The following is a 115,343-nucleotide window of genomic DNA, read 5'->3' as shown; positions in this document are numbered from 1 at the left end:
GCGCCAGCCATAGATAGACCTGCGCCAACTAATACAACTGCTATAATTCGAATAAATCGAAGTTTTAAAATCAACTTAGATGAACTGCTGGCTTGTCCAATAAAATATTTTGAGACTTCTGACAGTGATAAGTCATATCGTCCCATCATCATTGACAGAAATATCAATGCCAACAGCGTCAATAAAGCCATACTCATCACAAGTGTATTTTGTTGCTTTTTAATAATAATTACCACCTACTACGTTGCTATACTCTTGGTCTCTTACGATAGACGATCGGACGTCTAAAAATGTATTGCCAAGGTAACGTAAGTGCATGAACTAATCTTGTGTATGGGAAGAAAGCAAAGATCAAAAATCCACAAATGACATGGATCTTGAAAATAATTGGAACTTGTAACATCAAATGGTAATCAGGATGGAAAACAAAGATTTGTCTTGCCCAAACTGATAAGTTCAAACGGTAATTGAATTCTGGATGTAGAATTGCTCCATCAATAAATGAGGCACTTAATCCTAATACAATAATTATCAAGAACGAAACATTAACCATCAAGTCACTGAATGAACTAGTTTTGAAAACACGCTTATTCGTAAAACGACGATATGATAAAATCATCATTCCTGCCAAGGCCATAAATCCTGCGATTCCACCCATTACGAGTGCACCGATATGGTATATTTCGTTGGGAATACCAAGCCAATCAGTAAATGCCTTAGGAATCAAAACCCCAACAACGTGTCCTGCAAATACAAAGATAATACCAATGTGAAAGAGAATACTCCCTATCATTAGTTGTTTCTTTTCCAATAATTCACTAGACTCAGCCGTTACTCCAGCATGAAAAATAGCAAATCTGCCGATTGTTCCAAAAATGAACGAACCGAGAGCAAGATAAGGAAAAATAACCCATAAGAATATATCAAGTGCATCTTTCATTACTGCATCTCCCCCTCTTTTTCAGTTTGTTCAAGACAAGACTTAAACTCAGCCCGAACAATTCTGATCAATTTGAAATACATATCATCCTCTTGAACTTCGGCATTCTTAAGTAAACTAAATGTTCCATCTTCAACTACTGAGAACATCAACTGTAAATCTTGTTGCCGCTTATCATCTTTCCAATCACTGTAAGCTAAAAATTCTAGCATAAGCGGTAGATAATCAGATAATTCTGAACCATCGATACGTACGCCAAACATCTCATACAACATTTTTAATTTTGCCAACAACTGTCCTCTTTCGCGAGAATCAGTCATCTTATAATACGTCATATACAAAGTATAACGGTTATTCAATTCGAATAGTGAAACATAATGTGTTTTTAATTCTTCTAATGAGTATGTCCTCATTTCATCGATAACATCTTTAATATCAGATTTAGAAGCTGTTTCACTGTAATTACTCTGAAAATCTTCCAAAAATTCATCACTCAAAATATCCTGATCCGGATAATCCAACAAACGTGAAAGAAAAGTAAAACCTTGCTTTAGAGTATTTAACTTCTCAATATTAATCACGCCAAATTCCTCCATAGAAGCTTTCAGCGTATGCATCTTTACCAGATTCGCCGGCCTTTGCTTTACGCAATACACTTCCGTGAACAGGTGCTAGAGAGCAGCCATTACATGCTTCATAACCCAATCCACCTTGTTCTTCTTCAACATGTTCAACTTTTTCTTTCTTTGCCTTTGGAATAACAAATCTATCATCATATTTAGCAATGGCTAATAGACGATATAGTGATGTTGCTGATTTTTCAGTCAAACCAACACGGTCAAGTTTTTCAGGATCAAAATCTTTTCCACTTGTTCTAGCACGCATATACAATCTCATCATAGCTAGCTTGTAAAGAGCATTCTTAATCACTTCAGTATTACCACCCGTTAAAAGGTTAGCTAAATATTCAACTGGGATGCGCATTTCATTAATTGCAGGGAAAATCATTTCAGGGTATTTGATTGAATTCTTACCTTCAAAGTAATTCATAATTGGTGACAATGGAGGCACATACCAAACCATTGGCATTGTACGATATTCTGGATGCAATGGGAATGCAATTTTTTGTTCAACGGCCATCTTATAGATAGGTGACTTTTGAGCACATCTAATTGTTTCCATATCGACACCATCAGCTTGTGCTTGAGCAATAACTTCTGGGTCATTTGGATCTAAGAACAAATCCAGTTGTCTTTCGTACAACTTAGTATCATCTGGTTCTTCACATGCTTCAGCAACTCTATCAGCATCATATAAAATAACACCGATGTAACGAATACGACCAACACAAGTTTCAGAACATACTGTTGGTAATCCTTCTTCAATTCTTGGATAACAAAAAGTACATTTTTCAGCTTTGTTAGTCTTCCAGTTGAAGTAAACCTTCTTATAAGGACATCCTGTCATACAGAATCTCCAACCACGACAACGTTCTTGATCAACCAAGACGATACCATCTTCGTCTCTCTTGTACATTGCTCCACTAGGACATGATGCTACACAAGCAGCATTTAGACAATGCTCACATAATCTAGGAAGATACATCATGAATGTTTTTTCGAAGTTACCTTTAATATCAGCTTCAATGTTTTGCATATTAGGGTCTTCACCAAAACTTCTGTCTGATCCAGCCAAATCATCATCCCAATTAGGACCATTGTTCAGCTTCATGTATTCACCAGTGATTTGTGATTTAGCACGTGCAACTGGTTGATGTTTTCTTTCCTTACCAAACAATGTTTGGTAATCGTATGTCCATGGTTCGTAATAGTCGTCTAAATTAGGCATGTCTGGGTTGTAAAAAATCTTAGCTAGTGCAACTTTGTTTAATTTATTACCTGCACGTAACTCCAATTTACCTTTACGATTTAACTTCCAGCCACCCTTATAGTGACTCTCATCTTCCCATTTTTTAGGGTATCCGACACCAGGTCTAGTTTCCACGTTGTTAAACCACATGTACTCGGCACCTGGGCGATTTGTCCACGTTTGTTTGCATGTTACTGAACAAGTATGACAACCAATACATTTGTCTAGATTCAGTACCATGGAAATTTGTGCTTTAACCTTCATTCCACTTGACCTCCTTTAATTTTCTAACATTTACGTATAGATCTCTTTGATTACCGATTGGTCCATAATAATTAAATCCGTAACTCAATTGAGCATATCCACCAACCATTTGAGTTGGTTTCACATGAATTTGTGTTGGAGCATTGTGACTTCCACCACGGTTACCTGTAATAGTAGACAAAGGCTCCTCAATTTCCATATCTTGAGCATGATACATATACATTGTTCCATCAGGCATACGTTGACTAACAACGGCTCTAGCTGTAACTACACCATTCTTGTTATACAATTCTACCCAATCATTATCCTTAACATCTATCTTCTTAGCATCGTCCAAACTTAACCAAACCGTTGGACCACCTCTGAATAGAGTCAGCATGTATAAGTTATCTTGGTATGTTGTATGAATATTCCACTTACCATGCGGTGTTAGATAACGAAGCGTAACTTCTTTATCGGCAGGTTCAACCTTCGTATCAGCTGGTCCTAACACATGTGGTGGAAGTGTTGGTTTATAAGTTGCCAATTCTTCACCGTATTCTTGGAAAATCTCGTGGTCGAGATAGAATTGTTGTCTACCTGTCAAAGTTCTAAATGGCACGTTGCGTTCAATATTAACTGAGAATGGTGAATATCTGTCACCATTATGTTTAGCACTTGAGAAAATAGGTGTTGGAATTGATTCACTAGGCTGAGCTGTAATCTTAGCGAATGTCATCTGCTTTTCAGTAAGTCCAGCAGATATATCTGATAATTTCTTACCAGTAACTTCTTCTGCACTCTCCCAAGCCTTCTTAGCAACATGTCCGTTAGAAGCACTTGATAGATGAAGAATTGCCTCGGCAACATTTCTATCTTCATCCAATCTAGGTAATCCTTCATCAGGACCATCATCATAAGTTCCAATCAAGTCCTTCAGTTCATCATATTCATCTGACACACTGTAACTATATCCATTGGCGCCGACTTTTCCACTACGTGTATTTGGTCCTAAGGCTACATATTTGTCATAGACCTTAGTGTAATCACGTTTAACAAGTGAAAGACTTGGCATTGTCTTACCAGGAATTGGTTCAATCTCACCATTCTTCCAGTCTTTGATCTTACCTAGTGGTTGAGAAATTTCTCCCATAGAATCATGACCAAGTGGTTGAGTCTTTAAATCATATTGTGGTTCCGTTAAGTACTTTTTAGCCATACCTTGGAATTCTTTGGCAATATGCTTAAATGCTTGCCAGTCACTCTGTGATTCCCAAAGTGGATCAACAGCTTTGTTGAAAGGATGGATGAATGGGTGCATATCGGTACTAGATAAGTCTTCTTTTTCATACCATGTAGCAGCAGGAAGAACAATATCTGAATACAATGGTGTTGTTACCATTCTGAAATCAAAGTCTACGGCAAGATCTAACTTACCAGTAACACTCTTCTCATCCCACTCCATATCCTTTGGCTTGAAATTCTCACTTTGCTTTGCAAGAAGTCCATTCTCAGCACCAAGTATATGCTTCATGAAATACTCTTGACCTTTACCTGACGATGCAAACAAGTTTGAACGCCAGATAAACATACCTTTTGGCTGGTTAATGTCTTCATCAGGAGCTTCCGCAGCAAAGTGTAATGATCCATCTTTTAACTCTTTAACAACTTTATTTGAAATTTCTTTGATATCAGTAGTTCCATATTGTTTCGTAAAGTCCAAACTATTACGGTTAAACTGTGGATATGAAGGCATCCATCCCAATCTAATGGCCATCTGTTGATAATCAGCGGGATGTTTGAATGTATCCTTGATAGTTTTAACTGGTGACTTCATACCTTCATTATCGATTTCATCGTACTTCCATTGATCACTGGCAAAATAGAAGAATGAAGTACCTTGTTGCTGACGGGCGCCACCTGGTTGCCAGTCATTTGCAAATGAAATATTAGCCCAACCTTCTGCCGGACGAAGTTTTTCTTGTCCAACATAGTGAGCCCAACCGCCACCTTGTACACCGATACATCCTGTTAGCATCAGCATATTGATAACGGCACGATACGTCATATCTGAGTTAAACCAGTGATTAACTCCGGCACCAATAATTACCATTGATTTACCATGAGTCTCAGCAGCGTTTTGTGCAAATTCTTGTGCAATTTGTACAACTAGTTCTGGCTTCACACCGGTGATCTTTTCTTGCCATGCTGGAGTAAATAGGCTATCAGCATCATCGTATCCTTTGGCAGCCAACTCATCCATCTTCTTACGACGAATACCATATTGTGCCATCAATAAGTCAAATACGGTTGTGACAAGTTTCTTGCTCCCATCTTTCAATGTGATTTCACGACATGGAAGAGTTCTTTGGAAAATACCATTTCCTTCAGAATTAAAGCTTGGCATATCAACGACACGTTCATCTTCGCCTAAGAATGATAATTTAGGACTTATTCCATCCAAATCAAGATTCCACTTCTTACCCTTTTCCCATCTTTGACCAATAGTTCCATTTGGAACAACCAACTTATCAGATGGTTCATCAACAAGAACTGGTTTCCATTCTGAATTTGGTGTATCAGTATCTTGAATATCAGAAATTCTCAAGAAACGTCCAGATACAACGTGTTCATTATTTGTTTCACTTTGATCAAGCATAATAACAAATGGAAGATCAGTAAATTGCTTAACGTAGTCCGTAAAATAAGGTACTTGTTTATTATTGTAAAATTCATTCAAAATTACATGTGTCATACCTTGTGCTAAAGCAGCATCTGAACCGGGATGTGGTGCTAACCAGTTATCAGCAAACTTAACATTTTCTGCATAATCAGGGCTGACAGAAACGACCTTTGTCCCCTTATAACGTGCTTCAACCATGAAATGAGCATCAGGTGTTCTCGTTAACGGAACATTTGAGCCCCACATAATCAAGTATTGACTGTTATACCAGTCAGCTGATTCGGGAACATCTGTCTGTTCACCCCATACTTGAGGAGATGCTGGTGGCAAATCAGCGTACCAATCATAGAAACTCAACATTTCTCCACCAAGTAATGAAATAAATCTGGCACCTGATGAGTAACTCAGCATGGACATCGCTGGAATTGGAGAGAATCCCGCTATACGATCAGGACCATATTTCTTAATCGTGTAGATCAACATTGCAGCAATCATTTCAGTAGCATCGCCCCATTTGACACGAATTAAACCACCATGTCCACGAGCTGATTTATATGACTTAGTCTTTTCTGGATCTGTAACAATACTTTCCCAAGCATCAATAGGATTATCGTACTTTTGACTAGCCTCTTCCCAGAACTTCCAAAGGCGTTCACGGATGTATGGGTACTTAATTCGTAGTGGACTATACTCATACCAACTGAAACTAGCACCACGAGGACAGCCACGAGGTTCATATTCAGGCATGTTAGGTCCACATGAAGGATAGTCAGTTGATTGATGCTCCCAAGTAACTACTCCTTGCTTAACGTAGACATTCCAACTACAAGATCCTGTACAGTTAACACCATGTGTCGTACGAACGACCTTGTCGTGTGCCCAACGTTCTTTATATAACTTCTCCCAACGACGAGAATGCTCTTCTAATTGGGTGAAATTACCGTTAAACTTATCAACTTTTTTAAAAAATCTAGATTTTAGCATATGCAACTCCCACCTAGTTCACTTTAATATTCCTTATAACAAATCTAGCACTTATCCTAATTGACTTCGATTAGGATTTTCCCTAACCTTTTGCATGTGAGGTGAAGAAAATGACAAGCAGATACGATAGGCAAATAAAAATCAAGCAAATAGGAATTAAGGGACAACAAAAATTAGAAAGTTCAAAAGTACTAGTAATCGGCGTTGGGGGACTTGGAAGTTTTGTATCATCTGAATTAGTTAAAGCTGGAATTGGTGAAATTACTTTAGTTGATTATGATGCTGTAGAACTAACTAACCTACATCGCCAAAATCTCTACACTGAAGATGACGTTGGTACTAAAAAGCTAAATGCAATGAAACATCATCTGCAAATGGCTAACAAAGAAGTTAAAATCAATACTATCGATCAAAAATATTCAGAGAACTTGTTAAATGACAACTACGATTTAGTGATCGACTGTACTGACAACTTTCCAGTTAAATACCAAATCAACCAAGATTGTCAAAAACTTGGTATAAAACACATTTTTGGTACGTGTGCTGCTAACCAGGGTCAAGTAATGTTCATTGATTCCGAATCAGCTTGCCTCGAATGTCTTTACCCAAAAGATAAAGTAGCCCAACTAGGATTAAGTGCTAACATTGGTACTAATCCTATGATTGTCGCTATTACTGGTAGTTTACAAGCATCCCTAGCTATGAAATTTTTAACTAGTGGAAAATACAATGCTGGACAACTATTAGTAATCGACAATTGGACGTTTGACTTCAGAAAAATTAAAGTTAGTAAGAAAAGCAATTGTCCAATTAAATAATTGTTCTATTGAGGAGGAAACTATTAAATGATTGATTTTGGAATTATCACTGTTAGTGATACTCGAACAAAAGAAACCGACAAATCTGGTCAATACATCCAAAATGCCATGACAGAAGCGGGAAATACCTTTATCCAAAAATATATTGTCAAGGACGATTCACAACAAATTGTTGATGCATATAACAAGCTTTTGGTTAGTTCCTGCAAAATTATTTTAGTAAATGGTGGTACAGGAATTGCTAGAAGAGATGTAACCATTGATACGCTGGAACCCAAATTCATCAAAATTATCCCAGGATTTGGTGAATACTTCCGTCAAATCAGTATTGAGGAAATTGGATTGAAAGCCCTAGTTTCAGGCGCAACTGCTGGTATTACTGACAGTGATCAAATTTGTTACTTACTACCCGGTTCAACAAATGCCTGTAAAACAGCGCTTGAGCGTATTATTCTGCCAGATATTGATCATTTAATTAAGGAGATAACTAAATAATGTATAGACCAGTTGATAAAAGAAACGCAATTACCATCGATGAAGCACGCCAAGTAATTGTCGATAATATTAAAAGTGTAAAACTTACCACAGAAAAAATACCTACAACAAAAGCTAACCATAGAATTATTGCTGAAAATGTAGTTGCTCCGCATGATTTTCCAACATTTAGACGTTCGGGGTATGATGGTTTTGCTATGTTGCAATCTGACTTAAAGAACTTACCAGCTAATTTAAAAGTAGTTGGAGACATCCCAGCCGGTGCGGACTTTGATCGCCCATTAGTATCTGGCGAAGCTGTAAGAATAATGACAGGTGGATATGTTCCTGATGGCGCCGATATTGTGGTTATGCTGGAAACGACAAGAATGGTCGATGAAAATACAGTTCAAATAACTGAAATTCAAAAAAAAGACAATATAACTCAAATTGGTGATTACTTTAAAAAGAACGATACATTACTAGCCAAAAATACCGAAATCAATCCCGGTGGAATCAGCTTACTAAGCGCCTTTGACGTTCAGAATATATTAGTTTATAAAAAACCAACAATTGGACTAATTACAACTGGATCAGAATTACTTAATCCCGGAGACAAAATTGTTAACGGAAAGATTTTTAACAGTAATGGACCAATGATTCGCGAACTGTGTACAGAGAATGGTGCCGACGTAATCAGTTACACACAAATCAAAGATGATCCTGAGGCATTAAAATCTTCAGTAAATGAATTGCTAGGAAAATGTGACGTTATTATAACTGATGGTGGAGTTTCAGTTGGAGATTTTGATATTATCGCTGATTTGGCTAAATCTTCCGAAAAATTATTGTTCAATAAACTGGAAATGCGTCCCGGCAGTGTTACGACATCATTTATTTATGATGGAACACTTTTCTTTGGATTATCAGGTAATCCTGGTGCCTGTTTCACTGGATTTTATTTATACGTCGAGTACGCCCTTAGATTGATGCAACATCAAGAAAGCCGTTGTATCGAATGCACAGGTACATTAAATGCCGAATATACTAAAACAAATATGTACGATCGTATTCTGCGTGGACAATATAAGTTTGTTGGTGACCACATAGAAATTGGACGTGTTGGTGGTGACGCATCCGGTAATCTGAACAACTTACAAAAGGCAACTTGCATGTTCGAAATCCCTCGTGGTACATCAATAACTAAAAAGGATAGTAAATTACGTACATGGCTATTACCTTTCAAATAATTGGACACAAAAAAAGTGGCAAAACCACCTTGCTGAAGGACTTCTTAGTCAATTCTCCCACATACAAATTTAGTGTCGTAAAACATACTCACTTGCCAATAAATATACCTGCCACCACTGACACTGGAAAGTTCTTTCAGTATTCAGATGATGTCCTTTTACTAAATAACGAACAAACAATTCATTATCAGAGAAATCTACCAACTACTGAATTGGAGAAAATCCAACAATTACAAAAAGGCTCAGCTGATTTTATACTTATCGAGGGAATTAAGGAATTGGACTTTCCAAAAATTGTTCTTCTCAAATCAGATGAATCACCACAGGATTTCTCAAATGTGACTAACATCAAATACTTTGTGACAATTCAGGAAAATAATTCTGACAATGTTGTCGATATTGAAGATTCAAGTATGCGAAAAATATTCATAAACAAATTCTTAAAGGAAATAAAAAATGACCGATAGTTTAATTTTGGCTGGTGGTAAATCAACTCGTTTTCGGAGTGATAAGGCTTTAGAAAATTTCAATGATAGCGCCATTCCAAATGTAGAATACACCGCTAATTTAACCTTACCTTTTGTGAACAATTGCTATGTTTCAGCTAATTATAAAAACTTCAAAACAATTAATAACCTATTCAATGATTCAAAGGTTACCGTCATAAATGACCAAGAACCATTGATTGATTGTGGTCCTTTGTCTGCATTATGGGCATATTTCCAGCAAACCAATCAAACTAAGGCCGATTTAATGATTATCGCTACTGACTACATAATTGATCAAAGAGCTGTGCAATTTTTAGCTGAAGAATCAGGATATATCAAAATTAAGAGTCTTCCCTACTACACCTGCTGCCGATTAAAGATTAATATTAGTTTAGTGAAGCAACACATTACTGAACATAATTATCGTTGGCGTAATTTATTACAAGACGCTGGTTGTCTTGGGCGTGATTATGATGGAAAACTAAAAAACATCAATTATCCGGAGGATTTAAAATGAAAGCACAAACTGAAATGAGTCGTGGCGACTTTCAAAAAATGATCAAAATTTGCTTAAACGACTTGAGTATTCAAAGAACTCTTTTAGAGAATGAAGAGCAAAATCAAAGAAACGACATGAGAACTCTAGAACAAGATCAAGCAATTGAGAAATTAGAACGTCGTATTATGCTAATTAAAAAAGATTATGATTTTTATAAGCAATTCGCGGACCCTAATTTTGAAACTGATGAAGTTGAATACTAGTGGTATGAAAAAAATAACTATTTATTTAATAGTATTTTTTATTACGTTTTTAAGTTCCTTTATTTGGTACAGCTTTAAGGAAAGTTCTATTAACATTCAAATAACAGACTGCGTGGGGATTGCTACACTGACAACTGTTATCTTTGGACTTATAGATTTTTATATCGTTAAAACAAAAAATAAGTGATAAAAATATGGACAAAAACCTGTTTTGGTTTTTGTCCATATTTTATTTTTAAATAACATTTATATCACACATTATTTTTTTGATTTTTAAATTATCTGAAAACAAATAAAATAAAAGATTGAATTTAGTCTGTTATCAGACTATAATCATAAAATAGTCTGATAGCAGACTAAAAAGGAGAACGTACAATGAACTCAGACAAGCAAATCGCCAGTATCAATCAATTATCAAATGATATGGACGAAATCTATCATGAAATAGCACAGCATTTCGAATTAACTGACAATATTTACTGGATTTTTTATATCCTACATGATAATGAAAAACCAGTGACTCAATCCGACCTCAGTCGAAAATGGGCATTTTCCAAAAAAACAGTTAATTCATCGATTGCGACAATGATCAAAAGTGATTGGATCACTCTGGAACTGTTACCGAACTCACGTAAACTCAAAGCAATTAACCTGACCACAAGTGGAGATCAACTTTGCCAACGCGTTGGCAATCTCACCCATCAAATTGAACATCTCGCTTACAGCGAATTGAACGATGATGAATTTGTGAAATTCCTCAAACTATTCGAGCGCTTGAACATTAACTTCCGTAAAGCCGCCGATGAATTATTGACAAAAGACGACTCAGATTAAAAGGAGAAACAAAATGTTCAAGTTAGTATCTTTTCTAAAACCTTATCGTACTCACGTAACTATGATGCTAGTGCTGCTTTTCTTACAAACGCTAGGTACTCTGTACTTGCCAACACTAACGGCTGATATTGTAAACAACGGTATCGTCAAAGAAAATTTAAGTGCAGTGTGGATTGGCGGAGCATGGATGTTCGTTATTGCAATATTGACTGCCGCAACCGCAATCTACGGAACATGGCTCGCAACAAAAGTCTCTGCAAATACTGGTAGAGACATTCGTGGTGCGATGTTCAGACGTGTCCAAGAATTTTCAAATAATGACTTCAATCGTTTTGGTACTGCATCACTAATTACACGAAGCACTAACGATGTGACACAAGTACAACAAGCATTTATGATTATAATTTCAATGCTACTTCCAGCACCATTTATGACCGTTTCCGGCTTGATTCTCGCCTTTTCTAAGGATCGACTATTGGCACTAATGTTACTTGCATTCATGGTGGGAATAATTTTGATGATGGTGTTAGTTGCAAAGAAAATCGTTCCGATCTTTGAACGTCTACAAGTACAACTGGATAAAATTAACCGAGTAGTACGTGAACGTTTGATTGGGGTACGAGTTATTCGAGCATTTAATCGAACAGATACCGAAGAAAAGCGTAGCAATGCCACATTTGAGCAATATGCCAGTACTGCAATTACTGCCAATAAGATATTTGCCGTACTAATGCCTTTGGTAATGTTGGCAATGAACCTATGCACATTATTATTTGTCTGGTTTGGTGGTCAACAAGTTGCCGTTGGCGCTATGGAAATTGGTGACATTATGGCAATAATCGAATACGCTTTTTTGACACTAATGTATCTAGTAATGGGAATTGCTGTTTTCATGTTCATCCCACGTGCTCAAACATGTGCCAAGCGAATCCACGCCGTGTTATCAGTTGATCCAGAACTACAAGTAAACACAAAAGTTTCAAAAACAGCTACAGAAGAGCCCACAGTCGTATTTGATCACGTGAACTTTCATTATGAAGGAGCTCAAGAATCAGTATTAGATGATGTAAGTTTTCAATTACATCGTGGTCAAACAACTGCAATCGTTGGTAGTACCGGTTCTGGTAAATCAACAATTGCTAACTTATTAATGCGCTTTTATGATGCTCAATCTGGACAAATCAAAGTCGCCGGACAAGATGTGCGTACCTACTCTCTGATGAAATTACGTAACAAGATTGGTTATGTTCCACAAAAAGCATTCTTATTCAGTGGCACAATTGCATCGAACTTTCGACATGGAAATGAAAATGCATTAGAGCGTGATATGCATGATGCAGCGTCAATAGCTCAAGTAGATGACTTTATTAGAAATCTTCCAGGAGGACTAGATGCCCCTGTAGATAAAGGCGGAGTTAAATATTCAGGTGGTCAAAGACAACGACTGGCAATCACTCGAGCCATAGTCAAGCATCCACCAATTTATGTATTTGACGATAGTTTCTCTGCTTTGGACTTTAAGACCGACGCTAAGCTCCGTCTTGCATTAAAGAAAAATATTACTGACGCAACAGTACTAATCATTGCTCAAAGACTCAGTTCAATTATTGATGCTGATCAAATAATTGTGCTAGATGAAGGTAAAATCGTGGGGATCGGTACACACGCTGAGTTGTTACGTTCTTGCGATGTTTACCAGCAAATAGCCAAATCCCAATTTAGTGAAGAGGAGCTGACCCAATGACAAAATCTACAATAGTGGCAACATCACGTCGTTTCTTTAAAGACTTGATGTTCCAAAAATGGCAGCTTTTAGCAGTAATTGCTTTTTTGACAATTGCCACGGGTTGCTCACTAGCAGCGCCAATGTTGATTGGTTCTGCTATCGATCACATATCGACAGGTGTCGCCAACGCGGTTGCAGCAAAGACAACATTTGTAATTAGCATTCATACTATGGGTACGGTTGCCTTAGTTCTATTAGCAGTTTACCTATTGAGTGCATTGTTCAATTACTTCTCTCAAAGCATACTTGCCAGTGTGGCACAAAAAATGACTCTAATGCTCCGCAAGCGAATCAGTTCTAAATTAAATCGTCTACCCTTAGAATTTTATGATCAGCATCAAACTGGTGATATTCTCAGTCGAGTCACTAGTGATCTCGAAAAAATTGCGGATACCTTGCAAGAAGGGCTAGTACAATTATTCACAGCGACAATTACAATTATTGGAGCATTTGCTTTGATGTTTATGATAAGTCCAATGTTGACACTGATTGCCTTATTCAGTATCTTTACCAGCATCATAATTGCAACCATCGTCTCTGAAAAGACAAACCGATATTATGCTGCTAACCAAAAAGCTCTCGGTCAACTAAACGCCAATATTGAGGAAGCCTTTACCGGTAACCAAGTAGTAATGGCATTCAATTTACAGAACAAGATGGTTTCAACCAATGATAGGTTAAACGAAAAATTGGCTCAAACTTCCGCCAAAGCCGAATTTGCAACCTATGCAATTAATCCTTTAATTCGTTTTGTGGGAACGCTTGGATATATTGTTATTGCTATACGTGGTGCCTTTTCGGTTATAAGTGGCACAATTACAATTGGTGATATTCAGGCACTCTTCCAATACGTCAATCAGGTTTCCGAGCCTGTTACCGAACTTGCATACACGCTGAATGCTTTGCAAGGTGCCGTAGCCTCGGCTGAACGAGTGTACGAAATTGAAGATTCACTGGAAGAATTGCCTGACGATCAAACAGTACCAAAACTGACCCAAATACGTGGACACGTTAACTTTGAACACGTCCATTTTGGCTACGATCCAGATTTGCCCCTGATGCAAGACATTAATATAAATGTTAAGGCAGGTAGTAAAGTAGCCGTAGTTGGACCCACTGGAGCTGGAAAAACAACATTAATCAACCTTATGATGCGCTTTTATGAATTACAAGGTGGGAAAATCACAATTGATGATGTTGATATCAAAACCATGAAACGTTCTGACCTACGTAGTCTGTTTGGAATGGTCCTACAAGATACTTGGTTGTTCAACGGTACTGTGGCTGACAACATATCCTACGGACGCCCAGATGCAACGATAGAACAAATTCAGGACGCAGCTAAAGCTGCGCGTATAGCCCATATGATTGACACGCTACCCGAAGGATATAACACGGTTCTATCTGGTGAACAAGAAGTTATGTCAATTGGGCAAAAGCAACTACTCACGATTGCCCGTACAATATTAAGTGATCCATCAATCTTGATTTTGGACGAAGCCACTTCGAGTGTCGATACACGTACAGAGGAAGCCATCCAACAGGCCATGGACTCGTTAATGCAAGGACGGACCAGTTTCGTAATAGCGCATCGATTATCAACTATCAAAGATGCTGACCAAATCTTAGTTATGAACCACGGAACAATCATCGAACAAGGGACACACGAATCGCTACTATCGGCCAACGGATTTTATGCAGATCTATACCGTAGCCAATTTGCTACTAAAATTAATTAAATACGTTGTTACAAAAAAATATGGTGTAGAGATGTCCAAAGACTTTCTCTACACCATATTTTTATTTTTCTAAATCAATTCTATCAATAATTTTTCTAGCATCATCAGTTGTTTTAGTTTGCATCAAGTCATTTCTAATAGCTGATGCACCCTTCATACCACGGACATAAATCTTAAAGAATCTTTGCAGTGGTGCAAAATGCCCTGGAATTCCCTTTGCAACAAATTGATCATAAAGATCCAATTGATATCGCAATAAGCCAAGTAATTCGTGTGTTGAATGTTCTTTAGGAACTGGTTCAAAAGCATACGGATTAGTAAAAATACCTCGACCAATCATAATACCATCAATACCAGGATGCTCATTATATAGTTTCATACCAGCTTGATAATCAGCAATATCTCCATTTATTTGTAACAATGTATCAGGTGCTATTTCATCACGCATTTTTACAATATCATCGATCAATTCATAATGTGCTGGGACATTGCTCATTTCTTCTCGAGTACGCATATGTACAGTTAACACAGGAACCTGTTGTTTAAGTAGGAATGGAATCCAAGTTTTGTACTCATCTACTTCACTGTAACCAATTCTTGTTTTGATAGTAACCGGTAAGTCAGTCTTACGAGCACCATCAAATACTTCTTGTGCACGGTCAAAATGACGAATTAAATCACTACCACTATGATTCTTAATTACCGCAATATCCGGACAACCAGTATTAATATCAATAGCTTCATATCCTTGCTTTTCAACTTCTTTAACGGCTTTAGCAAAATCATCACCGTTATTACCCCATAATTGAACAATGGGTTTGGGATCCTCTGCCGGATCGATATATAGTCTTCCTTTAGTCGTTTCTTTAGCTTTTGGATGAGTAATACTCAACGCATTAGTAAATTCAGTATAAAAGACATCTGGCGCAGCAGCTTTCATGACAACACGACGGAAGACTGTACCTGTAACAGCCTCCATCGGTGCCAAGCTAAAGAACGGGCGATTTTCCTTCTTAGCTTTTTTTGCGATGCGATTCCAGTAAGGTGACTGGGTCACAATCTCATCTCCAATCAAATAGTTAATTCTAACTTATCAACTATACAGATATCATCTGTATTAACGCAAGTTTTTAGTTTAAAGATTATGAAATATCTCCTGCATATTATTTTCTATTTTATTGATCTCATCCGCATAATCCTGCAATGATTCTGAATATTTAGCTACTTTTTCTTCTGGCTTATCAGTTTTATATCGTAACTTGTGTTCCAAACTGGCCCACATGTCCATCCCCACTGTCCTAATTTGAATCTCAATCGGTGTGACTTGAACACCATCTGACTGAAATACCGGAACCGTTGCAACCAAATGTAAACTACGATAACCACTCTCTTTAGGATTTCTTACGTAATCTTTTTGTTTCAACAATGTAACATCATCTTGAGCCAATAGATTATCCTGAACTGTATAAATATCATCAATGTAGTTTGTTATAACACGTATACCACCAACATCGTAGATATTATCTTTAATACTTTCAAATCTAATTGGTAATCCCTTACGATTGACCTTTTCCACCAAACTACCGACGTCCTTCATTCGAACTTCAATATGATGAATAGGATTATGATCATGTCTAACTTGATAGTCGGCATCCAGGTTCTCTAGTTTAGTTCCAAACTCACTAACCGCTGAATGACACAATTGATAATAGCTGACTAATTTACTAATATCATGAATTTCATCATCATCGGAATACTCTCCAAGTTCCTTTTCAATTTGATTAATATTTAGCATATTCTGACGTTCTAATATCATTTTTTCTCCTCGTAAAAATCAAATTTGGATACTTATTTCATTATACTAGTATTTCAAACCATTCAAAATAATTGTTGAATCATCCTCACTATTCAATTGGTGCTTAAAATTACTCGAACTATTCTTTCCATGCTTGATAGAATTTGCTGAGATTTTTTCTAATTGATCATTTGCAGTGTGAGAATTAAGCGTTAAATTAGTCATTGATCCAGAACCAAATAAATTATTACTTAGATTTGCCCAAGTATTGCCTTCATTTAACAAATTAACATTCCAATTGACCAACGCATCCCTACCCACATATGCTTTAGACTTCAAATAAACATATTTTGAACTAGATTTACTGTTCAAGTTGTATGTAACTTTAGAATTTGCACGGGATAACACCTCGACAAATAAACCGGTTCGGTTATCTCGTTCTCCTACATCCGATAATTGTTGATGTATGGTAACTTCTGAATCATTTTCAGCTACGATCAAAACGTGAGTATTCAAATTCTCAGATTTAGTATTATCCTGTATTAAATCAATATTAATTGGTTCCATTACCTTCACTTCTTTAGGAATGTACAAAAAGACGCCCGAATTCATAAACGATAAATGATAAGCACTCATTTTATCTTCATTTGGAGAGATTACTTTATCCATCAAGGTCTTTTGAACCAATCTAGGATGAACACGTAATGCAGTGAGAATATCAGTTAAAATGACACCCTTAGTTTCTAATTCATCCGACAAATCATTTTTTACAATTGTTTGCCCTAACTGAGCAATGGTGCAATTATCTATTGTCTTGGAATCAACCAAATCCTTTTTCGATTTACTTCTTAATGGTGAATCCATCGAAATAAAATTATCTTTATTTTTAAAACATTGACTATCCTCAAATTCCAATTCATTCATACTCTTCAAAGCTTTAATCCTACGATTGATAAACCAATGTGGTTCACCACGATCATTCATGTCTAATTCAAAATCTTCTAAAAATTCATCGTTAATCTTCATTTTTTAACTTCCCTTATTAATATTCCTTTTATATATAAAATTATCAAAAAAATGCTTAATAACACTCGATTATGCGTTTACAAGTCTTATTTTCTCACAAATATTTCAAATTAAAATTAGGTAAATTGCTCATACACATTCAGTATAATTCGTGGCATAATAGAAAATAAATAATAGTTAATGTTTTCACTAACTAACAAACTCAAAAATATTTATTTTTGGAATATTGTGGAGGATGATTTTATGCAACTGATATCTGATAACGTAATGAATAAGAAATTTGATTTATGTAATGTTGAGCAACTGGATGATCAAACTGCACAACGCCTCCACTCACTTGGAATTCATGATGGTAGCCAAATGTCAGTCATTAGATTTTTTCCAATGCATGGACCTGTAATTGTCGAGATCGAACAGCAACAAATTGGCATAAGATATAAGGTATTCAAGCTTCTTTGTGGAGGTCAACTTCAATGACAACAGTCGCACTGATGGGTAATCCTAACACTGGAAAAACCACCATCTTCAACCAAATCACTGATACGTACGCTTACGTTGGTAATTGGACTGGCGTTACTGTTGAAAAAAAGATGGGCAATATTAAGCATTCAGAAATAGTTGTTACGGATTTACCAGGAATATATTCACTTAATCCCATTACAAAAGACGAATCAGTGGCTATTAATTATTTACTAACCGACGATGCTGACATAATTCTAAACGTAACTAACGCGGGACAGCTCAAACGCAACTTACTGTTATCTATCGAGTTGCTGGAATTTGGCCGACCAACCGTCATTGCACTAAACATGATAGACGATCTGAAACGTTCAGGTATCTACTATGATATCAGTACTTTATCAGAACGTCTTGGATGTCATATTGAAACTACCAATGCGCGCAACAAAGATGGAGTCAAAGAATTACGTGATGAATTGCTAAATATGCCTGCAGATGAACTTCCTGATGGTTCTGCCTTGGAATTGGACTATCCATTCATGGTTAAACAAGCCATTAGACAAGCCAGTGAACAATTGGTTTCTAAATATGATATGAAATCTCAATTTGCCCGCTGGTTATCCATTCAATATATCAACAAAAATAAAATCATTCGCAAATATGCAGTCCAACATGATTTAAAACCTTTGTTGGAACAAAAAGAATATTATGATGCTCAAAATTTTGAAAACAAAATATTCAATACCCGTTTAAACTTTATTGATACAACATTAACTGCCGCTACGAAGAACCTAAAATCCACTAACAACGTCGAAATGACTTCAAAAATTGATAAGATTATCACTCATCCTCTATTAGGATTACCGGTTTTTATACTGATATTTTTGTTAATGTTCAAATTATCTTTCGATTGGATTGGAACTCCAATTTCAGATCAATTGGATGCACTTTTATCCGGCCCTGTTTCAACATATGCTAATCAATTTCTAACTAGTGTTGGTGCAATGCCGTTCTTACGCTCATTAATTGTCGATGGTGTAATTGCTGGTGTTGGTGGTGTTTTGACATTCATTCCTCAAATATTCACTCTTTTTGCATGTATCTCAATTTTAGAAGATTCTGGCTATATGGCTAGAGCCGCCTTAGTGACTGATAGAATAATGCAGACAATCGGTTTAAACGGTAAAGCATTTATTCCGCTCATTATTGGATTTGGATGCAATGTAACTGGAATAATGGCTGCACGTACAATAGAACAACCCAAAGAGCGCTTAATTACAACTCTAATTTCACCATTCATGAGTTGCTCAGCGCGATTACCTATTTACAGCATATTTGTGGCTGCGTTTTTCCCAAGAAATCAAGCATTAATAGTTTTATCTATTTATTTTTTAGGTATAATTGTCGCCCTAACTATGGCAAAGATTTATCAGGTCGTCTTCAAGGTCAAAGACAGCACGGTCTTCATTGTAGAATTACCTAAATACCACATTCCACGTTTAGATATTATTTGGCGCGGTACTTGGGATAAGAGTAAGGGATTCGTTAAAAAAGCTGGTACGATTATTTTTGCTGGTACAGTTTTGATTTGGCTAATGTCTAACTTTGGACCAGCCGGATTCGTAACAGACATTGATAATAGTTTCTCAGCATTGTTAGGAAAAGTTTTACTACCGATCTTTGCTCCAATTGGTATTACGTCTTGGGAAGCTATCAGTGCACTATTCACTGGAATTATGGCAAAAGAAGTCATAAGTTCAAGTATGATGGTCCTATTTCATACTTCAAGTCAAACAGCTTTAATTGCGACATTTGGGCAGATGTTCACTCCTGTTGCTGCCTACTCAATGCTAGTTTTTGTTTTATTATATGTACCATGTTTTGCAACAATCGGTACTATCAAATCCGAAACTGGTTCAACTAAATGGGCCGTTTATTCGGTAGTTTCTAGTCTAATCATTGCATATGCAATATCATTTATTATCTTCCAAGTTGGAAGTTTCATTTTCTAAAATTAAAGGAGAAAGCAGATGTCACTTTTTATTAATGTACTAATTGCCGCGATAATTATAGGCCTAGCTGGATATGAAATTTATAAAGTTACCCAAAAGTCCAAACAGGGTAAATGTGCTGCTTGTGACTACAAATGTGAAGCCAAGTTAATGGCAGATAAAAGAAAAAGTATTTCAAATTAAAATATTTAGTTATAAACACCCCCGCATTTACTTACGTAAATACGAGGGTGTTTTGTCGCGCTTTTTTGTTTTGAGCAATTCCCCTAATACTTAATCACTAGGTCCATTGTTATACTTTGATTAAAGAAATATTTATATTATCTATCGATAAGGAGCTATCAACAATGGACGAACTAACTCATTTCAATGATCAAAATAGAGCTAAAATGGTTGACGTTACTGATAAAAAAGTTACTTCAAGATTTGCAATTGCAACTGGAAAAATAACGATGCAAGGTGAAACTCTAAATCGTATTCATGAAGGTAAAATAAAAAAAGGTGATGTTCTTGCAGTGGCTCAAATTGCTGGAATCATGGCAGCCAAACAAACTAGTTCTCTCATTCCAATGTGCCACTTAATTCCACTAACTGGTGTAGATATCCATTTTGAAGATAATGACAAAGATACTATTACAGTTACCACAAAAGTTAAGACAAAACATGTTACGGGAGTTGAAATTGAAGCATTATTAGCGGCTCAAACTACTCTTCTAACTATCTATGACATGTGTAAAGCTATTGATCGTGGAATGTTAATTTCTGATATCCATCTAATTGAAAAAGATGGAGGTAAAAGTGGACACTTCACGTATGAAAAATAGCCAACATAAGGAGGCTAATCATGATTGGAATTATTTTAAATGATCGAATTGGCAATACATCCATTGAAAATATTGATATGACCGCAAATAAACTTTTACTAATGACTTCAAATGTAGTTCTCTCCGCAAACAAAAAGAACTACGAAAGCTTAAAGAATTATTTTAAAGAAAAAGAAAATATTCAAGTGATATCCGAACATGGTGAATTTCAAAATTGCGGTGCATTAACTGACGTTTATTCAGCCAGCTGTCAATTCCCTAAAATGACAGATTTTTTAACACTATCAACTAAATACTGCAATCTTAATCAAGAAGTAATATCCACTCTAGCTGATAATCAAAATAGTTATGCTGTAACTACTACAAATAGTTTTTATACAATCAGTCATTTTAGTATCGATCAAGAGAACTTAGTTCCATATTTGAATTTAGAAAACTTCAGTTTTAAGGATTTTATAGTTGATGAGTTACAATGCTTGCCAATTACATTCGTAAAAAGTGATATAGACTAGTACTATATATAATTATGTTTTTAAAATATTCCAAAATTAAATAAATACTAGTAAAATCAATGTTAATAAACTTTAAAAATGTTATTATAAGGAGGAAATAAGACGTGAATCCAGAACAACCTAATAATTTATCTGAATATCAATACGATTATCAAAGAATCGTCGATCAGATATATCAAAAGGAGGATTTTGACTTTGTTGGCATAGCTATGCAATCTCAAGCTCCCCCACATTCCATCAAGTGGTCATTTGTCGCTGGAAATTCTAACGAGAGATTTAGAAAAATCGTCTTACGCAGTGGTATTGGGATTGCCGGTCTAGTAATAAGAACCGGTAAACCGTTTTGGGATAATGATTTAACTAACTATGAATACTCTAGTAAAATGTATACACCCATTGCACAAAGCGAAAGACTTCAGACAGCAGCTGCTGTTCCCATCACAAACAATCTTGGATTAATCGACGGAGTTTTGCTAGCGGGATATCATACGAATACTACAGTTTCAAATCAAACAGCCCAAATTCTTTCTCAATATCTTTAATTAGTTGAAAATAGAGAAAGGGCTGATTTTTTTTGCTTGAAACTACGCAATGGATCAATGATTACTTCGATGAATCTTCAGATGCAATCATGATTTTTAAAGATACACAATTAATAGTAAGCAATCACATGGCTAAAGAATTGCAAGATGAATTAAAAATGAACCCACAATATCTTGTCGAAATTGCGGATTCATCTGCCAAACAAAAATTCTCGTCTACTGATGACTGTTTTAATTGCATAATTCAAAACAAAATGAAACAGATTTCAATTCCAATCACATTGGCTAAAGAAATGCCACACCCTCTACCCTACTTTATGATCTATAACGTTATAGACTCTGAAAAACATGTATTTTCATTAACACTCAAGAGTCGTGGAACCATCAATCGCATGGATCAATTAGCGCAACAAAGAAAGTTAACACAATATGTTAATCGTGCTTACGAGGATGAGCGCAAACGTATATCAGAAGATTTACATGACAGCATAGCTCAAGGAGTCTATTCGGCCATAATGGGTGTAAGAAGACTGAATGACTCTGAAGTTTCTCAAGATGAAATTAAGAAACTAACAGAGGTTATACAGTCACAACTGAATGATACGCTTACTGAAGTTAAAAGAATGGCACTAGATGTCAGACCTTCAGTTCTCGATAGTTTTGGCCTTTTAGCAGCATTAAGAGTACTGGCTAAAAGACTACAGGAAAACTCCGGTGTCACCATTGATGTTATCGGTAATGCGGATACTAGCGGCCTATCAAGTGATATTCAGAGTGTATTCTATCGTATTGCTCAAGAAGCCATCAACAATGCTTTAAAGCACGCAAACGCTGAAGAGATTTCGATTCTTTTAGTTTCACATAATCATTTTATTACACTAGAAGTAATTGACGATGGGGATGGATTCGACGTCCCTGCACACCAAACGTTTAATGGCCACTCACTTGGGTTAATGAATATGAACGAACGCGTTAAAGCATTAAATGGCGCATTCAATATCAAATCCGTCAAGAATGAGGGAACTACAGTAACAGTTAAATTTCCAATAGCATGATTGGGGGGACTTCATGTATAAAGTCTTAATCGCTGATGACCATGCCGTCGTACGCTCGGGATTGTCATTTTTAGTAAATAAGCAAAATAACTTTAAAGTAGTTGGTGAAGAAGCAAACGGAACTGACACTTATATGCGCGTTGAACAAGGTGGAATTGATATTCTCATTATGGATTTGAGCATGCCTCCTGGTGAGAGCGGATTAATTACTACTCAACGTATCCATGACAAATATCCTGATGTAAGAATTCTCATTTTGTCGATGCATGAGGAACAGGAATATATTAATAAGGCTATTCATAATGGTGCAATGTCTTACATTCTAAAAAGCTCTTCAGATGACGAGTTAATAAAAGCCCTTAAGGCACTTTCAAATGGCAAGAACTATATTGACACAAATATCATGATTACTAAGTCAGACGTTCAAGAAATAAACTCTGATGGTGTCGATGTTGACTTGAAGGGATATAATGGTTTATCCAAACGTGAAAAGGAAATCTTCCCATTAATTGCTTTAGGATATTCCAACAAAGAAATAGCATCACAAATGTTTATCTCGACAAAGACAGTCGAAGCACACAAGGCTAATATTATTCGTAAGTTGTCATTAGACACTCGCGCTGACCTGGTTCGTTATGCTATTCATCATCACTTAATTGAATTTTAAAAAAGATTATGCAATTTTTATCTGCATAATCTTTTTTTATTTGGCTTTATTATTATACTTATTAAGCTGCAGACAAACGGGAATCAGTATCAGAATAATTGTTACCAGCCACATTATTAAACCTACCACAGAAAGTTTAATTTCACTGAACAATTCAAGCAGTATAAAGAGGATCGAAAATCCCGCTAGTGAGGCACAGTAAACATCTAAAATGGACCATTGTTTGTTCCATTTATTTTTCAACTCAAAGTTCTGCTTCGTAATTAACTGTCCATATGTTGGAAAATCATCATCTTCAATAATCTTCATTGTATTGTCAGAAACTTTATAAACTTCATACAATTCATCCTTTATATGAGTAACAACAAACCCTGCAACAATCATATCATTCGCAATTATCGCAACATCAACTGGTTCATTACGTTTTAACTCTACATTAGTAATAATTGAATCCTCAGGGTATCCTTTCTCAATTAGAACCTGAATAAACTTAGTAATATCTTTATCTTTACTCAATGAATTCTCCCCCACTCTCATTTTAAATACACAAAAGCGTCTAGCCGCGGTGGCTAGGCGTTTTCTATAGTTTTATTATCTTTGTCATATTTTGTTCTCAAAGCGGCAACTCTTATTTCAACAACCTGATTATTATTAATATGAGCAAATGCCAAAGCTTCATTCATCAAGCGCTTGATCTCAGCATTAGGTTTTTTCTCATCAATCGCATTCTGAGCAGCTTGTAGTTTTAATCTTGGTAAGTAATAAGTAACATGATATTCAGAACAAAGGTCAATTCCCATTTTAACTAATTTATTACTTAAATTGATATTCCCTTTTGTTGCATAATACTCAGATGTGAAGAATATCAAAGTTAAAATCTTTAAATAATGGTCATCTTCATCATCTGAATCTTTGGTTGGTTCATGATGATAAGTCTCAATAAATTGATATATCTTTTCAAAATAGAATTCTGCTTTTTCATTCTGTTTCTCACGAGAGTACATTACTCCCGATCCAAGATATGCTAGTTGCGTATAAATTGATTGATGTTTATCATCAAGATCATCCAATATTTGCGAAAAATCAAACAAAATATCAACTGGTTGCTGATTAGTCAAAGCATTTAATAGTCCTCTTAAATAATAAAACTGTGTTTTAAGCGGTATAAATTCTATCTTTTCAGGCTTTATCTCAGACAAAATATCTATTACTTCTTGATAGTTCTCCATCATCAATTCTTTTTCAGCATGATTCAAATTATCGCGCACCTTGGCAGTTGAAGTAGTGGAATCTTGATATAAATCGTCAACCATTAGTCCTAAGCGAGCACATAGTTTATTTAAAATTGTCAACGATGGTACTCGGCCATTATTCTCAAATTTGCTCAACGTTGCCTGTGTGCATATACCTTCGCAAAGTTTAACTTGCGATAGTTTTAATTCCTTACGTCTTTTTATGAATACGTCTATATTAATTTCTCTCACAATTAACACTCCAAATTTTAACTATCATAAATTCCTAATGAGATTTTTGCAAAGCGACTAGCCATATCTAAATCCCAAGCTGGTTCCCAAACTAAATTAATTTCTACGTTATTAACACCCTCAACTAACTCAGCAGCATCTACAATCTCATCATGTAAATAATCTCCTAGGGGACATCCCATAGTAGTTAGTGTCATAGTAATAGTACAATTACCATCTATTATATCAATCTTATAAATCAATCCAAGGTTTACAATATCAATTCCTAACTCTGGATCAATTACGTCCATCAAAGATTCTTTAACTTGGTCTTCCATCGTTGTTTCCGTCATGATAACTATCCGCCTTTCAGGTTGTTTAAACTTATTATCTCACTTATCCACCGATTTGACTCATATGTCTCCAAGTTGGCGCTTTGTCAATTATTCGATCTGCTTCATCCATAGCCATTTCATGATTCAAAGGTTTACGATCTAAAGACTTTTGTATCAAACGTCTGAATTCTTTTTTATCAGGAATAGCTTTACGAATATCAATTTCTTCATTCCAATATAAACATGCTTTAACGTACCCATCGGCTGTAATACGTAACCTATTACAGTTTTCACAGAATTTAGCACTGATAGGATGAATTAGGCCAAAACTCCCTTTAAACCCTTCTATCTGATAGTTATCGGATGGACCATTACCTTTTAATTCAATTGGCGAATATTCCAGCCCATTTTCTTTACATATATCGAACACACTTTGTAAACCTACATATTCTTTCTTCCACATCTTCTCAGAATTACCGATTGGCATGAATTCGATAAACCTTACATTAACATCATGGTATTTAGTGTAATTTAAAAAGTCTAAAATTTCATCATCGTTTTGACCCTTAATCAAAACTACGTTTAATTTGATCTTTTTAAAATGTAATTCAGCCGCAGTATTTATACCATCAAGTACTTGTTCTATATTGCCACCACGGGTTATTTCTTTATAACGTTTAGCTTGAAATGTATCTAAACTAATATTCAATCGGTCCAGTCCTGCTTCTTTCAAATCTTTTGCTTTTTTTGTCAGAAACAATCCATTGGTTGTAATTGAAACGTCTTCAATACCTTCAACTGCTTTTATTCTTCTAATGATATCAACTACATCAGTCCTCAATAATGGTTCCCCACCGGTTATACGTACCTTTGAAATACCCATCTCGGCAAAGTTCTCTATCATCTTAACTATTTCATCTTGAGACAAAACTTTTTCAGTTGGAAAAAACGGTAGACCTTCCTTAGGCATGCAGTATACACATCTTAGATTACATCTATCTGTAATTGATAAGCGCACGTAATCATGCACCCGATCATATTGGTCATACAATTTTTCCATAATTAAAGCCTCCAAATGCAAAATACAAACTTGTGAATTATATAATTAACTACTTTAATTATGTATTAAAATTATTCCAAAATGAATTGGTGAAAGCCCTATAAAAATCATAAAAAAAAGGCCAACAATCCTATTTAAGATTGTTGACCAAAACTATACCTAATTCCATAGTTATGTCATTTAAAAAAATATATATTCCAACTTTGTTAATCTGTGTTGGCGCGTGTAAAAGTAACAATGGCTGTTGAAGCAATTAACAGCAATGCACCAATTATGATATTGGAAGTAACTTGAATTGGGAAGAAAAAGTAAGAATAAATAATTACAACAATGGGACCTAATGCACGAACGATATTAGCTTTACCTGCTGTAATGAACTTCAAACTTGTATAGAACAATAGTAACGACAAGAAGCCATTGAAGAAAGCACCAAAGAAATTAAAAGTTACGGCTTTTGCTTGAATACCTCCGAAAGTACCAGGAATAATCAATGCATAAATAAATAATAATGCTGCAGAAACCAAGTGGTTATAAAATAAAACATTTCCTGGATTGTTATCTTCAACCAAATACTTAGCAATAATATTATTTATTGCATACATCAATGGGTAAATAAAAGCACAAACAATTCCCCAAATACTATCTATTTCAATACGACCAGTAGAAACAAATATTGATCCACCGATACACATCATAATTGCTAGATAATCCCACTTCACTAATTTTTCTTTTAAAAACATATATGACAATGCAAAAACATAAACCAGATATATCCTAGCAATCAACGTAACCGTTACTGGACTTAACAACGTCAAAGCAATATATTGTAAAATAACGCCAACCGCATTAGATAATCCTAGAGCAATGACCCATTTGTTTCTAATAATAGAAAAATCATGATACATGACAAATATCAGGATCAAATTAAAAATTGCTGCAAAAACACTTGTGAATAGAGCACCTATAACTGGATTTAAACTGACTAATGAAAATTTATTAAGTACTGGACTAATACTACTGAATAATAATGAAATTAAATTAAGCTCAACTCCTAAAAGTTGGGCTTTTTTGGTAGTCATAGAATTCATTAAGCTAATTCTTCGACCTTAAATGGCTTACTTGCTAAATCAGCCTTAATCTCATTTACATCCAAATCATCATTTCCAGAAATTGTCAAAGTCATCTTGTCCATATCTTTATCTAGCTTCTCTACACCCTTTGCATCTTTAATCAATTCAGCAATATGTTTTGGGCAATTCTCACAATGCAATCCACTTACTAAAATTTGTTTTTCCATAATAATATTCCTCCAATATATTAATTCTATTACTATTTTATAATATCGCAGTCGAAAATTAATTTAACTTAGGAATTTTACTAATTTTTTATTATTCATAAAAACGATAAACTATAAGTAATATAGGAATGGAGATTAATTATGGCTGAAAATGTAAGTATGGAACAATCAATTTATCAACTACTAAATGACGTAAATCGTAATTACTTTACTTCTAACCGTCAATTAAACAAGCAATCAATGTTGTACCAAACAATTGAAGAAGTCCAAGGAAAAGGTTGGTTTAATGATTTGGAACTACAAGAAATCGAAAATTATTCACTAGCCACTGCTACGTTAAAACCTGCAACTTTAACAAAATCAGGAATCAATAAATTGACTGAACTCAAAAAAATATATGGTAAGGAGGAAACTAAGTAATGGACATTGATGACTTAAAGAAACAAATGAATGGTCGCTTTGAAAATGCACCAATTCAATCATCGGCTTTTTACGCCGATCCTGAGGATCACTTAGATAATCAAAAGAAACTACGTACAACACTTAAGGCGTTTACCGAGACTCAAAAAATGATTACACCCTTTGCTTTGCAGATTCTCTGCACACATGCTGAAATAACTCTAATGCCATTAGGATTACTGGATTTAAACGAATTAAAAACATGGGAAGATCAACAAAGAAAAGATACCGGTATACTAGTTGGTAATCCCGATAAGCGTACTGGGATGCCTTTAGTTATCCAATTTGAATCACACGTTAAAGAATTTCCTTCAGAAAAAAAAGTCTTAGACGTCTATACAGATGACATGTTCAATCATTTCCATGAAACTTTTAATGATCACATTTGGCCAGTAGTAATGAAGTATCTAAATGAAAATCAAACTATTCTCAAAAAAATTGAAAAGAAACTGGTTGAAGAAAGAATTAATGTTCGTGACCTTACATTAAAACAATTAGAACCGCTAAATGAATCTGAAATAAAAGAGAAGCTTGGCGTACCTTTAAAAAAGGATCAATTAGAACACTATTCAAATTATATAGCTGACATGAGCCAAGTAAATTCAATACTTACCTCTTCAAGTACCTTTACAAAAGAACAGATTTTAAAAGACAAACCTTTTCCTCAAATGATGAATTTAGCAGAAATGCGTAACACATTCTTCTATGTTTTGGACAATACTTTCAACGAAATATTATATTTCTACATTGAAGCATATGGCACAACAAATCCAAAATTAAAGAAACACTTACAAACGCTGAGAAAAAATCTAGCGGCAATTATGCGACAAGACGCATGGAAAAAATCTAACGACACTATTGAAAAAGAACAAAAGTTTGAACCGCAAAAGTTTTTCAATTCCGTATTCTTACCAATTTCTGAAAACTTAGAAGTCGAAATTGATAAATTCAAGTAAGGAGAATATCATGGCATCACCATTTGAACAATTTGAACACTTAAATCCAAAATTAATTAATTTGGAAGATTATATCCTCCACTTGATTGAATTAAATAAAGATGACATTATTTCTGAAGCTAGTGGTTTCCTTAAATCAAGCCGCTTCTTACATGGTGCATTCTTTTATCTATTTTCAGGTTTTGGAACTACTGATGATCTACGTGAAAATGCACTTCAATCAGCCGCCGCTGCAACCCAAATGTTTTATATTAGAAACGAAATGATGCGTAGACATCAAGCTGGTCCTGATTCTATCAAATTAAACTTTATGGTTGAATATTTTTCCGATTTAATCGATGTTGAGCTACGCAAATGTTCTGCAGACGATGACGCCTTACAAGGAAAAATCGATGCAATTCAAGAAATAACCACACAACAATTGATGGCTGATGAACAAATGGTAAAACCCGTCGAAGATATCGGTGAATACATTAAAAGAGTCGAAGGACGATCAGCAGTAATGTTTGAATTTGCTTGTCGATTTGGTGCACAAGCTGCACATGCATCGGATATTATTGTTGATTCTGCAGGTGAAATTGGAAAAACCATCGGTATTGCTTATCAAATTAAAAGTGAAGTCCTCGATTTAGTTGGTATTAACACAACCGAAGAAGAATTTGGACCACTATACATGCTTCAAAGCGGTGAATTTACCCTACCAGTTATTTTTGCTATAGGTAAAAAGGGACCTGACTTTATGAATAAAATTGCTGAAGCTGGACGAACCGGTGAAAAGTCTCTTGCTGAAACAGCCGAAGAGGTCATTGACAACGGTGTAGATGCGTCCCAAGTTATGGTTAAAGAATATAAGGATCAAGCGCTATTCGACATTAATATGCTTCCTGAAATACCTGAAAAACATGATTTACAAAAATTAGTAGAAATGTTGCTATAAAAAAAGTAGATGCAAAATTGCATCTACTTTTTCATTTTTACTACATTAAATACTCTAAATCACTTGCTGGTGTGGGATAAGCAAATATTGTGTTAACTATTTCATCGTGAGTCATTTTCTTATTAATAGCTAATGTTAAATAATTTATCATTTCATCAGCTTCATTACTCATAAGCGTTGCACCAACAATTTGTTTATCTTTATTAAAAATAATCTTTGCCTTTGAAATTGGTTCATTAGTCCTATAATAAGTGAACCATTTTGTTAAATCCTGATCGACAATAGAATAGTCATCAGGATTTTTTTCTGCTTCAGCAGTACTTATACCTACCCTAGCTAACTCTGGTGAACCGTATACAAGCGTTGGAATTGCCGGATATTCAATGTCTTTATCAGTTCTATCTAAAATCACATCCGCAACATATCTAGCATCATATCCTGCTACTGGGGTCAGCTTAGGTTGATCCTTGTCAACAACATCCCCAATAGCATAAATATTAGGATTGGTAGTTTGCAACTTACTGTTAGTTTTGATTCCTTTATGAGAATATTCTACATTAGCTTTTTCCAAATCCAAATTATCAACATTAGGAATACGACCGGTAGCTCCAATAACTAAATCACTAACTAAATTAAAGTCTCCTGCATCCAATACATATTGATCACCAAATTTAGCAATTGACTTAGTATCCACATTAAAGTGGAATTGAATGCCACGATTTTCTAACTGCTTAACCAGCGCATCTACATAACTAGTATCAAATTTCTTAAGAGGACGATCGTTGTGGTGCACAATATGAACTTCAGCACCAGTTGAACTGGCAATTGTAGCTAGCTCAAAGGCAATGTAACCAGCACCAATAAAGGTTATTTTCTTAGGCATTGATTTGAGATTCATAAAGTCTGTGCTAGTTAATAGATTTTCTTTACCTTCAATATTAAGACGACTAGGCCGTTGACCAGTTGCAATCACAAATTTATCTGCTTGATAAATATCATCATTAACATTAATTTGATTATCAGAAATGAATTTGGGACTACCATCAATTGCCGTGATTCCGGCACTGACAATACCATTTCGACTACCTTCAGGTATTTTGCTTGTATAAGTATCCTTAAAAGCTTCAATTTCAGGCCATTTCACAAATGGTGCATCTTCAAATCCCTTTCCCTTTAATTGAGCTATTCTATCACGTGCTTGAACGCCACTCAATAACATCTTCTTAGGGTCACAGCCACGATTAGGACATGTACCACCCCATTGATAATTTTCTACAACAGCTATATCTTTACCAGATGATTTTAAAGCATACGCTTCTGCAAGCCCGGCTGGACCACCGCCAATAATTATTGCATCAAATTTGTTCATTTATAAGACTACCTCCGATAAATTGAATAAAAAAAAGACCCCATAACATTTCTATTATAAGAGTCTATATACAAATATTTTAATTATATGCTTAAACTAGAATTCAGCATTACCAGGTGTTCTAGGATATGCAATAACATCTCTGATATTTTCCATACCAGTAATATACATGATTAATCTTTCAAATCCGATACCAAAACCTGAGTGAATTGTTCCACCATACTTACGTAATTCTAAGTACCACTTGTATTCGTCTTCGTTCATATCAAGTTCAGACATTCTTGCTTCAAGCTTATCTAGGCGCTCCTCACGTTGTGATCCACCAATTAGTTCACCGATTTCAGGAACTAGTAGGTCGGCTGCCGCAACAGTCTTTCCATCATCATTAGCACGCATATAGAAGGCTTTGAAATCCTTTGGATAGTCAGTAATGAAGACAGGTTTCTTATAAACTTGTTCTGATAGGTAACGCTCATGTTCAGAATCAAGGTCTAGTCCCCAGTATGGCTTAACTTCGAATTCAACATCTGTGGCTTTTTCCAAAATATCAATTGCATCAGTATAAGTTACATGGGCAAATTCTTCACCAGCAGTGGCTTTCAAACGATCAATCAATGTATTATCAACATTTTCGTTCAAGAAATCTAATTCTTCCTTGGCGTTATCCATCACATAGTTAATAACGTATTTAAGTAACTCTTCAGAACAATCCATCTCATCTTGCAAATCCGCAAAGGCCATTTCTGGCTCAATCATCCAGAATTCTGAAGCATGACGACCTGTATGTGAATTTTCAGCTCTAAATGTAGGACCGAATGTATAGACGTTTCTAAATGCTAAAGCAAATGGTTCAACTTCTAGTTGTCCACTAACTGTCAAGTTAGTTTCTTTCTTAAAGAAATCTTCGCTATAATCCACTTTACCGTCATCGGTCTTAGGAACATTGTTCATATCAAGTGTTGTTACTTCAAACATCTCACCAGCACCTTCGGCATCAGAACTGGTGATGATTGGTGTATGAACATAAACAAAGTCATGTTTTTGTAAGTATTCATGAATGGCAAAGGCTGCTAATGAACGAATACGAAATACTGAATAAAATGTATTAGTTCTTGGACGTAGATGTGCAATAGTTCTCATAAATTCATATGAGTGAGCCTTCTTTTGTAAAGGATAATCGGCATCAGAAGAACCCTCTTCAACAACTTCAGTAGCGTGAATCTCAAATGGTTGTTGAGCTTTAGGAGTTAATGCAACCTCTCCGACAACTTTGATAGTTGTGCTAATTGGAAATTTAACTACTTCGGCATAATTGTCCATATCACTTGTAATAACAACTTGAACATTCTTAAAGAATGAACCGTCGTTTAACTCAATAAAACCTACTCGTTTTGAACCTCTAATTGTACGGATCCAACCAGAAACAGTAATTTTATCACCGTCAGCAAACTCTTTTTTGTATAAGTCTTTAACTAAAATATTTTGCATTTATTTCTCCTTTTAATTTTGGAATACTACAAACAAAAAAATCCTCCATCCCCAATAAAAGGGACGAAAGATTTTCCGCGGTACCACCCAAGTTTTTTTAAAAAAACACCTCAAAGCACGATTATATACTTACCAACTATAACGTACTGGTCCACGTCTAAACCTACTCTCGAAATTTCAGTTAGAAGAACAAAAGATGTTTTTCGTATATACCGACACGCCAAGTTCTCAGTATCCTAGGCTCCCTGTGGATTGAGTATATAGTACTCCTTCTTTTAATATCTACGATATTATATTTTCTTAAATGTAGCATATCTTTATATTGCTTGTAAAGCGCTAATTAGTTATTTACCTGAATCATCAGTTTGTCCTTTATTCAAGTTTAAGACTGACATAAATGCTTCTTGAGGAACTGATACTTTTCCGACTTCTTTCATACGCTTCTTACCAGCTTTTTGCTTATTTAAAAGCTTGTCTCTACGCGTACGATCACCACCATATAACTTAGCAGTAACATCTTTACGATAAGCTTTAACTGTTGCACGAGCGACAATCTTGTTACCAATTGCAGCTTGTACAGGTATCTCAAACATTTGACGAGGAATAACTTCCTTAAGTCGAGAAACAATATCGCGACCACGTTGATAAGCAAAATCCTTATGGACAATAAAACTAAGAGCATCAACTGGTTCACCATTAAGTAAAATATCCATCTTAACTAATTCACTTGGTTCATATTCTTCAACACGATAATCGAGTGATGCATAACCCTTAGTATTAGATTTCAAATCATCGAAGAAATCAAAAATAATTTCAAGTAATGGCAACTTATAAATAACGTTAACACGATATTTATCTAAATAATCCATTGTTACGAACTGACCACGTTTACGTTGGCACAATTCCATAACAGGACCTACAAAATCTTCTGGAACCATAATTTCAGCTCGTACATATGGTTCTCGAACCTCTTTAATTTCTGAGGCATCTGGCAACTCTGCAGGATTATCAACGATAATTTCTTCACCTGAAGTTGTTGTTACATGATAATCAACTGATGGTGATGTAATAATCAAATCTAAGTTAAATTCACGCTCTAATCGTTCTTGAACAACATCCATATGCAGTAAGCCTAGGAATCCTACACGGAAACCAAAACCTAGTGCTTGAGAAGTTTCAGGTTCGTACTCCAAAGCGGCATCATTTAACTTTAGTTTTTCTAGTGCCTCATGTAAATCCTCGTACTTACCATTATCAACAGGATACATACCAGCATAAACCATTGGAGTGCTCTTGCGATATCCAGTCAAAGGTTCATCAGTCGGATTATCAGCTAATGTTACAGTATCACCCACTTGTGTATCAACAACGGATTTAATACTTGCAGTAATATAACCAACATCTCCGGCCATTAAGTAGTCTCTTGAAACGGCCTTAGGAGACATCACACCAACGTCTGTAACTTCGAAGGTCTTTTTATTACTCATCAATTCAATTGTATCTCCAACCTTAACAAGCCCTTCACGAACGCGGACGTTAAGAACAACTCCTCGATAACTATCATACACAGAATCAAAGATTAATGCTTTTAATGGTTTATCAATATCACCTTCGGGTGCTGGAACATCTGAAACAATACGTTCCAATAACTCATCGATTCCCAAACCAGTTTTAGCACTAGTCATGACAGCATCTTGAGCATCAATACCGATCATCTCTTCAATTTCCTCTTGAACCTTTTCTGGCTGTGCTGATGGCAAATCAACTTTATTGATAACTGGTACTATTTCCAAATCATTATCGATAGCTAAATATGAATTAGCTAATGTCTGAGCTTCGACACCTTGTGCAGCATCAACTACTAACAGTGCACCTTCACAGGCAGCCAGCGAACGCGACACTTCATATGAGAAGTCCACGTGTCCTGGCGTATCAATTAAATGAAAAATATAATCCTTACCATCTTTAGCAGTATATTCCAATTCAACCGCATTTAACTTAATTGTAATTCCACGTTCTCTTTCTAGATCAAGATCATCTAGGATTTGAGCTTTCATATCACGCTTTGCCACAGTGTGTGTTCTTTCCAAAATACGATCGGCAATTGTCGATTTACCGTGATCAATATGCGCTACGATAGAAAAATTACGAATTCTTTTTTGTCGTTCTTTTAATTTGTCAAGATCCAGATCCATAAATGTTTCCCTTCTATCATTTACTTTTAATTGTTTATAAAATAATTCTCATCTTATCTATTTTACACTATTTTAACTTATACCACCACGTAACTACTCCTCTTTATCATCGAAATGTGGTCTTAGATTTTCTACCTGAATAATGTGTAATTTGAAGATATCCGCGAATAAATATCCATACCCTAATAGAAAAAGCACCCAGATTATTGCACCAATACCAACAACCGATGTTACAACTGTTCTTCCTGCATTATTTACATTTAAAAGAAATGCTAATTGAGCTGTTCCACCTGCAATTAGTGATCCAACAACTATTTTGGAAATAACATATACTATTTGAAGATTCTTGGCCCTTTTTGATATAGTGTTTCTCCGTTCTAAATACTCGGATGAATTAGAAATAAAAATCGGTAAATTGAAAGTACCTTGGCTATAATCCTCAATTTCAGCACCCTTTGATGTAGAATGCCAACCGAATCCATACAAAATCTGGTAATTGAACTCATTAAGTAATAACAAAACAAAGATTGAAATTGTTACTGTATAAAACATTCCCATGAAATTACCTTTAAAAACCAATTTCGAGTAAATATTGAAATGTATCAAGGCAATTACAATTGCAATTACTTGTAAAACAATCCATCCAAAGAACGCTGTACCTGAAGAACCAAAAGGGCTTGATTCTTCATCCTTTATATTGACGGAAGAAGGTGCTTTTTTATTATTATTTTTTTTCAGCACTTGTGTAATATTAGAATGAGTTGAGTTTTGCTTTCTTATAAACATTTCATTAAAATTATTGTCCCCACGCAATAAATCATTGATTAGTTCTGCAAAACTTTCTACCTTTTTATCATCTGCACCATTACACTTTATATATTTCTTAGAGCCATTCCTCAAATATAAAACTAAATTGGGAACCTCTATATTACCCTGTAACGAATATTCACATTCACAATGTTTAATATCGTTTAGTTGTAATTTTTCTTTTACTGTAAACAAATTAGCTCTAAATGAAATGCTTTGATCATCAATCAAAACAATCGGTCTTTCAGTTAAACAACCGATTGTGATGTTAAGACTGAAAAGAGCCAAAATTAGTATGACAACTCCAAAAATCACAAAAAACATCGAGTCATTCATAAAAAATAATATTAACAAAGAAAACACAAGACCACATAATGTTGTAAAAAAGTACGTTAAAAATGAGTCTCTTTCTCTTGCCAAAGCATAACTATGTCCCATAATAAATCCCCTACAAATACAATTTGTTTAAAGTATAACAAAAAAGAAGCTTCGGTTTTTACTTAAAACCAAAACTTCTTTTTTTGTAGTATATGAACTTATTTAACCGTTGAACGCATCTTTAATTTTATTAAAGAAATTACTGTCCTTTTCTTTAACTTTGTCTCCGCCTGCTGCCGCAAACTTCTTCAAAGCTTCTCTCTGCTCCCCAGACATCTTACGAGGTGTAACAATGTTAACTGTCACTTTTTGGTCACCAATATTCTTACTATTAAGAACAGGTGCACCTTTTCCACGTAATCTAAACGAAGTACCTGTTTGGGTACCACTAGGAACAGTTAACTTAACAGGACCATGAACAGTATTAACTTGAATTTCATCACCTAATGCAGCTTGGGGGAAACTAATATTCACTGATGAATAAATAGTTGATCCATCACGTTGAAATTCTTTACTTGCTGCAACATGGAATACAATATATAAATCGCCATAAGGTCCACCGTTTTCTCCAGCTTCACCTTGTCCATCTAAACGCATTTGTTGACCATCTTCAACTCCTGCAGGAACAGTAACTTTAAGGGTATGTTTTTCATTAACTTTACCCTTACCATGACAAATATTGCATTTTTCTTTGATTTCTTTACCTGTACCACCACAGACATCACAAACAACTCTTGTACGCATACGGCCAAGTGGTGTTTGACGATCTACTTCCACGTAACCTGAACCGTGACATTTAGAACATGTTTCAGGATGTGTACCAGGTTTAGCACCACTTCCATCACAAGTCTTACAAATCTCTTCACGATCATAAGATATTTCAGTCTTTTTACCAAAGACACCTTCTTCAAAAGTCAGATCCATACGATATTGTAAATCTGATCCTTGTCTTGGTGCATTAGGACTTTGTCTAGCTGTGCCGCCACCAAAGAATTGACTAAATATATCTTCAAATCCACCAAATTGATCTCCGCCAGCGCCACCGCCAAAACCACCGAAACCTTGGCCTTGATTCATACCGGCTGATCCATATTGATCATACGCTGCACGTTTTTGTGGATCTTTTAGAGTCTCATAGGCATCATTGATTTGCTTGAATTTCTCTTCAGCATCAGGAGCCTTATTAATATCTGGATGATACTTTTTCGAAAGCTTACGGAAAGCTTTTTTGATTTCATCTTCAGAAGCGTTTTTATCAACGCCTAAAGTTTCATATGGATCTTTATCTGCCATTTAAAAATCACCCTTGTGTCGACTAGGACTATTCGTCCGATTTTATCTTTTATGCTCAAAAGAGCAGTTGTTAATACTATACCATTATTGGTCTAGTAATTAAAATGACTGCTCTTTATCACGAAACATTATTATTTTTTGTCTTTATCTGGGTCTACTTCTTCGAAGTCACCATCAACTGTACCATCGTCAGACTTCTTACCATCTTTAGAATCAGTACCTGTTGCACCAGTAGCACCGTCAGCGCCACCAGCTTGTTGAGCACCTTGAGCTTGTTGATAAAGTTTTACAGAAAGATCTTGAACGATCTTATTCAAATCGTCACGCTTCTTCTTCATGTCTTCAATATCACCTGACTCTTGAGCTTTCTTCAAAGCATCACGAGCATCTTCGGCCTTCTTGATTTCATCGTCAGAAACCTTACCCTTAATATCCTTAAGAGTCTTGTCAGTAGCAAACAATGCTTGTTCTACATCGTTCTTAACGTCTACTTCTTCCTTACGTTTATTATCTTCGTCTTCGTGTTCCTTAGCTTCCTTCATCATTTGATCGATTTCTTCATCGCTCAAACCTGATGAACTCTTGATAGTAATCTTTTGTTCCTTATTAGTACCAAGGTCTTTAGCAGAAACATTTACAATACCGTTCTTATCGATATCAAATTTAACTTCAATCTGAGGTACACCACGTGGTGCAGCTGGAATATCTGTTAGTTGGAAACGGCCTAATGTCTTATTATCGGCAGCCATTGGACGTTCACCTTGTAGAACATGGATATCAACAGCACTTTGGTTATCAGCAGCAGTTGAGAATGTTTGTGACTTGCTTGTTGGAATAGTAGTATTTCTATCAATTAACTTAGTAAATACTCCACCCATTGTTTCAATACCTAATGAAAGTGGTGTGACATCAAGTAGAACAACATCTTTAACATCACCAGAGATAACACCACCTTGAATAGCAGCACCTAAAGCAACGGCTTCATCAGGGTTGATTGAATGATCAGGTGTCTTACCTGTCCATTTTTCAACAGCAGCTTGAACAGCTGGTGTACGTGTTGAACCACCATTAAGGATAACCTTATCAAGGTCATTGATTGATAATCCAGCATCCTTCAAAGCGTTGTCAACAGGAATTTTTGTCTTTTCAACTAAATCAGCAGTTAATTCATCAAACTTAGCACGTGTTAATGTTTCTTCCAAGTGAAGTGGGCCATTAGCACCTGATGAAATAAATGGAAGACTGATAGATGTTTGAGCAACACCTGATAAGTCCTTCTTAGCCTTTTCAGCAGCATCCTTTAATCTTTGTAGAGCCATCTTATCTTGTGACAAGTCAACGCCGTTCTTGTTCTTGAATTGTTCAACTAACCAGTCGATGATCTTTTGATCAAAGTCGTCACCACCAAGGTGTGTATCACCATTTGTTGAAAGTACTTCGAAGACACCATCACCTAATTCAAGGATAGAAACATCAAATGTACCACCACCAAGGTCATAAACAAGAATCTTTTCATCACCCTTGTCATTATCAAGACCATAAGCAAGTGCTGAAGCTGTTGGTTCGTTAACGATACGTTGAACGTTTAATCCAGCAATCTTACCAGCATCTTTTGTAGCCTGTCTTTGTGAATCATTGAAATATGCAGGAACTGTGATAACTGCATCAGTAACAGGTTCACCAAGATAATCTTCTGAGAACTTCTTAATGTGTTGCAAAATCATTGCTGAAATTTCTTGTGGTGTGTATGACTTGCCAGCAACAGTAACTTTGTAACCTGCTTCACCCATATGTCTCTTAATTGATGAAACTGTATCAGGATTAGTAATTGCTTGTCTCTTAGCAACCTCACCAACTTGAATTTCACCATCTTTAAAAGCTACAACTGAAGGAGTAGTTCTTGCACCTTCTGGATTAGCAATAATCTTAGGTGATCCACCTTCAAGTACAGCAACAGCTGAGTTGGTTGTACCTAAATCAATACCAATAACTTTTGACATAAATATAAACCTCTTTTGATTTTTAATATTATTTATTAACTAATTTATAAAAACTATTGAGCCACAACGACCATTGCTGGACGTAGAACACGATCTTCTAACTTGTAACCCTTTTGAAGAACTTGAACAACAGTATCTTTAGCATGATCCTTATCAGCTGGTACAGTTTGAACTGCTTGACTATCAGTCGGATCAAACTTTTCACCAGCATTATCAATGATTGTCACATGATTATCAGTCAAAGCTTTAACCATATGTTGTTGTACCATTTCGATACCCTTCTTTAGTTGCTTGCCAGCATCATCACTGACTTCAACTGCCAAAGCACGTTCCAAGTTATCAATAACTGGAAGGATTTCTGTAGCCAATTTTTGACCATCATATTTAAGAATTCCAGCAACTTCTTTCTTATGACGATTATTCATATTTTGAATTTCAGCTTGGCTTCTCAAAAATTTATCTTCTAGCTCTGAATTTTTAGCCTCAAGATCCTTAATTTTTACATCCTTAGGATCAATCTTGGTTACTTTTTCAGCATCCTTCTTGATGTCTTTAGCGTCTTTTTGAGCTTCTGACTTAGGTGCTGTTTTTGTTTGTTCACTAGAAGACTTAACATCTTCTTGTTTCTTTTTATCTGCCATTACTTCCTCCTAAATATCAAGAATCATCATACCGTGAATAATAGTCAATAAGCCGTTTCGCCAGCTCTTGTCTAAATTCACCTAATAAACCGATCAATTGTGAATAATGCATTGTCGTAGGACCAAGTAACGCAATTACTCCTTTACCATGATGACCAACATCATAGTTAGCAGTAATAATACTGTAGTTCTTCAATGCATCAGATCCTAACTCACTACCTAAACGGACTCTAATTCCATCATCGGTATCATTGGGATCAAGCAACTTTTTTAAATCTGTACTTTGATTAATAATTGAGAATAAAGATTGAACATCTGACAAATCTTCATTATTTGCATAATTTAATAAATTTAACTGACCATCAACGAAATACTTCTCAGATCCGGCCTTTTTAAATAATTGATCTATCATATCAATCAATCCGTCGTTTGAATACATATACTCAGACAGAATTGCTGGTATATCATTGTGTAGCATTTTCAATACTCGCGGCAATGGTTGTCCGACTAACTTATCATTAACAACTCTTACAATCTTTTCAATTAAATCTGTATCAAAATTTTCATCAATTGTATAAATGTTACTCTCAACACTGTTGTCACTTGTGACAATAATTGCCATAATCTGACGCGGGTTCAAAGGTACGATTCTAAATCCTGTTAACAGGATTGAACTACTATCAGGTCCCAATGTAATTGCTGTATAGCTAGTTAGATGAGATAAAATCTTTGCCGATTGTTCAATAATGTCATCAATTTGATGATATGTTTGACCAAAATCCTCGTCGATTCTCTTTGCGATATCTTGCGGTACGGTGGTTGGTTGTACCAAATTATCTAAATAATAACGATATCCCATTGCTGAAGGAATGCGTCCAGACGACAAATGAGTCTTCTCTAAGTAACCTATTTCCTCCAACACAGCCATCTCATTTCTGATAGTTGCTGAGCTGACATGGAACGGCAATGCATTCATCAATGTTTTTGAACCAACCGGCTGGCCGGTATCTGTGAAAATGCGCACGACTTCTCTCAAGATTGCATCTTGACGTTCCGATAACATTCTACCGTCCTCCTTTTAGCACTATTCATATTGGAGTGCTAACAATGTAAAATATAACAATCTATCCTTATAGTGTCAAGAGGTGTGACTCATAAAATTTAAAAATTACACAAAGAAAAAAGCAGGTCTGTTAAACCCGCCAATATTAATGTTTATTAAAATAATTTAGTGCATCTTTTTTATCTTTGTGAAGCTGCTTTATTAAGCCATCAGCACCATCAAATTTAACTTCACCACGAAGATAATGTAACCATTCTACACGTACTTCTTTACCATAAATATCCTTATCAAAATCAAAAATATTGCACTCAATCGTTACTCCGGTATCCTCTTTGAAAGTAACGTTGTATCCTACTGATGTCATAGATTGATACCACTTACCATCAATTTCTATACGAGTAACATACACGCCAATGGACGGCTTTAATTGCTCATTACTAGTAACTACATTAGCCGTCGGAAAACCTAGCGTACGACCACGTTGTAAGCCGTGTACGACAGTTCCTTGGTTTTGATACGTATAACCTAGTAATTTATTGGCATAATCAACTTGATCACCTAAAACCAACTTTTTGATAGTACTAGAACCAATTTTCTCACCATTAATTGTTTGCTCTGGAACTGTAATAACCTCGAACCTTCCCTTAGCAAATGCCGGTAAAGTATTCATGTTAGCAATATCTTTTTTCCCGTAGGTATAATCAAATCCGGCAACAATATATTGAGTTTTCATTCTAACCATATAATCATCAACAAAGTCTTGAGGCGATAAACTAGCAAAATCAGTTGTAAATTCTACAAAATATAAATAATCCACGCCTAATTTTTCAACCAACTCTGCTTTTCGGCTCATCGTTGAAATATATTTATAATTTTCTTCATGTTGATATATTTCACGTGGTGACCGATCAAAGGTAAGCAGCACAGATTTCAACCCTTTTTCACGTGCCAAATCAACTCCACGTTGAATTACTTTTTGATGTCCACGATGAACTCCATCAAAAAATCCCATAATCAAAACAATGTCTGTTCCAGGTATTTGATCATCTTTCAACGGATGTTTAACATTCACTATTTCCATCAGTTCATCCCCTTAATCATTATTGAGCAACATAGTTTCTGGGATCCACAATTGACGCTCTTCATTATATTTATAAATTGCTTTTGTCACTTGATTACGAGTTACGCGCATCATTTCACTTTTATCATATCCTGCCAAATCCAAAAAGCCACCATGCAACACACGTACTTCCCATTCCTCATCGGTTAATTCATGTGATTGCATATCAGATAGCACTTCGTCCATACTTCTCAAGAATTCATAATTGTTCTCTGAAATCATTTTTTCGATATCTGAAAGCTTATATGTTTCTTTAATTTCAAAACCAGCACTCTTAGTTCTGGTTAATTCAGACATAAATGACGGAACGCCTAACAAATCCCCAAATTCAACTGCCAATGTTCTAACATAAGTTCCCTTAGAACACTTCACGTGAAATCTTAATTTCTGTTTGCCAGATTCCAAATCAAATTTTGGTTTACCAATCATATAAAAATCGTAGATATGAATTTGTCGTTCTGGACGCTCTACCTCAATACCAGCACGAGCATATTCATATAATTTTTTACCATTAACTCTAACGGCTGAGTACATCGGTGGTATTTGTGTTATATCACCAATCATTTTTTTGAAATTATTTTGAAGAATCTCATCCGTGAATGCTTCATTCAACTTAACCTCTTTGACAGTATCACCTTCACGATCCTCCGTTGTAGTCGATCTACCAAGCGTAATTTCACCCTCATATTCTTTGGGTGAACCTGTCAGTCGATTTACTAATTTAGTTGCTTGCCCAACACAAATAGGCAAAACACCGTCCACTAGCGGATCAAGTGTGCCTGTATGTCCAACTTTTTTCGTATGCAAAACTTTCCTTAATTTATATACATAATCGGAACTTGTCATTCCAATTTCTTTATTTAGGGGAATTACTCCGTTCATTGTTATCTCCCGATTCACTAATATTATTAACTTAAGATATACCAATGACCATTTTACTAGTAATTTCAAACAATAACATTCATTTTTTACAAGATAGCTATAAAAAAAGACCCAACAATTAAATTGTTGAGTCTTAAATCCTATCTATTAGCTTCATCTTGATGCAATTTAGCAATCAAGCGATCGATCTTCTCACCATACTGAATAGATTGATCTTGTTTAAATTCCAACTCTGGGATTTTATATAATGTTAACCTTGGAGCTAATTCTTTACGAATCAACCCTTTAGCCTTATCCAATCCTTCTTGAGTATTTTCAATATCTGAATCCTTCTCAGATAAAATACTGTAGTAAATTGTTGCAGATTGTAAGTCACCTGTCATTTCTACACCAGTGACTGTTACTCCTTGCACACGAGGATCACGAACACGCTTTAATAGAATATCATTTACTTCTTTTTGAATCTCTTGTTCTACACGACCGATTCGATGTTTTACCATATTATCATCTCCTATTTGACTGGAACTTCTTCCATCACATAGGCTTCAATTTCGTCGCCAATTTTAATGTCATTATAGTTTTCGATTGTAATACCACATTCGAATCCTGACTTAACTTCTTTGACGTCGTCCTTGAAACGTTTAAGTGAGGCAAGTTTACCTTCATAGACAACAATACCATCTCTAATTAAACGAACACCACTTTCACGAGTGATGCTACCAGAATTTACGATACATCCAGCAATTGTACCAATCTTAGAAACATTGTATGTCTCACGGACAGTTAAGTTACCAGTAATCTTTTCTTCATAAACTGGTTCTAGCATACCTTTCATAGCAGCTTCAATCTCATCAATAGCCTTATAGATAACTCTATGTAGACGAATATCTACATTTTCTTCTTTAGCTTGAACTCGAGCTTGAGCAGTTGGGCGAACATTGAACCCAATAATAATGGCATTACTTGCGGCAGCCAAGTTAACATCACTTTCAGTGATGGCACCAACAGCCTTATGGATAATGTTTACACGAACCCCTTCAACTTCGATCTTCTTCAAACTTCCGGCAATAGCCTCGGCAGAACCTTGAACATCGGCCTTAATAATAACGTCGACAGTCTTAAGTTCCCCTTCTTTCATTGTCTCAAATAAGTTATCTAATGTAACGGGGTTAGTCTTTTGACGTTCAATTTGAAGTGCACGACTTGCACGTTCTTCACCTGCAGCACGAGCTGTCTTCTCATCGTCAAAGACAACGAACTTATCAGCCGATTCAGGAACATCATTCAAACCTGTAACCTCAATTGGTTGAGAAGGAGTAGCTTTCTTAACTTCTTTACCGTTATAGTTTGTCATTGTTCTTACACGACCGTATGTATTACCAACAACAATTGGATCTCCAACATGAAGTGTACCTTGTTGTACCAATAGTGATGCAACTGGTCCACGACCCTTATCTAGCTTAGCTTCGATAACAGTACCAACAGCTTTTTGATCAGGATTTGCTTTCAATTCCATCACATCAGCTTGTAGAAGAACCATTTCTAGTAATTGATCAATGTTAGTTCCGACTTTAGCAGAAATATTAACAAAGATAGTATCCCCACCGTAATCTTCAGGAACTAATTCATATTCCATTAATTGTTCAATTACATGTTGTGGATTTGCACCTGGTTTATCAATCTTATTGACTGCAACAATAATTGGATCATTGGCAGCCTTAGCATGATTAATAGCTTCGATTGTCTGTGGCATAACACCGTCATCTGCTGCAACAACAAGGATAACGATATCAGTTATATCGGCACCACGTGCACGCATATTTGTAAATGCAGCATGTCCTGGAGTATCAAGGAATGTGATTAAACGATTGTTTAATCTTACTTGGTAAGCACCAATATGTTGAGTAATACCACCGGCTTCACCAGCCGTAACGTGTGTATGTCTCAAGTGATCCAACAATGTTGTCTTACCATGATCAACGTGACCCATGATAGTTACAACTGGTGGACGTGGAACTAAGTTCTCTGTATTTGTTGTTTCAGCATCGAAGTATTGATCGATATCAGCAATATCTTCTTGAACCTTCTCCTCAGCGTTAATACCATAATCAGTTGCTAATAACTCAATAGCATCTTTATCCAAGGATTGATTTTGATTAATCATTATACCAAGCATGAATAGCTTCTTAACAATTTCAGCTGGTTCACGATGGATTAACTTACCAATGTCTTGAGCATTCATACCAACTGTATATGTAAGTGTTTCTGGCAATGGACGATCTTTTCTTTGTGGCATTGGTTTCTTTGGTTCAGTTCTTTGACGTTGTTGTCTCTTACGTTCCTTCTTCTTCTTACGAGTACCAAATGGGTTAGCCAAGTTTTGCTTATGACCAAAGTCACGATTATTATTTGTTGGCTTACTCTTCTTGTATTCAGGTTTTGGAACTTCAACACTTGCTGGTGAAACATTTGCCTTTGTAGTTTCTCTGCCCTTATTTTCTGAAGCAACAGGTCTTCTAGTATTGTTATTACTATTATTTCTGTTATTGCTATTATTGTTATTGAAGCGATTGTTATTAGGACGGTTGTTGTTTGTATTGCTATTGCGGTTATGGTTATTATTGCGATTATCATTTGAACGACTGGCATTGTTGCCATTACGGTTATTATGGTTGTTAGTTCTAGGACGGTTTGTTGAACGACTTGCTTCTTGAATATTTGTCTTAAATTGTTCTAGATACTTGTTACCAGCACTTTGTCTAGGTCTTGGTGCTTGTTGTGTTTGTGGACGATCACGTCTAACACTGCCATTGTTACGACGATCACGATTTTGAGAATTATTACGATTGTTCGAATTATTGCGATTATCGTTTGGACGATTATTCCCATTATTATTTACATTACGGTTTCCGTTATTATTACTTCTATTATTTGAATTAGAAGAATTATTGCGGTTACCATTATGGTTATTATTATTATTTCCACGATAATTACTGTTGCCGTTACCATTATTATTACGATTGTGGTCGAAGTGTCCCTTATTCTTATTAGGATCTCTTCTTACAGCAGTAATTTTAATTTTTGTTTTGTGATCTCCATTTTGTTGATGGTTTTCACTTGTTTTTTCGTTATGAGGCTTGCTTGATGCGTTGTTTGAAGTTGACTTAGCAGCAGGCTTCTGTGACTGTGCAGATTTAGCAGCTGGTTTTCCACCCTTAAGACTACCTACAATCCTCTTCTCACTTGATTCATCAACTGATGACATATGATTCTTTACATCGATACCTAATTTGGCAGCAGCATCTAATACAACCTGATTTTCAACACTATTTTCTTTTGCAATAGTATAAATTCGTTTTTTGGCCATCCTATCACTCTCCTTAATTTTCCATAATTTCAATTAACCTTCTAGCAATTCCAAGATCCGTAATACCGATAACTTTTCGCTCTTTACCGATTGCATCTTTTAGTTCTTGACTGGTGAAATTATCAATCAACGTTACATCATATGAATTTGTTTTATTAGTCAAATCCTTTTTAGTTCGATCACTACAATCACTTGCCATTATTACTAATTTAACACTCTGATTCCGAATTCCTTGTATGGTTAACTCTGTACCACTAATAATTTTTCCGGCACGTATAGCTATACCTAAAAAATTTAAAAATGACTTTTTCAATGTTTCTTACCCAAATCACCGAATAGGTCCATTCTAGCTTTTTGATGATCAACAAATTCAAATAATTCATCATAAAAATCATCTGGAACAGCATGTGAAAAAACCTTTTCCAAGGTTTTCTTGGACTTTGCTTCTTTAACGGCTTCAGGATCTAGCCCTACATAAGCACCACGTCCAGATTTTTTACCAGTTGGGTCAATAGAAATATTTCCTTCTTTATCTCTTACAATTCTAACTAATTCTCTTTTAGGAAACATTTCATTAGTTAGAACATCTTTTCTCATGGGTATCTTACGCGTTGCCAAACCCATCACCCCCTTAATCTTGTGAATCAGAACTTGAATCAGAATCTAACTTTTCATCGATATCTACATCTTGATCGTTATCGTCAACAAATTCAACTTGTGATTCAGGTTTGATATCAATCTTATATCCTGTTAACTTAGCAGCCAAACGTGCATTTTGACCTTTTTTACCGATTGCTAATGATAAATGATAGTCAGGTACAATTACGATACATTGCTTCTTATCAGTATCATCAAATTGAACTGCAATTACTTCTGCGGGATTCAATGCATTAGCAATGAAATCAGTAGGATCATCAACATAAGGGACAACATCGATGTTCTCACCATTTAATTCATCAACAACTGCTTGCACACGTGCACCCTTAGGTCCAACACAAGTTCCTACTGGATCGATATCAGGGTTATCTGATTTAACCGCAATCTTTGTTCTATCACCAGCTTCACGCGCAATTGAAACAATTTCAACGGTTCCATCGTATATTTCTGGAACTTCTTGTTCAAATAGTCTCTTAACTAAACCTGGATCTGTTCTAGAAACAAACACTTGAGGACCTTTTGTAGCATTTTCGACTTTTGTAACATAAACTCTAATTCTATCTCGTGAATTATAAGTTTCACCCGGCATTTGATCAGACTTAGCCATAACTGCCTCAATCTTACCAAAGTTGATGTATACAAATCTACTGTCGCTACGTTCAACAATACCTTGAATAATCTCATGTTCATATTGACTATACTCATTATAAATGATATCACGTTCAGCTTCACGAACACGTTGCATAATAACTTGTTTAGCTGTTTGAGCGGCAATTCTACCAAAATCTTTTGGTGTTACTTCTTCGCGTACGTGATCTCCAAGTTCGTATCCCTTGCTTTTCTTTAAAGCATCTTCAAGCGAAATCTCTAATCGTTCGTCAACTACTTCATCAACTACTTCTTTGACTGCATAAACATGTATATTACCCTTTTTTGCATCAAATTCAACCTCAACGTTCTGAGCTTGATTATAATTACGTTTATAAGCAGCTACTAGTGCAGCCTCTAAAGATTCAATTACATATTCTTTTTTGATACCTTTTTCAGTTTCAAGCGCATCAAGTGCGTCGACCATTTCTTTACTCATGATATTCTCCTTAAATGAGTTCTTAGATTTTATCTAGAATTCAATTGCGAGTCGAATCTTTGCAATTTTATCACGTTGGATAACAATTGTTTTTTTAAGATTCTTCACTTTGATTATTAAAGTTATTTGTGTATCAGTTACCTCAGTCATTGTACCTTCAAAAATTTTATCGCCATCTTGTTTTTGGTATAGCGAAACATTAACGTATGAACCTTCATAGTTAGAAAGGCTGTCATCATTTTCCAAGGGACGCTCCGCACCAGGTGAAGAAACCTCCAGGTAGTAAGCAGGTTCAATAGGATCTAGCTCATCAAGCTTTTCACCATACTCTTCACTGATAACGGCACAATCGTCAATACTGATTCCACCTTTCTTATCAGCATATACTCTTAAGTACCAATCTCCACGTTCATGAACAAATTCTAAATTCACAAGAAAGAAATCATGTTTATCTAAAATAGGCTGTAAGATGGCTTTTAATTCATCAATTTGTGTATTCAAAAATACTCCTCCAAAGTAATCGGCAATAAAAAGAGTGAGCATTTCTGCTCACTCATTAATCAATAATTAACTAATAGGTAATTTAACATAGTTTCACAATTAAATCAACCTCTAACGCTTGACGCTAAAAGAGAGAGAGTTGATTTTCATCAGGCATACCATCTAAAACATGATTTTCAGTCATATATTCTATGATAGTTTTTGAAACTTTTCCACGTGTAGATAGATCTTCTTTAGATAGAAATGGTTGTTCCTCACGTGCAGCAACAATTTGCTTAGCAACATTATCACCTAGACCAGGAATAGCATTGAACGGTGCCAACAATGTCTTATCATCAATTATTTGGAATTCAAAGGCATCAGACTTTTCAAGATCAACCATATTTATCTTGAATCCTCTTTCTAGACACTCATTGGCAAGCTCCAATACTGTCAATAGATTCTTCTCTTTTGTTGATGCATCCATACCTTTATCATTAATCTCCTTCATAGCACTCTTAACAGCATCTTTTCCAGTTGTCATCGCTACAAGATTAAAATCATCGGCACGAACAGAGAAATAAGCACTGTAATAATACAGTGGATAATGAACCTTGAAATAAGCAATACGCAAAGCCATCAAAATATATGCAGTAGCATGGGCTTTAGGGAACATGTATTTGATTTTCAGACACGATTTAATATACCAATCAGGGACATCAGCATCTTTCATATCTTGTTGCCATTCATCTGGAATTCCACGTCCCTTACGAACATGCTCCATGATTTGAAAAGCAGTTTGTGATTTCATCCCCCAATGAATCAAATCCATCATGATATTATCACGACAACCAATAACTTCCTTAAGTGTAACCACACCTTGATCAATCAATTCTTCAGCATTACCCAACCAAACATCAGTACCATGTGATAATCCTGAAATCTGTAATAATTCAGCAAACGTTGTTGGATGCGTCTTTTCCAACATACCACGAACAAATCTAGTACCAAATTCTGGAACACCTAAGGTACCTGTTTTGGAGAATATCTGCTCAGGTGTTACTCCTAACGAATCAGTTCCTCTGAACAATTCCATAACATCTGGATCATCCACCGGAATAGTCTTTGGATCTATTCCAGATAAATCCTGTAAGGTACGAATCATTGTAGGATCATCATGTCCAAGAATATCTAATTTCAAAATATTATCATGTATAGAATGAAAATCGAAGTGAGTTGTCTTCCAAGCTGCATTTTGATCATCAGCTGGATACTGGATCGGTGTAAAATCAAAAATATCCATATAATCAGGAACAACGATAATACCAGCTGGATGCTGTCCAGTTGTACGTTTAACACCCGTTGAGCCCATTGCTAAACGTTCCTCTTCAGCGTTGCGCAATTGCTGACCGGTTAATTCTTCATAATTTTTTACATAACCAAAAGCAGTTCTGTCGGCAATAGTACCAATAGTACCGGCTCGGAATACATGATCTTCCCCAAACAAAACTTTTGTATAATTATGAGCTACTGGTTGGTAGTCACCAGAGAAGTTTAAATCAATATCAGGAACTTTATCACCTTTGAAACCTAAGAAAGTTTCAAACGGAATATCTTGTCCATCCTTTTTCAACTCTGTCCCACATTTAGGACATTTTTTATCAGGTAAATCAAATCCTGATCCTACTTCACCCTTTGTAAAGAACTCTGAGTACTTACATTTAGGACATCTATAATGAGGAGGAAGTGGATTAACTTCAGTAATACCAGTCATTGTCGCAACAAAACTGGAACCAACAGAACCACGAGAACCAACCAAGTATCCATCTTTATTTGACTTATACACTAAACGTTGTGAAATCAAATAGATAACTGAGAAACCATTTCCAATAATACTCTTCAACTCTTTATCCATTCGCTCTTGAACAATTTCAGGCAGGTTTTCGCCATATAGTTCATGTGCCTTGTTCATCGTCAAACTGCGAATTTCTTCCTCAGCACCATCCATTTTTGGAGTATATAGCTTGTCTTTAACAGGTGAAATTTCATCAATTTTATCCATTATTAACTTAGGATTATCTACAATAATCTCTTGTTCGGTCTTATCATCCAAAAAATCGAATTCATCAAACATTTCATCGGTTGTTCTAAATTGAACATCAGGTAAAGTTTGACGAGCAAGAATATTACTCTTTACCGCTTTAATAACAATTTCTCGATAAACCTTGTCGTGAGGATCAAGATAGTGAACATCACCTGTTGTCACAACTGGTTTATTAATTTCTTTACCAAGTTTAATGATATTTTTCAAAATTTCTTCAAGTCCATTTTCATCCTTGATCAATTTTGCATCTAATAAATGTTGATAAACCGGCTTAGGCATAACTTCAAGATAATCATAGTATTGTGCAATTTCGCGAGTATCTTCATACCCTTTCTGCATCATGGTATTAAATACTTCTCCATCTTTACAAGCAGAACCAACCAAAATACCTTCACGGTATTTATTCAATAGACGTCTTGGCACGCGCGCTGTTCGATAATAATATTCCGTCATCGAATATGAAACAATTTTAAACATATTTTTTAAGCCTGCTTGTGTCTGTGCTAATAAAATAGCATGACTAGGACGAGCTTGCTTATATGCTTCTTCACCACCAACATGGTCATTCAATTGCGAGACATTAGTGATTTGGAATTTATCTTCCATTTCTTCGAATAACTTGTACATCAGATACCCTGTTGTTTCAGCATCGGCATTAGCACGATGATGGTGCTCTAAAACAATATTGTATCGCTTTGCCAAAGAATCTAGCTTATGATTGCGATATTCTGAGTGAAGGGTACGTGACATTTCTAGCGTGTCAATTACTGGAACAGATACGCGATTATGTCCCATTCTCGTTAATGCAGAATTTATAAAACCAATATCAAAAGTAACATTATGTCCAGCAAGAATATCATCACCAACAAAATCAATAAACTTCTGAATTATAGTTGCTTCATCAGGCGCATTCTTAACCATATCGTCCGTAATACTAGTTAAACTAGTTGTAAATTCAGATAACGGATGACCTGGGTTAATAAACTCATCAAAGGAATCGATGACTTCGCCATTTTTCATTTTAGTTGCTGCTAACTCAATGATACTGTCATAAACAGCGGATAGCCCTGTTGTTTCCACATCAAAAATAACATACTCTGCCGGATTTAACTCTTCATCACGCAGATTATAAGCAATAGGATTACCTTCATCCACTAAGTCAACTTCAACGCCGTAAGCAATTTTAACACCATATTTTTGACCTGCGCTATATGCTTCGGGGAATGCCTGCAATGCACGATGATCAGTTATCGCAATTGCAGGTTGTCCCCATTCGCTTGCTCGTTTGATTAAGTCAGTTGCACTAGGTATTGCATCCATTTGACTCATATTAGTATGGGCATGCAATTCAATTCGCTTATTGTCTTCAGGTGCCTCATCTTGACGTTCCGCGTGCTTGATAACATTAATATCGTTGGCCATGATGACTAGCTCTCGAGAAAAGTTATCTTCTTGAATATTACCACGGACTCTAATCCAAGATCCTTTATTCAAGCTTTCAAAAAATGCCTCGTCATCTTCACCATTAGAGAATTTCTTAATACTAAATGATGATGTATAATCTGTTACTTTCAAAATCAAAAGTGATCTACCAGACTTTAACTTTCTAACATCAATATCAAAGATATTACCTTCAACGACTTTATTCCTATCTTCTTCATTGATGTTAATCATTTGTATTATCTCAGAATCATCAGGTATCTTACGTCCAACTTTAGATACATTTGATGAAGGTTTCTTGGCCTTTTTTTGTGCAACCTCTTGAACTTTATCCTGAAAATGTTTTGTCTCTTCCTGCTTAGCAGCTTCCAGAGCCTGAGCCTTTTCCTGACCCTTTGCTTCGTCCACATCCAATCTGATCTTAAACGGAGGAAATCCTAAAGACGAATAGGCATCTTGAATACTACCGATCAGTTTTCCATCCATAAAATCAGCTATGAATCCGTTGGAAACCGTCAAAAACACTTGATCATTCTCCAACTTGGGGGGATTTTGACTCATTAATTGAGAAACCACTGGAGATCTTTCTTCACAGTTTTCAAGAACATAATTCCAATAATCACGAATATTTTTTTCATCTAAGTGAGCATTATCAGAATGTACATCAAAGTCAATTGTAGCAATCCCATCAAACGTATCATTCAAAGAACTTTTAAATACTTTGAATTCATTGAACGGAATAACATCTTCAAAATCAAAATGAAAAGTCCAACGACGTGTTTTTTTATGAACTTCCAGTTTATTCAATTTTGCTGTATCAAATAGTTGATCTGATTCAGCTAGATTATCTAATTTGATTTGTTTAATTAATATTTTAAAAAGTTGATTATTATCAGACATATCTTACCTTTCAAGAAATAAAAAAGGCTTAAGCCTCATTACTGATTCTTAAGCAATATTTTTACTGAATTTACTAATTCATCTTTACTTACTTCAATTGTTTCACCAGTGCTTCTGATTTTCAATTCAACTATGTTATCTGCGGCTTTTTTACCAACAGTAATTCTAATTGGCATTCCCATCAAATCTGAATCCGCAAATTTAACACCAGGACGTTCTTTACGATCATCTAGTAAGACATCATAACCTTCATCTTGAAGCATTGATACGATTTCATCACTTAATTTACCTTGAACATCATTATTGTACTTTATTGGAACAACATGTACTTGATATGGTGCCAAAGCAACTGGCCATATAATACCATTCTCATCATTATGTTGTTCAATAATAGCAGACAATAATCGAGAAATACCGATTCCATAGCAACCCATAATTAATGGATTCGATTTTCCGTTTTCATCCAAGAAGTTTGCACCAAGGGCCTTAGAAAACTTAGTTCCTAATTTGAAAATATGTCCAATTTCAATACCACGAGTAAATTTAATATTACCGTGACCATCCGGTGACATTTCGCCTTCCTTAACAACACGAAAATCTCTAAATGATGGTTCTTCATCTGTTATATCTTCAAAATTGGCATTGATCAAATGCTTGTTTGCTTGGTTTGGACCAACGACAAAGTTAGTCAATCCTTCAAGTGAACTATCATATAACACTTGAACATCATCAGACATACCCTTTGGACCGATAAATCCTGGAACGCTGTTAAATAGATTTGTAACCTCTTCAGCAGTAGCTTCTCTCAAGAAATCAGCACCTAAATAATTCTTTAATTTAACATCATTAACTTCATAGTCACCACGAATCATAACTAGAACTGGTTTCTCATCAGCAATATAAGCAACAGCTTTCATAATTATTGATGATTCAACATTTAATAAGGATGCTAAAGTATCGATTGTATGTACATCAGGTGTGTCGACTAATTCAGCAGTTTTGTGTTCCTCACTTGGATTACCTGGCAATTTACTTGCAGCCATCTCTAAGTTAGCAGAATAATCACTATCATCTGAATAAGCAATTGTATCTTCACCAATTTCAGCGATTGCAGAAAATTCCTTGGAATCTGTACCACCCATAGCACCAGCGTCACCAATAATTGAGCGATAGTTCAAACCGCAAATATCAAATATATTACGGTAAGCTTGTTCCATCTGATTAAAGATAACATCTAGTTGATCTTTATTAGCAGTAAATGAATATGCATCATACATATCAAACTCTCTACCACGTAACAATCCATAACGAGGACGATCTTCATCACGATATTTCATTTGCATTTGATACAACACTAGAGGAAGTTTTTTGTAACTATTCAAACTTTCTTTTACAACACTAGTAAATGTTTCTTCATGAGTTGGACCAAGTATAAACTCTCTTTCATGACGGTCATTAACTTTAAATAAAGTTTGACCGTATGTGTCGTAACGTCCACTCTCTTTCCATAAATCAGCAGGAATAATAGCCGGCATGCGCATTTCAGCAGCATCCATTTTATCATTTTCCTTACGAATAATGTCTTCTATTTTACGAATTACTGACCAAGCGAGTGGTAAGTAACTGTAAATACCAGCAGAAACTTGTCTTACATAACCCGCTCTCAACATCAACTGATGACTAATAGCCTCAGCATCCGATGGAGTTTGCTTTAATGTTGGAATATACAGTTTTGATTGTTTCAAATTTTTATCCCCCTATTTTATAAAAAAGCGCTGGATATCATTCCAAGTTACGGCAACCATTAATAAAACCAAAATGCCAACCCCAATTAATGTAATGACATTTTCATATTCCTCAGGTAATGGTTTCCTTCTGATAGCTTCAATGATATTAAGCAAGATTTTACCCCCGTCCAATGCGGGAATTGGTATCAAGTTCACAATACCTAAGTTCATTGACAACATTGACATAAATAAAATTATACTTAGAAGTCCTTGTGATGAAACTTGTGACGTCATCGAATAAATACCAACTGGACCTGATAGTTGATTAATACTGAATCCACCAGTTACCATCTTGCCCAGAACATGAAGTATCTGTAAAGTAGTTTGCCAACTATAAGTGAATCCATATTTTATCTTAGCCATAAAACTATAATCACGTATAGGCATAATTCCTATCTGACCATATTTTTGACCCGATGATTTAATTGTTTTTGGAGTCAATGTGATATTTGAAATATCACTACCTGATTTAACTTTTAAATTAACTTTCTTGTCTGGATATTTTTGAATGTTTAACGATAAGGTATTCCAGTCTTTAGTCTTATGACCATTTACTGCCAATATCTTATCGTTAGCTTTTAATCCAGCTTTGTCAGCAACACTACCATTCTGAATTTCACCTAATTGATTAGTATTCTGAACGACGCCATTCATCATAAAAGCAGCCAATATGGCACATACAACAGCCAATATGAAATTGTTAAACGGACCAGCAAAGTTAGTTATCATACGTTTCCAAACTGAAACGGACTGAAGCTGCACATCACGCGGAGCAATTTGTACCTCAGTACTATCTTCTTCAACAATTGTTGCATCATGATCAACAGAATATGTCTTAATAGCAGTTTCATCACCATTCTCATATCCTTCAATGGTTAATGCATCGACTAAATCTGCTTTTGATATTTGAACAGGAATACCATTGGGATCATATACTTTGCTTGATGTAATGATTTTTACAACTTTTTGATCATCATTCAAAACCAAAGAAGCCATAGTACCCGGTTGTATTTCTGAATCATCTTCTTGTGCTCCAGCCATTCTGACATACCCACCTAAGGGTAATAGTCTCAGCGTATATGTAGTACTACTTTTTCGATACGCAAATAACTTGGGACCCATTCCGACTGAAAATTCTCGTACTAAAATACCAGATTTTTTTGCGGCATAGTAATGTCCAAATTCATGGACAATTACTAAAATTCCAAAAACAATAATAAATGTGATTATCGCGGTCATTTTTACCTCCACGAATCGCCTATACTAGGCCAAAAATGTGTAACAAAGGTAAGACAATTAACATACTGTCAAATCTGTCTAATATTCCACCATGACCAGGCAAAATATTTCCAGAATCCTTTACTTTATAATATCTCTTATAAGCTGACTCAATTAAATCACCCATTTGTCCGAACACTGAAAGGACAAATGCAATCAATAGCATTGAAATCATTGAATATTGCTGTGGTACAAAATACATATAAGCACCAGAAAGTACTAAGGCAGAGACAACTCCTCCAATAGTACCTTCCCATGTCTTATTAGGACTAATAGCTGGCCATAATTTATGTTTACCAATCTTACGTCCGAATGTGTAAGCAAAAATATCTGTTGACCATACAACAATCAAGGCGAACATCAATAAGCCCAGGCCACCTTCTGAGTTTCTTACTGAAGCAAGATAATGGAATCCTGTACCAATATAAATCATTGAGACTACAGAAACACCTGCATCTTCAAAATTAAACTTATTTTTCGTTAAAACAGTAATTATCAATAACAATACTGCAAAAACATAAAATACATCTAAACGGGTAAAACTCGACGGTAACCATCCCTTGTAAAAATTTAACGGGACAGCAATTGCCAATGTTCCTAATAGTGTGATCACAAAATCAATTGAAACAATGATTCGTTTTCGCATAATATAAATTTCAAATATACCTACTACTGCTAATGCAGCTGCTGCAATTTCAAGCCATATTCCACCTGCAAGTAGAATTGGAATGAAAATTGCCAAAGCAATAACAGCTGTTATTACACGTTGTCTCATAATCTTCCCCCAAATTAAATAGCGCCAAATCGACGATCTCGATCATTGAATAACTTAATATCCTCAATCAAATTATCCTTTGTAAAATCAGGCCAGTATGTTTTATCAAAGACCATTTCTGTATATGCTAATTGCCATAACAAGAAATTAGAAATTCTTTCTTCACCACTAGTTCTGATTAACAAATCAGGATCAGCTAAACTTCCCAATGGACTAGTTAATAGCTGATCCGCAAATAATTTATCATCAATGTCATCTGGACTAATTGAACCATTAACTGCTTCTTTTGCCAAATTTTTTGCCGCGTTAACAATTTCTGCACGTCCACCATAGTTGAATGCAAAATTTAAAATCATACCAGTGTTATCTTTTGTATCATCCATAGCTTTAAAAACAACTTTTTTTGTTTTCTCAGGCAAATGATCAGTAAATCCAGTGACTAAAACTTTGATATTTTCTTTAATTAAGTCAGGCATAAATGTTCCAAAGAAATCTACAGGTAGACGCATCAAAAAGCTGACTTCTTTACTAGGTCTACTCCAATTCTCTGTAGAAAAGGCGTAAAGGCTTAAAACCTTAACGCCCATATGACTAGCTGCAGTAGCGATCCTCTTAACATTATTCATGCCTTCCTTGTGTCCAGCAATACGTGGTTGTCCGCTACGTTTAGCCCATCTACCATTACCATCCATAATGATAGCTATATGCTCTGGAACTCTTAACTCAGAACTTAATGAACTATTATTAATTTCTGCCATAAAACATTGCTCCGAAGGTTACCCTTCAGTGATTTCCTTTTCCTTATCCGCAGCTATTTGATTAATGTCAGCTACCGCTTTATCAGTTACTTTTTGAATTTGACTCTCCAAATCGTGTAAGTCATCTTCAGTAATATCACTATTCTTTTCTTGTTTCTTTATATCATCCATTGCATCACGTCTAACATTACGAACAGCAATTCGAGTCTCTTCAGCTTCTTTACCAACTTGTTTAGCAATTTCCTTACGACGCTCACCTGTCAATTGAGGAATAACAAGTCTTATTACATCACCATCATTTGCGGGATTCAATCCTAAATCAGACGAATTAATTGCATGCTCAATTGCATCTAAAGCTGATTTATCATAAGGCGAAATCAATAAAACACGAGCCTCAGGGATATTAATGGACGCAACTTGATTCAAGGGTACTAATGTACCGTAATATTCTACCTTAATATTATTAAGAATTGATGCATTAGCTTTACCTGCACGGATATTAGCCAATTCTTTTCTTAAAACTTCAATAGATTTGGTCATATTTTCTTTAGCTTTTGAAACTGCATTATTTTCAGTCATTGCTACCACCCTTTATAATTGTTCCAATGTTTTCACCTTGGACAACTTTTTTAATATTTTCTGGTTCGTTCAGATTGAATACAATCAATGGGATATTATTATCCATTGACAATGAAGAAGCAGTTGAGTCCATTACGCCAAGATTCTTATTAATAATATCAAGCTGTGTCAACTCATCATACTTTTTAGCATTTGGATCCTTCTTAGGATCAGCTGAATAAACGCCATCAACATTATTTTTAGCCATCAAAATAACATCTGCTTCAATTTCAGCTGCACGCAATACAGAAGTAGTATCCGTTGAGAAGTATGGATTACCAGTACCACCTGCAAATATCACTACACGTCCCTTTTCGAGATGTCTAACAGCTTTTCTTCTGATGTAAGGTTCTGCAACTTGTCTCATCTCAATCGAAGTCTGAACGCGTGTAGGTACATCCAATTGTTCCAAACCATCTTGTAATGCCAAACCATTCATAACTGTAGCCATCATACCCATATAATCCGCTTGAGCACGATCCATTCCCATTTCAGCGCCTGTTTCGCCACGCCAAATGTTACCACCACCACAAACGATAGCAACTTGAACACCTAGTTCATGTACACTTTTAATTTGTTCTGCGATTTTTTTGATTACTGGAGGGTTAATTCCAAATCCCTTTTCTCCAGCCAATGCCTCACCGGAAACTTTTAATATAATTCTTTTATACTTGATATCAGGCATAAGTACTCTCCTTTAATTTTGCTACTAAACATTTTAACATAATCAATTACAGTAGATTGTATTAATAAACAATTTTACACAAAAATTGAATGAATTGTGGCTTATATACAAGAAAAGATCGTTTAATTCAAATGAATTAAGCGATCCCCTCTATAAGTTTTATAATTTAATTATTTGATTTGGTTCATAACTTCGTCAACAAAGTTTTCTTGAGCTTTTTCAATACCCTCTCCAACTTCAAAACGAACATATGAAACTAATGAACTCTTCTTTGATTCAACATATTGTTGAACAGTCATATCTGAATCCTTAACAAACTCTTGATCAGCCAAACTAATTTCTGACAAGTACTTGTTTAAGCGTCCTTCTACGATTCTTGGAATAATCTTTTCAGGCTTACCTTCAGCTTTTGTTTCTTCAGTGAATACTTTCTTTTCGTGTTCCAAAACATCAGCAGGTACAGAATCACGGTTCAAGTATGTTGGGTTAATAGCAGCAACGTGCATAGCAACATCCTTAGCAACTTCTTCATCAGAACCATTAAGAACTGTAAGAGCAGCAATCAATCCACCATTATGTAAATATGAACCGAATACTTGTGAATCACTCTTTTCAACTACTTGGAAACGTCTCAAAGTAATCTTTTCACCAATAACGGCTGTTAATCCAGTAATAGCGTCATTAATTGTTTCGTCACCAGCTTTAAGAGCTAGTGCTTCGTCCATTGTCTTTGGTTCGTTTTCAACAAGAGCTTTACCAATCTTAGCAACAAGATCTTTGAACTTATCATTTGATGAAACAAAGTCAGTTTCTGAGTTAACTTCATAGATAGCAGCTTTGTTACCAGAAATAACGATTTCTGCTAGACCTTCAGCAGCAATACGGTCATTCTTCTTGGCAGCCTTAGCAATACCTTTTTCACGAAGTTCGTCGATAGCTTTTTGCATATCACCATCAGCAGCAACCAATGCCTTTTTAGCATCCATCATACCAACGCTTGTCTTATCACGTAATTCTTTAACTTGAGCAGCAGTAATTTTAGCCATGAATATCCTCCAGTCGTATAAATAAAGCCATCTTGTTCAGATGACTCTATCTATAACTATTATCTTTTTATTTTTCTTCGTTACCATTATCAGCTGATTCAGCAACATCTTCAATAGACTTGTCGTCTGATGCAGCATTATCATTCTTAGCAAAATCATCAGTAGATACTGATTCTTCACCTTGTTTACCTTCAACAATAGCATCAGCCATCTTAGATACGATTAGGCGAACGGCACGAATAGCATCGTCATTTGATGGGATGATAACATCAATGTCATCAGGATCAGTGTTTGTATCAACCATAGCTACGATAGGAATGTTAAGTTTCTTAGCTTCGTTAACAGCAATGTTTTCCTTATGAGGGTCAACAATGAACATAACATCAGGAATTCTTGGCATATCTTCGATACCACCAAGGAATTTCTCTAACTTAGCTTGTTGTTTTGTAAGTAAAGCAACTTCTTTCTTAGGAAGACGTTCGAAAGTACCATCTTCAGCCATTGCTTTAATATCCTTTAATCTCTTAATACGTTTTTGAATTGTGTTCCAGTTAGTCAATGTACCACCTAACCAACGATGGTTAACATAGTATTGACCAGCACGTGTAGCTTCTTCTTCAATAGCATCTTGTGCTTGTTTCTTAGTACCAACGAATAAGAAGATACCATCATCACCGGCAACAGCCTTCATATAGTTGTAGGCATCGTCGATCATGCGAACTGTTTTTTGTAAATCAATGATGTAAATACCATTTCTTTGTGTAAAGATAAATGGCTTCATCTTAGGGTTCCAACGTCTTGTTTGGTGTCCAAAATGTACACCGGCTTCAAGTAGTTGTTTCATAGAAATAACTGACATAAAAAATTCCTCCTGGTTTTTACCTCCACTTAAGTCATATTCAGTTGACACGCCAAAGCGCACCAACAACTGAATCATTAAGTGTGTGTATTCAATACAAGAAAATATTATAATGGAAATTTTTTATGAAATCAAGAATTCTTGCCAATTAATTCCGTGACTTCTTAAAAAAAGTTCTTTTTTCTTGCGACTAAACTTTTTTAATTCGATTTCTCTCTTTAATGCTTCAGATTTACTATGTAATTTTTCTTTATACATCAGCTTTACTGGTAAACGAGTTTTAGTATATTTAGCTCCTTTACCTAAATTATGAGTTGCAACCCGCTTCGTCACATTATTACTGGTACCAATATAAAATGTCTTATCTGCGCACAATAGAATATAAACAAAGTACTCATTATTAGCCATCAATTATTTTACGTCCCTCCACACTCAATTCATTACCATCATACATAATCAAATCTGGTTGTATAATCAAGGAATTTTCTTTAACTGTCTTCACAGCATCAATCAAGACCAAATTAGCGTTATCTGATATATGTGATCGAACAAATCTTATTTTTTTTGGCTGTAGACGATTTTGCGACATTTTAACGAATAATTCACTCAGCCTATCGGGACGATACACCATGTATACATGCGAATTTTCTTTTAATAAAACCTTGATTGTATATAAGACCTCACTTAAATCCGTTTTGATTTCATGCCTTGCAATAGCTAAGACTTGATTATTCTTCGTTTGTGTTGTTTCCTTTGAGGTAAAATAAGGTGGATTACAAACAATCATATCAATTGAATCATGATTTAGCTTGTCTTGAATATTTTTAATATCCGAATTAATAACTTGTACTTGTTCACCAATATGATTGTACTCAATACTTTTTTCTGCTAATTTGGATAATTCTTTTTGTAACTCAACCAAATAAATACTTGCTGTGGTCTTCGACGATAGGCTCAATCCAATTGCACCATTTCCAGAACATAAATCAACAATTTTACCTTTTTTTACAGTTTTAGCAAAATTATAAAGTAAAATGGTATCTAGATTAAAAGAATACAGATTTTTATCTTGAAAAATTGTTATTCCGCTTTTTGAAATTTCATCTTGAGAAAGATTCGACATGAAGCACCTGCTTTGTGGTATTTTATTAAAGTAAAAATTAATTTTGGGAGAATGATAATTAATGTTTTATAAATTCATCCGTATAATCGCCAAGGGAATTGTCTTTTTACTTAATGGTAAGTTTGACATTGAAGGTAAAGAGAACCTTCCTAATAAACCCTTTATAATTGTTGCACCACACAGAACGTGGTGGGAACCAATATTTTTTGCACTAGTAATTGCCCCACGAGAAGCAACATTTATGGCTAAAATAGAACTATTCAAAAATCCGATTTTAAGATACATATTAGTCCACGCTCATGCATTTCCAGTTGATAGGAAGCATCCTGGTCCTTCGGTTATAAAAACTCCAGTCAAGGCATTAAAGAAAAAGGGGCAGATCCTAATAATGTTTCCATCTGGAACTCGCTATTCCGAAGACCTAAAAGGTGGAGCATCACTGATAGCTAAAATGTCAAAGGCTCCCCTAGTACCATTCGTTTATCAAGGACCATTAAAATTTACTGGATTACTAAAACATCAGAAAATAACCATCGGTGTTGGACCCGAAATAGATTTTGATTTTAAAGCAAAACTCGATGAAAAGCAAACTAAGCAAGTAAATGATGACATGGAAATTGCATGGAACCAACTTGACAAAAAAATAAATCCTGATTTTAAATATATTCCACCAGTAAAAAAATAGCTTAATAAAGTATATTACAAAAAATCCTACAACAGTAAACAGTTATGTTTACTATTGTAGGATTTTTTAGATTGAATTATTACCAATATCTGTTCTATAAAAAATATTAGTATGATCTAATTTTTTTACGTTTGTATAAATTTCTCTCTGAGCGTCAAGTAAGTTTTCAGAATGTGTTTTTAAAACAAAGAGGCGACCTCCATTAGTCCAAAAAGAAGTGTCCTTCATTTTAATACCAGCATAATTGATTTTGCAATTTAATGAATCAAAAGATTCAGTAGATCCTAAAGTTGCGTCCTTAATAGGTGCTTCTGGATATCCTTTGCTTGAAATAAAAACACCCAAGTCTAATCCAGAATTTTTCCAATGAATTTCAGGAATATCATCATTCAAAATGGAAAAAATCACGTTTGACAGATTGGTTTGCAATCTAGGTAAAACGACCTCAGTTTCCGGATCTCCAAATCTAACATTGAATTCAATTACTTTAATTCCTTTATTAGTTAAAATCAATCCTGCATACAAAACTCCGGTATATTTTATTCCTTCTTCAACCAAGATATCGACAAATGGCTTTAAAACCTTGTTTATTGCTTGATTATAAATTGACTCAGAAATATTTTTCACTGGACATACAGCTCCCATACCACCTGTATTGGGACCCTTATCTCCATTGTTTAACTTTTTATAATCCTGCGCAGCAGGCATTGGATAAAACTTACCGTTATTCACAAATGCCATTAATGAAAATTCTTCGCCATCCAAATATTCTTCAATAACAACTTTATGTGTCTCAAACTTATGACTATTTAGTAGTTCAGAAACAACATTTAGCGCATCGTCTTGATTTTCAACAATATATACACCTTTGCCCGCAGCTAACCCATCGGCTTTAATTACAAGCGGATAGTCTGACTTACGTTTGATATATTTCTCAGCTAGAGAGAACTCGGTAAACTCACAAAATTCAGCTGTAGGAATACTAGCCAACTTAAGAAGTGATTTAGTAAAAGCCTTCGAACCTTCAATTCTTGCGGCCTTTTTATTTGGTCCAAAAATTCTCAATCCATGTGCTTCAAAAAAATCAACAACACCATTAACCAATGGTTCTTCCGGACCAACAATAGTAAATGCTATGTTTTCTTTAATAGCAAAATTAACCAGGCCTTCAAAATCATTTTCCAAAATCGGCACAGTTCTTATTCCTGAATGGTTCATACCATCGTTTCGTGGAGCACAAAAAATTTGATTACTATCTGATGACAGTGCTTCACAAATGGCATGCTCTCGTGCACCAGAACCTATTACTAATATTTTCATGTAGCACCTCTTAATGTCTAAAATGACGTCTACCTGTGCAGACCATAGCAATGCCATATTTATTAGCCATATCTATTGAATCTTGATCATGGATTGAGCCGCCAGGTTGAATAATTGCTGTAACACCGTGTTCTGCAGCATATTGAACACAATCATCCATTGGGAAAAATGCATCTGATGCCATAACTAAAGGAGAATTTTTATCGTCATTTGACTCTTCTTGATCAATTGCAATTTTAACTGACCCAATTCTATTCATTTGACCAGCACCAACACCAAGTGTCTTATCGATTGACGAAATAATAATTGCATTACTTTTGACATGCTTTACTACTTTTTGTCCAAATAATAATGCCTTGATTTCTTCCTCAGTTGGTTTTTTTTCCGTCACTACTTCAAAGTCATCAACTGTATCAGTTACAACATCTCGTTCTTGAATCAATAAGCCACCCATAACAGACGTATATTCATATTTTTCAGAATTTTTAGATTCATCAAAATTAACAGTTAACAATCTAATATTCTTTTTAGTTTCCAATATTTCAAGTGCTTCATCAGTAAAACTTGGGGCAATAACTATTTCAAGGAATATTTTATGTAGCTCTTCAGCTATTTCGGCAGTAACTTCTCTATTGAATGCGACAATCCCTCCAAAAATAGAAATTTTATCTGCACTATAGGCTTTTTGCCATGCTTTATAAATGCAATCATCATCAACTCCCACACCACATGGATTCATATGTTTCAATGCAGCAACACAGGGTTGATCAAAATCTGCAACGATTCTTAATGCAGCATCAGCATCTTTTATATTATTGAAGGATAATTCTTTCCCATGCAACTGTTTAGCAGAAGCAATGGAATATTCGGATGGTAATGAACTCTTATAAAAGGCAGCCTTTTGATGTGAATTTTCTCCATATCTCAATGATTGTTGAAAATCATATGAAATTGTTTCAACATCAGGGAATTCCTCATCACTTAAATTAGTAAGATACTTTGAAATAATACTGTCATACTGTGCAGTATGTCGGAACGCTTTTGCAGCAAGGCTCTGTCTAAATTTAATATCATCTAATTCATCAATCATATTTAAAACAGATTCGTAGTCAAGTTGATCTACAACAACGTAGACACTTTTATAATTTTTTGAAGCTGAACGAATCATTGATGGACCACCGATATCAATTTGTTCAATTGCTTGATCTATTGTCACGTCTGGTTTTGAAATGGTTTCCTTGAAGGGATACAAATTAACACAAACTAAATCAATAGTTTCAATATTTAATTTACGCAAGGTTTCCATATGTTCAGGATTATCGCGCTTTGCTAATAAGCCAGCATGAACTTTAGGATGTAAGGTTTTTACACGTCCATCAAGTATTTCTGGAAATTCTGTAACCTCATCAATTTCAATAACAGGTATTTCATTTTCTTGCAATTTTTTATAAGTCCCACCAGTTGAAATGATTTCAAAATCTTTTTCTACTAGTCCCTTTGCAAAATCTACAACACCTGTCTTATCTGAAACACTAATAAGCGCTCTTTTCAAAATGATCATTCCTACTTTCTTTTTTTATAAGATCGAGAATAACTTGAATATACATTTCATGTTCTTTGTCATGAATTCTTTGCTCTAAAGATTCAACGGAATCATTAGAAAATATAGGCACTTCATTTTGGCAAATAATTGGACCAGTATCTACTCCCTCATCAATATAATGAATTGTTACACCAGTTTTTTGTTCACCTGAATCAAATGCACGTTGAATTGCATCAAGACCAGAAAATTTTGGCAGTAATGAGGGATGAATATTAATAATTTTATTAGGGTATGCAGTTAATAATGTTTCTGTTACAACTCGCATATAACCTGCTAAAAAGATATATTCCAAATTTAACGGTAATAACTTTTCAATAATTTTTTTTTCATAAGTATTTCTATCCGGGAACTTTTTTAATTCATTAACAAATACCGGTATGTTATATTTTTGAGCTTTAGAAATCACTTCTGCACCCGGTTGATCGCAAACCAACATCTCAATTTCTAATCCACTATCCTTAAGGATTTGAGAACTGGCAATCGCATCAAAATTAGTACCGTGACCTGAGGCAAATATTGCTACTCGCATACTACTCTACCCCCATCAATTTAATGGAGGATTCTTGAGATTGTTGAATATCACCAATAATCCAGGCCTGTGTATCAGCAGAATTCAGATTTGCTAATACTTCACTTGCACTTGATGAATCAACAGCCAGTACCATACCTAACCCCATATTAAAGATATGATACATATCATCTTCTTTAATATTTCCATATTTTTTTACCACATCGAAAATTTTATTTTTAGGCCATTTATTAACATCAATAAATGCAGCCATACCTGCAGGTAACATACGAGGAATATTTTCATAGAATCCACCACCGGTTATATGTGCAATGCCATGGATCAATTTTTTCCTTAACAGTGGTAAAACATCCTGAACATAAATTTTTGTTGGACTTAACAAATATTCACCAAGTTCTTTATCATCTAGTTCTGATAACTTTGAGTGCATATCAAATGTATTATCTTTGAAAAAGATTTTTCTAATCAGGGAATATCCATTAGAGTGCAAACCACTGGACGCAATTCCTATCAAAACATCCCCATCCTTTACATTTTCCTTGAGTAAAATATCATCCTTATCAGCAATACCCACAGAAAAACCGGCAATATCATAACTTGTATCGGAATATACATCTGGCATTTCTGCCGTTTCACCACCAATTAAGTCTGCTCCTGCTTGACGGCAACCTTCTATCACACCAACTAATATTTGCTCAATTTTTTCATCAACTTTTCCAGTTGAAATATAGTCCAAAAAATAAAGAGGCCTGGCTCCTTGAGCCAAAATATCATTTACACACATTGCGACACAATCAATTCCAATAGTATCCAAAGCGCCATTTTCAGTTAATAATATTTTCGTTCCAACACCATCGTTACTAGAAATCAAAACTGGTTTTCTATAACCTTCAGGAATCTCGTACATGCCACCAAAGTTTCCAATGTTTAAAGATTTGTCCGATGTATTCTCTTTAACGAATTTAGATATTTTGTATCCGGATTCTACATCAACACCCGCGTCTTTATAAGGATTTGACATATTGATCTCCTTTATGATTCATTTTCTGCATAATCGTATAAATAAGCAGGATATTGTCCATTAAAATATGATAAATCTAAACCTGAATCTGGTAATAAACCATCATTGTTGATGCCAATAGCATCTACTAATCCATCTTCACTCAAAAATTCTAAAGAATCAGCGTCAAACATTTTACGCATCTCTTCATTTGTCTTATGTGATGCAATCAATTCACTTTTCTTTTGAATATCTATTCCAAAAAAGCAAGGATATTTGAATTGAGGTGAAGCAATTCTTAGATGCACTTCACTAGCACCGGCATTACGCAACATTCGAACAATGTATGCACAAGTAGTACCTCTAACGATGGAGTCATCAACCAAGATAACTCTTTTACCTTCGACTACCCCTTTTACTGCTGCCAGTTTTTGACGAACGCTCTTTTCACGTAATTCTTGAGTTGGTTGAATGAATTCTCGACCCATATACTGATTCTTTATCAAACCCATTTCGTAGGGCAATTTACTCTTTTCAGCATAACCACTAGCTGCAGATAATGAAGAATTTGGTACTCCAACAACAATATCTCCGTCAACAGGATGTTCCATCGCTAAATTTGATCCCATGCGTTTTCTTGCTGAATGTACATTTATTCCTAATAAGTTTGAATCTGCTCTAGCAAAATATACAAATTCCATTGAACAAAATGCCGGTTTAACTTTTTTAGTCCAATGATCGATATTAATTCCATCATCATTAATAGTTATTAATTCACCTGGCAAAACATCGCGAACAAACTTGGCGTTAACTGCATCCAGTGCACATGTTTCACTAGCAACTACGTAAGATCCATTTTCAAGTTGTCCAATTGACAAAGGTCTAAATCCGTTGCTATCTAGCGCAACAATTAAGGCATCCTTTGTTAATAGTAAGTATGCAAATCCACCCTGAATTTGATTCAAAGCTTCTTTTACTCTATCCGTCAACTTGTCCTTCTTTGACAACTTAATTAAGTGCATCAAAACTTCAGAATCTGAACTAGATTTAAAAATATGTCCACTTTCTTCTAATTCTTTTTTTAGAGTAATTGAGTTAGTTAAATTTCCATTGTGTGCTAACGCAAATTGCTCATTTGTAAAGTCAAACAACAACGGTTGAACATTCTCTATTTTATTTTCACCAGCAGTTGAATAACGAACATGACCAATTGCGGATGTTCCGGTTAAGGAATACAAATTATTTTTATTACTAAATACTTGAGATAATAATCCTAGATTACGATATCCTAATAATTTTCCATTATCATTTGTTACTATTCCGGCGCCTTCTTGTCCTCTATGCTGTAAGCTATGCAAACCTAAGTATGTTAAATAATTTACGTTATCTGCACCCCAAATACCAAAAACTCCACATTCTTCATTTAAACTTCTTAATTCATTAAGCATGGTATAGCCTCTTTCCAGTTATCAAGGGCTTCACTAAGTTCAATATCTAAGTTTTCATCAGCAGTTTGAATCGAAAACGTTGAATCATTAGTTACAAAACCGAGACACTCAAAATTATCGTTAAATAAATCTTCAATTGATTCCTTATTTTTACTATCAACTGTAATCAAATATCTAGATTGTGTTTCTGAAAACATCTGTTTAGATGTAAGTGTAGTTTGAATATTAAATCCTAAATTATTATCGAAGGCAGATTCAGATAAAGCAGCTACTAGCCCACCTTCTGATAAGTCATGACAACTCTTTATCAAATGCTTTTGAATCGCATCCAAAACAATTTCTTGATTTTTCTTTTCTGCATTTAAATCTATTTCGTTTAATCGACCTTCAACACGACCTAAAAGCTGATTTTGAATTTCTGATCCATTAAAATCATTTCCAGTACTTCCTAATAGATAAATCAAATCTCCAGATTTCTTAAATGCTGAGGTTGTAATATTACTAATATCTTCGATTAATCCAACCATTCCAATCATTGGACTTGGATAGATTGCTTCCTTATTAAATTCATTGTACAAAGATACGTTTCCAGAAATAACTGGAACATCTAGATGCTTACAAACGTCCGCAATCCCCTGTACACTTTGATCTAATTCCCAGAATATTTCGGGATCTTCTGGATTTCCATAGTTTAGACAATCAGTAATACCGACTGGAATACCACCAGTTGAAACAATATTTCTTGCAGCTTCCAAAACTGTGACTTGCCCACCAATATATGGATCAACGTAGACGTATCTTGAATTACTATCATTTGTAGAGGCAATTGCTTTTTTTGTTCCTCTAATTCTGACTACTCCAGCATCACTACCTGGTCTCACTACAGTATTACTTTTAACTTGTGAGTCGTAAGTTTCATACAAGTACCTCTTTGAAGCAATTGTTGGACTGGATAAAACATTTAGCCACGATTCTTTAAACGATGCTATTTGAGGATCAAATTGTTCTCGATCTTCACTAATTCTTTTAGGTTTAATTCCATGGTGATCATACTCTGGAACTTCATCTGTCAAACTATCAACTGGAATATCAACAACCAATTTACCTTCATGGAAAATTTTGTATTGCTTATCTGATGTAACTTTTCCAATAGTTACTGCATCAAGATTATATTCATCAAAAAAATTCAATACATTTTTTTCAAATTCTGGTTTTATACATAAAACCATGCGCTCTTGAGATTCGGACAACATCATTTCATATGCGGTCATACCCTTTTCACGTTGTGGTACATTATCTAAATTAAGCATAAGTCCACTTTTCGTTTTTGAAGCCATTTCAGCGGTTGACGAAACTAATCCTGCTGCACCCATATCTTGAACACCCAAAATCCAATCTGAATGTTCCTGAATGATTTCAACACAGGCATCCATCAACAATTTTTCAATAAATGGGTTCCCAACTTGCACAGCTGAACGTTGCTTCTTTTTCTTGTTAGAGAATTCATCTGAAGCAAACGTTGCCCCATGAATGCCATCACGCCCGGTTGTTGAACCAACATATACAATTAGATTATTATTTCCACTTGCTTGACCATGCTTAAATTGCGTGTTGTCTAATAATCCTATACACATTGCATTTACTAATGGATTTTTCTCATAACATTTTTCAAAAGAAATTTCTCCACCAATTGTTGGAATACCGATACAGTTACCATAACCACCAATACCTGCCACAACTTCTTTAACTAAGTGCTTGGTTTGATTATTGTCTAACGAACCAAACTTAAGACTGTTTAACAATGCAATAGGTGTAGCTCCCATTGAAAAAATATCTCTAATAATACCGCCAACACCAGTAGCGGCCCCTTGATACGGTTCAACAGCTGATGGATGATTATGGCTCTCGGCTTTAAAAACTACCGCCTGATCGTCACCAATATCGATAATTCCGGCATCTTCACCTGGTCCTGCAAGTACGCGTGAACTATCATTAGGTAATTTTCGTAATACCTTTTTAGAATTTTTATATGAACAATGTTCGCTCCACATTACGGAATACAAACCCGTTTCTGTGTAATTTGGTAAGCGTCCTAAGATCTTCTCACTAATAAAACTATACTCAGCTTCACTTAGTCCCCATGTTTTATAAATTTTGTCTTCTTTGATTTGTATAGGTGTTGGTTCACTCACTATTACTGTACCTCACTCTTTTGAGTTTCTAGCATTGATTTAAACAAGTTCAAACCATCAGCTGATCCAAGAATATTTTCAATTGCTCGTTCTGGATGAGGCATCATTCCCAGAACATTTTTTTGTTTATTCGTAATTCCAGCAATTCTATCAACACTTCCATTAACATCACTGTCATATCTGAACACAATTTGATTATTTTCATTCAATCCATGCAGCGTTTCTGAATCACAATAATAACGACCTTCACCATGTGCAATTGGAATTGTAATTTTTTCTTTAAAATCATATTTACTAGTGAATAAAGTTTTATTATTTTCAACGGTTAAGCCTACTTGTTCACAAATAAATCTATTTTGACGATTATTGGTCAATGTTCCTGGCAATAAACCTATCTCCGTTAAAATTTGGAATCCATTACAAATACCTAGGACAGGTTTCCCTTGATTTGCTAAGCGTATAACTTCGTCAATAATCGGAGCGTGGCTTGCAATAGCACCACTTCTTAAGTAATCTCCATACGAAAATCCACCAGGAATTAAAATACCATCATATCCTTCTAATGATTTTTCTTTATAGCTTACAAGGTTTACCTCTTGATTGATGCCTTCTTTTATTGCGTGATACAAATCCATATCACAATTAGACCCTGGGAATGTTATGACCGCAAAGTTCATTGAATATCCCCCACAATTTCGTAGCGATAACTTTCAATATTAGGGTTTGCTAATAAGCCATCGCAGATTTCATCGACATCCTTTTCTAAATCATTACTATTGTTGTCGAATTTAATCTCGAAATACTTTCCCATTCTTACTTCTGATACATTTTCATAACTCATAGTGTGAGTCGCATCTTTAATAGCCTCACCTTGAACATCAACAACAGAATCTTTTAACATAACGTATACTTTGACAAGAATCATATTTTTCTCCTTATTTAGCTGTTAATCTATCCAGCACTTTTTGATATGTTTCAACTAAATCACCTTTTTTTTGTCTAAATATATCTTTATCCAATGAGTTGTGACTTGTTTGATCCCACAGGCGGCAGTTATCTGGTGAAAATTCATCTACCAAGATTATTTCGTTATCCAATCGGCCAAATTCCAACTTGAAATCGATTAAATCCAACTGTTTGTCTGCAAAAAACTTAACTAATAAATCATTAATCTTTAATGCTTGATTCTTTACATAATCTATTTCACTTTGGGTTGCGATGCCTAGAGCCAATACCTGAGAGTCGTTGATGAATGGATCATCTAACTTATCACTTTTGAAGTAAAATTCTATTATTGGTGTTTCTAAAGTTTCACCATCAATCAAATCAAACTTTCTAGCTAGACTTCCAGAAACTCTATTCCTTAGAACAACTTCTAATGGAATAACTTCTGTTTTCTTTATTAATTGTTCATGCTCTGAAATATTTTTAATTACGTGTGTTTTAATTCCATTTTTTATTAAGTAATCAAAAATTATTGTTGAAATGTTGCAATTAAGTTCTCCTTTACCGGGAAACATCTCTTTCCTTTTACCGTTCAAAGCTGTTGCTTGATCCTTATAAACAACTAGTAATTCATCTTCATTTTCAGTTTTAAATAAATCCTTAGCCTTACCAGAATAGATTAATTCGTTTGTCATGATTTCTCCTATATGTTCCAAATTGGATTATGTTTAATTTCATTCTCAGAAACCTCAATATCATCAGTCAAAATAGTTATATGACCCATTTTTCGGTTCTTTTTAACCTCGTCTTTTCCATAATCATGAAAATGCCAATCAATATGATGAAATACCTCTGTACGAGCATTCTTCAAATGTTGGCCTAGGACATTAACCATAATTGCCGGTTTAAATTGTTCAATACCAGGCATTGGTAAATTGCAAACACCTCTAATATGAGCATCAAATTGTGAAATATTGCATGCCTCAATTGTTAAGTGACCCGAATTATGTGGTCTAGGTGCAATTTCATTGACAAATAACTCGTTTTTATCGGATACAAAAAATTCAACACACATAGTTCCAACTAGCTCAAGTTTTTCAGAAATACCTTCTGCAATTTTATGAATTTCATTGCTCATTTGTTTACTGATTCTTGCCGGGCTAATACTCAAATGTAAAATATTATCCCTGTGTATATTTTCAATTACTGGAAAAACCGATGTTTTACCGGAAATATTTCTAGAAATTACTACTGAAACTTCCTTCTTCAAGTTAATAGTCTGTTCTAATATACATTCTCCTGTATCTATTAATTCTTTAACTCCTTCTATAGAAGTCGTTCGTAATCTAATCTGACCCTTGCCATCGTACCCACCACGAACTGTTTTTAGAATCGATGGGAATCCAATAGCTGATACTCCTTCTTCAAAATCTTGCATATTGTTGATTACTGCATGTGGTACAACAGGAAAATTATTATCTTCTAAAAAATTTTTTTCTAATATTCTATTTTGCGTAATTGTTAAAGCCTTTGTTCCCTGTGGAATTTTCGTATATTTAGAGACCTCATTAATAGTCTCAGCATCAACATTTTCAAATTCATAAGTTAAAACATCTACATGCTTTGCAAGTTCTATTAATGAATCCAAATCATCATACTGTGCTACTACCTGTCCATCTGATACTTGAGCAGCAGGACAATTATCTTGTGGATCTAGAATAATTACTTTATAACCCATTTCCTTAGCGGAAAAAGCCATCATTTGTCCCAACTGACCTCCACCAATAATTCCAATTGTTGATCCTGAGAATATTTGACTATTCAAGATTTTTCCCACTTTCCACTGACTTATCATGCATTTTATTTTGATAGTCTATTAAATTCATGGCATATTGCTTTTTCTCTATAGCACAAATTTTTGTAGCCAAAATTGCTGCATTAGTAGCACCAGCATCACCAATAGCCACGGTTGCAACAGGTACACCACTTGGCATTTGAACAATAGACAATAAAGAATCAATTCCACTCAATGCATTTGACTTTACGGGTACACCGATAACTGGAAGAATCGTTGACGAGGCCACCATACCAGGCAGATGAGCTGCTCCACCAGCACCAGCAATGATAACTTTGAAATGATTTGCGGCAGCACCTACAGCAAAGTCGAGCATTTCTTGAGGCATCCGATGCGCTGAAATCACCTTTACTTCATAAGTAACTTCAAGTTGTTCAAGAGTTTCTATGGTTTTTTCCATAGTTTTTAAATCTGAAATTGAACCCATAATTATTGCAACATCTTTCATTATTCGTTTACCCTTTCTAATTAGTAATCAAATTCTATCAGCTATTATTTTATTTTTCAAGCAAAAGACGTACATTAATATCTATAATTTTAATAATCATTCGTGAATTCGCTTTAAAAAAAGAAATATTACTTTACAAAAATAAAAAAGTTCGCGAATTATTAACATAATTATTATTTAAATAAAAAAATAGGTTAATCAAGATTACCTTAATAATCTTGATTAACCTATTTCCAACATAAAATCTATTTTTTGTTGTTTTCTTTTTTTTGTTGTGCTTTCATTGAGCTCATCAATTGATTCAACTTCTTTTGTGAAGGCTTTTGTCCCATTTGAGCCATCATTTGTTTAATCATCTCAGGGCTAATTGGTGGATTATCTTCAAAGTACTTCTTCATATACCATCTGGCAGCAAAGAAACCAATAATCAAACCAACTAGTAAAGCTAAAATTCCAACTGCGATTGTTATTCCCATATTTTGTTCTCACCCTTTCCATACATCATATAATGATACAAAATAATTAATGTAATTAAAAGACTAATCGTCACGTAATCCTTTTTTGCGTTGAATTTCTTTCACTTTATTCGGCGTAACTTCCTTACCTTCTTTGTCGTAGACTTTCATCATTTCAATCTGCGATCTGAAACTGGCACGGAAATTTTCTAAATATTTTCTACGAAGACTGGCTTGTTGCTCCTGTTCTTCATGAGTCAACCCACCATTCTTTGATTTGTGTGCTAATTCATTTATTTTAGCAATTAATTCTTCTTGTTCTTTCATTTTCGCATTATCTCCTAAATATACCGAACACTTGTTTGAATTTATATCATCATTCTGATACAATCTAAATAAGATATTAACAATGAGGTGTTCTAATGTCAAAAGCAGAGGGCTCTAAACAATCCCAAATTTTACAGTTTATCCATGATTATTTAGACGATCACGGATATCCACCAACAGTTAGAGAAATATGTGAAGCTGTTGATCTATCATCTACATCAACAGTTCACGGTCATCTATCCAGATTAGAAAAAAAAGGTTACTTGCAGCGTGATCCAACTAAGCCACGTGCAATTGAACTTACTGTAGCTGGACTAAACTCAATTGGAGTTAAATCCAAACAAATCCCTATTTTAGGTGCTGTTGCTGCTGGTCAACCAATTACAGCTGAACGCAACCCTGAAGGGTATTTCCCTATACCACCTGACTTAAATCGTAACTCTGGTGAATTATTTATGCTAGATATTCATGGTGAAAGTATGATAAATGCCGGTATTTTTGATGGTGATCAAGTAATTGTTCATGAGCAAAATACTGCTAACAATGGCGAAATAGTAATCGCAATGACAGAAGACATTGAAGCAACCTGCAAGCGTTTCTACAGTGAAAATGGTCACTACCGCTTACAACCAGAAAATGATACGATGGATCCTATAATTTTAGATAGTGTTGAAGTACTAGGTAAAGTTGTAGGATTATATCGATCACAAATATTTTAAATTCAAGGATACTCAAATGAGTATCCTTTTTTTGTAAAAAAAAAGATGCCTCGAGGGCATCTTTTAATTGCAATATTAGATATCGCGACGACGTTCTTTAATACGTGCAGCCTTACCTTTACGATCACGTAGGTAATATAGCTTACTACGACGTACACGACCATGTCTGATAACTTCAATCTTTTCAACACGAGGTGTGTTTAGTGGGAATGTTCTTTCAACACCCACACCACTACTGATCTTACGAACAGTATATGTAGCACTAATTCCAGCACCGTGTCTCTTAATTACAACACCTTCGAACAACTGGATACGTTCACGTGAACCTTCAACAACCTTGGCATGTACACGAACTGTGTCACCAGGACGGAAGTCAGGAATATCTGAACGTAATTGTTCTGATGTAATATCTTGAATTAACTTATTCATAAAAAATTTCTCCCTATTCGACACTCTTATACATCCTCAATGGTGCACAGCGGAATATCGTTAATATGTGTTCAAACACTCTTACAATGATACATTATTTGGATTTAAGTGTAAACTATTTTTTTGCTTTTATTTCTCGTAATAATTTTTGCTCTTCATCTGATATTTCGATGCTCTTTAGCAAATCTGGACGTCGCTCTAAAGTTTTTCTAAGAGACTCTTTTAAACGCCATACACGAATTTTTTCATGATCACCACTTGTAAGTACCTCAGGAACCTTTTTACCTCGAAAATCCGCAGGACGTGAATACTGAGGATATTCAAGTAATCCATTAGAAAAAGATTCATCCTCTGCTGAGACAGAATTACCAAGGACACCAGGTACAAATCTCAAAGTCGCATCAATCATACTCATTGTTGGGAGTTCGCCACCAGTTAAAATATAATCTCCAATAGAAACCTCATCAGTAACTAAATCCTTAATTCTTTCATCAAAACCTTCATAATGTCCACAAATAAATACTAGTTGATCCTCTTTAGCAAAATCCATTGCCATATTAGTATCAAATGTTTTACCAGCAGGATCCAATAATACAACACGCTTTTTCCCTGGTTTTTGTTTCTCAACATAATCCATTGCATCGTAAATTGGTTGAGCTTGCAGAAGCATCCCTGCTCCACCACCATACGGTGCATCATCGACATGATTTTGCTTATTTGTAGTAAAGTCTCTAAAGTCAACCACATCAATATTTACTAATTCTTTTTCCTGCGCTTTGCCAATCAGTGATTCATCTAATGATTGGAACATTCTTGGAAAAATACTTAAAATTGTAATATCCATTAGTCTATCAATCCATCCGGAATTTCAACATCAATTTTTTGATTGTCCAAATCCACTTTTTTTACAACATCATCGATATAAGGAACTAAAACTTCCTTATATTTTGAACCCTTTACTACCCAAACATCATTAGGGCCAAGTTCCATTATTTCTTTAACTTTACCAATATTACCTAGAATAGGATCAACCACATCCAGACCTATTATTTGACTGTAAAAAAATTCACCATCCGCTAATTTAGGTTTTACATCATCATTAGCGAATAATTCAGATTTAACATATTGTTCAACGTCATTGATATTATCGTAACCTTCAAACTTGATTAAAATAAAATTCTTATGCTTACGTGAAGATTCGACAGTCAATTGTTTGTCATTACTACCTGTCTTGCGCAAAAACAGCTTTGCACCTGACTTAAATCTCTCTTCTGGAAAATCAGTAATAGGTATGATCCTTAGTTCACCTTTAATACCGTGAGTATTAACTATCGTTCCCACTCTGTATAATTTTTCGGCCATTGGCTCCTCCGTGATAAATAAATAGGACCTGACAAAACAATGTTTTATCTGATCCCACTTTTATTATTCATTATTTTGAATATTTGCTTTCATGGTACTTTTGCATAATACCATGTGTCTTAAGCAAGTTACGAACTGTATCTGATGGTTGTGCACCCTTTTGTAACCAGTCCATGATCTTGTCATCATCTAACTTGATTTCTTCTGGTTGTGAAATTGGGTTGTAGTAACCAACTTGTTCGATAAAGCGACCATCACGTGGTGCGCGTGAATCTGCAACAACAATTCTATAAAATGGTCTTAACTTACTACCCATACGTTTCATTCTAATTTTAACTGACATTTTGTTTCCTCCTAAATACTTAACTTTGTTAGTATACACAAAAAAAATAGAAGTGTAAAGTTTTTTTCTTTACACCTCTTATTTTTTTATGATTTAAAACGTTTAATCTTCTTCAATCGTTTCTTCTTATTCTTCTTTTGTTTCTTAACCATTGAACGCATGGCCATTTTACCAATCTTACCAGACATGCCTCCACCCATCATTTGATCAAGACCATTCATATTACCCTTACTCATTTGCTTCATCATATCACGAGATTGTTTGAATTGCTTGATCATTCGATTGACTTCTTGAATATTACGACCAGAACCACTTGCAATTCTACGTCTGCGTGATGGATTCAACAAATCAGGATTTTCACGTTCTTTAGGTGTCATTGAATAGACTATAGCCTTAAGATGATCGATATCCTTTTCCCCAATATTAATATTAGCCAGTTGAGGATTATTAGCCATACCAGGAATCATCTTCATAATTTCATCAAGTGGACCCATCTTTTGTACTTGATCCATTTGATCAATAAAATCATTGAAATCAAAACTGTTCTCTCTGATCTTTTCAGCCATTTCTTCAGCTTGTTTAGCATCATAATCCGTTTGGGCCTTCTCAATCAAGGTAAGCATGTCACCCATGCCCAAAATACGATCTGCCATGCGATCAGGATGGAAAACATCCAATTGATCTAACTTTTCACCTTGTCCAATAAATTTAATTGGCTTACCAGTGACAGAACGAATCGAAAGTGCGGCACCACCACGAGTGTCACCATCTAACTTAGTTAGAACAACACCAGTTATATCTAATTGTTCATCAAATCCATGAGCAACCTTTGCAGCAACTTGACCAGTCATCGAATCGGCAACAAATAGGATTTCATTTGGATGCGCTAAATCTTTGATTCTTTGAAGTTCTTCCATCAACTTGTCGTCGATTTCCAAACGTCCAGCAGTATCAATGATTACGTAATCATTTTTATTCTCTGCGGCCTGTTTTAAACCATTACGAACAATTTCAACTGGATCCTTGTCAGTACCCTCATCATAAACTGGAGCACCAACTTGTTCACCGACAACCTTCAATTGTTCAATTGCAGCTGGACGATAAACGTCTCCAGCAATAAACATTGGTCTAGCTTTATCGTTAGCCATCAAATACTTAGCTAACTTACCAGCTGTAGTAGTTTTACCAGCACCTTGAAGACCAACCATCATAATAATAGTTGGAATATGTGGAGCCTTGTTTAGAGGAACGGCCTCCTCACCCATTAACTTAGTTAATTCATCATCAACAATTTTGATTACTTGTTGTGAAGGTGTCAAACTATCCATTACTTCGGCACCCAACGCACGTTCTCTTACTTGTTTAACGAAGCTTTTAACAACGTCAAAGTTAACATCCGCTTCAAGTAAAGCCATTCTGACCTCACGCATTACTGCGCGAACATCATCTTCTGAAAGCTTTCCTTTACCTCTCAGTGAAGAAAAAACTTTTTGTAGTCGTTCACTTAATCCTTCAAAAGCCATCTCTTACTCCTATTACTTTTCATTTATTTTTGAAATACGCTTAACTAATTCTACCAATTCTTTATCTTTAGGATATTTATTCAAAACAATTTGGTCCAATTGATTGGCAATATCATCTATTTCTTGTGTCTTTTTTACTAATCCAATTTCATTTTCAAAGGATTCTAACAAACTTACCGATCGATGCAAATTATCCATGACCGCCTGTCGAGAGACCTCTAGTTGTTCTGCAATTTCACTTAATGAAAAATCTTCAACATAGTATAAATTCATATATTGATTTTGTTTCTTTGTTAATAAAGAATGATAAAAATTATACAACAAATTTACCTTAGTGGTTTCATCAATTCCCATAATTATTTACCAGAACCGACTATTAGTTCCTTGAACAATCCATAAATAAACTTTTCAGGATCAAAATCACGTAAATCATCCATTTGTTCGCCAAGGCCAACTAACTTAACCGGAATGTGTAACTCATTACGGATTGGTAAAACAATTCCACCTTGTGAGCTACCATCGATTTTTGTTAATACAATCCCTGTAACATCAGTTGTTTCATTGAATTGTTTAGCCTGGCTTAGAGCATTTTGTCCAGTTGATCCATCAAGGACTAGCAAAACTTCTTGAGGAGCTTCTGGTAACTCACGTGTAATGACACGTTTAATTTTTTCTAATTCACGCATCAATCCTTCTTTATTTTGAAGACGGCCAGCAGTATCAACTAACAAAATATCATAATCATCTTTCATTGCACGTTGTACAGCATCATAAACTACTGAAGCAGGATCTGTTTGAGGTTTACTTGCTTCAACAGGAACATCAACACGACGTCCCCATTCCTGTAATTGTTCAATTGCACCAGCTCTAAAAGTATCTCCAGCGGCTAATAGAACTTTCTTACCCTCTTTTTGATATCTATGTGCTAACTTACCAATTGTTGTGGTTTTACCAGCACCATTAACTCCAACGAATAGGAACACAGTAGGTGTTTTATCAGCGCTGAACTTTAAGGAATTATCTTCTTTTTTTCCTTCTTCATCATACATATCAACCAACTTACGTACAATTACATCTGAAACATCTGAACGTTTTTTAACGTTCTCTAATTTAACTTCTTCACGTAACTCATCAGATAACTTCAAGGCGGTCTCATAACCTACATCGGATTCAATTAGTAATTCTTCCAAATCATCAAAGAATTCTTCATCAACACTTCTAAAGTTTGCTAAAAAGCGATTAAAACGTGCCCCAAATGAATTACGACTTTTTTTCAATCCTTCATCGTATTCTTTAATATCATCTTTATCTTCAGATTCATCTTCCTCAGCAGATTCTTCAGTTGTTTCCCCAGGATCTGATTCAGTAGTCTCTTCAGAACTACTAATTTCTGTTTCATCAGTTGATGATACAGGTTCCTCTTCTTGTTTAGAACTAGATTCATCTACAGGTTCCGAATTAACTTCTTCAACTCCATCAGATTCATCTTCCACCGATTCTTTAACATCAGTTACATTTTCGTCTGAATCAGAAGTATCTGAGTTATCTTCAGATGAATCATTATCATCGATTGGCTCAGACGTCTTCTCTTCAGAACTAGAAGTATCAGAATCACTAGAATCAGACGCAGATGAACTTTGTTCCTCACTAGTCTCTTCAGCTTTTTTTGCTTCTTGTTCTTTTTTTTCTTCTTCGTCACCTTTTCCAGTAAAAGCTTTTTTTATTCGATCAAAAAGTCCCATTAATTAATCTCCTTTTAAGCATCTTTGTTTATATTTTGTACAGAAACAGACAACATTCTGGAAACTCCAGATTCCTCCATTGTAACGCCATATAAACGATTTACATTCATCATTGTACCCTTACGGTGTGTAATAACAATAAATTCAGTATTATCGTCATAACGATTTAGATAATTTGCAAATCGATACACATTAGCATCATCTAATGATGCCTCTACTTCATCCAAAATGCAGAATGGTACAGGGTGAACCTTAATAATAGCAAATAGCAATGTAATTGCCGTTAATGCCTTCTCACCACCAGATAATAAACTTAATCTTTGGAATTTTTTTCCAGGTGGCTGAGCAATAATTTCAATCCCCGTCTCTAATAAGTTGCTAGGGTCTGTTAGAACTAATTTGGCACGACCACCAGCAAACATCTCTGGGAAAATCACTTCAAATGCAGCACTAACTTCATCAAATGTCTTCTTAAAACGAGTCGTTACTTCATGATCCATTTCGGACATCGTATCAAGCAACTGTTGTCTAGCCTTTAACAAATCGTCCTGTTGAGATGTTAAAAACTCATATCGATCTTTAACCTTATCATACTCATCAATTGCGGATAAATTGACTGTTCCTAATTCATCAATGCCCATCTTCAATAGTCGTGCTTCACGCTGAAGCGCGTCAGGATCAGCATCTTGTTGTTTCAAATTCTTCATTGCAGCTTCATAAGTAAGTTGATACTCTTCGGATAATGTATCCAAACGACTATCGATTTTATTCGTTAGCTTAGTTACCGCAATAGCCAAGTTTTCCTGTTCATCCGATGCTGATTTTTGAAGATCAAAGTTTCGCTGTGCCTTTTCATTTAAACTAGCAGCTTGCTCATCCTTTTCTTTTCTTTGCACTTTTAATTTATCCAGGTCAATTTGAAGTTGTTTGATTTCAGCTTCAAACTGTGCTGTTTTTGCTTTAATTTCAGCATTAGTCATGCTTAACTGATCTCTTTCAGAATTGAGTTGATCTAATCTGATACTTAATTCTTTAATTTGATTATCTGAATCTGCAATTTCATTAGTCAATCGTTCTTTTTGAATTTGTTCATTATCATAATTACTCTTAACGACTGCTAAATTAGTCTGAGTTTTTTGAATATCATCATTTATTTGACTAAGTTCAGAATCAAAATCCTTCAAAAGATTTTGTTTATCTTCAATTTCCTTCTGAACATCAATAACTTGCTGTTTTAATTTATTAGCATTTGCAACTTGAACATTAAGTTCCTTTTGCAATTCTGAATATTCATTATTATTTTTGCTAACCGTATATTGTAAGGCATCTCTTTGCTCTTTAAGATGATTGGATTCATTCGTATACGAAGACAAAGTATTACTTAGTTGATTCTTCTCTTGATTAAAACCATCAAGTTTAGATTCGATCTTCTTCTTATCCTCACGTAAATTCACTAACCTCTGACGTAAATCCACAACTGTTTGCTGTTTTTCATCTAGCAACATTTCTTGCTTAGATAATTTTGAATTCAATGCAGTTAGTTCATCTTTACGAGTAAGAATACTTGAATTAACCCTACGTTGTTGCCCACCAGTCATGGATCCACCAGCATTAACAACATTACCGTCTAAGGTTACAACTCGATACTTACGGCTTACAGCAGCTGATACCTTTGTAGCAGAATCAATATTCTCTGCAACTAGTAAATTTCCCAAAATATTTTTAACAATATTATCAACTTTGTCATCAAACTTAACTAAATCACTAGCAACACCAATATAACCTTCAACTTGTTCAGCCTTTTTCAAATCCGTCGAGTAAATAGTTCTTGCTTTAATAATGTTTATCGGTAGAAAGGTGGCTCGACCACCGTTGCGTTTTCGTAAAAATGCAATTGCGTTCTTCGCCGATGATTCATCTTTTGTTACGATTGATTGCAATTGATTACTTACAACTGTTTCAATTGCCAGCTGATATTTACTTGGAACCTTAATCAATTCAGCAACAGCACCAATTATTCCATCAATTTTATCTTGATTATTTAAAATATTTTTAGCACCTTCAAAAAAGCCAACATGCTCTTGTTGCATGTTTTCAAGTACTGTTTTACGCGCTTTAGTTTCTTGAAGATTCTCCAAAGATTTCAAATACTCTTGGTTTCTTAGTGTACCAGTTTCAGTTACTTTTTTGATACTATCATCAATTTCATCGTTTTTCTTAATCAAATCTTGATTATCATCAATCAACTTTTGTAATTGAGCACTGACTTCAGTTACTTTTTCAGTCGACTTCTTAAGATTACCTTCAAGTTCCGCTAATCGAGTTACAGTTTCTTCATTAGAGGACTTAATACGATCCAATTGACGCTGTGTATATTTCTGATCATTACCAGTAGAAACTTGCTCCTGTAAAGTATTAACGTATTTATCACGTAACTCATTAATATTATTTTGAATTTGTTCTGGTGTCTTTTTTTGAAGTTGTGTAATTTCTTTCAGTTTTGTTTCAAATTCTTTTATTTGTGTTTGATATTCAGAAATTTTCTTATTACATTCGGTCAATTTTGCTTCATGTAATTTTTTATTAGCTTCAACACTTTTTAACTGTTCATTCAAAGAAGTTTGATTAGTAGTGTTGAACCCATTTCTTTCGTCAGAAACAGCAATTTGCCCGTTCAATATTTCTAATGACTGAGTTTTCTTAACCAAATCGGCTTGACTGGAATCTATCTGTTCAGCCAATTTACTAATTTGATCACGATTTTCAGAAACTTCTTTATTAGAAATTTTTACTTGGTGTTCAATATTTTGCAAACTCATCTTAACTTCTCGTAGTTTTGATTCTGTTTGACGCTTTTCTTTAGATAATTCTTTTATTTCGATAGTTAAAATTTGTTGATAAATATTATCGTATTTACTCTTTTGTTCTTTATAGTCACGAGCAATACTAGCTTGTTCTTTCAACGGTTCAACTTGCTTGGACAATTCAGATACTATGTCTGACACTCGATGTAAGTTATCAGTCGTTTCTGTCAGATGATTTTCAGCTTGTGATTTTTTCTGCTTAAATAATGCAATACCTGCTGACTCTTCAATAATTGAACGACGTTCTACAGGTTTACTATTGAAAACCTCTTCCACTCGTCCTTGAGAAATAATTGAAAATGACTGTTTACCCATTCCCGAATCCATAAACATTTCAGTAATATCACGTAATCTACATGACTTATTATTGATGGAAAATTCGGTATCACCATTTCTAAATAGCTTTCGCTTGATAGTGATATTAGTTTGATCAGATTTTAATTCTCCATTAGAATTGTCGAATTCCAATGTAACTTCGGCATGATTCATCTGTGCCCGTGTTGCACTTCCGGCAAAAATAACATCTACCATCTTGTCACCACGTAGGCTCTTAGCTGATTGCTCACCCATTACCCAACGAATTGCTTCTGTAATATTTGATTTTCCACTTCCATTGGGTCCTACAATACCGGTGATTCCACTTGTAAAATCAATCTTTGTTTTATCAGCAAAAGATTTAAACCCATTGATCGTTAATGATTTTAATGGCATAAAATAAAAACTCCTATAATTCTTCTAATGCTTGTTTTGCAGCCATTTGTTCTGCATGTTTCTTACTAAATCCAAATCCTTTAGACATTACATTTCCATTGACAATTAATTCAATTTCAAATTTTTTGTCATGATCTGGACCTTCTTCATCGATTACCTTGTAGTCGATTTCTACTTCGCCTGATTGTTGTAATTTTTCTTGCAAATGAGTTTTAAAATCAGTATCTTCAGAAAACTCACCTGAATCAATATGGGGATATACAACACTTTCAAGGAACTCTTCCACTGCTGTATTACCTTGATCTAAATACAACGCACCATTGAATGCTTCAAAAATATCCTCTAACAGAGTATGTCTTTGACGTGCACCTTGCTTTTCTTCACCCTTACCAATCAGTAAATACTTATCAATTTGTATTTGTTTGGCAAATTTGGCAAAACTATCTGTTCTTACAATATCTGATCTTAATCTTGTCAATTTTCCTTCAGGTAATTGGGGATATTTTTCAAATAAGTATCTGGAGATGTTAATTTCCAATACAGCATCTCCTAGGAATTCTAGTCGTTCATAGTTACCTATTCCTAATTCTTTGTGTTCATTATCAAAAGAAGAATGAGTCATAGCACGCTCAATCAACTTCTTATTGTTAAAAGTAATACCATAGTTCTTTTCTAAATAATCTAGAAATTTTTGATCTAGCATAACGCGTCCCCTTTCCAATAACTTTAATTATACTAAACTTTTGCAGTAAATAATTAAATGGCGAAAAAAATAAGACCAAATGGTCTTATTTTTGATGACTCTTGATGTAATCAACCGCTTCACCAACAGTTGTAATTTTTTCTGCATCCTCGTCAGGAATTTCAGCATCAAATTCTTCTTCTAATTCCAAAACAAATTCTACCAAATCAATTGAATCAGCATCTAAATCTTCTGAAAATGATGTTTCTTTTTTAATAGTACTTGCATCCACCTCAAATTTATCAGCAATGAGTGTAACAATTTTATCGTAAATTTCTTGTTCTGACATTTAATGATTCTCCCTATTTATCTTCTTCTTTTTTATTCATTTGTTCAAAGTAAGTGTTAGCTTTATTGATTGTATCATTTAGCAACATATCATAAATCTGTTTAACTGTATAGAAAACTGTTTTGCTGTCCGCAGCACCGTGAGCCTTGACTACTGGAGATTTCAATCCTAGTAATACCGCTCCACCAGCATGTGACGTATCAAACATATCACGAAGTCCCTTCAATGACGGAGCAACAATTGCCGCACCTATTTTAGTAAAGAAGCCATTATTTAGTAATGCATGCTTCATTTCTTTAAGAAGCGTAGTTGCTGTTCCTTCTGTGGCTTTCAAGGCCGCATTACCAGTAAAACCGTCTGTAACGATAACATCCGCTACACCATTCAAAATATTATTAGATTCAACATTACCAATAAAGTTAATACCTTCAGTATTCGAAAGCAAATTAAAAGCTTCTTTATGCAAAGTATCTCCTTTATCTTCTTCGGTACCATTATTTAACAAACCAATACGTGGTTCCTTGATTTGTTTAACATCACGAGCATATATCGAACCCATAACCGCCCATTGTTGTAAATAGGCAGGTTTAGCTTCAGCGTTGGCACCAACGTCCAAAACATTAACACCTAATGCCGAATTAGTAACTGGTAATGTCGGCATCAACGCTGGTCGTTCAACTTGTTTGATACGTCCAACAATAAAAATTCCTGCAGCCAACAATGCTCCAGTGTTACCTAAAGAAAGCATTGCATCTGCTTCCTTTGACTTAACTGATTTTGCTGCTAAAACCATTGAAGAATTTTTTTTAGAACGGATAGCCTTAACTGGTTCATCTGTCCCTAGGATTTCCTCATCAGTATGAACAATCGAAATACGATCACTGTTTTTCAAAAACTTCTTGATTTTTTCTTCATTACCATACAATACAAAATCTAAATCAGCCCATTCATCACGAGCTCTTTCGATTCCTTCAACAATCACCTGAGGTGCATTGTCTCCACCCATGGCATCTACTGCTATCTTCATTCATTAATTCCTCACAAATTCTATGATTTTTAAAATTCTTTAATCGAAATTATTTAATTGTTCAAATTCATCATTTAAAAATAATTTTAACACTTTATTTTCTGGATTATCCATGGCTTGAGGATCTTTAAAAATTTGCGCAGCTTCAAGTTGTGCTGTTTGCAAAATATTAAAATCAGAAATTGGATTACCAACTTTAAAATCAGGTAATCCGGACTGTTTACTACCCAACAAATCACCAGAACCACGCATTTTCAAATCTTCCTCAGCCAATACAAAACCATCAGTTGTAGAAGTTAAAATTTTCATTCTCTCTAATGCAATGTCGTTCTTCGGATCAGCAATTAAAATACAGTAAGATTGCTTCTCCCCACGTCCTACACGGCCACGTAATTGATGCAGTTGCGATAATCCAAATCTATTAGCATCATATATTACCATAACCGATGCATTTGGTACATCAACACCAACCTCAATTACAGTTGTTGATACCAAAACATCAATTTGTTGGTGACTAAACTTGTCCATAATATCTTCTTTTTCATCGTTAGTCATTTGTCCGTGCAAAATTCCAATATGATACTTAGGTGCATACAACTCATTAAATTTATCATAAATCAATTCAGCATTCTTTAAATCAATCTTTTCTGATTCTGATATTAAAGGAGTAACAACATAAACTTGAGCATGTTCAGCTAATTGCTTAGATACAAATTTATACATTTGTTCAATTTTTTGACTTCTGATCCAATATGTTTCGATCTTTTTACGACCAGCTGGAAGCTCATCAATTCTTGAAACCTCCATATCACCATATGTAGTAATTGCAAGTGTTCTCGGGATCGGGGTAGCTGTCATCGCTAATACATCCGGATTATTGCCCTTTTCACGCAATGCCTTACGCTGATTAACTCCGAAGCGATGTTGCTCATCGATTACGATCAAGCCTAAATTTTTGAACTCTACACTATCTTGTATTAATGCATGAGTTCCGACAATAACATTTGTACGACCTTCACGAATGTTCTCTGCAATAGTATCATGTTCCTTTTTTGTTTGTGATCCAGTCAAAATTGCTGTCCTAATATGCCATTTTTCTAACAATCCGCCAATTTTTTCAAAGTGCTGTTGAGCAAGTATCTCCGTTGGTGCCATGATTGCGGTTTGAAATCCAGCTGTCACTGATGCTAGCATTGCTATCACCGCAACGATGGTCTTACCAGAACCTACATCACCCTGTAATAATCTATTCATATGATGATCAGATTCCATATCCGATAATATTTCACCAACAACACGACTTTGGGCTTTTGTTAATTGGAAAGGCAATGATTCCATAAACTTTCTGATGTAGTCCTTATCATACATTTCAACCAAGCCGTTATTTTGTTGTTCATCTTTTGCCTTAACGCTTTGGATACCACATTCAAATAAAAAGAATTCACGAAATTTAGCACTTCGTCTTGCAGATTCATTCTCGGATTCACTACTAGGAAAATGCATCCCCTTAACAATATTTTTATCATCCATTAATTGATATTTTTCCAAAAGATATTCAGGAAGAATTGATTCAATTTCATCTTGATATTTATCAAATGCCATTTTAATCAAATTAACCAACGTTTTCTGATGAATATTCTTGTTGACCGAATAAACAGAATCAATAGTATCTTGCTGATTACTGCCAATGACTTTCATTCCTGTTAAAGAACGTCTATTTTCATTCCACTTTCCGTAGACAGCAACTTCATTCCCGGTTTCAAACTTATCTTTTAACCATGGTTGATTAAAGAAGGTAATCATAATGGATTCATTCTCCACCAATATACGCACATTCAATCGATTCTTTTTATAACCGAATCTAGCCACAACCGGATCACTTGCAACTACGCCTTTAAGCAAGATTTTCTCTTGATCCATAGCATCATTTAAAGACTTTACTTCCATATCCTCATATCGAAAGGGAAAATAAAATAATAGGTCATAAATATTGTCGATGCCAAGTGATTTAATAGCATCCAATCTTTTGGGACCTACTCCTGGCAATTCTGCCACTGATATTTTTCTTAAATCCATTTTCCCCTCCTCGTACAAAAAAGAGACTAGAAGTAATCCCAGTCTCATTTTGTTTGATTTAATTAACTATTCAACAGCAACCATATAGGGATATACAGGTTGATCACCTTGATGAATTTCTGTTTCCAAGTCTGCATACTTATCGTCTAAGTAATCAGCAAATTTTTGCGCATCTTCTTGATTACCATCTTGACCGACAAGAATAGTAATAACTTCACTATCATCATCAATCATCTTATCGAGCATTTTTTCAGTACCTGAAATAATATCCGGATCATCTACTAAGATTTTACCATCAACTATTCCCATGTAATGCCCTGTTGTGATTTTTAACCCATCAATCTCGGTGTCACGTATAGCTTGTGTTATTTGACCACTTTTGACAGTATCTAAGGAATCTTCCATGTTATCTTTATTATCGTCCAATTCTGCTTCAGGATTGAATGACAGCATAGCAGTCATACCTTGAGAAATCGTCTTTGAAGCTACAATTGCGACCGGAATATTAACCAATTCAGCTGCTTGTTTAGCTGCCATAATTATATTCCCATTATTTGGTAATACAATGGCGCGCTTTGCATTGGCATTATTTATTGCATCCACAATGTCATTAGTTGATGGATTCATAGTTTGTCCACCACTGATAATATTAGTTACACCGAGGCTTTCAAATAATTTAGATAAACCTTCACCGGAGGAGACTGCAATAACTGCATAATCAACTGGTTTGTTATTTGCCGGTGCAGCAGTTGTTTCTTCATCATCTTCAACAATAGTTTCATGTTGGATTTTCATATTATCAATTTTAATTTTAGTTAAAGCACCGTATTTTCTACCAGCTGCCCAAACTTTCCTTGGAAAATTAGTATGGACGTGAACTTTAACAACTTCATCATCAGATACAACTAACAATGAGTCACCAATTTCACTCAAGTAATTGCGAAATTTATCATAATCAAATTTTTCGTCGGACGTTGAATCTTGTCCTAACTCAACCATCATTTCCGTACAATAACCATTCTCAATCTCATCGGTATTGAATTGGCCCTGTACTGATTGATGATGAGTAGCATTGATCATTTCATTCATTTCTGTTTCATCAGGGGTATAAGCCTCATCACTGGCCTCACCTGACAGTCCTTCAAGAAAACCTTCATAAATAAATACAAGTCCTTGACCACCTGAATCGACTACTCCGACTTCTTTTAAGACCGGCAATAGTGATGGAGTCTTCTCAAGTCCGACCTTAGAACCCTTAACAACTGCCTTCATAACTTCAACTGCATCTTTTGTGTCTTTAGACTTCTTAATTCCAGCCTCAGCACCAAAACGAGCAACTGTTAAAATAGTTCCTTCAACTGGTTTCATAACTGCTTTATAAGCTGTTTTGACACCATCATCAAAAGCTTTTGCCAAATCATCTGAGTTTAATTCTTCTTTAGCTTCAATACTTTTTGAGAAACCTCTAAATAATTGTGAAGTAATAACACCTGAGTTACCACGTGCACCCATTAGCAAGCCCTTAGCAAGTGCTTTACCTAGTGTTCCTACATGCATACTCTCAGATTCATTTACAGCCTTAAAACCGCTCTGAACGGTCAAACTCATATTTGTTCCAGTATCTCCATCAGGCACTGGAAATACATTTAGTGAATTAACGAACTTTGCATTCTTCTCAAGCCTGTGTGATGCAACACGGATCATATCGGAAAATTCAGTTTTTGTAATAAGTTCTTTGCTCAAAAGTTTCCCCTCCAACTAGCGTAATACCTATTTAATGTCATCTAGAACTTTTATTCCTTGAACATACACATTAACAGTGCCAGCTGGTGTTCCAAGCATTGTTTCTAGGTTATATTTTACTTTTTCTTTTAAATTCTTTGCAACTTCGGATATCTTAATACCATATCCCACGATTATGTAGACATCAACGGCAATTTTATCATCCTCTTGATGAATAACCACTCCGCGTGAGAAATCTTCACGATTCAAAATTGTGTTCATCCCGTCGCGTAGTTGATTCTTACTTGCCATACCTACAATTCCATAGATATCTAATGCGGCACCGCCAACAATTGTCGAAACGGTATTAGTTGAAACATCAATTTCACCATGTTTTGTTTTTATTGTAACTGCCATTTGGGATCCTCCTATCTTGGATCTAACTATCATAAACATTAAAATTCTATCATAGCAGGATTTTGAATTAAAGATTTATGACACATTATTATTCAACTATTGTTTTTATTTTTAGTTTATGGTAAATTAGTCAGGTGATATTTTAAGAAAACATGTAGCCAAAGGAGGTCGGTCCCATGGCAAAAGATATTATTACAGGCCGTAAGACAGTGTTTGGTAACAAACGTTCTCACGCTCTTAATCAATCAAAACGTTCTTGGAAGCCAAACTTGCAAAAAGTTCGTATCATGGTTGATGGTAAGCCTAAACGCGTTTGGGTTTCAGCTAGAGCTTTGAAATCAGGAAAAGTTACTAGAGTATAATTATCATATAATTAACTAAAAAAGACTAGCAAATTTCGTTTGCTAGTTTTTTTTGTGTCTAAAGAAAATAAAAAGAAATTCCGCAATTGGAATTTCTTTTTATTTTTTATCTCTTGATTGTATTACAGCAACTATGCCGCTCTCAAAACCAAAATCAATAGTATCTTTGACAAACTCATTACTTGCCCAACTAACTGGATGCATGGCAGTAAAATCGTCTAATTTATACTTAGCATCAACGATATTTAAATGCGTTACCGGACCAAGATTAACAAATCCGATATACTTCATACCTTCTTCATGATAAACAGTATATCTTCCAGGTCTAAAAAACCTAATTGTATTGGTGGCAGATTTAAAATATAACTTATCATAAAAACTCAAAAAGCGTTTGTCATATGGTAAAAACAAATTAACTAAGAAATGATCAATACGACCACCGGTTACACCATAGATATAGTATTCCGATGCATTAAACTTTTCTTTTGCGGCTAAGATACACAACTCTGAATCCGTATCATCCTTTTCAGGAGGATACTTTTGAAAATCAGTAACATTATCTCTTAATAATTTTTGTTCTTTTTTGTTGATTGAATCAAAATCACCAATTGCAATGTCTGGTAATATCCCGTGAGCAATTAGATATACCCCCCCTCGATCAGCTCCAACCCAAGGTCCTGGTATGGCCTTGATACTTTTTGACAACTCATCAGGGTACTCACTCTTTGGTCCACCAAGCAAAATGTTTACACGCTTCATATTAGTCTTCCACTAGCTTTTTTAGAGTATTAACACGATCCTCAAATCCTGCTTGTCCATTGTATAGATATGAACCTGCAACAAAGATATCAGCTCCTGCTTGAGCACATTTAACAATCGTTTCTTCATTAATTCCACCGTCAACTTCAATCTCGAAGTCATCATCTGCAGAAGTTTGACGTAATTGGTCTAATCTTTGAATTTTCTTAGTCATTCCTGGAATAAACTTTTGACCACCAAATCCTGGATTAACTGTCATAACTAATATTTGATCAATAATTGGAAATAGTTCTTTAACATTCTCTAGAGGAGTTCCAGGATTAACAACAACTCCAGCTTTAACACCCAAACTCTTTGCTAGGTCAATTGAACGATAAATGTGCTTAGTGCTTTCAGTATGAATCATAATTGTATCCGCACCGGCTTCAACGATTGGTCTAATATATTCATCGGGGTTATCAATCATTAAGTGCACATCTAAAGGCTTGTCAGTCACACGTCTCATTCCCTCTACAACACTCGGACTAAACGACATGTTAGGAACAAAATGTCCATCCATGATATCGATATGGAATAAATCTGCTCCTGCTGCCTCAGCCATCTTAACATCGCGCTCAAGATTCATAATATCAGCGGATAAAATTGATGGTGCAATTTTTTTTGTTGTCATATAAACTACTCCTCTACACTTTATTAATATCTCTTTTTATAAGAGTTTATTTCATTTAAAAAGTAAAGATAATTGTCATAGCGACTCTTCATGATAGTCCCATCAGCAACTTTTTCTTTAACCATACATCCTGGTTCATTAACATGATTACAACCTCGAAACTTACATTCTCCACTATACTCCAAAAACTCTGGATATAGTGTTGGAAGTTCCCCCTTCTCTATGTTAATCAATTCAATGGAGGAAAAACCTGGCGTATCAGCAACTAATCCGTCTGCAATTTCAAATAGAGAAACTTGTCTAGTTGTATGTTTACCACGATTAAGTGTTTGTGATATTTCCGCAGTGGCCAATGCTAAATCTGGATTAATATGATTAAGTAATGTTGATTTACCTGCACCGGACTGTCCTGTAAAAACAGTAACTTTGTTGGCAAAATGTTCTTCTAATCTATTGATCTGCTGCTGATTATATGCGTCACGATCAGTAAAAACTGTATATCCTGCGCGATGATAACCATCAAATATCATTTTAATTTCTTGATATTTAGTTTCATCAAGTAAATCGGTTTTGGTCAAATAAATTAATGGCTTAATATCATTATGTTCAATATTAACCAAAATTTTATCTAATAAATTACTAGAAAAATTGGGTTCAACTGAAGAAGTTACCACTATTGCTTGATCAACATTAGCAATAGGTGGACGGACTAAACTATTTGTTCTTGGCAATATTTCTAAAATATAACCTAAATCACCAGTAGAATCATACTTTACAAAGTCACCAACGACTGGCTTAATTCCACGTTTTCGAAAATTACCTCGAGCCCTAGTGCGTACCAATTCATGATTTTCATTATCCAACACATCATAAAATCCACTAATTGACTTGATAATTCTTCCCTTTTTATCCATATTACCCACTTACTGAGCCGGACAGAATTTGTTTACCATCACGTTCAATGCTATAAGAACCAGTCTGTCCACTCTTTAAATTAAATACTAAGGTTTGCATAGTATCTTGAGAAATGCTCATTGATTTATATACAGTATTAATACTATGTGTAGCATCAGAAATATAAATTGTAATAGTATTACTGCTGTTACTTGAATCAAATGGTATCGTTACTTCCTTTGTTACTGGCTTAGTTGCTGAGGACGATGAATCATCATCTTCCTTATCTTTTTCATTGTCATTGTTAGAATTACTCTCTGGGTCCTTACCCTTGGAAATGACAACGGCAAGAGTATCGCCTCGATTAATCACACTTCCAGGCGTAGGGTTCTGACTAATCATCACGCCATCTTCAATTGTATCAGAATAATCATAACTGACATTTAATGTTGCTCCAATTTCACTAGCATAATCTTGTATACTCTTAAGATTATAACCTGTAAGATCTCTTACCTTAGTAACCTTACGTCTAGCCGTTGGAGTTTTAGCAATTGTTAAAGTAAGCTTCTTATTCTTAGTTACAACTTTTTTGCCAGCTTTTATACTCTGCTTTGTAATCACGCCGGCCTCATACTGATTAGTTGCTACATGTTTTACTGTTACGTCAAAGCCACGTTTTTTTAGATTATCAGAAATATCATCATACTCTTTACCTACTAACTCTGGCATTTTATAGTAAGTAGCACCTAAACTCAGAACAAGGCTTACTTTGGCGTTATTTTTAAGTTTTAAACCCTTAGCTGGTATTGACTTAATAACATGGCCAGCTTCTACATCATCATTATTTTCCTTAGAAATAGTGCCAACTTGTAAATTTGAACCTTTCAGCATAACATCTGCTTGTTTAACTGTTAGGTTCTGTAAGTCCGGTACCGTTGTCTCCTCATTTCCTTTTATAACCATAAAAATCAAAAAGAAAACTAGTGCCAATGGTATTAATGAAGCAAGAATTATATTTCTTCGGTGATTATTTTTTTTATGGAGCGGTTTACTTTCTTCTTCATCATCTATTGAAGGAATCACCTTTGTTTCATCCATATCATTCAATGGTTGCGGAACAAATTTGGTCTCGTGGGCACGTTCCGGTAATAGGCAAGTACTTAAATCTTCATGCATCTCTCTTACCGATTGGTAACGCTGCTTAGGGTCTTTGGCTGTAGCCTTCAAAACTGCATTCTCAAGTGGTTGTGGAATATTAGGATCAATTTCCTTCAAGTCAGGAATATCTTCTTTAGAATGCTTAAGAGCCACAGCTACAGCTGTATCTCCGGTAAAAGGTACATGTTTTGTTAACAGCTCAAATAATATTATACCTAGAGCATAAATATCAGATAAAGCGGTGGCAGACCTACCTCGAATTTGTTCAGGTGACATGTAGTGCACTGAACCCAACAATGAATTGGTTCTAGTTATCGACCTGTCACTCAATGCAAGGGCAATACCGAAATCAGAAACTTTCACTTGAATAGGTTCTTTAGAAGTATCAACTAAAATATTCTCCGGTTTAAGGTCACGATGAATAATTCCATGATCATGTGCATCAGCAACAGCTGAACAAATCTGTTGCATGATGTCTACAACTTCGTGATACGGAATTGGAAAATGTGTTTTTATATATTTTTTTAAGTTAGGACCGTCAACATATTCAATAACAATATATTGCAACCCGTTGTCATTGCCAACGTCTAAAACATTAACAATATTGGGATTAGAGAGACCACTAGTAGCCTTGGCTTCACGTCCAAATCTCCTTTTGACAGATTCATCATCCTGAAGATCATATCTTAAAGCTTTTACTGCAACTTTACGATTAAGTTCGGTGTCATTTGCTAAATATACATTAGCCATTCCACCCTCACCAAGAGTACCTAGGATCTGATAACGACCACCAACTAGGTAACCTTTGTCCATCTACTATCTACCTCCATTTCCAGAAGCAAAAAGTAGTGCCGTAATATTATCACGTCCACCTGCTTGATTGGCTTTATCAATCAAGATATGGCATTTAGCTTCTAATCCGATTTTTTGTGTAAGAACTGATTTGATTTCATCTTCTGGAACCATATTAGTAAGTCCATCAGTACACAATAAAATTATTGAATCGTTTATGATATCGAAGTTCTTAACACGTGGCTGTACTGTTTGCGATACGCCTAATGTTTGAGTGATGATATTTTTTTGAGGATGATTTTCAGCCTCTTCCGGACTAATTTGACCGGTTTCTAATAACTCATGAACTAATGAATGATCAACACTTAATTGCTTTAGTTCATCGTCATGATAAACATAACAACGAGAATCACCAACGTTCACAACCATCATTTTTTCCCCAACAAAGAAAACACCTACCATTGTCGTTCCCATTCCGTTCAAATCATCAAATTGATTTGAAACTGACACTATTCGATCATTTTCTTTACTAATTTCTTTTAGAACCCATTCACGTAGATCTTCTAAATCAGTTATCTCGGATTCTTCAAAATTATGTCCTAAATGAGAAACGGCCATATCAGATGCTACGTCACCTCCGCGATGGCCTCCCATACCGTCAGCAACAATACCAAAGACAATACCCCTTTTGTTTTTAAAAACATTGACATAATCTTGATTATTTTCTCGCAATTTTCCTACATCTGTTAATAACGCATAGTCCATATTTCTAAACCTTACCTCATTATTTTTTTCGTCTAAACGCGGCTACAAAAAATCCATCAGTGAAATAATCACTTGGAAGTAACTTTAAAACACCGTCATTTACGTTTTTATCAAGCGATTTTTCATGTTTAACAGGTACTAACTCGTAATTTTCATGGGCATTCAAGAATTTCATTACAACATCCTCATTCTCTTCTGCATCAAAAGTACAAGTACTAAATACTAATTGTCCGCCAATCTTTAATAAACCAGTAACACTGTCCAAAATGGATAACTGAATTCGTTGTAAATTCATCAAATCTTCAGGATCTCTAAAATATTTCAATTCTGGTTTACGGCGAATCAATCCCAATCCAGAACATGGTGCATCAACAAGAATTCGATCAAATTCCTCATCAAATTCATCTTTAGCCTTACGTGCATCAAGTGCCTTAGTCTGTATTATATCGCCGTAACCTAATCTCTGGGCATTTTCTTGGATCAATCTCGTTTTACGTTTATGAATGTCCAAGGCCATAACCGAACCGTCTTTTAGATAGCTGGCAATATGTGTTGTCTTACCTCCTGGTGCTGCACAAGTATCTAAAACTCTATCGTCAGGTTGAACATCCAGTGCTGGTGCAACTATCATCGAACTTTCATCCTGAATAGTAAATAATCCTTCACGAAATTCTTCGGTATCCACTAAATTACCGCTGTGACAAATCAATCCAACTGGAGAAACACGACTAGGTTTCATTTCGAATCCTTGTTCTGACAACTTACTTGCCAATTCTTTCAAAGTAGTCTTATTAGTATTTACTCTAATTGATATGTGTGACGGATCATTAATATTATCTAAAATCTCTTTGGTTTTATTTAATCCCTGTTGCTTAATAAATAATTCAATCAGCCACTCGGGTGTACTATATCGAATACTCATTGATTCAATACTGTCATCTTGAGGAACAGGACGTGCACCGTGTCGCTGATAATTTCTTAACACAGCTGTAACCAAATTACCAATACCTTGACTACCTCTACCTTTAGCGACATTAACAGACTCATTAAAAATAGCATGTACAGGAACTTTGTCCAAATATTGCATTTGATAAATCGCAGTCATTAGTAAAACTCTGATCCAACGATCCAAGTCCTTGCCACCTACATATGGCTTCAATTGATACTCCAATGTTAGTTTATGTTGAAGGACTCCATAAACTATATTTGTCATAAGTCTAGAATCTGGTTCAGACAATTCTGAATTTTTTAAAACATTATTTATCTCAATATTTGAATAAGCTTTATTTTGCAAAACTCTTGTCAATACTTCAACTGCTAAATCACGAGGATTATTATTTTTCATTAATTTCGACCACTCTCTGTCCATTCTCTAAATTCTTGCCCGTTCCATTAATGTAATTGGCAATTTCCATAATTTTTTTACCAGCAGGCTGTATTTTCTTAATAGATAACCCTTTGCCATCACCAGCAACAACAACTAATTTTTTCTTTGTGATTTCAAAGATTGTCCCGGCATCTTGATCGGTATCTATATCTACAACTTCACTCTTATAAAACTTTGTTCTCTGACCATTAAACATGGCCCAAGCTCCTGGATCAGGGCTTAGTGCACGTATATGATTAAAAATTTGAATAGCACTTTGTCCAAAGTCTAATTGTTCTTGTTCTTTAGATATGGTTGGTGAAAAGATAACCTTATCTTCATCTTGCTTAATAGGGTGAATATTGCCACTTAAAATCTTAGGAATAGTATCTAACAATAATTCTTGACCTACAATAGCTAGTTTCTCAAACAATGATCCATTATCATCATTATTATCAATCGGTAATTTCTCCTGACTAATGATATCACCAGCATCCATTGCTTTGACCATATACATTATAGTTACGCCAGTTTCCTTATCACCATTTAGTAATGAATACTGGATTGGTGCTCCACCACGATACTTGGGTAGCAATGAACCGTGAACATTTATTGCCGCAACTTTTGCTGATTTCAAAAAACTAGTTGGTAAAAATTGGCCATAAGCAGCCGTAATAATCAAATCAGCATTTAATGCTATTAGTTCCTCAACTTCTGGACTTCCCGGTAATTTAACTGGTTGATAAAGCTTTATATTTTCATCCTCAGCAATTATTTTAACAGGACTCTTTTGTAATTTTTGTTTGCGGCCAACTGGCTTATCAGGCTGTGTAACAACCGCAATAACATTGTATTGTTCTCTAAGTAACCCCTTTAAGACAGTTGCTGCAAAATCAGGAGTTCCTAAGAATATAACATTTGTCATTTAATATTCCTCACTTTATTTACGTTAATCAATGTGCTGTGGTTCATTATCAATTGCAATATTAAAACCTTTTTTTGTATCTGCTTGAGTATCATTTAAAATATCTAGTAATTTTTGATGCAATTGTGGCTCATTCTTATATTTTACAATAATTTGGTAATAATATTTATTCTGTTTACGAGAAATCATCGTAGGACTTGGACCTAATAGTATTGAATGATCTGACAACGCTGATTGTAATTGTCTTTTCAACCAATAACTTTGCTTAAGCGCCTGTCCTTCATCTTTATGAGAAACACTAATTAAAGTGGTGAAATAATACGGTGTGTAATTAGATTGATGACGCAAATACATTTCTTGTTTATAAAAAGTTTCATAATCCTGTACCGCAGCATCTTTAATTGCATAATGATCAGGGTTATAAGTTTGAATAATTACATGTCCCTCTTTATCAGCTCGACCTGCTCGACCACTTACTTGTGTCAATAACTGAAATGTTCTCTCACTCGCACGATAATCCGAGATACTTAACGTTGTATCAGCATTTACCACTCCAACTAACGTAACATCCGGAAAATCTAAGCCTTTAGCAATCATTTGTGTACCCAATAAAATATCTGCCTTGTGATCCCCAAAAGCTTTAATAATTTTGGCATGTGCACCCTTACGACGTGTCGTGTCAACATCCATACGCAAAACTCGAGCTTGTGGTAATAATTCATTTAATTGACGCTCAATATTTTGTGTACCAGTACCATAAAATCCAATTTTAGTACTTTGACAATTTGGACAAACAGTTGGAACTGGCTCCTCATGGCCACAATAATGACATTTCATCTTTGATAAATCCTTATGGTACGTTAGCGAAACATCACAATTGGGACACTTTAAAGTAAATCCACATTCACGACACATCATAAATGATGAGTATCCCCTACGGTTAAGTAATACTATTGCTTGTTCACCACGTTTTACTGCACGATACAAATTATCTTGTAACAAAGGGGAAATATCACCCTTTACAGCTGAATTTTCAGCATCTCGCATATCGATAATCTGAACATGTGGAAGTGGATGGTCATTAACACGTTTTTTCATATAGATAAGTTGATAAACACCCTTTTGAGCACGGGCGCGGGATTCTAAGCTAGGTGTTGCACTTCCAAGAACTACCGGACATTTGTGTTGCTGAGCTCTCCATTGTGCAACATCCCTAGCATGATAACGTGGGTTATCATCTTGCTTATAACTAGCTTCATGCTCTTCATCAATGATAATCAGTCCAATATTTTTTAATGGCGCAAAAACAGCACTACGAGCGCCGACTACAACTTTTACACTGCCATTCTCAATTCGTGACCATTCATCATATCGTTCACCATTAGACAATCCACTATGCAAAACTGCCACTTTATTACCAAATCTACCAGTAACACGATTAACCATTTGTGGTGTCAATGAAATTTCTGGAACTAACATTAATGCTGAACGACCTTGATTCAACGCTTGTTCAATTGATTGTAAATATACTTCTGTTTTTCCACTACCAGTAACACCTTCAATTAAAAATGTTTCTGGTTGAGATTTATCAATTGCAGTAGTAATCATATCAACTGCCTGTTGCTGTTCATCTGTAAGATTTAATTTTGTCGTCTTCTCTGGCGTAATCCCAACAGGTTTACGTCTTTTTGTGATTTCTACAATTTTTAAAATATCATTTTTTTCAGCTGTTTTTATGGTTGAACGACTAATATCTTCACTACTTTCTAGTTCACTCATTTCAAATGGTAAGTCATTCAAATGGTCAATCAAAAAATTAATCAGTTTTAATTGTGACTTAGCGTTACTACGCAGTTCTTTCCTTTTTTCACGTAATTGAATAGGATTCAGTTCGGTAGTCACAGCTTGACGATGTAATTGCTTAGCTTGATTCTCAACCACATAGTTAATTTCAATTTTATTCTGGCGCCTTAAATGATTAATGATTTGAATTGTTTCATCCGTCGTTTGAGATGTGATTTCTAAGGATTCATGTCCGTCCAATAATTTATTTACGTCAGGATCGTCTACATATTCTTCTTTTGGTTCAACAAATTGCTTATACTTTGCACGCATAACACTAGGTAACATAGTCTGTAAACAAGATATTTGAAAAGAATAAGTTTGATCTGCTAACCAATACGACAGTTTTAACATTTCAGGAGTTAGTACTGGACGTACATCAATAACACGGTTGATCGGTTTAAGTTTTCCTGAGAAGTTACTCTTATCCTTAACTTTCATAACAAAACCTTGAACTTTTCTTTTACCACGACCAAATGAAACTTCTACTCTCATACCTGGAACTACAACATTTTCTAGTTGATCAGGTATTGCATATTCAAACGGCCGATTGGTCTGCATGGTCGGAACATCAACGACGACTTCTGCAACTGTCATAACTTCTCACCACCTAATTAATCTACTAACAAAAAATCCTTCACTATCATCTTGTCGACAATCAGTGAAGGAAATAATTATTTAGTCTTCTTCTTTTTTCTCTTCTTCAACTTTTTCAGCTTCTTTTTCAAGAAGGATTGAGTTAGGATCGATTTCAATTTTGTCATCAGCAATTTCTTCGAATGCCTTACCAATAGTTCTTGGTGATTCATACTTGCTTAACAACTCAATGTCACCGTTCTCTAATTCATGAGCTCTCTTAGCTGCCAATACAGCTAAGGAGTAACGTGAGTCCACTCTATCTAATAATTTGTCGATTGATGGATAAATAATCATATTATCATTCTCCTATTATTTTTTTATATTTGTCAATTACACGTGGCACTCTTAAGTGTTCACTTCTAATTATACCTTCAATTTTTTTGACTGCATTAGGTATTTTATCATTAACTACGGCATAGTCATAGTTTGACATCATTTCAATTTCCTTTTTTGCCTGTTCCATTCGTTTGTCAATCGTCTTAATATCGTCTGTTCCACGATGTGTAATACGACGACGTAAACTTGGAAGATCAGGAGGTGTAAGAAACACAAATACGCCGTCAGGCATCTTCTCACGAACTTGCATTGCACCATTAACTTCAATTTCCAGCAACACATCGATACCTGCATCTAATTTTTCGTTAACATATTTCAAAGGCGTACCATAATAATGGTCAACGTACTTAGCGTACTCCAACATTCCACCATTTTTAATTTCTTCTTCGAACTCTTCATTTGTTCGGAAATAATAATCGACCCCATCAACTTCTCCAGGTCGCATATTGCGAGTGGTCATCGAAACTGAATAATCAAATCTGATTGATGACTTCTTTAACATTGCTTTTCTAACAGTTCCTTTACCCACACCGGAAGGACCTGACAATACGATTAACATTCCCCTTGTTGACATTTAACTATCCCTACTTATCTATATTATGATATCTATAATGCAATAGATTCATTGTGTTTTCAAGACTTTGAGCCGTTAGAAAGAAAAATAAATTAAGAAAAATTAAAATATAGTTGCTTAAACGAACAGAGGTTCGTATAATAGAGACACAAACAAGCGTTCGGGGAGGGTTCCAAACATGCAAGTAAAACAATCGCACATTAATAACACACTAGCCAAAACCATTATTAGTAGTACTGCCACATTTATTGACAGAAACTTTGATTTCAAGATTGGCAGAACAGCTTCCCAACTCAAGCAAATGCCTCTTAAGCAACTCGATATCTTTGCTAGACAAAGTCTTCAAAAACAATATTCTATTATTGTAACTATGGTAAACGATGAACAGTTTCATGGCAAGCTGATTAGACGAATCAATAAAAATAAATATATTCTTAAAGTAAATAATTCATTCTTCAAAATCATTGAATTAAGTCAAATCAAATCAATTAACTTAATCTAGCCTCTTCTGTTCACCTTGAGCTAATTCAAGTAACTCTTGAGCATGTTCCTTGGTAAGATCTGTAACCTTAGTACCAGCCAACATCAACGATATTGCATCAATTCTTTCATGATCATTAAGTAACGAAACTGAAGTTGAAGTTTTGTTCTTAGTGGTCTTTTTTTCTATCTGGAATTGACGATCACTCATTGCAGCAACTTGTGGTAAATGAGTAATACATAGAACCTGAACAGCTTGAGCAACTCGATATATCTTATCACCAATAGCTTGGGCTACACGACCGCTAACACCGGTATCAATTTCATCAAAAATTATCGTTTCCACATTCATTTTTTCAGCGATGATTGCTTCGAATGCCAAAATAACACGTGACAATTCACCACCAGATGCTACTTTTGCTAAAGGCTTGAAATCTTCACCAACATTAGTTTTTAAGTTAAATCTAATTTGATCAATACCCTTTTCAGTTAATGAATCCTCATTTAACGTTTTAAAGCCAACATCAAATCTAGCATTTTTCATATACAACTCTTTTAGTTGATAATTAATTGCCTTTTCCAATCCAGTTGCTACCTGATGTCTTTCATCAGATAATTCTTTACCAAGCTTCATTAACATCGTTTGATCATCTTTAATATCTTGAACCAGCTTTGCTTCCGCTGAGTCATCAATATCAATTTTAGATAACTCATCATGGGCCTCAATCCCAAACTGAATAACTTCATCAAGAGTAGGTCCATACTTTTTCTTCAAATTATCTAATACTATCAGACGTTTTTGAATTTCATCTAATCGACCTTCATCAAAATCCAGACTATCTAACTGGTCAGAAATTGTCGACATGTCATCCTGAACTTGGTAGTAAGCTCCATTAATGGAATCGTATAATTCCTTATATACTTTGTCATAACCACTAATATCGTCCAACTGTTCACGAACACTACCTAACGCATCAACAACTCCAATATTATTTTCAGATAAAGTACGATAACTTTCTTGCAAAGCACTACTTATTTTTTCAAAATTAGCCAAATGATTTTTTTCTTCTTCTAGAAGATCATCCTCACCTTGCTTGATTTGTGTACTATCAATTTCCTCAGTCTGAAATTTTAGCATATCAATTCTTTGAGCTAAATTTTGTGAATCCTTTTGAATTGCACGAAGTCTAGCCCTTTTTTCTTGATATGAATAAAATAATTCTCGATATTGAATTAAGAGCTGTTCTAGCTTTTCATCCGCAAATTTGTCCAAAATATCAATATGATTGTCTTCATCTAATAATTCCTGCTGTTGATTTTGGCCATGTATCTCGACTAAGTATTTGCCAATTTCTTTCAGAGTTGTTGTATTAACTAATTCTTCATTCAATCGGCAAACATTACGTCCCTTACGATTTATTTCACGCTTTATAATTATAGACTTATCTGCATGATCTATTCCGTATTTATCCAAAATAGCAAAAACAGGACTATTTGAACTGACTTCAAATAATCCCTGCACTTTTAAGTTATCTTGACCTGTACGAATAAAGTCAACAGAAGAGCGACTACCTACTAACAGGCCCAACGCGTCAATGATAATAGACTTACCAGCACCTGTTTCACCTGTTAAAGATGTCATTCCACTTTTGAAATCAATTTGTAATTCACTAATGATAGCAAAATTATTAATTATTAATTCTTTCAGCATGTATACTTCACCTATTTGTTCAAACTTGAATAAGCAGCTTCCATAGTATCACTTATAGATACATTGTCTAAGATTTCGCCTTCTTGATCTGTTTCTGGTTTTTTTATATTCATTAAGAATTCAATATTACCTTCTCCACCCTTAATAGGTGAAAAATCTAATCCTTTAACAATAAACCCTGTTTCTTTTGCAAAATCTAATATCTTTTCCAGTACCATTTTGTGGACTTTATGATCGCGAACAATTCCATGTTTTCCAACATTCTCAGGACCAGCCTCAAATTGTGGCTTAATTAAGCAGACGGCTTCCGATCCAGGTAAAATAATGTTAAACATCGGTGGCAAAATCAATTCAAGAGATATAAAAGAAACATCTGTCATTGCAAACTGTGGCAACCCTTTATGAAAATCCTCAGGCTTGCTGTAACGAAAGTTTACACGTTCCATTACAACAACTCTATCATCACTTCTGAGCTTCCAAGCCAGCTGATTGTATCCAACGTCCAAAGCATAAACTAATTTTGCTCCATTTTGTAAAGCAACATCAGTAAATCCACCAGTTGAAGAACCAATATCTAAACAAATCTTGTCAGTCAAATCGATTCCAAATGAATTCACAGCTTTTTCTAATTTGTATCCACCGCGACTCACATATTTACTATGTGCTCCTTGAACAACGTGAAGGATTGTGTCTGGATCAATTTTTTCACCTGGCTTATCAAAGCGCAAATTATCCTGATTGTATACTTCTCCCGCCATAATAGAACGCTTTGCTTGTTCACGTGACTCGAATAAATTTTGTTCCACTAATAAAACATCTACTCTTTTTTTTGCCAATCTTTTCACCTAATCCTTAAAATAGTCCAAAAAACTCACCATCAAGTTTTTATCAAACTTTTCTTCCTTCAATACTGCATTCAACGCATCTTTTACTAAGCCATGTAATCTTTGTTTAGTTGCATCTTCACCAATTAAATTAGGAAAAGTATTTTTGTCAATGTCTTCCTTACTTCCAAAATCATCCAAGTCGTCTTTCACTTGAAAAGCTAATCCAACTTTATTTGCATACTCTACTAAATTAGTAGACAAACTATGATCTGCACAAAAGGCACCGATAGTAATTGCTGCAACAATTAGGTCAGATGTTTTTTGTCTGTGAAGATCCGTTAATTCTTCTTCATTCAATTGACGATCTTCTTTAGTGATGTCTGTCATTTGACCGGCAACCATCCCCATTGGACCAGCATTATGTGCCAAGATTCTGACAGCAGCCATACGTTTACTTGTATCTAAACTAGACTTAGCAATCCAATAGAATGCTTGTGTCAATAATCCGTCACCTGCTAGAACTGCAGGACCCACGCCAAATTTTTTGTGATTTGATAATTTCCCTCGACGATAATCATCATTGTCCATTTCTGGTAAATCGTCATGAATTAACGAATAGGTATGAATTAGCTCAATTGCACCGGCAATATCGTAATATTCGTGCAAGTCTTCTAACTTAACTCCGCATGAATAAACAACCGCTAGCATCAACATTGGACGCACACGCTTACCACCAGCATCAATTGAATAAAGCATTGAATCACGAAGAACTGGCTGCTTGATTTCTGAATTGATTTTGTTATTTAAAAACTCGTTGAATTCAGGCAACACTTTCTCATGAAATTTTTTAAAATCTTTAATATCCATGACTATTCCTTACCCTCAGTCTTATCGTCAGTTAGATTATCTTCCGTTCCATCTTGTTGCATTATCTTTGTAACTGTACTTTCAGCATTATTTAAAGTTTTTTCAAGGCTCTTACTTAAAGCTACACCTTTTTTAAACTTTTCCATTGCTTCCTCTAGCGGAACGTTTCCAGCTTCAAGGTTTGTTACGATATCTTCCAAATCTGCCAGATTATCTTCAAATGTCTTTTTCTTCTCAGCCATTATTTTCCTCACTTATATCCTTGGTAACTAAAGTAACAGTCCCGTCGATAACTTTCAATTCAACTTCTCCATTAACTTTATAGTCCGCAGTACTTTTTAAAATTTTATTATCTTTGTTCGTTGGAATTGCATAACCTCTACTTAACGTCTTCAACGGACTTAACGAATCTAATGCTCCAACATTATTGCCAAATCTATTCCTTTTACTATTAATCAGTTGGCGAACTGAAGTCAACATACGTTGAGTTAAATTATTTACCATAGTGTCAAAATAGTGTAACTGATCACGTGGTGAACTTCTAACTAATCGATTTTCTTTGTCATACAATTCTTGTTTAACTTCATTTATACGATCAGACATAGATTTTTGAAGCCTTTGTGCAAGCATATCTGACTTTTGGACATAAACTTGATAAATACGCTCTGGATGTTGCAAGTATCCGTTTTTAGAATAATTATCTACTTGATCGCGATAATTCTGAATAATTTTATTTTGAGCATTATACATTCGAACATTTAAATCCTGCAGATGTAGCAATACATCTCTTAAAACTGGCGTCGCTAATTCAGCAGCAGCTGTTGGCGTTGCTGCACGCAAATCTGCCACCATATCAGCAATAGTAGTATCTGTTTCATGACCTACTGAAGAAATAACCGGTATTTGGCTTGAGACAATTGCTTGGGCAACAATTTCTTCATTAAATGGCCATAGATCCTCAATCGAACCACCACCACGACCAATGATAATGGTATCAAAACTACCCAACTCATTAATCCTTTTAATTTGTTTAACAATTGTCTTTGCGGCTTCATCACCTTGAACCTGCGCTGGAAATAATACTAGTTGAACTATTGGACATCTACGTTCCACAGTCGTCATAATATCATGGATGACAGCACCTGATTGACTGGTTACGATTGCAATTTTCTTTGGAAATTTAGATATTTCTTTTTTTGGTAAATCAAAAACACCTTGTTGAGCTAATTTTTTCTTCAATTGCTCTAAAGCCAAATAAAGCGCACCTAACCCATCGGGCTCCATTGACTCCACGTATATTTGATAAGAGCCACTTGGCTCATACAAAGATATTCTGCCCCTCACAAGTACCTTCATACCCTCTTCAGGTACAAATTTGACTTTACTGAAAGCAGATTTAAACATTATTGCAGAAATTTTGGCCTTATTATCCTTTAAAGAAAAATACTGATGTGAATTCGGTCTTGGACGAAAATTAGAAATTTCACCCATTAAATAGACGTGTCCCAAATAGGGATCCACGTCAAATTTACGTTTTAAATATTGTGTTAATGCAGTTACCGTTAAGTATTGTGAATTATCCTTTTGATCCATTTATTCTTTTTGCTCTTTCTTCGGCTAATACAATTGTCATATCCATAAGAGACGTAATTGTCATTGGGCCAACACCACCGGGTACAGGAGAAATCATACTGACTTTGTCTTTAACATCATCAAAGTCAACATCACCACATAACTTACCATTTTCATCATGGTTCATACCAACATCAACTACAACAGCACCTTCTTTGATGTATTTACTATCAATGAACCGAGGATCACCAATAGCGACAACCAACACATCAGCTTGACTGGCAATTGCTGGTAAATTCTTTGTAAAAATATGTGAGATAGTTACGGTTGCATTGCGCTCTAACAATAATGCAGCAACTGGTTTACCAACGATATTACTTCTACCAATAACAACTGCATTCTTTCCCTTTAATCTAACATTGTAATAATCCAACATCTTAATAATTCCGTCAGCTGTCGCTGGCTTAATAGTTGAATCGCCGATCCATAAATTACCAACGTTCACTGGAGAAAAACCATCAACGTCTTTTTTAGGATCAATTGCTTTAATAACTTTTTCCTCATCAATTTGATCTGGCAAAGGTAATTGTACTATAAATCCATCTATATTTTCATCATGATTTAATTCATCAATTTTATTTAATATCTCAGTTTCAGTTACAGTTTCCTCATAATGTATCAGTTGAAAATTAAAGCCTAATTTAATTGCACGGAGTTTCTTATTTCTTACATATACTGAACTTGCACCATTGTTCCCAACTAATATTACCGCTAATCCTGGAGTAATATTTTGCTCTTTCAACGCTGCAACACGTTTACCCATCGATTCGTCTAATGCACTAGCTACTACTTTTCCGTCTAATAATTTCATTTATAATTCACCATATAAAAAGACTGGTCCAAAAGACCAGCCTTTACCCTTCAACAAAGTTAGATAGAATTCCATTTATGAAAGCCTTTGAATCTTTATCGCCGAACTCACCGGCTAATTCTATGGCCTCATCAATTGCAACTTTCTTTGGAACTTCGAGACTATTTTCCATTTCAAACAAACCGACGCGTAAAATTGCACGATCAATTCGTGACAAACGTCCGATAGTCCACTTATTCTTTAAAAATTTAGATATTTTTTCATCCAATTCATCTTGCTTTTCAATGGTTCCTGAAACTAAGAAATTCAAATAATCAGGCACATCTTGCTCCGCTAAGTCTGAAAGCTCCATTACTGACGCAATAGCTGTGTCTGGATCATCTTTAGTAGTCTCAATGGAAAAAAGAGTTTGAACAGCAAGTTCTCTTATCTTATGTCTATTTATACTCACTAGTATTATTCCTTTTTATCCGTTGTTACACGTTCTACTTCGCCAGATTCTTTCTTAGCGATTAAACCTACAACATGTACGTTGATTTCTTTTAGTGCTAAATCGGTCATGAATTCAAGTTGTTCGATGGCTGATTTTTGAATTTCCAATGATACTTTCGGAATTGATACGCCGTATTCTAAATAGACGAACACATTTGCAGAAATCTTATCATCATCAAAAACTACGTCGACACCCTTTCCATGATTGATTCTACCAAAAAGTGAATCAATTCTGTTGGAAAGAGTACCACGCATTTCATAGACACCCTCTACTTGGTTTGTAGCAATGCCTAAGAGAATCTCAATAACTTGATGTGAGATTTCAACGTTACCTTTTACTTTTCCACTATCTTGTTGTAGAGAAACATACTTTTGTTCAGCCATAAACTTATCTCCATAATCAAAAATTAGTTGGCACGTGAAATATATGTACCATCTGTTGTGTTGATTGTTAGCATATCACCTTCGTTAACGAAGAATGGTACTTGGACAACAACACCTGTTTCCATAGTAGCTGGTTTAGAACCACCTGATTGCGTATCACCTTTAATTGAGGCCTCAGTAGAAGCGACCTTCAAGTCTACAGTATTAGGAAGATCAACACCAAGTGTTTCACCACCGTACATCAAAACATTAACTTCCATATTTTCTTTCAAATATTTCAATTGTTCTGTGATTTGTTCTGCAGGAAGTGACAATTGTTCATAAGTATTCATATCCATAAATACATGGTTTGTACCATCTGCATATAAATATTGCATCTTCTTATTGTCAATTGTAGCTTTTTCAACCTTAGCTGTGGATCTGAAAGTCATTTCTTGAACAGCACCAGTTCTCAAGTTCTTTAACTTAGAACGAACAAAAGCACTACCTTTACCTGGTTTAACGTGTTGGAATTCAATAACACGCCAAATTCCATCTTTAACTTCAATAGTCAAACCGTTTTTAAAATCATTTACTGAAATTGACATTTTTATTCTCCTCAATTGATTAATCGTTAAAAAACACTTTACATATTATCTTACCAATATTTCGTTGTTAATGGCAATATTTCTAGATAATTATATAAAAAAAAGAGGACAATGTCCTCTTTTTTAGTAAGATATAAGAATTAGTATACTGAAACTTTCTTTCTATCTTTGCCAAGTCTTTCAAACTTAACAATACCATCTTTAAGTGCGAACAATGTATCGTCGCCACCACGGCCAACGCCTTCACCAGGATGAATCTTAGTTCCACGTTGTCTGTAAATGATTCCACCAGTTAAAACTGATTGACCATCAGCACGTTTTGCACCTAATCTACGACCAGCTGAATCACGGCCGTTAGAAGTTGATCCACCACCCTTATGGTGAGAGAAAAATTGTAAATTCATTTTAAGCATGAGATTTACCTCCTTAAGCAAGATCTATAATTTTATTTGTAGTTTGAACATTAATGTTCTGCGGATAACTATCTTGAATATCCTTTAGAATATAAAACAAATTATCCAATAGCAAAGCGGTATCATGTGACACCTCTTCATTAAAGCGACAGCCTAAATGGCCACCGTTGACCTCATCAAGAACAACCTGAGGACTGGCCTTAGTAAGCTTCTCCAGATTGTTGATTGTACCAATTGTTACTGCCGAAACAGCAGCACAAACCAAATCTTGACCATATGGCCCTGAATCAGCATGTCCCTTAATCAGAAATGAGTCAATCTGTTGTTTATCATTCTGGTGAAAACTTGCTCTAATCATAATTAACCTTTGATACTGTCGATAAGTACCTTAGTATATGGTTGGCGGTGACCTGTCTTAGTATGTGAATGCTTCTTAGGTTTGTATTTGTAAGTAACGACTTTCTTGTCCTTACCTTGCTTTTCAACTTTACCTGTAACTGAAGCACCCTTTACTACAGGATCTCCAACTTTAACACTGTCTCCGTCAGAAACAAGAATTACATCGTCAAATGTAACAGCGTCCCCTTCTTTAACATCAAGTTTTTCAATAAAGATTGAGTCATTTTCTTCAACCTTATATTGCTTACCACCAGTTTTAATAATTGCGTACATAGTGTGTACACTCCTTTCTAAGACTCGCCAGTTAGGTGCCGAAGCTTAAACCTAATTTTGAGCGGTTGTAGATGCAATAGTGATTGCAACTAATAAAATATAGCAAACATCACAATTTTTTTCAACTATTTAAACAATTTTTCTAATGATCCATCTGCCTTTATTTAGGATCAACCAGCACAATGCCAATAATCCAAAAAAATTTAGTATTAATGAAATCTTTGCAAGTCTAGAGTAACTATACTTAATTTGAACAATATTCGCACCAGGTTGTGTATGAATCTGCACAGTACCACGCTTAGACACATTTGAGTTGATTGTTTCATTATTAATTTGCACTGTCCTATTTTCATACGCAATAATTGGTACATCAATGGTAATAGACTTAGGATCATAATATTTGAATTCAAAATAATTTCCGTCAGTCTTTATTGGTAACTTATCTTTTTTTCCGTCGACTATAAACACATCAGAATTGGACAATTTAGATGGCGAATGAACTATCAAGTCTCTATTAAATGAAACTCTTTGAATTGGAAAATTGCCACTTGATAAGTTATTAGAACTAACATATAGCGATATGCTGCTCATCGATACTGTAAGTATTAAAATTGACAATTTTAGTAGTGACGATTTGTTTCTCACAATCATTGCGAGTAAATAACTGGTAAATAGGCATATCAAAGATATACAAACAATCCAGAAATAAAACGTGATCTTTGTAAAATCAAATATCTTTATTTCACCCCACGGAATTAAATCAGTTGAAAGTAAACCCGAAACTATTATTCCAAATATTGACGTCTTAATTGAAACTTTGCTGTTAAAAAAACATATTGTAATAACAGCTAATACTAAAAAAGCAGCTGACATTAATAGATACTTATTCTGGGTACTATTGTAATAATTGTTAAAATCAAATTTACTGATTTCAATAAAACTGGATTTGATCTTTTCTTGGTAAAAATCACCCTGTTCGATCATCGGTAGCGTATATCCCAAAGTTGAAATAACAACTGCTATCAACGATTCAAAACAAAACAATAGCATCCTTCCCCAATATTTAAGGTTTAGAGTATCTCTTAGTATCATAGCTAAAGCAATCATAATAACAGAAATAAATCCCATACTTAGAACCATCCAAGGTGTTGTTAAACCTATTAAGGACATCCCTAAAGCAAAATATGGCCATTGATTAAATCTACCATCAATCATCTGAAACAATCCGTAAAACGCCATTGGCAAAAATATAAGTACTAAATAATTAGTAATATTATTGTCCATAATAAAATTAAATCTTGTAAGAGATAATGTATAAATAACTGAAAATAAAAAGGATTGTAGGGTGTTAGAAAACAACTTCTGACAAAAATAATAGGAACTTAAAAATGTCAAAATATTAATAATAAAAATAAGTAGTGTATAACTAATCATCACATTATTAATTTGAAATATCGGCCACAATGGAAGTAATGTTAGCCATGGCAAAAAAAGATTGACCTGACTACCAAAATGATTCCAGTAATTGAAATTGATTGGAGAAACAAGTACATTTTCCAAACTTTTAATTCGTTCGATACCAAACAAAAGATTCCAATTAACATCGCCATGAACAAATACCAAAAAGGTATAGAAAGTACTTAAAATTACAAACGTAGAACCTAAAATTATCTTTTTCCAAGCTGAAGCGGACATTTTGATACCTCACAAAAAATATACTTACTAAATTATACTAAAAAAGGATTGAGACTAAACATTTATGTCCCAATCCTTAATATATATATATATCCAGTTTTTTAAACAGCCAATGATGAAGCTATAACAATTGGCCCTAAAATTAAAAACACAAATACTGCGACTAGAAAAGAAAAAGCATTTTTTCCCTTTTTCATATCTAGTTTAGTTAGTACCTTGGTTATCAAGATTAAAATAGCAATCAATCCAATCCCAGTAGCAATACCAATCTTATCGCTAATAACATTGAGTTGAGTTAATACAGAAACAATTAAATCTATGATTATAAAAGCTACTGTTATAAAAAATGAATACTCCCTTTTCAAGCATCCCACCTCTAAAATCCTAAGAACCAACTAAAATAACATGTTATAGTTCTTAAACTTTAAGCACAACGGTTTTATTGTAAAATTAAAATTCTAACATTGCAATATTATTTTTTTTATTAAATTAGTGAATCATTGTTATACCACGTTTCTAAAGAAAAAAATTATAGTTTATAATTCTGCCATGGCATATTCTTGATCCATTGATAACTTATCATTGAAACGCTGCTCAAATCATCTGGATCCAATTCCATGACTAGTTGATTTTCATCAAATAAGGGCCATTCATATTTTATTTCGTCATTATATGGCTTGTCATTTAATAAGAAATCCATAACCAATTGAAAATAATAATTACGGTTTTTCCGAAATTCGATATTTAACTCTTTAGTCGGTGTATTTAAATACTCAATATTTCCACCATGACTACCGCCTAATACCGTGAAATAGTTACCATACACTTCAGCACCATTTTCAGACAAAAACTTTTGTGATCGGTATGCTGGATAGCTGTACATTGCCTCCCCAATCAACTTAATCAAATAAGACTTTTGATCCCCATTATTGGTACTGGATAGTTGTTTTAAAATGACATCTGCATTTCTTCCGAACAAATCAGGAATAATATTATTTTTAAGCTTGGATAAATTGTACTGATCTAATTTTTCTTGCTCATTACTGCCCGCACCAATTAAAGACTTAAAATCAGTCCTTTGAACACGTTGAGCTAGCACGCTCAACCAATTATCTGAAATTAAATCATTATCGACTACCGGACCAAACCAATTTGTTGCAATGTGTTCTCCAATTGTCTTTTGCTGAACGCTTAAAAGCCCATCATCGGTCAAATTTAAAAGATCTTTATCTGTTGAAATATTATTTGTCTTACAAAATCTATTTGTTACCATTTGAGATGTTTCCATATTTCTAATTGTTTGAAACGATCCGCTGAATAAAATTATTTTTTTAATCTTATCAAGTAATTTTGAATTTGAAGCCATCAATGCCGCAATTGACTTGGCACCTGCAGAAAGTCCAACTAAACTAATATTATTAGCGTCTCCACCAAATTTATCAGCATTATCAATTATCCATCTTAAACTCATTAACTGATCAGATAGTCCAACATTTGTTTCTCCGTTAGAAATTGTACCCCAACCAAACAATCCTAATCGATAATTAGGCATAATGTGTACAACTTGTTGTTCATCCAGCCATGGCATATTTTTGACTATGTTACCACCATGTAAAAAGCCGCCACCATAGAACTCCACAACAATTGGAAATTTACCCTTAACATTTGGAGTTGAAATATCTAAATTTAAGCAATTTTCTCCAAAATGTAATTCATTTTTTTCCAAGGCCTTATCTTGCATTGGCTGAGTTCCGGGGCGAACTGCTAAATTTATTTTTTGAGGATCATCAACATAATATTCTTCCGCACGCTTAAACCGACGTCCATATCCGAATGGAATTCCTAAAAAGTTCACATGATCATTCTCTTCATATCCTTGATAGATACCAGTTGTTGTTTTAATGACTTTTTCCATTCACAATCAACCCCCTATTGAAAAATTACACACACATTTATATTGACTAACATTGTAGACTAATAGATAGCATTCAACAAGAATAGGTTTTCAATAAATTTCTTTTTAAATATTGATCACATTTAAGAATAAACTTGTTTAATTTATAGAGCTTGTATATAATTTCTTGGACACATTTATTAGGGAGAAGGTAACAAATGGTCTTAACAGAAGCTCAAAAGCGTGCTAACAAAAAATGGCACAATAAAAACCGAGAACGTGCAAACTACATTGCCATGCGCTCTTCAGCGCGTAGTTTCATTAGAAATAAATCTACCACTGAGGATCTCGAGGAATTAGAAGAAATCATTCGAGAACGTAAAACAGAATTAGATAGCAGTAATTTATAGACTACTTTGTAGTCTATTTTTATTTTCAATATTTTATATACGCAAAAAAAGAGACGATATCGAATAATGAAGTGCCCTACAATTGTTAGACAAGAAATCTAACGATTGTAGGGCATTTTTTATGACAAAATATGATCCAATCTT

118 protein-coding genes and 2 other annotated features (1 of these 120 running past the window's edge) are annotated in these 115,343 nt (G+C 34.9%); of the genes, 25 read left to right on the top strand and 93 right to left on the bottom strand.

Annotated features, from left to right (window positions below):
* The 5 genes in view from EKM79_RS00590 to EKM79_RS00570 are tightly spaced (at most 50 nt apart) and all read right to left on the bottom strand, a layout consistent with a single transcriptional unit that may run on beyond the window.
* Positions 1-197, bottom strand: the start of a protein-coding gene (locus EKM79_RS00590) for a FecCD family ABC transporter permease (RefSeq protein ID WP_125565233.1). 766 nt of this gene lie to the left of the window's left edge; 197 of the gene's 963 nt are visible here — the first part of the coding sequence; it begins with the start codon at positions 195-197; its stop codon lies beyond the left edge, outside the window.
* A 50-nt stretch (positions 198-247) separates the two neighbouring features.
* A complete protein-coding gene (gene narI, locus EKM79_RS00585) occupies positions 248-940 on the bottom strand; it encodes a respiratory nitrate reductase subunit gamma (protein ID WP_125565186.1) in 693 nt (230 codons plus the stop codon).
* Positions 940-1,521 carry a nitrate reductase molybdenum cofactor assembly chaperone gene (narJ, locus tag EKM79_RS00580; RefSeq protein WP_125565185.1) on the bottom strand — a complete coding sequence of 194 codons (582 nt, stop codon included), beginning with the start codon at positions 1,519-1,521 and terminating at the stop codon, positions 940-942. The genes narI and narJ overlap by 1 nt, the downstream gene beginning before the upstream one ends.
* Entirely contained in the window at positions 1,514-3,073 is a 1,560-nt protein-coding gene (gene narH, locus EKM79_RS00575; protein ID WP_125565184.1) for a nitrate reductase subunit beta, read from the bottom strand. The genes narJ and narH overlap by 8 nt, the downstream gene beginning before the upstream one ends.
* The gene (locus EKM79_RS00570; protein WP_125565183.1) at positions 3,063-6,719 is read right to left on the bottom strand and encodes a nitrate reductase subunit alpha; all 3,657 of its coding nucleotides are present in this window, start codon (positions 6,717-6,719) and stop codon (positions 3,063-3,065) included. Before EKM79_RS00570 ends, narH begins: the two co-directional genes overlap by 11 nt.
* 110 nt (positions 6,720-6,829) lie before the next feature.
* Between EKM79_RS00570 and EKM79_RS00565 the strand changes: the two genes are divergently transcribed.
* The 9 genes from EKM79_RS00565 (at position 6,830) to EKM79_RS00525 (ending at position 14,870) form a co-directional block, all read left to right on the top strand.
* Positions 6,830-7,537: a HesA/MoeB/ThiF family protein gene (locus tag EKM79_RS00565; RefSeq protein ID WP_125565182.1), complete on the top strand. Its 708-nt coding sequence runs from the start codon at positions 6,830-6,832 to the stop codon at positions 7,535-7,537.
* Between the two features lie 27 nt (positions 7,538-7,564).
* On the top strand, positions 7,565-8,032 hold the full coding sequence (locus EKM79_RS00560) for a MogA/MoaB family molybdenum cofactor biosynthesis protein (protein ID WP_125565181.1): 468 nt from the start codon (positions 7,565-7,567) through the stop codon (positions 8,030-8,032).
* Positions 8,032-9,261 carry a molybdopterin molybdotransferase MoeA gene (locus EKM79_RS00555; protein WP_125565180.1) on the top strand — a complete coding sequence of 410 codons (1,230 nt, stop codon included), beginning with the start codon at positions 8,032-8,034 and terminating at the stop codon, positions 9,259-9,261. The genes EKM79_RS00560 and EKM79_RS00555 overlap by 1 nt, the downstream gene beginning before the upstream one ends.
* Positions 9,240-9,728 (top strand): molybdopterin-guanine dinucleotide biosynthesis protein B, encoded by a 489-nt coding sequence (locus EKM79_RS00550; RefSeq protein ID WP_125565179.1) that lies wholly within the window; start codon positions 9,240-9,242, stop codon positions 9,726-9,728. The genes EKM79_RS00555 and EKM79_RS00550 overlap by 22 nt, the downstream gene beginning before the upstream one ends.
* On the top strand, positions 9,718-10,266 hold the full coding sequence (gene mobA, locus EKM79_RS00545; protein WP_125565178.1) for a molybdenum cofactor guanylyltransferase: 549 nt from the start codon (positions 9,718-9,720) through the stop codon (positions 10,264-10,266). Before EKM79_RS00550 ends, mobA begins: the two co-directional genes overlap by 11 nt.
* Entirely contained in the window at positions 10,263-10,511 is a 249-nt protein-coding gene (locus EKM79_RS00540; RefSeq protein ID WP_125565177.1) for a hypothetical protein, read from the top strand. Before mobA ends, EKM79_RS00540 begins: the two co-directional genes overlap by 4 nt.
* Positions 10,512-10,886: 375 nt before the next feature.
* Positions 10,887-11,345 carry a MarR family winged helix-turn-helix transcriptional regulator gene (locus tag EKM79_RS00535; protein WP_125565176.1) on the top strand — a complete coding sequence of 153 codons (459 nt, stop codon included), beginning with the start codon at positions 10,887-10,889 and terminating at the stop codon, positions 11,343-11,345.
* A 13-nt stretch (positions 11,346-11,358) separates the two neighbouring features.
* Positions 11,359-13,089: an ABC transporter ATP-binding protein gene (locus EKM79_RS00530; protein ID WP_125565175.1), complete on the top strand. Its 1,731-nt coding sequence runs from the start codon at positions 11,359-11,361 to the stop codon at positions 13,087-13,089.
* Entirely contained in the window at positions 13,086-14,870 is a 1,785-nt protein-coding gene (locus tag EKM79_RS00525) for an ABC transporter ATP-binding protein (protein ID WP_125565174.1), read from the top strand. The genes EKM79_RS00530 and EKM79_RS00525 overlap by 4 nt, the downstream gene beginning before the upstream one ends.
* A gap of 61 nt (positions 14,871-14,931) precedes the next feature.
* On the opposite strand, the gene EKM79_RS00520 is transcribed toward EKM79_RS00525, so the two are convergent.
* From EKM79_RS00520 to EKM79_RS00510, 3 genes are all read right to left on the bottom strand, one after another.
* Positions 14,932-15,927, bottom strand: coding sequence for a tRNA dihydrouridine synthase (locus tag EKM79_RS00520; RefSeq protein ID WP_125565173.1), 996 nt, complete (start codon positions 15,925-15,927; stop codon positions 14,932-14,934).
* Between the two features lie 78 nt (positions 15,928-16,005).
* The gene (locus EKM79_RS00515) at positions 16,006-16,686 is read right to left on the bottom strand and encodes a GTP pyrophosphokinase (RefSeq protein ID WP_125565172.1); all 681 of its coding nucleotides are present in this window, start codon (positions 16,684-16,686) and stop codon (positions 16,006-16,008) included.
* Positions 16,687-16,731: 45 nt separating this feature from the next.
* Positions 16,732-17,691 (bottom strand): SufD family Fe-S cluster assembly protein, encoded by a 960-nt coding sequence (locus EKM79_RS00510; RefSeq protein WP_125565171.1) that lies wholly within the window; start codon positions 17,689-17,691, stop codon positions 16,732-16,734.
* A gap of 243 nt (positions 17,692-17,934) precedes the next feature.
* On the opposite strand from EKM79_RS00510, the gene EKM79_RS00505 reads away from it, so the two are divergent.
* The 8 genes from EKM79_RS00505 to EKM79_RS00470 all read left to right on the top strand — a co-directional run bounded on the left by EKM79_RS00505 (position 17,935) and on the right by EKM79_RS00470 (position 23,762).
* A complete protein-coding gene (locus EKM79_RS00505) occupies positions 17,935-18,168 on the top strand; it encodes a FeoA family protein (protein ID WP_246005586.1) in 234 nt (77 codons plus the stop codon).
* Positions 18,165-20,162 (top strand): ferrous iron transport protein B, encoded by a 1,998-nt coding sequence (gene feoB / locus EKM79_RS00500; protein ID WP_125565170.1) that lies wholly within the window; start codon positions 18,165-18,167, stop codon positions 20,160-20,162. The genes EKM79_RS00505 and feoB overlap by 4 nt, the downstream gene beginning before the upstream one ends.
* A gap of 18 nt (positions 20,163-20,180) precedes the next feature.
* Positions 20,181-20,345 (top strand): FeoB-associated Cys-rich membrane protein, encoded by a 165-nt coding sequence (locus tag EKM79_RS00495; protein ID WP_125565169.1) that lies wholly within the window; start codon positions 20,181-20,183, stop codon positions 20,343-20,345.
* A gap of 164 nt (positions 20,346-20,509) precedes the next feature.
* Positions 20,510-20,986: a cyclic pyranopterin monophosphate synthase MoaC gene (moaC, locus tag EKM79_RS00490; protein ID WP_125565168.1), complete on the top strand. Its 477-nt coding sequence runs from the start codon at positions 20,510-20,512 to the stop codon at positions 20,984-20,986.
* A gap of 20 nt (positions 20,987-21,006) precedes the next feature.
* Entirely contained in the window at positions 21,007-21,498 is a 492-nt protein-coding gene (locus EKM79_RS00485) for a molybdenum cofactor guanylyltransferase (RefSeq protein ID WP_125565167.1), read from the top strand.
* Positions 21,499-21,602: 104 nt separating this feature from the next.
* On the top strand, positions 21,603-22,040 hold the full coding sequence (locus EKM79_RS00480; RefSeq protein WP_125565166.1) for a GAF domain-containing protein: 438 nt from the start codon (positions 21,603-21,605) through the stop codon (positions 22,038-22,040).
* A 32-nt stretch (positions 22,041-22,072) separates the two neighbouring features.
* Positions 22,073-23,095 (top strand): sensor histidine kinase, encoded by a 1,023-nt coding sequence (locus tag EKM79_RS00475; RefSeq protein ID WP_125565165.1) that lies wholly within the window; start codon positions 22,073-22,075, stop codon positions 23,093-23,095.
* A 13-nt stretch (positions 23,096-23,108) separates the two neighbouring features.
* Positions 23,109-23,762, top strand: a complete 654-nt coding sequence (locus EKM79_RS00470) for a response regulator (RefSeq protein WP_125565164.1) — start codon at positions 23,109-23,111, stop codon at positions 23,760-23,762.
* Between the two features lie 36 nt (positions 23,763-23,798).
* Here the strand turns inward: EKM79_RS00470 and EKM79_RS00465 are convergent, their stop codons facing one another.
* The 6 genes from EKM79_RS00465 to EKM79_RS00440 form a co-directional block, all read right to left on the bottom strand.
* Positions 23,799-24,278, bottom strand: a complete 480-nt coding sequence (locus EKM79_RS00465; protein ID WP_125565163.1) for a hypothetical protein — start codon at positions 24,276-24,278, stop codon at positions 23,799-23,801.
* A 53-nt stretch (positions 24,279-24,331) separates the two neighbouring features.
* Entirely contained in the window at positions 24,332-25,237 is a 906-nt protein-coding gene (locus EKM79_RS00460) for a helix-turn-helix domain-containing protein (protein ID WP_125565231.1), read from the bottom strand.
* A gap of 26 nt (positions 25,238-25,263) precedes the next feature.
* Complete coding sequence (locus tag EKM79_RS00455; RefSeq protein WP_125565162.1) at positions 25,264-25,578, bottom strand: metal-sulfur cluster assembly factor; 315 nt, start codon at positions 25,576-25,578, stop codon at positions 25,264-25,266.
* Positions 25,579-25,621: 43 nt separating this feature from the next.
* Complete coding sequence (moaA, locus tag EKM79_RS00450; RefSeq protein WP_125565161.1) at positions 25,622-26,620, bottom strand: GTP 3',8-cyclase MoaA; 999 nt, start codon at positions 26,618-26,620, stop codon at positions 25,622-25,624.
* 206 nt (positions 26,621-26,826) lie between these two features.
* The gene (locus tag EKM79_RS00445) at positions 26,827-27,708 is read right to left on the bottom strand and encodes a DMT family transporter (RefSeq protein WP_125565160.1); all 882 of its coding nucleotides are present in this window, start codon (positions 27,706-27,708) and stop codon (positions 26,827-26,829) included.
* A complete protein-coding gene (locus EKM79_RS00440) occupies positions 27,708-27,917 on the bottom strand; it encodes a heavy-metal-associated domain-containing protein (protein WP_125565159.1) in 210 nt (69 codons plus the stop codon). Before EKM79_RS00440 ends, EKM79_RS00445 begins: the two co-directional genes overlap by 1 nt.
* 141 nt (positions 27,918-28,058) lie before the next feature.
* Here EKM79_RS00440 and EKM79_RS00435 point away from each other — a divergent pair, with 141 nt between their 5' ends.
* Genes EKM79_RS00435 through EKM79_RS00425 form a run of 3 tightly spaced genes read left to right on the top strand, consistent with a single transcriptional unit; the run spans position 28,059 to position 30,269 of the window.
* The gene (locus EKM79_RS00435) at positions 28,059-28,337 is read left to right on the top strand and encodes a hypothetical protein (RefSeq protein ID WP_125565158.1); all 279 of its coding nucleotides are present in this window, start codon (positions 28,059-28,061) and stop codon (positions 28,335-28,337) included.
* Entirely contained in the window at positions 28,337-29,332 is a 996-nt protein-coding gene (locus EKM79_RS00430; RefSeq protein ID WP_125565157.1) for a hypothetical protein, read from the top strand. The genes EKM79_RS00435 and EKM79_RS00430 overlap by 1 nt, the downstream gene beginning before the upstream one ends.
* Before the next feature lie 10 nt (positions 29,333-29,342).
* Positions 29,343-30,269: a polyprenyl synthetase family protein gene (locus EKM79_RS00425; RefSeq protein WP_125565156.1), complete on the top strand. Its 927-nt coding sequence runs from the start codon at positions 29,343-29,345 to the stop codon at positions 30,267-30,269.
* A 40-nt stretch (positions 30,270-30,309) separates the two neighbouring features.
* Here EKM79_RS00425 and EKM79_RS00420 read toward each other — a convergent pair whose 3' ends face one another.
* The 27 genes from EKM79_RS00420 to EKM79_RS00290 all read right to left on the bottom strand — a co-directional run bounded on the left by EKM79_RS00420 (position 30,310) and on the right by EKM79_RS00290 (position 62,469).
* On the bottom strand, positions 30,310-31,638 hold the full coding sequence (locus EKM79_RS00420) for a dihydrolipoyl dehydrogenase family protein (protein WP_125565155.1): 1,329 nt from the start codon (positions 31,636-31,638) through the stop codon (positions 30,310-30,312).
* Positions 31,639-31,734: 96 nt separating this feature from the next.
* Positions 31,735-33,126 carry an asparagine--tRNA ligase gene (asnS, locus tag EKM79_RS00415; RefSeq protein WP_125565154.1) on the bottom strand — a complete coding sequence of 464 codons (1,392 nt, stop codon included), beginning with the start codon at positions 33,124-33,126 and terminating at the stop codon, positions 31,735-31,737.
* 56 nt (positions 33,127-33,182) lie between these two features.
* Positions 33,183-33,415, bottom strand: a binding site (T-box leader).
* Between the two features lie 55 nt (positions 33,416-33,470).
* Positions 33,471-35,321, bottom strand: a complete 1,851-nt coding sequence (gene lepA, locus EKM79_RS00410) for a translation elongation factor 4 (protein ID WP_425454011.1) — start codon at positions 35,319-35,321, stop codon at positions 33,471-33,473.
* A 93-nt stretch (positions 35,322-35,414) separates the two neighbouring features.
* The gene (locus tag EKM79_RS00405; RefSeq protein ID WP_125565153.1) at positions 35,415-36,566 is read right to left on the bottom strand and encodes a hypothetical protein; all 1,152 of its coding nucleotides are present in this window, start codon (positions 36,564-36,566) and stop codon (positions 35,415-35,417) included.
* 102 nt (positions 36,567-36,668) lie between these two features.
* Positions 36,669-37,799: a molecular chaperone DnaJ gene (dnaJ, locus tag EKM79_RS00400; RefSeq protein ID WP_125565152.1), complete on the bottom strand. Its 1,131-nt coding sequence runs from the start codon at positions 37,797-37,799 to the stop codon at positions 36,669-36,671.
* A gap of 131 nt (positions 37,800-37,930) precedes the next feature.
* A complete protein-coding gene (gene dnaK / locus EKM79_RS00395; protein WP_164505957.1) occupies positions 37,931-39,799 on the bottom strand; it encodes a molecular chaperone DnaK in 1,869 nt (622 codons plus the stop codon).
* A 53-nt stretch (positions 39,800-39,852) separates the two neighbouring features.
* Complete coding sequence (gene grpE / locus EKM79_RS00390) at positions 39,853-40,440, bottom strand: nucleotide exchange factor GrpE (protein WP_125565150.1); 588 nt, start codon at positions 40,438-40,440, stop codon at positions 39,853-39,855.
* 16 nt (positions 40,441-40,456) lie between these two features.
* Positions 40,457-41,503 (bottom strand): heat-inducible transcriptional repressor HrcA, encoded by a 1,047-nt coding sequence (gene hrcA, locus EKM79_RS00385; RefSeq protein ID WP_125565149.1) that lies wholly within the window; start codon positions 41,501-41,503, stop codon positions 40,457-40,459.
* A 145-nt stretch (positions 41,504-41,648) separates the two neighbouring features.
* Positions 41,649-42,584, bottom strand: coding sequence for a riboflavin biosynthesis protein RibF (gene ribF / locus EKM79_RS00380; RefSeq protein WP_125565148.1), 936 nt, complete (start codon positions 42,582-42,584; stop codon positions 41,649-41,651).
* A 12-nt stretch (positions 42,585-42,596) separates the two neighbouring features.
* Positions 42,597-43,505, bottom strand: coding sequence for a tRNA pseudouridine(55) synthase TruB (gene truB / locus EKM79_RS00375; RefSeq protein ID WP_125565147.1), 909 nt, complete (start codon positions 43,503-43,505; stop codon positions 42,597-42,599).
* A gap of 140 nt (positions 43,506-43,645) precedes the next feature.
* Positions 43,646-44,005 (bottom strand): 30S ribosome-binding factor RbfA, encoded by a 360-nt coding sequence (rbfA, locus tag EKM79_RS00370; protein ID WP_125565146.1) that lies wholly within the window; start codon positions 44,003-44,005, stop codon positions 43,646-43,648.
* Between the two features lie 11 nt (positions 44,006-44,016).
* On the bottom strand, positions 44,017-46,872 hold the full coding sequence (infB, locus tag EKM79_RS00365) for a translation initiation factor IF-2 (protein WP_125565145.1): 2,856 nt from the start codon (positions 46,870-46,872) through the stop codon (positions 44,017-44,019).
* A gap of 13 nt (positions 46,873-46,885) precedes the next feature.
* Positions 46,886-47,185 (bottom strand): L7Ae/L30e/S12e/Gadd45 family ribosomal protein, encoded by a 300-nt coding sequence (locus EKM79_RS00360; protein WP_125565144.1) that lies wholly within the window; start codon positions 47,183-47,185, stop codon positions 46,886-46,888.
* Complete coding sequence (gene rnpM / locus EKM79_RS00355) at positions 47,182-47,490, bottom strand: RNase P modulator RnpM (RefSeq protein WP_125565143.1); 309 nt, start codon at positions 47,488-47,490, stop codon at positions 47,182-47,184. The genes EKM79_RS00360 and rnpM overlap by 4 nt, the downstream gene beginning before the upstream one ends.
* A gap of 13 nt (positions 47,491-47,503) precedes the next feature.
* A complete protein-coding gene (nusA, locus tag EKM79_RS00350; protein ID WP_125565142.1) occupies positions 47,504-48,616 on the bottom strand; it encodes a transcription termination factor NusA in 1,113 nt (370 codons plus the stop codon).
* Positions 48,617-48,649: 33 nt separating this feature from the next.
* Positions 48,650-49,117 (bottom strand): ribosome maturation factor RimP, encoded by a 468-nt coding sequence (rimP, locus tag EKM79_RS00345; protein ID WP_125565141.1) that lies wholly within the window; start codon positions 49,115-49,117, stop codon positions 48,650-48,652.
* 124 nt (positions 49,118-49,241) lie between these two features.
* On the bottom strand, positions 49,242-53,540 hold the full coding sequence (locus EKM79_RS00340) for a PolC-type DNA polymerase III (protein ID WP_125565140.1): 4,299 nt from the start codon (positions 53,538-53,540) through the stop codon (positions 49,242-49,244).
* A gap of 38 nt (positions 53,541-53,578) precedes the next feature.
* Positions 53,579-55,285, bottom strand: a complete 1,707-nt coding sequence (locus EKM79_RS00335) for a proline--tRNA ligase (RefSeq protein ID WP_125565139.1) — start codon at positions 55,283-55,285, stop codon at positions 53,579-53,581.
* A 12-nt stretch (positions 55,286-55,297) separates the two neighbouring features.
* On the bottom strand, positions 55,298-56,566 hold the full coding sequence (gene rseP / locus EKM79_RS00330; protein ID WP_125565138.1) for an RIP metalloprotease RseP: 1,269 nt from the start codon (positions 56,564-56,566) through the stop codon (positions 55,298-55,300).
* A 19-nt stretch (positions 56,567-56,585) separates the two neighbouring features.
* Positions 56,586-57,380 (bottom strand): phosphatidate cytidylyltransferase, encoded by a 795-nt coding sequence (locus EKM79_RS00325; RefSeq protein WP_125565137.1) that lies wholly within the window; start codon positions 57,378-57,380, stop codon positions 56,586-56,588.
* A gap of 14 nt (positions 57,381-57,394) precedes the next feature.
* Positions 57,395-58,138: an undecaprenyl pyrophosphate synthase gene (locus EKM79_RS00320; protein WP_125565136.1), complete on the bottom strand. Its 744-nt coding sequence runs from the start codon at positions 58,136-58,138 to the stop codon at positions 57,395-57,397.
* 18 nt (positions 58,139-58,156) lie between these two features.
* Positions 58,157-58,717: a ribosome recycling factor gene (frr, locus tag EKM79_RS00315; protein WP_125565135.1), complete on the bottom strand. Its 561-nt coding sequence runs from the start codon at positions 58,715-58,717 to the stop codon at positions 58,157-58,159.
* The gene (gene pyrH / locus EKM79_RS00310) at positions 58,710-59,441 is read right to left on the bottom strand and encodes a UMP kinase (protein ID WP_034542697.1); all 732 of its coding nucleotides are present in this window, start codon (positions 59,439-59,441) and stop codon (positions 58,710-58,712) included. The genes frr and pyrH overlap by 8 nt, the downstream gene beginning before the upstream one ends.
* A 170-nt stretch (positions 59,442-59,611) precedes the next feature.
* Positions 59,612-60,487 (bottom strand): translation elongation factor Ts, encoded by an 876-nt coding sequence (gene tsf / locus EKM79_RS00305; protein ID WP_125565134.1) that lies wholly within the window; start codon positions 60,485-60,487, stop codon positions 59,612-59,614.
* 67 nt (positions 60,488-60,554) lie between these two features.
* Positions 60,555-61,346, bottom strand: a complete 792-nt coding sequence (gene rpsB, locus EKM79_RS00300; protein WP_125565133.1) for a 30S ribosomal protein S2 — start codon at positions 61,344-61,346, stop codon at positions 60,555-60,557.
* A 123-nt stretch (positions 61,347-61,469) separates the two neighbouring features.
* Positions 61,470-61,754: a GIY-YIG nuclease family protein gene (locus EKM79_RS00295; protein ID WP_125565132.1), complete on the bottom strand. Its 285-nt coding sequence runs from the start codon at positions 61,752-61,754 to the stop codon at positions 61,470-61,472.
* Entirely contained in the window at positions 61,747-62,469 is a 723-nt protein-coding gene (locus EKM79_RS00290; protein WP_125565131.1) for a tRNA1(Val) (adenine(37)-N6)-methyltransferase, read from the bottom strand. The genes EKM79_RS00295 and EKM79_RS00290 overlap by 8 nt, the downstream gene beginning before the upstream one ends.
* A 61-nt stretch (positions 62,470-62,530) precedes the next feature.
* On the opposite strand from EKM79_RS00290, the gene EKM79_RS00285 reads away from it, so the two are divergent.
* On the top strand, positions 62,531-63,154 hold the full coding sequence (locus EKM79_RS00285) for a lysophospholipid acyltransferase family protein (RefSeq protein WP_125565130.1): 624 nt from the start codon (positions 62,531-62,533) through the stop codon (positions 63,152-63,154).
* Between the two features lie 66 nt (positions 63,155-63,220).
* On the opposite strand, the gene purD is transcribed toward EKM79_RS00285, so the two are convergent.
* From purD to EKM79_RS00220, 13 genes are all read right to left on the bottom strand, one after another.
* A complete protein-coding gene (gene purD, locus EKM79_RS00280; protein WP_125565129.1) occupies positions 63,221-64,474 on the bottom strand; it encodes a phosphoribosylamine--glycine ligase in 1,254 nt (417 codons plus the stop codon).
* Positions 64,475-64,484: 10 nt separating this feature from the next.
* Complete coding sequence (gene purH / locus EKM79_RS00275; RefSeq protein ID WP_211331250.1) at positions 64,485-66,026, bottom strand: bifunctional phosphoribosylaminoimidazolecarboxamide formyltransferase/IMP cyclohydrolase; 1,542 nt, start codon at positions 66,024-66,026, stop codon at positions 64,485-64,487.
* On the bottom strand, positions 66,007-66,606 hold the full coding sequence (purN, locus tag EKM79_RS00270; RefSeq protein ID WP_125565128.1) for a phosphoribosylglycinamide formyltransferase: 600 nt from the start codon (positions 66,604-66,606) through the stop codon (positions 66,007-66,009). The genes purH and purN overlap by 20 nt, the downstream gene beginning before the upstream one ends.
* A gap of 1 nt (position 66,607) precedes the next feature.
* Positions 66,608-67,627, bottom strand: a complete 1,020-nt coding sequence (gene purM / locus EKM79_RS00265) for a phosphoribosylformylglycinamidine cyclo-ligase (protein ID WP_125565127.1) — start codon at positions 67,625-67,627, stop codon at positions 66,608-66,610.
* A gap of 11 nt (positions 67,628-67,638) precedes the next feature.
* Positions 67,639-69,054 (bottom strand): amidophosphoribosyltransferase, encoded by a 1,416-nt coding sequence (gene purF, locus EKM79_RS00260; RefSeq protein WP_125565126.1) that lies wholly within the window; start codon positions 69,052-69,054, stop codon positions 67,639-67,641.
* Positions 69,039-71,246: a phosphoribosylformylglycinamidine synthase subunit PurL gene (gene purL / locus EKM79_RS00255; protein ID WP_125565125.1), complete on the bottom strand. Its 2,208-nt coding sequence runs from the start codon at positions 71,244-71,246 to the stop codon at positions 69,039-69,041. Before purL ends, purF begins: the two co-directional genes overlap by 16 nt.
* A 2-nt stretch (positions 71,247-71,248) precedes the next feature.
* Positions 71,249-71,923, bottom strand: a complete 675-nt coding sequence (gene purQ / locus EKM79_RS00250) for a phosphoribosylformylglycinamidine synthase subunit PurQ (RefSeq protein WP_125565124.1) — start codon at positions 71,921-71,923, stop codon at positions 71,249-71,251.
* Positions 71,920-72,171, bottom strand: coding sequence for a phosphoribosylformylglycinamidine synthase subunit PurS (gene purS / locus EKM79_RS00245; RefSeq protein WP_125565123.1), 252 nt, complete (start codon positions 72,169-72,171; stop codon positions 71,920-71,922). The genes purQ and purS overlap by 4 nt, the downstream gene beginning before the upstream one ends.
* A 10-nt stretch (positions 72,172-72,181) precedes the next feature.
* Complete coding sequence (gene purC, locus EKM79_RS00240; RefSeq protein ID WP_125565122.1) at positions 72,182-72,886, bottom strand: phosphoribosylaminoimidazolesuccinocarboxamide synthase; 705 nt, start codon at positions 72,884-72,886, stop codon at positions 72,182-72,184.
* 8 nt (positions 72,887-72,894) lie between these two features.
* A complete protein-coding gene (gene purK, locus EKM79_RS00235; protein ID WP_125565121.1) occupies positions 72,895-74,046 on the bottom strand; it encodes a 5-(carboxyamino)imidazole ribonucleotide synthase in 1,152 nt (383 codons plus the stop codon).
* Positions 74,009-74,494, bottom strand: coding sequence for a 5-(carboxyamino)imidazole ribonucleotide mutase (purE, locus tag EKM79_RS00230; protein ID WP_125565120.1), 486 nt, complete (start codon positions 74,492-74,494; stop codon positions 74,009-74,011). Before purE ends, purK begins: the two co-directional genes overlap by 38 nt.
* A gap of 245 nt (positions 74,495-74,739) precedes the next feature.
* Positions 74,740-74,970, bottom strand: a complete 231-nt coding sequence (locus EKM79_RS00225; RefSeq protein ID WP_125565119.1) for a YneF family protein — start codon at positions 74,968-74,970, stop codon at positions 74,740-74,742.
* A 63-nt stretch (positions 74,971-75,033) separates the two neighbouring features.
* Entirely contained in the window at positions 75,034-75,276 is a 243-nt protein-coding gene (locus EKM79_RS00220; protein ID WP_125565118.1) for a DUF896 domain-containing protein, read from the bottom strand.
* A gap of 95 nt (positions 75,277-75,371) precedes the next feature.
* Here EKM79_RS00220 and lexA point away from each other — a divergent pair, with 95 nt between their 5' ends.
* Positions 75,372-75,995, top strand: a complete 624-nt coding sequence (lexA, locus tag EKM79_RS00215; RefSeq protein WP_125565117.1) for a transcriptional repressor LexA — start codon at positions 75,372-75,374, stop codon at positions 75,993-75,995.
* A gap of 75 nt (positions 75,996-76,070) precedes the next feature.
* Here lexA and rplS read toward each other — a convergent pair whose 3' ends face one another.
* The 14 genes from rplS to EKM79_RS00145 form a co-directional block, all read right to left on the bottom strand.
* Positions 76,071-76,424 (bottom strand): 50S ribosomal protein L19, encoded by a 354-nt coding sequence (gene rplS / locus EKM79_RS00210; protein ID WP_125565116.1) that lies wholly within the window; start codon positions 76,422-76,424, stop codon positions 76,071-76,073.
* Between the two features lie 115 nt (positions 76,425-76,539).
* Positions 76,540-77,268 (bottom strand): tRNA (guanosine(37)-N1)-methyltransferase TrmD, encoded by a 729-nt coding sequence (gene trmD / locus EKM79_RS00205; protein ID WP_125565115.1) that lies wholly within the window; start codon positions 77,266-77,268, stop codon positions 76,540-76,542.
* A complete protein-coding gene (gene rimM, locus EKM79_RS00200; protein WP_125565114.1) occupies positions 77,268-77,786 on the bottom strand; it encodes a ribosome maturation factor RimM in 519 nt (172 codons plus the stop codon). Before rimM ends, trmD begins: the two co-directional genes overlap by 1 nt.
* Before the next feature lie 70 nt (positions 77,787-77,856).
* Complete coding sequence (rpsP, locus tag EKM79_RS00195; RefSeq protein ID WP_076616149.1) at positions 77,857-78,129, bottom strand: 30S ribosomal protein S16; 273 nt, start codon at positions 78,127-78,129, stop codon at positions 77,857-77,859.
* 86 nt (positions 78,130-78,215) lie between these two features.
* A complete protein-coding gene (ffh, locus tag EKM79_RS00190) occupies positions 78,216-79,652 on the bottom strand; it encodes a signal recognition particle protein (RefSeq protein ID WP_125565113.1) in 1,437 nt (478 codons plus the stop codon).
* 12 nt (positions 79,653-79,664) lie between these two features.
* On the bottom strand, positions 79,665-80,006 hold the full coding sequence (ylxM, locus tag EKM79_RS00185; RefSeq protein ID WP_125565112.1) for a YlxM family DNA-binding protein: 342 nt from the start codon (positions 80,004-80,006) through the stop codon (positions 79,665-79,667).
* Between the two features lie 2 nt (positions 80,007-80,008).
* Entirely contained in the window at positions 80,009-81,394 is a 1,386-nt protein-coding gene (ftsY, locus tag EKM79_RS00180; protein WP_125565111.1) for a signal recognition particle-docking protein FtsY, read from the bottom strand.
* Positions 81,395-81,408: 14 nt separating this feature from the next.
* A complete protein-coding gene (smc, locus tag EKM79_RS00175) occupies positions 81,409-84,969 on the bottom strand; it encodes a chromosome segregation protein SMC (RefSeq protein ID WP_125565110.1) in 3,561 nt (1,186 codons plus the stop codon).
* A 13-nt stretch (positions 84,970-84,982) separates the two neighbouring features.
* On the bottom strand, positions 84,983-85,672 hold the full coding sequence (rnc, locus tag EKM79_RS00170; protein WP_125565109.1) for a ribonuclease III: 690 nt from the start codon (positions 85,670-85,672) through the stop codon (positions 84,983-84,985).
* Positions 85,673-85,757: 85 nt separating this feature from the next.
* Positions 85,758-86,000, bottom strand: coding sequence for an acyl carrier protein (gene acpP / locus EKM79_RS00165; protein ID WP_125565108.1), 243 nt, complete (start codon positions 85,998-86,000; stop codon positions 85,758-85,760).
* A 13-nt stretch (positions 86,001-86,013) separates the two neighbouring features.
* A complete protein-coding gene (gene plsX, locus EKM79_RS00160) occupies positions 86,014-87,027 on the bottom strand; it encodes a phosphate acyltransferase PlsX (RefSeq protein ID WP_125565107.1) in 1,014 nt (337 codons plus the stop codon).
* Positions 87,028-87,066: 39 nt separating this feature from the next.
* A complete protein-coding gene (recG, locus tag EKM79_RS00155) occupies positions 87,067-89,103 on the bottom strand; it encodes an ATP-dependent DNA helicase RecG (protein ID WP_125565106.1) in 2,037 nt (678 codons plus the stop codon).
* Between the two features lie 66 nt (positions 89,104-89,169).
* On the bottom strand, positions 89,170-90,807 hold the full coding sequence (locus tag EKM79_RS00150) for a DAK2 domain-containing protein (protein WP_164505961.1): 1,638 nt from the start codon (positions 90,805-90,807) through the stop codon (positions 89,170-89,172).
* A gap of 66 nt (positions 90,808-90,873) precedes the next feature.
* Entirely contained in the window at positions 90,874-91,242 is a 369-nt protein-coding gene (locus tag EKM79_RS00145; RefSeq protein ID WP_025024042.1) for an Asp23/Gls24 family envelope stress response protein, read from the bottom strand.
* A 176-nt stretch (positions 91,243-91,418) separates the two neighbouring features.
* On the opposite strand from EKM79_RS00145, the gene rpmB reads away from it, so the two are divergent.
* A complete protein-coding gene (gene rpmB / locus EKM79_RS00140) occupies positions 91,419-91,604 on the top strand; it encodes a 50S ribosomal protein L28 (RefSeq protein WP_010019437.1) in 186 nt (61 codons plus the stop codon).
* Between the two features lie 99 nt (positions 91,605-91,703).
* Here the strand turns inward: rpmB and EKM79_RS00135 are convergent, their stop codons facing one another.
* The 10 genes from EKM79_RS00135 to gmk form a co-directional block, all read right to left on the bottom strand.
* A complete protein-coding gene (locus tag EKM79_RS00135) occupies positions 91,704-92,363 on the bottom strand; it encodes a thiamine diphosphokinase (RefSeq protein WP_125565104.1) in 660 nt (219 codons plus the stop codon).
* Between the two features lies 1 nt (position 92,364).
* Positions 92,365-93,033 carry a ribulose-phosphate 3-epimerase gene (gene rpe, locus EKM79_RS00130; protein ID WP_125565103.1) on the bottom strand — a complete coding sequence of 223 codons (669 nt, stop codon included), beginning with the start codon at positions 93,031-93,033 and terminating at the stop codon, positions 92,365-92,367.
* A gap of 23 nt (positions 93,034-93,056) precedes the next feature.
* A complete protein-coding gene (gene rsgA, locus EKM79_RS00125) occupies positions 93,057-93,947 on the bottom strand; it encodes a ribosome small subunit-dependent GTPase A (RefSeq protein WP_125565102.1) in 891 nt (296 codons plus the stop codon).
* A gap of 1 nt (position 93,948) precedes the next feature.
* Entirely contained in the window at positions 93,949-95,898 is a 1,950-nt protein-coding gene (gene pknB, locus EKM79_RS00120) for a Stk1 family PASTA domain-containing Ser/Thr kinase (RefSeq protein WP_125565101.1), read from the bottom strand.
* 3 nt (positions 95,899-95,901) lie between these two features.
* A complete protein-coding gene (locus tag EKM79_RS00115) occupies positions 95,902-96,642 on the bottom strand; it encodes a Stp1/IreP family PP2C-type Ser/Thr phosphatase (RefSeq protein ID WP_125565100.1) in 741 nt (246 codons plus the stop codon).
* A gap of 19 nt (positions 96,643-96,661) precedes the next feature.
* Positions 96,662-97,987 carry a 16S rRNA (cytosine(967)-C(5))-methyltransferase RsmB gene (rsmB, locus tag EKM79_RS00110; RefSeq protein WP_125565099.1) on the bottom strand — a complete coding sequence of 442 codons (1,326 nt, stop codon included), beginning with the start codon at positions 97,985-97,987 and terminating at the stop codon, positions 96,662-96,664.
* A complete protein-coding gene (fmt, locus tag EKM79_RS00105; protein WP_125565098.1) occupies positions 97,977-98,933 on the bottom strand; it encodes a methionyl-tRNA formyltransferase in 957 nt (318 codons plus the stop codon). Before fmt ends, rsmB begins: the two co-directional genes overlap by 11 nt.
* Positions 98,934-98,957: 24 nt before the next feature.
* Complete coding sequence (gene priA, locus EKM79_RS00100; RefSeq protein ID WP_125565097.1) at positions 98,958-101,372, bottom strand: primosomal protein N'; 2,415 nt, start codon at positions 101,370-101,372, stop codon at positions 98,958-98,960.
* 81 nt (positions 101,373-101,453) lie between these two features.
* Positions 101,454-101,708 carry a DNA-directed RNA polymerase subunit omega gene (gene rpoZ / locus EKM79_RS00095; protein ID WP_025024034.1) on the bottom strand — a complete coding sequence of 85 codons (255 nt, stop codon included), beginning with the start codon at positions 101,706-101,708 and terminating at the stop codon, positions 101,454-101,456.
* A 4-nt stretch (positions 101,709-101,712) separates the two neighbouring features.
* Positions 101,713-102,324, bottom strand: coding sequence for a guanylate kinase (gene gmk, locus EKM79_RS00090; RefSeq protein WP_125565096.1), 612 nt, complete (start codon positions 102,322-102,324; stop codon positions 101,713-101,715).
* 178 nt (positions 102,325-102,502) lie between these two features.
* On the opposite strand from gmk, the gene EKM79_RS00085 reads away from it, so the two are divergent.
* On the top strand, positions 102,503-102,826 hold the full coding sequence (locus tag EKM79_RS00085) for a hypothetical protein (protein ID WP_125565095.1): 324 nt from the start codon (positions 102,503-102,505) through the stop codon (positions 102,824-102,826).
* On the opposite strand, the gene recN is transcribed toward EKM79_RS00085, so the two are convergent.
* The 15 genes from recN to EKM79_RS00010 all read right to left on the bottom strand — a co-directional run bounded on the left by recN (position 102,818) and on the right by EKM79_RS00010 (position 114,810).
* Positions 102,818-104,515 (bottom strand): DNA repair protein RecN, encoded by a 1,698-nt coding sequence (gene recN / locus EKM79_RS00080; RefSeq protein WP_125565094.1) that lies wholly within the window; start codon positions 104,513-104,515, stop codon positions 102,818-102,820. The genes EKM79_RS00085 and recN overlap by 9 nt on opposite strands.
* 11 nt (positions 104,516-104,526) lie before the next feature.
* Positions 104,527-105,360 carry a TlyA family RNA methyltransferase gene (locus tag EKM79_RS00075; RefSeq protein ID WP_211331249.1) on the bottom strand — a complete coding sequence of 278 codons (834 nt, stop codon included), beginning with the start codon at positions 105,358-105,360 and terminating at the stop codon, positions 104,527-104,529.
* Positions 105,361-106,209, bottom strand: a complete 849-nt coding sequence (locus tag EKM79_RS00070; RefSeq protein WP_125565092.1) for a polyprenyl synthetase family protein — start codon at positions 106,207-106,209, stop codon at positions 105,361-105,363.
* A gap of 2 nt (positions 106,210-106,211) precedes the next feature.
* Positions 106,212-106,451: an exodeoxyribonuclease VII small subunit gene (locus tag EKM79_RS00065; protein ID WP_125565091.1), complete on the bottom strand. Its 240-nt coding sequence runs from the start codon at positions 106,449-106,451 to the stop codon at positions 106,212-106,214.
* Complete coding sequence (xseA, locus tag EKM79_RS00060) at positions 106,444-107,802, bottom strand: exodeoxyribonuclease VII large subunit (protein ID WP_125565090.1); 1,359 nt, start codon at positions 107,800-107,802, stop codon at positions 106,444-106,446. Before xseA ends, EKM79_RS00065 begins: the two co-directional genes overlap by 8 nt.
* Positions 107,786-108,652 (bottom strand): bifunctional 5,10-methylenetetrahydrofolate dehydrogenase/5,10-methenyltetrahydrofolate cyclohydrolase, encoded by an 867-nt coding sequence (locus EKM79_RS00055; protein WP_125565089.1) that lies wholly within the window; start codon positions 108,650-108,652, stop codon positions 107,786-107,788. The genes xseA and EKM79_RS00055 overlap by 17 nt, the downstream gene beginning before the upstream one ends.
* Positions 108,653-108,695: 43 nt before the next feature.
* Positions 108,696-109,103: a transcription antitermination factor NusB gene (gene nusB / locus EKM79_RS00050; protein ID WP_246005585.1), complete on the bottom strand. Its 408-nt coding sequence runs from the start codon at positions 109,101-109,103 to the stop codon at positions 108,696-108,698.
* 5 nt (positions 109,104-109,108) lie between these two features.
* Complete coding sequence (locus tag EKM79_RS00045) at positions 109,109-109,528, bottom strand: Asp23/Gls24 family envelope stress response protein (RefSeq protein ID WP_125565088.1); 420 nt, start codon at positions 109,526-109,528, stop codon at positions 109,109-109,111.
* Between the two features lie 23 nt (positions 109,529-109,551).
* The gene (efp, locus tag EKM79_RS00040) at positions 109,552-110,115 is read right to left on the bottom strand and encodes an elongation factor P (RefSeq protein WP_125565087.1); all 564 of its coding nucleotides are present in this window, start codon (positions 110,113-110,115) and stop codon (positions 109,552-109,554) included.
* Between the two features lie 140 nt (positions 110,116-110,255).
* On the bottom strand, positions 110,256-110,528 hold the full coding sequence (gene rpmA, locus EKM79_RS00035) for a 50S ribosomal protein L27 (RefSeq protein WP_125565086.1): 273 nt from the start codon (positions 110,526-110,528) through the stop codon (positions 110,256-110,258).
* Positions 110,529-110,541: 13 nt separating this feature from the next.
* Entirely contained in the window at positions 110,542-110,886 is a 345-nt protein-coding gene (locus tag EKM79_RS00030; RefSeq protein WP_125565085.1) for a ribosomal-processing cysteine protease Prp, read from the bottom strand.
* 2 nt (positions 110,887-110,888) lie between these two features.
* On the bottom strand, positions 110,889-111,200 hold the full coding sequence (gene rplU, locus EKM79_RS00025; RefSeq protein ID WP_025024022.1) for a 50S ribosomal protein L21: 312 nt from the start codon (positions 111,198-111,200) through the stop codon (positions 110,889-110,891).
* 10 nt (positions 111,201-111,210) lie between these two features.
* Positions 111,211-111,277 (bottom strand) — a sequence feature (ribosomal protein L21 leader region).
* A gap of 52 nt (positions 111,278-111,329) precedes the next feature.
* Positions 111,330-112,895: a glycosyltransferase family protein gene (locus EKM79_RS00020; protein ID WP_125565084.1), complete on the bottom strand. Its 1,566-nt coding sequence runs from the start codon at positions 112,893-112,895 to the stop codon at positions 111,330-111,332.
* A 101-nt stretch (positions 112,896-112,996) separates the two neighbouring features.
* Positions 112,997-113,260, bottom strand: a complete 264-nt coding sequence (locus EKM79_RS00015) for a hypothetical protein (RefSeq protein WP_125565083.1) — start codon at positions 113,258-113,260, stop codon at positions 112,997-112,999.
* A gap of 164 nt (positions 113,261-113,424) precedes the next feature.
* On the bottom strand, positions 113,425-114,810 hold the full coding sequence (locus EKM79_RS00010) for a carboxylesterase family protein (RefSeq protein WP_125565082.1): 1,386 nt from the start codon (positions 114,808-114,810) through the stop codon (positions 113,425-113,427).
* 197 nt (positions 114,811-115,007) lie between these two features.
* Between EKM79_RS00010 and EKM79_RS00005 the strand changes: the two genes are divergently transcribed.
* Positions 115,008-115,199, top strand: coding sequence for a hypothetical protein (locus EKM79_RS00005; protein WP_125565081.1), 192 nt, complete (start codon positions 115,008-115,010; stop codon positions 115,197-115,199).
* The last annotated feature ends 144 nt before the right edge of the window (positions 115,200-115,343 follow it).

It is taken from the genome of Companilactobacillus insicii (genome assembly GCF_003946015.1).
Taxonomy (GTDB): Bacteria; Bacillota; Bacilli; order Lactobacillales; family Lactobacillaceae; genus Companilactobacillus; species Companilactobacillus insicii.
The sequence above is the reverse complement of the archived record's forward strand: the minus strand, read 5'-3'. Positions and strand labels throughout refer to the sequence as shown.

Excerpts from the sequence above, each read along its gene's own strand:
- narI (WP_125565186.1), bottom strand. The coding sequence starts at position 940 with ATGAAAGATGCACTTGATATATTCTTATGGGTTATTTTTCCTTATCTT.
- narH (WP_125565184.1), bottom strand. The coding sequence starts at position 3,073 with ATGAAGGTTAAAGCACAAATTTCCATGGTACTGAATCTAGACAAATGT.
- EKM79_RS00570 (WP_125565183.1), bottom strand. The coding sequence starts at position 6,719 with ATGCTAAAATCTAGATTTTTTAAAAAAGTTGATAAGTTTAACGGTAAT.
- EKM79_RS00565 (WP_125565182.1), top strand. The coding sequence starts at position 6,830 with ATGACAAGCAGATACGATAGGCAAATAAAAATCAAGCAAATAGGAATT.
- EKM79_RS00560 (WP_125565181.1), top strand. The coding sequence starts at position 7,565 with ATGATTGATTTTGGAATTATCACTGTTAGTGATACTCGAACAAAAGAA.
- EKM79_RS00555 (WP_125565180.1), top strand. The coding sequence starts at position 8,032 with ATGTATAGACCAGTTGATAAAAGAAACGCAATTACCATCGATGAAGCA.
- EKM79_RS00550 (WP_125565179.1), top strand. The coding sequence starts at position 9,240 with ATGGCTATTACCTTTCAAATAATTGGACACAAAAAAAGTGGCAAAACC.
- mobA (WP_125565178.1), top strand. The coding sequence starts at position 9,718 with ATGACCGATAGTTTAATTTTGGCTGGTGGTAAATCAACTCGTTTTCGG.
- EKM79_RS00540 (WP_125565177.1), top strand. The coding sequence starts at position 10,263 with ATGAAAGCACAAACTGAAATGAGTCGTGGCGACTTTCAAAAAATGATC.
- EKM79_RS00535 (WP_125565176.1), top strand. The coding sequence starts at position 10,887 with ATGAACTCAGACAAGCAAATCGCCAGTATCAATCAATTATCAAATGAT.
- EKM79_RS00530 (WP_125565175.1), top strand. The coding sequence starts at position 11,359 with ATGTTCAAGTTAGTATCTTTTCTAAAACCTTATCGTACTCACGTAACT.
- EKM79_RS00525 (WP_125565174.1), top strand. The coding sequence starts at position 13,086 with ATGACAAAATCTACAATAGTGGCAACATCACGTCGTTTCTTTAAAGAC.
- EKM79_RS00515 (WP_125565172.1), bottom strand. The coding sequence starts at position 16,686 with ATGATATTAGAACGTCAGAATATGCTAAATATTAATCAAATTGAAAAG.
- EKM79_RS00510 (WP_125565171.1), bottom strand. The coding sequence starts at position 17,691 with ATGAAGATTAACGATGAATTTTTAGAAGATTTTGAATTAGACATGAAT.
- EKM79_RS00505 (WP_246005586.1), top strand. The coding sequence starts at position 17,935 with ATGCAACTGATATCTGATAACGTAATGAATAAGAAATTTGATTTATGT.
- feoB (WP_125565170.1), top strand. The coding sequence starts at position 18,165 with ATGACAACAGTCGCACTGATGGGTAATCCTAACACTGGAAAAACCACC.
- EKM79_RS00495 (WP_125565169.1), top strand. The coding sequence starts at position 20,181 with ATGTCACTTTTTATTAATGTACTAATTGCCGCGATAATTATAGGCCTA.
- moaC (WP_125565168.1), top strand. The coding sequence starts at position 20,510 with ATGGACGAACTAACTCATTTCAATGATCAAAATAGAGCTAAAATGGTT.
- EKM79_RS00485 (WP_125565167.1), top strand. The coding sequence starts at position 21,007 with ATGATTGGAATTATTTTAAATGATCGAATTGGCAATACATCCATTGAA.
- EKM79_RS00470 (WP_125565164.1), top strand. The coding sequence starts at position 23,109 with ATGTATAAAGTCTTAATCGCTGATGACCATGCCGTCGTACGCTCGGGA.
- EKM79_RS00455 (WP_125565162.1), bottom strand. The coding sequence starts at position 25,578 with ATGACGGAAACAACGATGGAAGACCAAGTTAAAGAATCTTTGATGGAC.
- moaA (WP_125565161.1), bottom strand. The coding sequence starts at position 26,620 with ATGGAAAAATTGTATGACCAATATGATCGGGTGCATGATTACGTGCGC.
- EKM79_RS00445 (WP_125565160.1), bottom strand. The coding sequence starts at position 27,708 with ATGAATTCTATGACTACCAAAAAAGCCCAACTTTTAGGAGTTGAGCTT.
- EKM79_RS00440 (WP_125565159.1), bottom strand. The coding sequence starts at position 27,917 with ATGGAAAAACAAATTTTAGTAAGTGGATTGCATTGTGAGAATTGCCCA.
- EKM79_RS00435 (WP_125565158.1), top strand. The coding sequence starts at position 28,059 with ATGGCTGAAAATGTAAGTATGGAACAATCAATTTATCAACTACTAAAT.
- EKM79_RS00430 (WP_125565157.1), top strand. The coding sequence starts at position 28,337 with ATGGACATTGATGACTTAAAGAAACAAATGAATGGTCGCTTTGAAAAT.
- EKM79_RS00425 (WP_125565156.1), top strand. The coding sequence starts at position 29,343 with ATGGCATCACCATTTGAACAATTTGAACACTTAAATCCAAAATTAATT.
- EKM79_RS00420 (WP_125565155.1), bottom strand. The coding sequence starts at position 31,638 with ATGAACAAATTTGATGCAATAATTATTGGCGGTGGTCCAGCCGGGCTT.
- asnS (WP_125565154.1), bottom strand. The coding sequence starts at position 33,126 with ATGCAAAATATTTTAGTTAAAGACTTATACAAAAAAGAGTTTGCTGAC.
- lepA (WP_425454011.1), bottom strand. The coding sequence starts at position 35,321 with ATGGATCTGGATCTTGACAAATTAAAAGAACGACAAAAAAGAATTCGT.
- EKM79_RS00405 (WP_125565153.1), bottom strand. The coding sequence starts at position 36,566 with ATGGGACATAGTTATGCTTTGGCAAGAGAAAGAGACTCATTTTTAACG.
- dnaJ (WP_125565152.1), bottom strand. The coding sequence starts at position 37,799 with ATGGCAGATAAAGATCCATATGAAACTTTAGGCGTTGATAAAAACGCT.
- dnaK (WP_164505957.1), bottom strand. The coding sequence starts at position 39,799 with ATGTCAAAAGTTATTGGTATTGATTTAGGTACAACCAACTCAGCTGTT.
- grpE (WP_125565150.1), bottom strand. The coding sequence starts at position 40,440 with ATGGCAGATAAAAAGAAACAAGAAGATGTTAAGTCTTCTAGTGAACAA.
- hrcA (WP_125565149.1), bottom strand. The coding sequence starts at position 41,503 with ATGTTATCGGAACGTCAAGATGCAATCTTGAGAGAAGTCGTGCGCATT.
- ribF (WP_125565148.1), bottom strand. The coding sequence starts at position 42,584 with ATGGAAATAGTGAATGTTAAACATCCGTTGAAAGATGATCAAATACCT.
- truB (WP_125565147.1), bottom strand. The coding sequence starts at position 43,505 with ATGAACGGAGTAATTCCCCTAAATAAAGAAATTGGAATGACAAGTTCC.
- rbfA (WP_125565146.1), bottom strand. The coding sequence starts at position 44,005 with ATGGTAAAACATCGAATCGGTCGTGTAGAACAAGAGATTCAAAAAGAA.
- infB (WP_125565145.1), bottom strand. The coding sequence starts at position 46,872 with ATGGCCAAAAAACGAATTTATACTATTGCAAAAGAAAATAGTGTTGAA.
- nusA (WP_125565142.1), bottom strand. The coding sequence starts at position 48,616 with ATGAGTAAAGAAATGGTCGACGCACTTGATGCGCTTGAAACTGAAAAA.
- EKM79_RS00340 (WP_125565140.1), bottom strand. The coding sequence starts at position 53,540 with ATGTCTGATAATAATCAACTTTTTAAAATATTAATTAAACAAATCAAA.
- rseP (WP_125565138.1), bottom strand. The coding sequence starts at position 56,566 with ATGACCGCGATAATCACATTTATTATTGTTTTTGGAATTTTAGTAATT.
- EKM79_RS00325 (WP_125565137.1), bottom strand. The coding sequence starts at position 57,380 with ATGAGACAACGTGTAATAACAGCTGTTATTGCTTTGGCAATTTTCATT.
- EKM79_RS00320 (WP_125565136.1), bottom strand. The coding sequence starts at position 58,138 with ATGGCAGAAATTAATAATAGTTCATTAAGTTCTGAGTTAAGAGTTCCA.
- frr (WP_125565135.1), bottom strand. The coding sequence starts at position 58,717 with ATGACTGAAAATAATGCAGTTTCAAAAGCTAAAGAAAATATGACCAAA.
- pyrH (WP_034542697.1), bottom strand. The coding sequence starts at position 59,441 with ATGCCTGATATCAAGTATAAAAGAATTATATTAAAAGTTTCCGGTGAG.
- tsf (WP_125565134.1), bottom strand. The coding sequence starts at position 60,487 with ATGGCTAAAATTACTGCTGCTCAAGTTAAAGAATTACGTGATAAGACA.
- rpsB (WP_125565133.1), bottom strand. The coding sequence starts at position 61,346 with ATGTCAGTTATTTCTATGAAACAACTACTTGAAGCCGGTGTACATTTT.
- EKM79_RS00295 (WP_125565132.1), bottom strand. The coding sequence starts at position 61,754 with ATGGCTAATAATGAGTACTTTGTTTATATTCTATTGTGCGCAGATAAG.
- EKM79_RS00290 (WP_125565131.1), bottom strand. The coding sequence starts at position 62,469 with ATGTCGAATCTTTCTCAAGATGAAATTTCAAAAAGCGGAATAACAATT.
- EKM79_RS00285 (WP_125565130.1), top strand. The coding sequence starts at position 62,531 with ATGTTTTATAAATTCATCCGTATAATCGCCAAGGGAATTGTCTTTTTA.
- purD (WP_125565129.1), bottom strand. The coding sequence starts at position 64,474 with ATGAAAATATTAGTAATAGGTTCTGGTGCACGAGAGCATGCCATTTGT.
- purN (WP_125565128.1), bottom strand. The coding sequence starts at position 66,606 with ATGCGAGTAGCAATATTTGCCTCAGGTCACGGTACTAATTTTGATGCG.
- purM (WP_125565127.1), bottom strand. The coding sequence starts at position 67,627 with ATGTCAAATCCTTATAAAGACGCGGGTGTTGATGTAGAATCCGGATAC.
- purF (WP_125565126.1), bottom strand. The coding sequence starts at position 69,054 with ATGCTTAATGAATTAAGAAGTTTAAATGAAGAATGTGGAGTTTTTGGT.
- purQ (WP_125565124.1), bottom strand. The coding sequence starts at position 71,923 with ATGAACTTTGCGGTCATAACATTCCCAGGGTCTAATTGTGATATGGAT.
- purS (WP_125565123.1), bottom strand. The coding sequence starts at position 72,171 with ATGATTCTTGTCAAAGTATACGTTATGTTAAAAGATTCTGTTGTTGAT.
- purC (WP_125565122.1), bottom strand. The coding sequence starts at position 72,886 with ATGACAAACGAATTAATCTATTCTGGTAAGGCTAAGGATTTATTTAAA.
- purK (WP_125565121.1), bottom strand. The coding sequence starts at position 74,046 with ATGATAAGTCAGTGGAAAGTGGGAAAAATCTTGAATAGTCAAATATTC.
- purE (WP_125565120.1), bottom strand. The coding sequence starts at position 74,494 with ATGAAAGATGTTGCAATAATTATGGGTTCAATTTCAGATTTAAAAACT.
- EKM79_RS00225 (WP_125565119.1), bottom strand. The coding sequence starts at position 74,970 with ATGGGAATAACAATCGCAGTTGGAATTTTAGCTTTACTAGTTGGTTTG.
- EKM79_RS00220 (WP_125565118.1), bottom strand. The coding sequence starts at position 75,276 with ATGAAAGAACAAGAAGAATTAATTGCTAAAATAAATGAATTAGCACAC.
- lexA (WP_125565117.1), top strand. The coding sequence starts at position 75,372 with ATGTCAAAAGCAGAGGGCTCTAAACAATCCCAAATTTTACAGTTTATC.
- rplS (WP_125565116.1), bottom strand. The coding sequence starts at position 76,424 with ATGAATAAGTTAATTCAAGATATTACATCAGAACAATTACGTTCAGAT.
- trmD (WP_125565115.1), bottom strand. The coding sequence starts at position 77,268 with ATGGATATTACAATTTTAAGTATTTTTCCAAGAATGTTCCAATCATTA.
- rimM (WP_125565114.1), bottom strand. The coding sequence starts at position 77,786 with ATGGCCGAAAAATTATACAGAGTGGGAACGATAGTTAATACTCACGGT.
- rpsP (WP_076616149.1), bottom strand. The coding sequence starts at position 78,129 with ATGTCAGTTAAAATTAGAATGAAACGTATGGGTAGTAAGTTAAGACCA.
- ffh (WP_125565113.1), bottom strand. The coding sequence starts at position 79,652 with ATGGCTTTTGAAGGATTAAGTGAACGACTACAAAAAGTTTTTTCTTCA.
- ylxM (WP_125565112.1), bottom strand. The coding sequence starts at position 80,006 with ATGGGAATTGATGAAACCACTAAGGTAAATTTGTTGTATAATTTTTAT.
- ftsY (WP_125565111.1), bottom strand. The coding sequence starts at position 81,394 with ATGGGACTTTTTGATCGAATAAAAAAAGCTTTTACTGGAAAAGGTGAC.
- smc (WP_125565110.1), bottom strand. The coding sequence starts at position 84,969 with ATGCCATTAAAATCATTAACGATCAATGGGTTTAAATCTTTTGCTGAT.
- rnc (WP_125565109.1), bottom strand. The coding sequence starts at position 85,672 with ATGCTAGATCAAAAATTTCTAGATTATTTAGAAAAGAACTATGGTATT.
- acpP (WP_125565108.1), bottom strand. The coding sequence starts at position 86,000 with ATGTCAGAACAAGAAATTTACGATAAAATTGTTACACTCATTGCTGAT.
- plsX (WP_125565107.1), bottom strand. The coding sequence starts at position 87,027 with ATGAAGATAGCAGTAGATGCCATGGGTGGAGACAATGCACCTCAGGTG.
- recG (WP_125565106.1), bottom strand. The coding sequence starts at position 89,103 with ATGGATTTAAGAAAAATATCAGTGGCAGAATTGCCAGGAGTAGGTCCC.
- EKM79_RS00150 (WP_164505961.1), bottom strand. The coding sequence starts at position 90,807 with ATGATCCGTGTTGCATCACACAGGCTTGAGAAGAATGCAAAGTTCGTT.
- EKM79_RS00145 (WP_025024042.1), bottom strand. The coding sequence starts at position 91,242 with ATGGCAGTTACAATAAAAACAAAACATGGTGAAATTGATGTTTCAACT.
- rpmB (WP_010019437.1), top strand. The coding sequence starts at position 91,419 with ATGGCAAAAGATATTATTACAGGCCGTAAGACAGTGTTTGGTAACAAA.
- EKM79_RS00135 (WP_125565104.1), bottom strand. The coding sequence starts at position 92,363 with ATGAAGCGTGTAAACATTTTGCTTGGTGGACCAAAGAGTGAGTACCCT.
- rpe (WP_125565103.1), bottom strand. The coding sequence starts at position 93,033 with ATGACAACAAAAAAAATTGCACCATCAATTTTATCCGCTGATATTATG.
- rsgA (WP_125565102.1), bottom strand. The coding sequence starts at position 93,947 with ATGGATAAAAAGGGAAGAATTATCAAGTCAATTAGTGGATTTTATGAT.
- pknB (WP_125565101.1), bottom strand. The coding sequence starts at position 95,898 with ATGGACAAAGGTTACCTAGTTGGTGGTCGTTATCAGATCCTAGGTACT.
- EKM79_RS00115 (WP_125565100.1), bottom strand. The coding sequence starts at position 96,642 with ATGGACTATGCGTTATTAACAGATGTAGGAAAATTGCGAGAAAATAAT.
- rsmB (WP_125565099.1), bottom strand. The coding sequence starts at position 97,987 with ATGAAAAATAATAATCCTCGTGATTTAGCAGTTGAAGTATTGACAAGA.
- fmt (WP_125565098.1), bottom strand. The coding sequence starts at position 98,933 with ATGACAAATGTTATATTCTTAGGAACTCCTGATTTTGCAGCAACTGTC.
- priA (WP_125565097.1), bottom strand. The coding sequence starts at position 101,372 with ATGACAGTTGCAGAAGTCGTCGTTGATGTTCCGACCATGCAGACCAAT.
- rpoZ (WP_025024034.1), bottom strand. The coding sequence starts at position 101,708 with ATGATTATTTATCCATCAATCGACAAATTATTAGATAGAGTGGACTCA.
- gmk (WP_125565096.1), bottom strand. The coding sequence starts at position 102,324 with ATGTCAACAAGGGGAATGTTAATCGTATTGTCAGGTCCTTCCGGTGTG.
- EKM79_RS00085 (WP_125565095.1), top strand. The coding sequence starts at position 102,503 with ATGCAAGTAAAACAATCGCACATTAATAACACACTAGCCAAAACCATT.
- recN (WP_125565094.1), bottom strand. The coding sequence starts at position 104,515 with ATGCTGAAAGAATTAATAATTAATAATTTTGCTATCATTAGTGAATTA.
- EKM79_RS00070 (WP_125565092.1), bottom strand. The coding sequence starts at position 106,209 with ATGGATATTAAAGATTTTAAAAAATTTCATGAGAAAGTGTTGCCTGAA.
- EKM79_RS00065 (WP_125565091.1), bottom strand. The coding sequence starts at position 106,451 with ATGGCTGAGAAGAAAAAGACATTTGAAGATAATCTGGCAGATTTGGAA.
- xseA (WP_125565090.1), bottom strand. The coding sequence starts at position 107,802 with ATGGATCAAAAGGATAATTCACAATACTTAACGGTAACTGCATTAACA.
- EKM79_RS00055 (WP_125565089.1), bottom strand. The coding sequence starts at position 108,652 with ATGAAATTATTAGACGGAAAAGTAGTAGCTAGTGCATTAGACGAATCG.
- EKM79_RS00045 (WP_125565088.1), bottom strand. The coding sequence starts at position 109,528 with ATGGCTGAACAAAAGTATGTTTCTCTACAACAAGATAGTGGAAAAGTA.
- efp (WP_125565087.1), bottom strand. The coding sequence starts at position 110,115 with ATGTCAATTTCAGTAAATGATTTTAAAAACGGTTTGACTATTGAAGTT.
- rpmA (WP_125565086.1), bottom strand. The coding sequence starts at position 110,528 with ATGCTTAAAATGAATTTACAATTTTTCTCTCACCATAAGGGTGGTGGA.
- EKM79_RS00030 (WP_125565085.1), bottom strand. The coding sequence starts at position 110,886 with ATGATTAGAGCAAGTTTTCACCAGAATGATAAACAACAGATTGACTCA.
- rplU (WP_025024022.1), bottom strand. The coding sequence starts at position 111,200 with ATGTACGCAATTATTAAAACTGGTGGTAAGCAATATAAGGTTGAAGAA.
- EKM79_RS00020 (WP_125565084.1), bottom strand. The coding sequence starts at position 112,895 with ATGTCCGCTTCAGCTTGGAAAAAGATAATTTTAGGTTCTACGTTTGTA.
- EKM79_RS00010 (WP_125565082.1), bottom strand. The coding sequence starts at position 114,810 with ATGGAAAAAGTCATTAAAACAACAACTGGTATCTATCAAGGATATGAA.
- EKM79_RS00005 (WP_125565081.1), top strand. The coding sequence starts at position 115,008 with ATGGTCTTAACAGAAGCTCAAAAGCGTGCTAACAAAAAATGGCACAAT.